Annotated in this window: 110 protein-coding genes and 1 tRNA gene (2 of these 111 running past the window's edge); 45 read left to right on the forward strand and 66 right to left on the reverse strand. The window is 72.2% G+C overall.

Annotation, left to right across the window (positions count from 1 at the left end):
* Both BMW78_RS02100 and BMW78_RS02105 read right to left on the reverse strand, forming a co-directional pair.
* On the reverse strand, positions 1-445 hold the start of the coding sequence (locus tag BMW78_RS02100; protein WP_091755893.1) for an HD-GYP domain-containing protein. The gene continues 881 nt to the left of window position 1, outside the view; the window shows 445 of its 1,326 coding nt (coding positions 1-445); the start codon lies at positions 443-445; its stop codon lies beyond the left edge, outside the window.
* Positions 442-1,818 carry an HD-GYP domain-containing protein gene (locus BMW78_RS02105; protein WP_177180236.1) on the reverse strand — a complete coding sequence of 459 codons (1,377 nt, stop codon included), beginning with the start codon at positions 1,816-1,818 and terminating at the stop codon, positions 442-444. Before BMW78_RS02105 ends, BMW78_RS02100 begins: the two co-directional genes overlap by 4 nt.
* Positions 1,819-2,270: 452 nt before the next feature.
* Here BMW78_RS02105 and BMW78_RS21380 point away from each other — a divergent pair, with 452 nt between their 5' ends.
* Positions 2,271-2,345, forward strand: a complete 75-nt coding sequence (locus BMW78_RS21380; RefSeq protein WP_369791897.1) for a 50S ribosomal protein bL37 — start codon at positions 2,271-2,273, stop codon at positions 2,343-2,345.
* Between the two features lie 80 nt (positions 2,346-2,425).
* Here BMW78_RS21380 and rsrA read toward each other — a convergent pair whose 3' ends face one another.
* The 4 genes from rsrA to BMW78_RS02125 form a co-directional block, all read right to left on the reverse strand.
* Positions 2,426-2,701 (reverse strand): mycothiol system anti-sigma-R factor, encoded by a 276-nt coding sequence (rsrA, locus tag BMW78_RS02110; protein ID WP_091755896.1) that lies wholly within the window; start codon positions 2,699-2,701, stop codon positions 2,426-2,428.
* Positions 2,698-3,336 carry a sigma-70 family RNA polymerase sigma factor gene (locus BMW78_RS02115; protein ID WP_091755897.1) on the reverse strand — a complete coding sequence of 213 codons (639 nt, stop codon included), beginning with the start codon at positions 3,334-3,336 and terminating at the stop codon, positions 2,698-2,700. The genes rsrA and BMW78_RS02115 overlap by 4 nt, the downstream gene beginning before the upstream one ends.
* Before the next feature lie 193 nt (positions 3,337-3,529).
* Positions 3,530-4,186 carry an alpha/beta hydrolase family protein gene (locus BMW78_RS02120; RefSeq protein ID WP_091755898.1) on the reverse strand — a complete coding sequence of 219 codons (657 nt, stop codon included), beginning with the start codon at positions 4,184-4,186 and terminating at the stop codon, positions 3,530-3,532.
* Positions 4,183-5,112 (reverse strand): SOS response-associated peptidase, encoded by a 930-nt coding sequence (locus tag BMW78_RS02125; protein ID WP_091755899.1) that lies wholly within the window; start codon positions 5,110-5,112, stop codon positions 4,183-4,185. The genes BMW78_RS02120 and BMW78_RS02125 overlap by 4 nt, the downstream gene beginning before the upstream one ends.
* Before the next feature lie 76 nt (positions 5,113-5,188).
* On the opposite strand from BMW78_RS02125, the gene BMW78_RS02130 reads away from it, so the two are divergent.
* The 5 genes from BMW78_RS02130 (at position 5,189) to BMW78_RS02150 (ending at position 10,442) form a co-directional block, all read left to right on the forward strand.
* Positions 5,189-5,731 carry a DoxX family protein gene (locus BMW78_RS02130; protein WP_245735610.1) on the forward strand — a complete coding sequence of 181 codons (543 nt, stop codon included), beginning with the start codon at positions 5,189-5,191 and terminating at the stop codon, positions 5,729-5,731.
* A complete protein-coding gene (gene aroA / locus BMW78_RS02135; RefSeq protein ID WP_091755900.1) occupies positions 5,718-7,043 on the forward strand; it encodes a 3-phosphoshikimate 1-carboxyvinyltransferase in 1,326 nt (441 codons plus the stop codon). The genes BMW78_RS02130 and aroA overlap by 14 nt, the downstream gene beginning before the upstream one ends.
* On the forward strand, positions 7,040-8,080 hold the full coding sequence (gene rsgA, locus BMW78_RS02140; RefSeq protein WP_091755902.1) for a ribosome small subunit-dependent GTPase A: 1,041 nt from the start codon (positions 7,040-7,042) through the stop codon (positions 8,078-8,080). Before aroA ends, rsgA begins: the two co-directional genes overlap by 4 nt.
* A gap of 122 nt (positions 8,081-8,202) precedes the next feature.
* Positions 8,203-9,399 carry an L-2-hydroxyglutarate oxidase gene (gene lhgO, locus BMW78_RS02145; protein ID WP_091755903.1) on the forward strand — a complete coding sequence of 399 codons (1,197 nt, stop codon included), beginning with the start codon at positions 8,203-8,205 and terminating at the stop codon, positions 9,397-9,399.
* Positions 9,396-10,442 carry a metallophosphoesterase family protein gene (locus BMW78_RS02150; RefSeq protein ID WP_091755905.1) on the forward strand — a complete coding sequence of 349 codons (1,047 nt, stop codon included), beginning with the start codon at positions 9,396-9,398 and terminating at the stop codon, positions 10,440-10,442. The genes lhgO and BMW78_RS02150 overlap by 4 nt, the downstream gene beginning before the upstream one ends.
* Here BMW78_RS02150 and BMW78_RS02155 read toward each other — a convergent pair.
* Entirely contained in the window at positions 10,370-11,062 is a 693-nt protein-coding gene (locus BMW78_RS02155) for a hypothetical protein (protein WP_091755906.1), read from the reverse strand. The two genes, BMW78_RS02150 and BMW78_RS02155, sit on opposite strands and share 73 nt — an antisense overlap.
* A 154-nt stretch (positions 11,063-11,216) precedes the next feature.
* Between BMW78_RS02155 and BMW78_RS02160 the strand changes: the two genes are divergently transcribed.
* Complete coding sequence (locus BMW78_RS02160; RefSeq protein WP_245735611.1) at positions 11,217-11,807, forward strand: RNA polymerase sigma factor; 591 nt, start codon at positions 11,217-11,219, stop codon at positions 11,805-11,807.
* On the forward strand, positions 11,804-12,418 hold the full coding sequence (locus tag BMW78_RS02165; RefSeq protein WP_091755908.1) for a hypothetical protein: 615 nt from the start codon (positions 11,804-11,806) through the stop codon (positions 12,416-12,418). Before BMW78_RS02160 ends, BMW78_RS02165 begins: the two co-directional genes overlap by 4 nt.
* Positions 12,419-12,536: 118 nt before the next feature.
* Here BMW78_RS02165 and BMW78_RS02170 read toward each other — a convergent pair whose 3' ends face one another.
* The 6 genes from BMW78_RS02170 to BMW78_RS02195 form a co-directional block, all read right to left on the reverse strand.
* Positions 12,537-13,601, reverse strand: coding sequence for an ABC transporter ATP-binding protein (locus tag BMW78_RS02170; RefSeq protein WP_091755910.1), 1,065 nt, complete (start codon positions 13,599-13,601; stop codon positions 12,537-12,539).
* On the reverse strand, positions 13,594-14,661 hold the full coding sequence (locus tag BMW78_RS02175) for an ABC transporter ATP-binding protein (protein WP_091755917.1): 1,068 nt from the start codon (positions 14,659-14,661) through the stop codon (positions 13,594-13,596). The genes BMW78_RS02170 and BMW78_RS02175 overlap by 8 nt, the downstream gene beginning before the upstream one ends.
* Positions 14,662-14,698: 37 nt before the next feature.
* Entirely contained in the window at positions 14,699-15,628 is a 930-nt protein-coding gene (locus BMW78_RS02180) for an ABC transporter permease (RefSeq protein ID WP_091755919.1), read from the reverse strand.
* Entirely contained in the window at positions 15,621-16,547 is a 927-nt protein-coding gene (locus tag BMW78_RS02185) for an ABC transporter permease (protein ID WP_091755920.1), read from the reverse strand. Before BMW78_RS02185 ends, BMW78_RS02180 begins: the two co-directional genes overlap by 8 nt.
* 346 nt (positions 16,548-16,893) lie before the next feature.
* Positions 16,894-18,555, reverse strand: coding sequence for a peptide ABC transporter substrate-binding protein (locus BMW78_RS02190; protein ID WP_091755923.1), 1,662 nt, complete (start codon positions 18,553-18,555; stop codon positions 16,894-16,896).
* A gap of 234 nt (positions 18,556-18,789) precedes the next feature.
* Positions 18,790-19,245 (reverse strand): DUF2231 domain-containing protein, encoded by a 456-nt coding sequence (locus tag BMW78_RS02195; protein WP_143056117.1) that lies wholly within the window; start codon positions 19,243-19,245, stop codon positions 18,790-18,792.
* Between the two features lie 208 nt (positions 19,246-19,453).
* Here BMW78_RS02195 and hisN point away from each other — a divergent pair, with 208 nt between their 5' ends.
* Entirely contained in the window at positions 19,454-20,248 is a 795-nt protein-coding gene (gene hisN, locus BMW78_RS02200) for a histidinol-phosphatase (RefSeq protein WP_091755927.1), read from the forward strand.
* A 34-nt stretch (positions 20,249-20,282) separates the two neighbouring features.
* Here hisN and BMW78_RS02205 read toward each other — a convergent pair whose 3' ends face one another.
* The 5 genes from BMW78_RS02205 to BMW78_RS02225 all read right to left on the reverse strand — a co-directional run bounded on the left by BMW78_RS02205 (position 20,283) and on the right by BMW78_RS02225 (position 26,998).
* Positions 20,283-21,632 carry a M16 family metallopeptidase gene (locus tag BMW78_RS02205; protein ID WP_091755929.1) on the reverse strand — a complete coding sequence of 450 codons (1,350 nt, stop codon included), beginning with the start codon at positions 21,630-21,632 and terminating at the stop codon, positions 20,283-20,285.
* A complete protein-coding gene (locus BMW78_RS02210) occupies positions 21,629-22,912 on the reverse strand; it encodes a M16 family metallopeptidase (RefSeq protein ID WP_091755932.1) in 1,284 nt (427 codons plus the stop codon). Before BMW78_RS02210 ends, BMW78_RS02205 begins: the two co-directional genes overlap by 4 nt.
* A gap of 130 nt (positions 22,913-23,042) precedes the next feature.
* Positions 23,043-24,464: an NAD(P)/FAD-dependent oxidoreductase gene (locus BMW78_RS02215; protein WP_091755934.1), complete on the reverse strand. Its 1,422-nt coding sequence runs from the start codon at positions 24,462-24,464 to the stop codon at positions 23,043-23,045.
* Between the two features lie 228 nt (positions 24,465-24,692).
* Entirely contained in the window at positions 24,693-25,958 is a 1,266-nt protein-coding gene (locus tag BMW78_RS21300) for a lytic transglycosylase domain-containing protein (RefSeq protein ID WP_143056118.1), read from the reverse strand.
* Positions 25,959-26,320: 362 nt separating this feature from the next.
* Entirely contained in the window at positions 26,321-26,998 is a 678-nt protein-coding gene (locus BMW78_RS02225; RefSeq protein ID WP_091755938.1) for a response regulator, read from the reverse strand.
* A 113-nt stretch (positions 26,999-27,111) separates the two neighbouring features.
* On the opposite strand from BMW78_RS02225, the gene BMW78_RS02230 reads away from it, so the two are divergent.
* Both BMW78_RS02230 and BMW78_RS02235 read left to right on the forward strand, forming a co-directional pair.
* On the forward strand, positions 27,112-27,543 hold the full coding sequence (locus BMW78_RS02230; RefSeq protein ID WP_091755940.1) for a pyridoxamine 5'-phosphate oxidase family protein: 432 nt from the start codon (positions 27,112-27,114) through the stop codon (positions 27,541-27,543).
* Between the two features lie 116 nt (positions 27,544-27,659).
* Positions 27,660-29,372: a GAF domain-containing sensor histidine kinase gene (locus BMW78_RS02235; RefSeq protein WP_091755941.1), complete on the forward strand. Its 1,713-nt coding sequence runs from the start codon at positions 27,660-27,662 to the stop codon at positions 29,370-29,372.
* Between the two features lie 45 nt (positions 29,373-29,417).
* Here the strand turns inward: BMW78_RS02235 and BMW78_RS02240 are convergent, their stop codons facing one another.
* The 3 genes from BMW78_RS02240 to BMW78_RS02250 form a co-directional block, all read right to left on the reverse strand.
* Positions 29,418-30,836 (reverse strand): SGNH/GDSL hydrolase family protein, encoded by a 1,419-nt coding sequence (locus tag BMW78_RS02240; protein WP_143056119.1) that lies wholly within the window; start codon positions 30,834-30,836, stop codon positions 29,418-29,420.
* Between the two features lie 140 nt (positions 30,837-30,976).
* Positions 30,977-31,396, reverse strand: coding sequence for an HIT family protein (locus tag BMW78_RS02245; protein WP_091755943.1), 420 nt, complete (start codon positions 31,394-31,396; stop codon positions 30,977-30,979).
* Between the two features lie 62 nt (positions 31,397-31,458).
* On the reverse strand, positions 31,459-31,860 hold the full coding sequence (locus BMW78_RS02250) for a peptidoglycan-binding domain-containing protein (RefSeq protein ID WP_091755944.1): 402 nt from the start codon (positions 31,858-31,860) through the stop codon (positions 31,459-31,461).
* A 227-nt stretch (positions 31,861-32,087) separates the two neighbouring features.
* Between BMW78_RS02250 and BMW78_RS02255 the strand changes: the two genes are divergently transcribed.
* Together BMW78_RS02255 and BMW78_RS02260 are read left to right on the forward strand one after the other, a co-directional pair.
* Positions 32,088-32,282 carry a DUF6767 domain-containing protein gene (locus tag BMW78_RS02255; protein WP_091756530.1) on the forward strand — a complete coding sequence of 65 codons (195 nt, stop codon included), beginning with the start codon at positions 32,088-32,090 and terminating at the stop codon, positions 32,280-32,282.
* Positions 32,282-33,658 (forward strand): MBL fold metallo-hydrolase RNA specificity domain-containing protein, encoded by a 1,377-nt coding sequence (locus tag BMW78_RS02260; RefSeq protein WP_091756532.1) that lies wholly within the window; start codon positions 32,282-32,284, stop codon positions 33,656-33,658. The genes BMW78_RS02255 and BMW78_RS02260 overlap by 1 nt, the downstream gene beginning before the upstream one ends.
* Here BMW78_RS02260 and BMW78_RS02265 read toward each other — a convergent pair.
* Both BMW78_RS02265 and BMW78_RS02270 read right to left on the reverse strand, forming a co-directional pair.
* Positions 33,655-34,674 carry a zinc-dependent alcohol dehydrogenase family protein gene (locus BMW78_RS02265; RefSeq protein ID WP_425439036.1) on the reverse strand — a complete coding sequence of 340 codons (1,020 nt, stop codon included), beginning with the start codon at positions 34,672-34,674 and terminating at the stop codon, positions 33,655-33,657. The two genes, BMW78_RS02260 and BMW78_RS02265, sit on opposite strands and share 4 nt — an antisense overlap.
* A gap of 63 nt (positions 34,675-34,737) precedes the next feature.
* Complete coding sequence (locus BMW78_RS02270; RefSeq protein WP_091755945.1) at positions 34,738-35,190, reverse strand: Hsp20/alpha crystallin family protein; 453 nt, start codon at positions 35,188-35,190, stop codon at positions 34,738-34,740.
* A 146-nt stretch (positions 35,191-35,336) separates the two neighbouring features.
* On the opposite strand from BMW78_RS02270, the gene acsA reads away from it, so the two are divergent.
* Genes acsA through BMW78_RS02295 form a run of 5 tightly spaced genes read left to right on the forward strand, consistent with a single transcriptional unit; the run spans position 35,337 to position 40,946 of the window.
* Positions 35,337-37,178: an acetate--CoA ligase gene (gene acsA, locus BMW78_RS02275; protein ID WP_091755946.1), complete on the forward strand. Its 1,842-nt coding sequence runs from the start codon at positions 35,337-35,339 to the stop codon at positions 37,176-37,178.
* The gene (gene pdhA, locus BMW78_RS02280) at positions 37,175-38,173 is read left to right on the forward strand and encodes a pyruvate dehydrogenase (acetyl-transferring) E1 component subunit alpha (RefSeq protein WP_342707688.1); all 999 of its coding nucleotides are present in this window, start codon (positions 37,175-37,177) and stop codon (positions 38,171-38,173) included. Before acsA ends, pdhA begins: the two co-directional genes overlap by 4 nt.
* A 19-nt stretch (positions 38,174-38,192) precedes the next feature.
* Positions 38,193-39,269, forward strand: coding sequence for an alpha-ketoacid dehydrogenase subunit beta (locus BMW78_RS02285; RefSeq protein ID WP_091755947.1), 1,077 nt, complete (start codon positions 38,193-38,195; stop codon positions 39,267-39,269).
* The gene (locus BMW78_RS02290; RefSeq protein WP_091755948.1) at positions 39,262-40,701 is read left to right on the forward strand and encodes a 2-oxo acid dehydrogenase subunit E2; all 1,440 of its coding nucleotides are present in this window, start codon (positions 39,262-39,264) and stop codon (positions 40,699-40,701) included. Before BMW78_RS02285 ends, BMW78_RS02290 begins: the two co-directional genes overlap by 8 nt.
* Positions 40,698-40,946, forward strand: a complete 249-nt coding sequence (locus tag BMW78_RS02295) for a phosphopantetheine-binding protein (RefSeq protein ID WP_091755950.1) — start codon at positions 40,698-40,700, stop codon at positions 40,944-40,946. The genes BMW78_RS02290 and BMW78_RS02295 overlap by 4 nt, the downstream gene beginning before the upstream one ends.
* Here the strand turns inward: BMW78_RS02295 and BMW78_RS02300 are convergent.
* Positions 40,918-42,261 carry an MFS transporter gene (locus BMW78_RS02300; protein WP_091755952.1) on the reverse strand — a complete coding sequence of 448 codons (1,344 nt, stop codon included), beginning with the start codon at positions 42,259-42,261 and terminating at the stop codon, positions 40,918-40,920. The two genes, BMW78_RS02295 and BMW78_RS02300, sit on opposite strands and share 29 nt — an antisense overlap.
* Before the next feature lie 90 nt (positions 42,262-42,351).
* Here BMW78_RS02300 and BMW78_RS02305 point away from each other — a divergent pair, with 90 nt between their 5' ends.
* The 4 genes from BMW78_RS02305 to BMW78_RS02320 all read left to right on the forward strand — a co-directional run bounded on the left by BMW78_RS02305 (position 42,352) and on the right by BMW78_RS02320 (position 46,182).
* Positions 42,352-44,403: a phage holin family protein gene (locus BMW78_RS02305; RefSeq protein ID WP_245735612.1), complete on the forward strand. Its 2,052-nt coding sequence runs from the start codon at positions 42,352-42,354 to the stop codon at positions 44,401-44,403.
* A complete protein-coding gene (locus tag BMW78_RS02310; RefSeq protein WP_091756538.1) occupies positions 44,400-45,173 on the forward strand; it encodes an MBL fold metallo-hydrolase in 774 nt (257 codons plus the stop codon). Before BMW78_RS02305 ends, BMW78_RS02310 begins: the two co-directional genes overlap by 4 nt.
* A 226-nt stretch (positions 45,174-45,399) precedes the next feature.
* Positions 45,400-45,684, forward strand: a complete 285-nt coding sequence (locus tag BMW78_RS02315) for a hypothetical protein (protein ID WP_091755953.1) — start codon at positions 45,400-45,402, stop codon at positions 45,682-45,684.
* 63 nt (positions 45,685-45,747) lie between these two features.
* Positions 45,748-46,182, forward strand: coding sequence for a hypothetical protein (locus BMW78_RS02320; protein ID WP_091755955.1), 435 nt, complete (start codon positions 45,748-45,750; stop codon positions 46,180-46,182).
* Positions 46,183-46,240: 58 nt separating this feature from the next.
* Here BMW78_RS02320 and BMW78_RS02325 read toward each other — a convergent pair whose 3' ends face one another.
* Positions 46,241-47,128 (reverse strand): hypothetical protein, encoded by an 888-nt coding sequence (locus tag BMW78_RS02325; protein WP_091755957.1) that lies wholly within the window; start codon positions 47,126-47,128, stop codon positions 46,241-46,243.
* A 264-nt stretch (positions 47,129-47,392) separates the two neighbouring features.
* On the opposite strand from BMW78_RS02325, the gene BMW78_RS02330 reads away from it, so the two are divergent.
* Together BMW78_RS02330 and BMW78_RS02335 are read left to right on the forward strand one after the other, a co-directional pair.
* Positions 47,393-47,728, forward strand: a complete 336-nt coding sequence (locus tag BMW78_RS02330; RefSeq protein ID WP_091755959.1) for a spore germination protein GerW family protein — start codon at positions 47,393-47,395, stop codon at positions 47,726-47,728.
* A 58-nt stretch (positions 47,729-47,786) separates the two neighbouring features.
* Entirely contained in the window at positions 47,787-48,095 is a 309-nt protein-coding gene (locus BMW78_RS02335; RefSeq protein WP_091755960.1) for a hypothetical protein, read from the forward strand.
* Here BMW78_RS02335 and BMW78_RS02340 read toward each other — a convergent pair.
* The 4 genes from BMW78_RS02340 to BMW78_RS02355 form a co-directional block, all read right to left on the reverse strand.
* On the reverse strand, positions 48,085-49,479 hold the full coding sequence (locus tag BMW78_RS02340; RefSeq protein WP_091755961.1) for a DUF2252 domain-containing protein: 1,395 nt from the start codon (positions 49,477-49,479) through the stop codon (positions 48,085-48,087). The two genes, BMW78_RS02335 and BMW78_RS02340, sit on opposite strands and share 11 nt — an antisense overlap.
* Before the next feature lie 107 nt (positions 49,480-49,586).
* The gene (locus BMW78_RS02345; protein WP_218144193.1) at positions 49,587-50,912 is read right to left on the reverse strand and encodes an adenylate/guanylate cyclase domain-containing protein; all 1,326 of its coding nucleotides are present in this window, start codon (positions 50,910-50,912) and stop codon (positions 49,587-49,589) included.
* Between the two features lie 33 nt (positions 50,913-50,945).
* A complete protein-coding gene (locus tag BMW78_RS02350; protein WP_218144194.1) occupies positions 50,946-52,316 on the reverse strand; it encodes an anaerobic sulfatase maturase in 1,371 nt (456 codons plus the stop codon).
* A 165-nt stretch (positions 52,317-52,481) separates the two neighbouring features.
* Complete coding sequence (locus BMW78_RS02355; protein WP_091755965.1) at positions 52,482-52,997, reverse strand: DUF6325 family protein; 516 nt, start codon at positions 52,995-52,997, stop codon at positions 52,482-52,484.
* Positions 52,998-53,155: 158 nt separating this feature from the next.
* On the opposite strand from BMW78_RS02355, the gene BMW78_RS02360 reads away from it, so the two are divergent.
* The 3 genes from BMW78_RS02360 to BMW78_RS02370 all read left to right on the forward strand — a co-directional run bounded on the left by BMW78_RS02360 (position 53,156) and on the right by BMW78_RS02370 (position 57,288).
* Entirely contained in the window at positions 53,156-53,476 is a 321-nt protein-coding gene (locus BMW78_RS02360; protein WP_091755967.1) for a hypothetical protein, read from the forward strand.
* 217 nt (positions 53,477-53,693) lie between these two features.
* Entirely contained in the window at positions 53,694-56,003 is a 2,310-nt protein-coding gene (locus BMW78_RS02365) for an arylsulfatase (protein WP_218144195.1), read from the forward strand.
* Between the two features lie 28 nt (positions 56,004-56,031).
* A complete protein-coding gene (locus tag BMW78_RS02370; protein ID WP_091755971.1) occupies positions 56,032-57,288 on the forward strand; it encodes a cation:proton antiporter domain-containing protein in 1,257 nt (418 codons plus the stop codon).
* A gap of 48 nt (positions 57,289-57,336) precedes the next feature.
* Here BMW78_RS02370 and BMW78_RS02375 read toward each other — a convergent pair whose 3' ends face one another.
* The 3 genes from BMW78_RS02375 to BMW78_RS20645 form a co-directional block, all read right to left on the reverse strand.
* Complete coding sequence (locus BMW78_RS02375; protein ID WP_091755973.1) at positions 57,337-59,484, reverse strand: DEAD/DEAH box helicase; 2,148 nt, start codon at positions 59,482-59,484, stop codon at positions 57,337-57,339.
* Positions 59,485-60,049: 565 nt separating this feature from the next.
* Positions 60,050-60,343 (reverse strand): ANTAR domain-containing protein, encoded by a 294-nt coding sequence (locus tag BMW78_RS20640; protein WP_177180237.1) that lies wholly within the window; start codon positions 60,341-60,343, stop codon positions 60,050-60,052.
* A gap of 185 nt (positions 60,344-60,528) precedes the next feature.
* Positions 60,529-60,849, reverse strand: a complete 321-nt coding sequence (locus BMW78_RS20645) for a hypothetical protein (protein ID WP_177180238.1) — start codon at positions 60,847-60,849, stop codon at positions 60,529-60,531.
* A gap of 151 nt (positions 60,850-61,000) precedes the next feature.
* On the opposite strand from BMW78_RS20645, the gene BMW78_RS02390 reads away from it, so the two are divergent.
* Positions 61,001-61,504 carry a flavin reductase family protein gene (locus tag BMW78_RS02390; protein WP_177180239.1) on the forward strand — a complete coding sequence of 168 codons (504 nt, stop codon included), beginning with the start codon at positions 61,001-61,003 and terminating at the stop codon, positions 61,502-61,504.
* Positions 61,505-61,571: 67 nt separating this feature from the next.
* Here the strand turns inward: BMW78_RS02390 and BMW78_RS02395 are convergent, their stop codons facing one another.
* Together BMW78_RS02395 and BMW78_RS02400 are read right to left on the reverse strand one after the other, a co-directional pair.
* Positions 61,572-62,720: an acyl-CoA dehydrogenase family protein gene (locus tag BMW78_RS02395; protein WP_091755980.1), complete on the reverse strand. Its 1,149-nt coding sequence runs from the start codon at positions 62,718-62,720 to the stop codon at positions 61,572-61,574.
* 191 nt (positions 62,721-62,911) lie between these two features.
* On the reverse strand, positions 62,912-63,619 hold the full coding sequence (locus tag BMW78_RS02400) for a winged helix-turn-helix transcriptional regulator (protein ID WP_091755982.1): 708 nt from the start codon (positions 63,617-63,619) through the stop codon (positions 62,912-62,914).
* 243 nt (positions 63,620-63,862) lie between these two features.
* Here BMW78_RS02400 and BMW78_RS02405 point away from each other — a divergent pair, with 243 nt between their 5' ends.
* Positions 63,863-64,801 (forward strand): PLP-dependent cysteine synthase family protein, encoded by a 939-nt coding sequence (locus BMW78_RS02405; RefSeq protein WP_091755984.1) that lies wholly within the window; start codon positions 63,863-63,865, stop codon positions 64,799-64,801.
* A gap of 84 nt (positions 64,802-64,885) precedes the next feature.
* Here BMW78_RS02405 and BMW78_RS02410 read toward each other — a convergent pair whose 3' ends face one another.
* Positions 64,886-65,722, reverse strand: a complete 837-nt coding sequence (locus BMW78_RS02410; RefSeq protein WP_091755986.1) for an alpha/beta hydrolase — start codon at positions 65,720-65,722, stop codon at positions 64,886-64,888.
* 181 nt (positions 65,723-65,903) lie between these two features.
* Between BMW78_RS02410 and BMW78_RS02415 the strand changes: the two genes are divergently transcribed.
* Positions 65,904-66,080 carry a DUF3099 domain-containing protein gene (locus BMW78_RS02415; RefSeq protein ID WP_091755988.1) on the forward strand — a complete coding sequence of 59 codons (177 nt, stop codon included), beginning with the start codon at positions 65,904-65,906 and terminating at the stop codon, positions 66,078-66,080.
* An 89-nt stretch (positions 66,081-66,169) separates the two neighbouring features.
* On the opposite strand, the gene BMW78_RS02420 is transcribed toward BMW78_RS02415, so the two are convergent.
* The 3 genes from BMW78_RS02420 to BMW78_RS02430 all read right to left on the reverse strand — a co-directional run bounded on the left by BMW78_RS02420 (position 66,170) and on the right by BMW78_RS02430 (position 69,925).
* Entirely contained in the window at positions 66,170-66,541 is a 372-nt protein-coding gene (locus BMW78_RS02420) for a VOC family protein (protein WP_091755990.1), read from the reverse strand.
* 205 nt (positions 66,542-66,746) lie between these two features.
* A tRNA-Met gene (locus tag BMW78_RS02425) sits at positions 66,747-66,823 on the reverse strand.
* A gap of 177 nt (positions 66,824-67,000) precedes the next feature.
* Positions 67,001-69,925, reverse strand: coding sequence for a UPF0182 family membrane protein (locus BMW78_RS02430; RefSeq protein WP_342707689.1), 2,925 nt, complete (start codon positions 69,923-69,925; stop codon positions 67,001-67,003).
* 303 nt (positions 69,926-70,228) lie between these two features.
* Here BMW78_RS02430 and BMW78_RS02435 point away from each other — a divergent pair, with 303 nt between their 5' ends.
* Positions 70,229-70,783: a PPA1309 family protein gene (locus BMW78_RS02435; RefSeq protein WP_091756543.1), complete on the forward strand. Its 555-nt coding sequence runs from the start codon at positions 70,229-70,231 to the stop codon at positions 70,781-70,783.
* Positions 70,784-70,869: 86 nt separating this feature from the next.
* Here BMW78_RS02435 and BMW78_RS02440 read toward each other — a convergent pair whose 3' ends face one another.
* Genes BMW78_RS02440 through BMW78_RS02450 form a run of 3 tightly spaced genes read right to left on the reverse strand, consistent with a single transcriptional unit; the run spans position 70,870 to position 73,567 of the window.
* Positions 70,870-72,045 (reverse strand): YlbL family protein, encoded by a 1,176-nt coding sequence (locus tag BMW78_RS02440; protein WP_091755994.1) that lies wholly within the window; start codon positions 72,043-72,045, stop codon positions 70,870-70,872.
* A 5-nt stretch (positions 72,046-72,050) separates the two neighbouring features.
* On the reverse strand, positions 72,051-72,482 hold the full coding sequence (locus BMW78_RS02445) for a molybdenum cofactor biosynthesis protein MoaE (RefSeq protein WP_218144196.1): 432 nt from the start codon (positions 72,480-72,482) through the stop codon (positions 72,051-72,053).
* A 5-nt stretch (positions 72,483-72,487) separates the two neighbouring features.
* Positions 72,488-73,567, reverse strand: a complete 1,080-nt coding sequence (locus tag BMW78_RS02450; RefSeq protein WP_218144197.1) for an NAD(P)H-binding protein — start codon at positions 73,565-73,567, stop codon at positions 72,488-72,490.
* Between the two features lie 115 nt (positions 73,568-73,682).
* Here BMW78_RS02450 and BMW78_RS02455 point away from each other — a divergent pair, with 115 nt between their 5' ends.
* Complete coding sequence (locus BMW78_RS02455) at positions 73,683-75,320, forward strand: zinc-dependent metalloprotease (RefSeq protein ID WP_245735613.1); 1,638 nt, start codon at positions 73,683-73,685, stop codon at positions 75,318-75,320.
* Complete coding sequence (locus tag BMW78_RS02460; protein ID WP_091756002.1) at positions 75,317-75,898, forward strand: NUDIX hydrolase; 582 nt, start codon at positions 75,317-75,319, stop codon at positions 75,896-75,898. The genes BMW78_RS02455 and BMW78_RS02460 overlap by 4 nt, the downstream gene beginning before the upstream one ends.
* 45 nt (positions 75,899-75,943) lie before the next feature.
* Here BMW78_RS02460 and BMW78_RS02465 read toward each other — a convergent pair whose 3' ends face one another.
* Both BMW78_RS02465 and BMW78_RS02470 read right to left on the reverse strand, forming a co-directional pair.
* Positions 75,944-76,552, reverse strand: coding sequence for a M48 metallopeptidase family protein (locus BMW78_RS02465; protein WP_091756004.1), 609 nt, complete (start codon positions 76,550-76,552; stop codon positions 75,944-75,946).
* A 49-nt stretch (positions 76,553-76,601) separates the two neighbouring features.
* Positions 76,602-77,438, reverse strand: a complete 837-nt coding sequence (locus tag BMW78_RS02470) for an enoyl-CoA hydratase/isomerase family protein (RefSeq protein WP_091756006.1) — start codon at positions 77,436-77,438, stop codon at positions 76,602-76,604.
* Positions 77,439-77,572: 134 nt separating this feature from the next.
* Between BMW78_RS02470 and BMW78_RS02475 the strand changes: the two genes are divergently transcribed.
* From BMW78_RS02475 to BMW78_RS02485, 3 genes are all read left to right on the forward strand, one after another.
* On the forward strand, positions 77,573-77,731 hold the full coding sequence (locus BMW78_RS02475) for a DUF5679 domain-containing protein (protein ID WP_091756008.1): 159 nt from the start codon (positions 77,573-77,575) through the stop codon (positions 77,729-77,731).
* 186 nt (positions 77,732-77,917) lie between these two features.
* Positions 77,918-78,922 (forward strand): hypothetical protein, encoded by a 1,005-nt coding sequence (locus BMW78_RS02480; RefSeq protein WP_091756010.1) that lies wholly within the window; start codon positions 77,918-77,920, stop codon positions 78,920-78,922.
* Complete coding sequence (locus tag BMW78_RS02485) at positions 78,919-80,256, forward strand: ABC1 kinase family protein (RefSeq protein WP_091756012.1); 1,338 nt, start codon at positions 78,919-78,921, stop codon at positions 80,254-80,256. Before BMW78_RS02480 ends, BMW78_RS02485 begins: the two co-directional genes overlap by 4 nt.
* Positions 80,257-80,305: 49 nt before the next feature.
* On the opposite strand, the gene BMW78_RS02490 is transcribed toward BMW78_RS02485, so the two are convergent.
* The 8 genes from BMW78_RS02490 to BMW78_RS02525 all read right to left on the reverse strand — a co-directional run bounded on the left by BMW78_RS02490 (position 80,306) and on the right by BMW78_RS02525 (position 86,865).
* Positions 80,306-80,530, reverse strand: coding sequence for a hypothetical protein (locus BMW78_RS02490; RefSeq protein WP_143056120.1), 225 nt, complete (start codon positions 80,528-80,530; stop codon positions 80,306-80,308).
* Positions 80,527-81,111: an HhH-GPD-type base excision DNA repair protein gene (locus BMW78_RS02495; protein ID WP_091756016.1), complete on the reverse strand. Its 585-nt coding sequence runs from the start codon at positions 81,109-81,111 to the stop codon at positions 80,527-80,529. The genes BMW78_RS02490 and BMW78_RS02495 overlap by 4 nt, the downstream gene beginning before the upstream one ends.
* A gap of 24 nt (positions 81,112-81,135) precedes the next feature.
* Entirely contained in the window at positions 81,136-82,644 is a 1,509-nt protein-coding gene (locus tag BMW78_RS02500; protein WP_177180240.1) for an alkaline phosphatase family protein, read from the reverse strand.
* A 190-nt stretch (positions 82,645-82,834) separates the two neighbouring features.
* Positions 82,835-83,098 (reverse strand): hypothetical protein, encoded by a 264-nt coding sequence (locus BMW78_RS02505; protein ID WP_091756018.1) that lies wholly within the window; start codon positions 83,096-83,098, stop codon positions 82,835-82,837.
* Positions 83,098-83,385, reverse strand: a complete 288-nt coding sequence (locus BMW78_RS02510; RefSeq protein WP_091756020.1) for a WhiB family transcriptional regulator — start codon at positions 83,383-83,385, stop codon at positions 83,098-83,100. Before BMW78_RS02510 ends, BMW78_RS02505 begins: the two co-directional genes overlap by 1 nt.
* Positions 83,386-83,688: 303 nt before the next feature.
* Positions 83,689-83,967 (reverse strand): hypothetical protein, encoded by a 279-nt coding sequence (locus BMW78_RS02515; protein WP_091756022.1) that lies wholly within the window; start codon positions 83,965-83,967, stop codon positions 83,689-83,691.
* A 164-nt stretch (positions 83,968-84,131) separates the two neighbouring features.
* Positions 84,132-86,339: an ATP-dependent DNA helicase UvrD2 gene (locus tag BMW78_RS02520; protein WP_091756024.1), complete on the reverse strand. Its 2,208-nt coding sequence runs from the start codon at positions 86,337-86,339 to the stop codon at positions 84,132-84,134.
* A gap of 85 nt (positions 86,340-86,424) precedes the next feature.
* Entirely contained in the window at positions 86,425-86,865 is a 441-nt protein-coding gene (locus BMW78_RS02525) for a PPOX class F420-dependent oxidoreductase (RefSeq protein WP_091756026.1), read from the reverse strand.
* Between the two features lie 111 nt (positions 86,866-86,976).
* Here BMW78_RS02525 and BMW78_RS02530 point away from each other — a divergent pair, with 111 nt between their 5' ends.
* Positions 86,977-87,234, forward strand: coding sequence for a mycoredoxin (locus BMW78_RS02530; protein WP_091756028.1), 258 nt, complete (start codon positions 86,977-86,979; stop codon positions 87,232-87,234).
* A gap of 69 nt (positions 87,235-87,303) precedes the next feature.
* Here BMW78_RS02530 and nudC read toward each other — a convergent pair whose 3' ends face one another.
* On the reverse strand, positions 87,304-88,218 hold the full coding sequence (gene nudC / locus BMW78_RS02535) for an NAD(+) diphosphatase (RefSeq protein ID WP_245735614.1): 915 nt from the start codon (positions 88,216-88,218) through the stop codon (positions 87,304-87,306).
* A gap of 42 nt (positions 88,219-88,260) precedes the next feature.
* Between nudC and BMW78_RS02540 the strand changes: the two genes are divergently transcribed.
* A complete protein-coding gene (locus BMW78_RS02540; protein WP_091756032.1) occupies positions 88,261-89,598 on the forward strand; it encodes a macrolide 2'-phosphotransferase in 1,338 nt (445 codons plus the stop codon).
* Between the two features lie 10 nt (positions 89,599-89,608).
* On the opposite strand, the gene BMW78_RS02545 is transcribed toward BMW78_RS02540, so the two are convergent.
* The 4 genes from BMW78_RS02545 to moeB form a co-directional block, all read right to left on the reverse strand.
* The gene (locus tag BMW78_RS02545) at positions 89,609-93,100 is read right to left on the reverse strand and encodes an ATP-dependent helicase (protein ID WP_342707691.1); all 3,492 of its coding nucleotides are present in this window, start codon (positions 93,098-93,100) and stop codon (positions 89,609-89,611) included.
* Positions 93,097-96,246 (reverse strand): ATP-dependent helicase, encoded by a 3,150-nt coding sequence (locus BMW78_RS02550; RefSeq protein WP_091756034.1) that lies wholly within the window; start codon positions 96,244-96,246, stop codon positions 93,097-93,099. Before BMW78_RS02550 ends, BMW78_RS02545 begins: the two co-directional genes overlap by 4 nt.
* Positions 96,247-96,388: 142 nt before the next feature.
* Entirely contained in the window at positions 96,389-96,733 is a 345-nt protein-coding gene (locus BMW78_RS02555; RefSeq protein ID WP_091756036.1) for an MGMT family protein, read from the reverse strand.
* Positions 96,734-96,754: 21 nt separating this feature from the next.
* Positions 96,755-97,984 carry a molybdopterin-synthase adenylyltransferase MoeB gene (gene moeB / locus BMW78_RS02560; protein ID WP_091756038.1) on the reverse strand — a complete coding sequence of 410 codons (1,230 nt, stop codon included), beginning with the start codon at positions 97,982-97,984 and terminating at the stop codon, positions 96,755-96,757.
* A 64-nt stretch (positions 97,985-98,048) separates the two neighbouring features.
* Between moeB and BMW78_RS02565 the strand changes: the two genes are divergently transcribed.
* The 3 genes from BMW78_RS02565 to BMW78_RS02575 all read left to right on the forward strand — a co-directional run bounded on the left by BMW78_RS02565 (position 98,049) and on the right by BMW78_RS02575 (position 99,522).
* Complete coding sequence (locus tag BMW78_RS02565; protein WP_091756040.1) at positions 98,049-98,705, forward strand: TetR/AcrR family transcriptional regulator; 657 nt, start codon at positions 98,049-98,051, stop codon at positions 98,703-98,705.
* 65 nt (positions 98,706-98,770) lie between these two features.
* Positions 98,771-98,995 carry a DUF3107 domain-containing protein gene (locus tag BMW78_RS02570; protein ID WP_091756042.1) on the forward strand — a complete coding sequence of 75 codons (225 nt, stop codon included), beginning with the start codon at positions 98,771-98,773 and terminating at the stop codon, positions 98,993-98,995.
* A 251-nt stretch (positions 98,996-99,246) separates the two neighbouring features.
* Positions 99,247-99,522 carry a GlsB/YeaQ/YmgE family stress response membrane protein gene (locus BMW78_RS02575; protein WP_091756044.1) on the forward strand — a complete coding sequence of 92 codons (276 nt, stop codon included), beginning with the start codon at positions 99,247-99,249 and terminating at the stop codon, positions 99,520-99,522.
* 80 nt (positions 99,523-99,602) lie between these two features.
* Here BMW78_RS02575 and BMW78_RS02580 read toward each other — a convergent pair whose 3' ends face one another.
* A complete protein-coding gene (locus BMW78_RS02580) occupies positions 99,603-100,412 on the reverse strand; it encodes a ferritin-like fold-containing protein (RefSeq protein WP_091756046.1) in 810 nt (269 codons plus the stop codon).
* A gap of 197 nt (positions 100,413-100,609) precedes the next feature.
* Here BMW78_RS02580 and BMW78_RS02590 point away from each other — a divergent pair, with 197 nt between their 5' ends.
* A complete protein-coding gene (locus BMW78_RS02590; RefSeq protein ID WP_091756049.1) occupies positions 100,610-102,142 on the forward strand; it encodes a DEAD/DEAH box helicase in 1,533 nt (510 codons plus the stop codon).
* 107 nt (positions 102,143-102,249) lie between these two features.
* Here BMW78_RS02590 and BMW78_RS02595 read toward each other — a convergent pair whose 3' ends face one another.
* The 9 genes from BMW78_RS02595 to BMW78_RS02635 all read right to left on the reverse strand — a co-directional run bounded on the left by BMW78_RS02595 (position 102,250) and on the right by BMW78_RS02635 (position 109,617).
* A complete protein-coding gene (locus tag BMW78_RS02595) occupies positions 102,250-102,672 on the reverse strand; it encodes an SRPBCC family protein (RefSeq protein WP_245735615.1) in 423 nt (140 codons plus the stop codon).
* Positions 102,673-102,685: 13 nt separating this feature from the next.
* Complete coding sequence (locus BMW78_RS02600) at positions 102,686-103,075, reverse strand: ArsR/SmtB family transcription factor (protein WP_091756053.1); 390 nt, start codon at positions 103,073-103,075, stop codon at positions 102,686-102,688.
* Complete coding sequence (locus tag BMW78_RS02605) at positions 103,072-103,560, reverse strand: SRPBCC domain-containing protein (RefSeq protein WP_091756055.1); 489 nt, start codon at positions 103,558-103,560, stop codon at positions 103,072-103,074. The genes BMW78_RS02600 and BMW78_RS02605 overlap by 4 nt, the downstream gene beginning before the upstream one ends.
* A 254-nt stretch (positions 103,561-103,814) precedes the next feature.
* Positions 103,815-104,876 (reverse strand): NAD(P)-dependent alcohol dehydrogenase, encoded by a 1,062-nt coding sequence (locus tag BMW78_RS02610; RefSeq protein ID WP_091756057.1) that lies wholly within the window; start codon positions 104,874-104,876, stop codon positions 103,815-103,817.
* 98 nt (positions 104,877-104,974) lie between these two features.
* On the reverse strand, positions 104,975-106,063 hold the full coding sequence (locus BMW78_RS02615; RefSeq protein WP_091756058.1) for a peptidoglycan DD-metalloendopeptidase family protein: 1,089 nt from the start codon (positions 106,061-106,063) through the stop codon (positions 104,975-104,977).
* A gap of 194 nt (positions 106,064-106,257) precedes the next feature.
* On the reverse strand, positions 106,258-107,040 hold the full coding sequence (locus BMW78_RS02620) for a ParA family protein (RefSeq protein ID WP_245735616.1): 783 nt from the start codon (positions 107,038-107,040) through the stop codon (positions 106,258-106,260).
* Between the two features lie 230 nt (positions 107,041-107,270).
* Positions 107,271-108,116 carry a RecB family exonuclease gene (locus tag BMW78_RS02625; RefSeq protein WP_245735617.1) on the reverse strand — a complete coding sequence of 282 codons (846 nt, stop codon included), beginning with the start codon at positions 108,114-108,116 and terminating at the stop codon, positions 107,271-107,273.
* 35 nt (positions 108,117-108,151) lie between these two features.
* The gene (locus BMW78_RS02630) at positions 108,152-108,769 is read right to left on the reverse strand and encodes a MarC family protein (RefSeq protein ID WP_091756063.1); all 618 of its coding nucleotides are present in this window, start codon (positions 108,767-108,769) and stop codon (positions 108,152-108,154) included.
* The gene (locus BMW78_RS02635) at positions 108,766-109,617 is read right to left on the reverse strand and encodes a PHP domain-containing protein (protein ID WP_091756065.1); all 852 of its coding nucleotides are present in this window, start codon (positions 109,615-109,617) and stop codon (positions 108,766-108,768) included. Before BMW78_RS02635 ends, BMW78_RS02630 begins: the two co-directional genes overlap by 4 nt.
* A gap of 53 nt (positions 109,618-109,670) precedes the next feature.
* On the opposite strand from BMW78_RS02635, the gene BMW78_RS02640 reads away from it, so the two are divergent.
* The 3 genes from BMW78_RS02640 to BMW78_RS02650 form a co-directional block, all read left to right on the forward strand.
* Positions 109,671-110,705, forward strand: coding sequence for a hypothetical protein (locus BMW78_RS02640; RefSeq protein ID WP_091756067.1), 1,035 nt, complete (start codon positions 109,671-109,673; stop codon positions 110,703-110,705).
* Positions 110,706-110,781: 76 nt separating this feature from the next.
* On the forward strand, positions 110,782-111,315 hold the full coding sequence (locus BMW78_RS02645) for a SigE family RNA polymerase sigma factor (protein WP_091756069.1): 534 nt from the start codon (positions 110,782-110,784) through the stop codon (positions 111,313-111,315).
* On the forward strand, positions 111,312-112,419 hold the 5' portion of the coding sequence (locus BMW78_RS02650; RefSeq protein WP_091756071.1) for a hypothetical protein. 2 nt of this gene lie beyond the right edge of the window; 1,108 of the gene's 1,110 nt are visible here — the first part of the coding sequence; it begins with the start codon at positions 111,312-111,314; the stop codon is cut by the window's right edge — 1 of its three bases falls inside, at position 112,419. The genes BMW78_RS02645 and BMW78_RS02650 overlap by 4 nt, the downstream gene beginning before the upstream one ends.

The following is a 112,419-nucleotide window of genomic DNA, read 5'->3' on the forward strand; positions in this document are numbered from 1 at the left end:
GCCCCTGGAACGGCACCCGCCGGTAGAGCACCGACGCCACCGACAGGCCGACGATGCGCGCCGCCACCTCGGGCAGGCCGATCGGCTGCCGCCGCACCGCGTGCACCAGCACGCCGATGCCCATCGCGAAGGCCGTCGCCACGACGACCACCGACGACGGCACGAACAGGCTCTGGCCGCTCGGGACCAGCGAGGTCATGGTGAGCGCCAGCGCCGCCGCCATCGACAGCGGCGCGGTCTCCCGGCGCCCGAGGATGGTCAGGCGGGCCACCTCACCGATGGTGATGGCTAGCATGAACAGCGCGAGCATCCCGGCTGCGTCGGGAACCCTGACCAGGCCGACGTCGTCGAGGCTCCACCACGCGGAGGCGAGCACGATGACCCCGGCCAGCGCGACGGTGGCCTTCGCCGCATCGAGCCGCGGCGCGTGCGGTCGGCGGCTCACGACTCGGCCCTCACGGGCAGCTGCCGCTCGGCGGTGCGGGCGAGGTGCGAGCGGAGATCGGCCCGCGCGGCATACGCGTCGGAGGTTTCCGGGTCGTCGTGGTCGCGGTTCGCGCCGGAGGCGGCGAGCTGCTCCACCGAGCGTTCCGTGACCGCCCAGGTATGCCGCGCCAGCGCCCGTTCCAGCGCGGTGACGACCTGGGGGTCGAGGTGGGTGCCGGCACGACGGTGCAGCTCGGCCATCGCCTCGGCGGGGCTGAACGGGGCACGGTAGGAGCGCTCCGTGGTCAGCGCGTCGAACGCGTCGGCGACCGCGATGATCCGCGCCGCGAGGGGGATCTTCTCCCCTGCCAGGCCGAACGGGTAGCCGCGGCCGTCGTAGCGCTCGTGGTGGTGCGCGATGGCATCGAGTGACCCGCGGACGAACTCGATGTCGCCGAGCATGTCGACCGCGTGGATGGGGTGCTCGGCCATCACCTGCTGCTCGGCCTCGTTGCGTTCGCGCGGCAGGCGCAGGACGCGTGAGGGGATGGCGAGCTTGCCGAGGTCGTGCAGCATGCCGGCCGTACGGACCTCCTGGGTCTCGCGGAAGCCGAGGCCCAGCGCGTCGGCCATCCACTCACAGAGCTGGGCCACTCGGGCACTGTGGCCGGCGCTCGCCGGGTCCTTGGCCTCGATGGAGGCGACCAGGGCGTCGAGGGTGCGCTCGTGGGCCCGCACCTCGTCGCCGTACTGGCGGAACGCCCACTGCGCCACCGTCAACGGCGCGAGCACCAGCACTGCACTGAACCAGCCCACTCCCGCCGGGATCCACAGCACCACGAAGAGGAAGCCGATGATGCCGTAGCCGACATAGGCCAGACCGGTCGTGCTCAGGAGCTTGATGATCTGGGACCGCATGGGGATGCCGTTGGCCACCCGCATGATGCCGGCGAGGAGGACCGCGTTGACCAGGCACTGGGCGATGTCGGCCACGATCAGGGGCAGGCCCACCCAGGCGACGATCGCGAGGGCCCCGTCGAGGTCAGCGAGGTCCTTGGTGCCGTGAGCCGCCAGGTAGACCAGGCCGCCGATCGAGCCGATGACGCTGCCGAGCGCGATGTTGAACATGCGGACGATCAGCGGAGCCCGCCGCGGCACGACGGCCGTCGAGGCTGCGCCGACCAGCCCAGCACCCACGGGTCCGACGATGACCGCCGAGGCGAGAAGGATGACGCTGGTCAGGGAGATCTGCACCCGGGTGCCGATGTCCGGGTCGCGGACGACCCAGCTGAAGACACCCAGGGTTGCCAGCACGAGCAGGGCGCCCCAGTCGTACGGTCCGCCCGTCAGGACCCACCCTGCGGCCAGCAGCACCAGGGCCAAACAGGCCACAGAGATGACGAAAGCCTGCGTCGAGGCTTTGTCACCTCGCGCAGGCTTGTCGCCCGAAGTCCCCGCCGTCATGGAAACAATCTAGACGGCAAACGGGGGCAATCTCAGTATCTCGGGATCAGCCGCCCCATCCCCAGATGGTCTGGATGCGGGGGCCAACGGCCGTGGTCGGGTCGATGTCAATGAGAGCCTTCATGGCGGGGGTTCTCCTTCTGCGTCCTGCGGGCTAGCAACCTGTGCGTCGGCGAGCAGGGCAACTCTGGCACCTGCGGGGGTGTGGCACCTCAGCACGTCCCATGATGCCCGCAACCTCACGATTTTCACGAACCATGAGACTTTCTTGACCAAATCTTGAAGAAACGGCACGGATTAAGACCTACGACCCGCGTGTGCGAGAATGGCCGGCGATCGCGGCGCCGCACGCGCCGAAGCCACCAGCAACGGAGTGACCCATGAGCAAGCGCGCCCGCAAGCGCCGCTCGCGCAAGGGCAACGCGGCCAACCACGGCCGCAAGCCCAACGCCTGAGCAGGCCGAAGACGCCGAATGGGGCGCCGGACCGAGTCTTTACGACTCGGACCGGCGCCCCGTTCGCGTTGACGCCTCGGTCAGTCGGAGGCCTGCAGGCGGATCGTCGTGATGCGGGCCATGATCTGGGTGCGCAGGGCCACCGGGGCCTCCTCGCACGCGCAGGACCGCTTGACGAGGGCCTTGAGTGCCTGGTCGAGGTTGTACTGCTGCAGGCACGGGGCGCACTCGTCGAGGTGCTTGGCGATCTTGTGAGTGTCGTCCGGCGTCATCTCGCCGTCGAGGTACTCGTAGACCCGGTGCAGCGTCTCCGAGCAGTCGGTGTGCTCGCCAGGGTGCTCAGCGTGTTCGCTCATGACTCCGCTCCCTGCTTTGCGAAGCCGCGCTCGGCGGCGTAGTCGTTCAAGAGCTCGCGCAGCTGGCGCCGACCACGGTGCAGCCGCGACATGACCGTGCCGATGGGGGTGTCCATGATCTCTGCGATCTCCTTGTAGGCGAACCCTTCGACATCCGCGAGGTACACCGCCATGCGGAAGTCCTCGGGCAGCTCCTGCAGCGCGCGCTTCACCTCGGTGTCCGGCAGCCGGTCGAGCGCCTCGGTCTCGGCCGAGCGCAGCCCGCTGGAGGTGTGCGACTCGGCGCGGGCGAGCTGGTAGTCCTCGATCTCGGCCGCGTCGGACTGCTGGGGCTCGCGCTGCTTCTTGCGGTAGCTGTTGATGTAGGTGTTGGTGAGGATGCGGTACATCCAGGCCTTGAAGTTCGTGCCCGGCTTGTACTGGTGGAAGGCGGCATACGCCTTCGTGTAGGTCTCCTGGACCAGGTCCTCGGCGTCGGCGGGGTTGCGCGTGGTGCGCAGCGCGGCGGAGTACAGCTGGTCCAGCAGGGGCATGGCCTCGCGCTCGAAGCGGGCGTGCCGCTCCTCGGGGGTCTCGCGAGCCACGTCGACGGTTGCGTCAGTGGCAGGTGCGTCAGGTGCTGGGGTCTCGGTCATCGCGCTCCAGCCTAGACCGGCTGGGGTGCGACGGCTCATCTCGGACGGCACTTCGAGCACAAGCACAGGTGGGGCTCCCTTCGACGACATCTGAGGAGGTCAACGGCACTTCTCCCCCGCTCATTCCCCGCGACGGCGAGAAGCCCCACGGAGGAAGCGCTGAACCGACCACGACAATGATCGCGCTGGGCGATCAGTGTCGTAGCGAGCCCACGAAGTCCCTCACCGCCGCGACCACGTCGACAGGGTTGCGCGGGAAGGAGTGCCCCCCGGCCACCTCCGTCACGAAGGCCGGGTCCGGCAGCTCGGCGCGCACCTCTTCCGGCGTCCCGAACGGGTCGTTGGCACCTTGGACGACGTGCAGCGGTATGCCGTGTGGCAGCGGTGCGCGCAGCTCCTCGGCTCGCGAGGTCTCCGGCTTGCCGGGAGGGTGCAGGGGGAAGGACAGGGCCAGCACGGCGTCGGCCCCGGAGGCGTGGGCGGTGCGGCAGGCCACTCGGGCGCCGTTGCTCTTGCCGCCGACGATGAACGGGCCGTTCAGCCGGCGGCGCCCGGAACGCAGCGAGGCGACAACCGGCAGCCAGGCCGGGTCCTGCTTCGGTGGCTGCGGAGGCAACTTCTGCCCGGCGAGCACCCACGCCTGCTCGACCAGCGCGACCGCCCAGCCGAGCTCGACCAGGGTGCTGCGGATCGGTGCGAGCTCCGGAGCCGTCAGCCGTCCCCCGGCTCCGTGGGTGAGCACCAGCACGCCGCGCTGGTCGCCCTCGGGACGGGTGAGGTGGATCCGCGCCGGACCGGCGGGCGTCGCGACCTCCGAGCGGACCGCGCCCCTCGTGGTCTTGGGTGTCACTGTGGGTTCCTGCCCTGCTCCGTCTCCTCGGGCGAGACCTCCTCGGGAGGCTCACCACCGATGACCTCCCCGGTCATCGGGTCGACGACCCCTTCGAGCTCGGACTCCGGCACCGGGTCGAGCAGGTGCGCCCCGTTGTTGCCAGTGGCGTTGACGGCCGTCGAGATCGGGTAGGCCTCGAACCGGCCCGGCTGGTGGAACGACAGGATCCGCTTCACCTCGTCGAGGTCCTGCATCGTCGGGTCGAGCCAGGTGGCCCAGTCCTCCGGCTCGAGGATGAGCGGCTGCCGGTCGTGGATGCGGTCGAGCCCGGGCTCGGCTTCCGTCGTGATGATCGTGAAGGTCGTCAGCCACGCGTCGGGGTCGTCGTTGTCCTTCACCGACTTGTCGCGCCAGAACTCGTAGAGCCCCGCCATCGCGATCGGGTGGCCGTCGGCCCGGTGCGTGTAGAACGGCTGCTTGCGCGGCTTGCCCTTGGCGTCCTTGACCGTCGGCGACTTCTGCCACTCGTACCAGCCGGCCGCCGGCACCAGGCAGCGGCGCGTGGCGGCCGCCTTGGCGAACGACGCCTTCTCCAGCACCGACTCGGCCCGCGCGTTGATCATCCGCATGCCGACCTTGGTGTCCTTGGCCCAGCTGGGCACGAGGCCCCACGTGAGCAGCCGCAACTGGCGCACCGGAGGCGCGCCCTCGGCATACCGTTCCTTCGTGTCCTCCGCGGACCCCTTGGAGGTTGACCTGGGCACCCGGCTCAGCACGACGGGCGCCTGCTTGGTGGGCGCCATGTTGTAGTCGGGCGTGCCGGGAGGCGGGCTCTGCGGGCGGGCCATCACGCTGCGGGCAGGCTCGGCGGTCCGGTCCTGCTCGACCTCGAACTCCTCGACCAGCTCACCGGGGTTGGCCGTGGCCGCGTAGCGTCCGCACATGCTGGGCAGCCTACGCACGGCGGGGAGGCGCCCACTACGGTAGTAATGCTGTGACACCAGCCCACAAGGAGTGCTCATGAGCCTGATCCGCCGCGTGGCCCGTCCGATGATCGCCGCAAGCTTCATCGCCAGCGGGCTCGACCAGCTGCGCCACCCGGGCAAGGCAGCCCCGAAGGTGGCTCCGCTCGCCGACCAGGCCGCCCCCACCCTGCACCTGCCCAACGACCCGGAGCTGCTCGTGCGCGCCAACGGCGCCGCGCAGGTCGCCGGCGGTGTGATGCTGGGCCTGGGCCGTATGCCGCGCACCGCGGCGACCGTGCTCGCCGCGAGCACGGTGCCGTCGACCTACGTGAGCCACCCGTTCTGGGCCGCGAAGGACCCCGCGCAGCGGCGCGAGGAGCGCAAGGCGTTCATGAAGAGCCTCGCCGTGCTCGGTGGCCTGCTGCTCGCCGCCGTCGACACCGAGGGCCGGCCGGGCGTCGCCTACCGGGTGCACATGCTGAGCGACCGCGCCGAGCGGGCTGCCAAGACCACCCGCCGTGAGGCCCGCTACGCCGCGAAGGCCGCCAGGCGAGAAGCCAAGCTCCGCGCGACCCAGGCGCACGATGCCCTCACCTGACTGGCACGCGCCGGCGGTGCATGAGCGGATCGAGGCGCTCGTCACCCTCCCCGGCAGCAAGTCCCTGACCAACCGTTTCCTCGTCCTGGCCGCCCTCGCCAACGGCACCTCCCGCCTTCGGCGGCCGCTCCGCTCCCGCGACACCCTCCTGATGGCCGAGGCCCTGCGCTCGCTCGGCGCCGGCATCGACGACGGCACGACCGACTCGGCCGGCGCCGACTGGATCGTCACCCCCGCCTCCCTGCGCGGCGGCGGCACCGTCGACTGCGGCCTCGCCGGCACCGTCATGCGCTTCCTGCCGCCGGTCGCCGCCCTCTGCGACGGCCCGGTCGTCTTCGACGGAGACGAGCAGGCCCGCGTGCGACCCATGGGCCCCGTGCTCGACGCGCTGCGCATCCTCGGCGCCACCATCGACGACGGCGGCCGCGGCACCCTGCCCTTCACCGTGCACGGCGCCGGCAGCGTGCCGGGGGGCGAGGTCGCCATCGACGCCTCGGCCTCCTCGCAGTTCGTCTCCGCGCTGCTGCTCGCCGGGCCCCGCTACGAGCAGGGCGTCACCGTGCGCCACGTCGGGCCGCCCGTGCCGTCGGAGCCGCACATCGAGATGACCGTCGAGACGCTGCGCGACGCCGGCGCCATCGTCGACGACGGCGAGCCCGACACCTGGCGGGTCGAGCCCTCGGAGATCAACGCCCTCGACGTGCAGGTCGAGCCCGACCTGAGCAACGCTGCGCCCTTCCTCGCCGCGGCGCTCGTCACCGGCGGGCAGGTCACCGTGCCCGGCTGGCCCCAGCACACGACCCAGGCCGGCGACGCGATCCGCGACATCCTCGACGCCATGGGCGCCGACGTCTCGCTCACCCGCGAGGGCCTGACCGTCACCGGCACCGGCGACGTGTCCGGGGTCGACGTCGACCTGCACGACGCCAGCGAGCTGACCCCCGTGGTCGCGGCCATCGCCGCCCTGGCCGACTCCCCCACCGTCATCCGCGGCGTCGCGCACATCCGCGGCCACGAGACCGACCGCCTGGCTGCCCTGTCCCGCGAGCTCGGCGCGCTCGGCTCCGACGTCCACGAAACCGACGACGGCTTGCACATCCGCCCGCGCCCGCTGACCGGCGGCACCTTCCACACCTACTCCGACCACCGGATGGTCATGGCCGCAGCGGTACTCGGGCTGCGCGTGCCGGGTGTCGTGGTCGAGAACGTCGGCACCGTGGCGAAGACGCTGCCCACGTTCGTCGAGCTGTGGGACGGCATGCTCGGCGGCTCGGGCCACCCCGCGCGCACCGCGGACGCCGCCTCCGCATGAGCCCGCGTCACCCGTCGGACTACGACGAGAGCGACGTTCGCGTCCGACCCGGCCGTCGTGGCTCGCGCCCCCGGTCCAAGGACCGCCCCTCCCACGAGGACGCGATCCCGGGGTTCGTCACGGCCGTCGACCGGGGCCGCTACACCGTGCTCGTCGGTGCCGGCGTGGGCGGCAAGAAGCTGCCCGAACGCGTCGTCATCGCCATGAAGGCCCGCGAGATCGGCCGCAAGGGCATCGTCGTGGGCGACCAGGTCGAGCTCGTGGGCGACACCTCCGGCGGGCCCGACGCACTGGCCCGCATCGTGAAGCTGTCGCCGCGGAAGTCGGTGCTGCGACGCACCGCCGACGACACCGACCCGGTCGAGCGCGTCATCGTCGCCAACCCCGACCAGCTCGTCATCGTCTCGGCGCTCGCCAACCCCGAGCCGCGGCCGCGGCTCATCGACCGCTGTCTCGTGGCGGCCTACGACGCCGGCCTCGACCCCCTGCTGGTGCTGACCAAGGCCGACCTGCAGGACCCCTCGGACTTCCTGTCGCACTACGCCCCGCTCGACGTGCCGTACATCGTCACGTCCACCTCGGGCGACGGCTTCGACGGTCTGGAAGCGTTGCAGGACAAGCTGATCGGGCGAGTGAGCGTCTTCGTCGGACACTCGGGGGTGGGCAAGTCCACGCTCGTGAACGGCCTCGTCCCGGAGGCCCACCGCGCCATCGGCAACGTCAACGTCGTGACCGGGCGCGGCCGGCACACCTCCAGCTCTGCGGTGGCGCTGCGGCTGCCCGGCGACCAGGGTTGGGTGATCGACACCCCCGGCGTGCGCTCCTTCGGCCTCGCCCACGTCGACCTGCACCGCATCATCGAGCACTTCCCCGACCTCGAGCCCGGCACCGAGAAGTGCCCCCGCTCCTGCTCCCACGACGAGGAGGAGTGCGCGCTCGACGAGTACGTGGCGTCCGGCCAGGCCGGATCGGCCGGCCCGTCACGGCTCGAGTCGTTGCGCCGGCTGCTGCGCGCCCGCTCTGGCGAGTCCGACTGATCCCCCTTCCTCCGCCGGTCGAGGTAAACACGCCGGTGGATCCGCGCGGCAATACCTCGAACGCGGTGGGGGCGCCGACGGGTCGGGGCTAGCCTGAGGGGACGCGGCAGGGGAGGTTCGCCATGGAGTGCGAGTTCGTGGTCATCGGAGGCGGCATCGTCGGCCTCTCGACCGCGCTCAACCTGCTGCAGCGACGCCCCGGCGCCAGCGTCGTCGTGCTCGAGAAGGAGCCGGCCCTCGCCACCCACCAGACCGGCCACAACTCCGGCGTGATCCACGCCGGCATCTACTACGCGCCCGGCTCCCTGAAGGCCCGCCTCTGCCGCGCCGGCGAGAAGGCGACCAAGGAGTTCTGCCAGGCCCACGGCATACCGTTCCAGACCATCGGCAAGCTCGTGGTCGCGACGTCGGAGCTCGAGGTGCGCCGCCTGCACGACCTGCACGACCGGGCCGGTGACAACGGCATCGACGTCGAGCCGGTCAGCGGCGAGCGGCTCCGCGAGATGGAGCCGCACGTCCGCGGCCTCGAGGCGCTGTTCGTGCGCAGCACCGGCATCGTCGACTACCGCAGGGTCACGGCGGCGATGGCCGAGGAGGTGCGCCTGGCCGGCGGCGAGGTGCGCACCGGCATCGCCGTCACCGGCATCCGCGAGGACGACGACTCCGTGCAGGTGCTGACCGAGCACGGCGTGCTCAGAGCCCGGCACCTCGTCGCCTGCGCCGGGCTGCAGGCCGACCGCGTCGCACGGCTGGGAGGCCTCGACACCGACTTCCGCATCGTGCCGTTCCGCGGCGAGTACTACGAGCTGCCCGCCTCGCGTGCAGGCCTGGTGCGCCACCTCATCTACCCGGTGCCCGACCCCGACCTGCCATTCCTCGGCGTGCACCTCAGCCCCACCATCGACGGCCGGATCACGGTGGGGCCCAACGCGGTGCTCGGGCTGTCACGCGAGGGCTACCGCAGGACCCATGTCTCGCTGCGCGACGTCGCCGACTACGCCCGCTTCCCCGGCATGTGGAAGGTCGCCCGCGCCAACGTGCGCACCGGAGCCGTCGAGGTGAAGAACTCGCTGTCGCGCCGCGGCTACCTCAACGAGTGTCGCCGCTACTGCCCCGACCTCACCCTCGCCGACCTCCGGCCGCACGAGGCCGGCATCCGCGCGCAGGCGGTGATGCGCGACGGCACGCTGGTGCACGACTTCCTGCTGCGCTCCACGCCCCGCCAGCTGCACGTGGCCAACGCTCCCTCCCCCGCCGCGACGTCGGCCCTGCCCATCGGCGAGATGATCGCTGAACGACTGCTGGGCGCGCAGGTGTGACCCGAGCGACGGTCGTCGCCCTCGCGGGCATCCTGGTCGCTGCTGGGTGCAGCACGGGTACGAGCCGCACACCGGCGGCGGCTTCTAGCTCGGGTTCGGCAGGGCCCTCTCCCTCGGCACCCTCGTCGTCCTCCTCCACGACCACCACCGCGGCCACCGCCACGGCCACCTCCACCGCCACCTCCACGGCCTCCCCGACGTCAGCCGCCGAGCGGTCCACCCGTCCCCAGCCGGGCGAGGCGACCCTGCTCGCCGTCGGCGACATCGCCCGGTGCGACGGCCGCGGTGACGAGCGCACCGCCGCCATCGCGGCACGCCTGCTCAAGGGCTCGCCCAGCGCACCGGTGCTGGCCATGGGCGACCTCGCCTACCCCAACGGCTCGGCCCGTGACTTCGCCCAGTGCTACCGCCCCAGCTGGGGCCGGTTCGACGGCCGGATGCGCCCCGCGCCCGGCAACCACGAGTACAACACCACCGGGGCCAAGGCCTACTTCGACTACTTCGGCAAGGCCGCGGGTCCGCGCGGAAAGGGCTGGTACTCCTTCGACTACGCCGGGTGGCACGTCGTCGCCCTGAACTCCAACTGCGCTGCCGTCGGGTGCGGCCCGACGTCGGCGCAGGTCCGGTGGCTGGTGGCCGACCTGGCGAAGCACCGCAGCCGCTGCACCCTCGCCTACTGGCACCACCCGCGGTTCAGCTCCGGGCCGCACGGATCGTCACGCGACGTGACCACGCTGTGGGCGACCCTGCAGAAGGCCGGGGCCGACGTGGTCCTGAACGGCCACGACCACGACTACGAACGGTTCGCCCCACAGACCGCCGACGGCCGGGCCAGTGCCCGCGGCATCCGCGAGTTCGTCGTCGGCACCGGCGGCGCCGAGAGCTATCCCTTCGTCAGCCGGCTCGCCCACAGCCAGAAACAGCTCACCGGTGTCGACGCGGTGCTGCAGCTGCAACTGACAAAGACCGGCTACCGCTGGGCGCTGGTCGGCAGCGCCGGAGCCGCCAAGCCGCTCGACACCGGCTCAGCCACCTGCTCCTGACCCTCCTGACCCGCTCGCGACCCGTCGAGCCGCGAGGCCCCCTCGACGGACCGGTCGTCCCGCGCCGCCCACGGCCGCCACAGCACCGAGGCACCGGCCGCCAGCGCGACGGCCAGCGCTGCGAACGCGACCAGACCCCGCACCAGCTGGGGCACCGGCATGCTCAGCATGGTGTCCTGGTTGAGCCGGATGAGGAACCACAGCACCACGACCGAGCCCACGACCCCGACAGCTCCCACGGCACGGATCAGAGCGTGGCGCCGCGTGAAGAGCAGCCCACCGAGCACGAACGCCGGGATGAAGGGCATCCCCTGCCCCGCCAGCAGGAGCAACCCGGGCAGCAGCGCCAGCAGCCACCAGCGGCGTGCGCCGGTGGCCTTGGCGGCCGCGACCACGCCGAGCCCCATCCCCATGAGGGCAGCCAGGCCGAGGATGAACAGCGTTCCGGCCCAGCTGAACCCGGGGTTGTCGGTCACCAGGCGCATGAAGACACGGGCACCCACGCCCCACAGCACACCGAGGCCGGCACCGGTCACTGCCGCGCGCAGGACCGGGTGCCCGGTGCCGGCAGCGGGGGTCCCAGCGTCGGCGGCGGGGAGGATTTCTCGTGAACGCGTCATGGTCAGGTCCTTGCTCGTCGAAGATGTCTGTCACTGCAACCGACGGGGCTCCGGCAGCGTCGGGCGACAGCCGGAACCACTTTTCTTTTCCTCGGTCTCGCTGTCACCCACCTGGCCGCGTGCTTCGTCTGTCGAGGTGATGGAGGCTGTGGGCGTGCTCGCTCGGGGGGCACAGCGTGACGGGTCCGCGCAGGGCGTGGACCCGCTCGTCGTCACGCTCTTCACCGCCGAGGCCGCCCGCCTGGTGCAGCTCGCCCGCTTCTTCGTCGACGACCGCACCGCCGCCGAGGACCTCGTGCAGGAGGCGTTCATCCGATTGGCCCGCAGCACCCACCGCATCCACGACGAGGCGCGCGCCGCGGCATACCTGCGCTCGATCGTCATCAACCTCGCCCGCGACCACAACCGGCGGGGTCTCGTGTCGCTGCGGCACCGGCCGCCGGCCGCGCCGGACGAGCCGTCGGCCGAGGACGAGGCCACCGGCCGCGAGTCGCGGCGCGAGGTGGTGGCGGCCCTCCGCGCCCTGCCCAAGCGGCAGCGCGACTGCGTGGCGCTGCGCTACTACCTCGAGCTGTCCGTGCCCGAGATCGCGGAAACCCTTGGCCTGTCGGTCAACTCGGTCAAGACCCACCTGCAGCGGGGCCTGCGCGCCATGGAGGTCGCGCTGCGGGACCAGCACCACCGCGCGCCCCGCCCGTCGCCCGCCACATCCGCGCCAATGCCCGAGACGGAGGAGGGCCGATGAGCTCGCTCGAGGACCGCCTGCACGACGCCCTGACCGGGGACGACCCCGGCCGGACGCTCTCGCCCGACCTGTTCGACCGCGTCGTCGACAGCATCGGCGACGACCGCGTGCGCCGTCGCCGCCTGCGCCGCACCATCGCCATCTGGGCCACCGTCATCGCCCTGGCCACGACCGCCGTCATCGCCCTGCAGAGAGAAGGAACCGGCATGCCCTGGTGGGTACTCGAGATCGTCACGACCCTGGGCCTGGTCGCCATCGCCCTGTGGCTCGGCCCGTTCATCAAGCGGTTCGGCCGCGCCTACGCCGCCGACGTCTTCCACGACAACCCGCTCACCGGCAAGAGCTACATCGTGCTGACCGACGTCGTCTACTACCTGATCTTCACCGCCTACATCCTCTTCACGGTGCGCTTCGAGCCCGAGCCGAGCTGGTCGCACACTGGCCTCGTCATCGACGCCACCGCGGGCCAGCTGAAGTTCGAGGTAGAGCGGGTCGGCGGAATCCTGCTCATCATCGGCGTGCTGCACGGCGTCAACATCGTCCTGATGCCGGTGCTCGGGCGGCTGTTCTCGCTCAACCGCCGGCTCCCCGACAAGGTCGGCCGCCTGTAGAGGCTGCACCGAGACGCTGACAGAGAGCCGGCACGGAGACGACACCGCGCCGCCCCCTTCTCGAGGGGGCGGCGCGGTGTGTGTATGCCGGGTGGCCGGCCTGGGTACCGGAGCGGCGTCAGACCTGCTCGGCTGCGGCCCAGCCGCCGGCCGGTGTCGCCGCGCCGGAGACGTCGATGGTCTCGATGATCTCCCGCGGTGCGGCGAAGTGGCAGGCCGAGAAGTGCTCGCCGGCGCCGTCCGGACGCAGGATCAGCTCCGGGACGTCGACCTTGCACTTCTCCTGCGCCTTGAAGCACCGGGTGTGGAACCGGCAGCCCGACGGCGGGTTCGCCGGCGAGGGCACGTCGCCCTGCAGGACGATCTGCTCGCGCTTGTTGCGCAGCGTCGGGTCGGGCACCGGCACCGCGGACAGCAGCGCCTGCGTGTACGGGTGCGTCGGCCGCGAGTAGACCTCGTCCTCGTCGCCGATCTCGGCCATCTTGCCGAGGTACATCACGCCGACCCGGTCGGAGATGTGGCGCACCACCGACAGGTCGTGGGCGATGAAGACGTACGACAGGCCCAGCTCGTCCTGGAGCTTCTCCATGAGGTTGACGACCTGCGCCTGCACCGAGACGTCGAGCGCCGAGACCGGCTCGTCGCAGATCAGCACCTTCGGGTTCAGCGCGATGCCGCGGGCGATGCCGATGCGCTGGCGCTGGCCGCCGGAGAACTGGTGCGGGTAGCGGTTGATGTGCTCCGGGCTGAGGCCGACCAGCTCGAGCAGCTCCTGCACCTTCCGGCGGCGACCCTGCTTCGGCACCACGTCGGGGTGGATGTCGAACGGCTCACCGATGATGTCGCCGACCGTCTTGCGCGGGTTCAGCGAGGTGTACGGGTCCTGGAAGACGATCTGGATGTCGCGGCGCAGCTTGCGCATGGCGCGGCCACGCTGCTTGTAGACGTCGACGCCGTCGAAGATCAGCGAGCCCGAGGTGGGCTCCTCCAGGCGCATCAGCAGGCGGCCCAGCGTGGACTTCCCACAGCCGGACTCACCGACGATGCCCAGCGTCTCGCCCTTGTAGAGCTCGAAGCTGACGCCGTCGACCGCCTTGACCTGCCCGACGGTGCGACGCAGCACGCCGCCCCGGATCGGGTAGTGCTTGACCAGGTCGGTCGCGCTCAGAATGGCCTCAGCCATTGAGGACCTCCTCGGAGAAGTGGCAGGCCGCCTCGCGAGAGGGCAGGACCTCGCGGAGCTCGGGGCGGTCCTGGGTGCAGAGCGGCTGGGCGTAGCGGCACCGCGGGTTGAACGCGCACCCGGGCGGGATACGCATCAGGTTCGGCGGCAGGCCACCGATCGCGGCGAGGTTCTGGCCCTTGAGGTCCAGGCGCGGGATCGACTCGAGCAGGCCCTTGGTGTACGGGTGGGCCGGTTGCCGGTACAGGTCGTAGACGTCGGCGCGCTCGACGATGCGGCCGGCATACATGACCGCGATCTTGTCGGCGACGTCGGCGACCACGCCGAGGTCGTGGGTGATCAGGATGAGCCCCATCTGGCGCTCCTCCTGCAGCTCCTGGAGCAGCCCCATGATCTGGGCCTGCACCGTCACGTCGAGCGCGGTGGTCGGCTCGTCGGCGATGAGCACCGCCGGGTCGAGCGCGATGGCCATCGCGATCATGATGCGCTGGCGCATGCCGCCGGAGAACTGGTGCGGGTAGGCCTTGACCCGCTCCTTGGCGGCCGGGATCTGCACGCGCTGCATGAGCTTGATCGCACGCTCGAAGGCGTCGCTCTTGTTCATGCCGCGGTGCTGGCGGAACATCTCGGCGATCTGCCAGCCGACCGGGAAGACCGGGTTCAGCGACGACAGCGCGTCCTGGAAGACCATCGAGATCTCCGGGCCGCGGGTCTTGCGGCGCTGCTCGTCGGGCATGGTCAGCAGGTCCTGGCCGCAGTAGCGGACCTGGCCGCCGGTGATGCGGGCCGGGGGCATGTCGAGGATGCCCATGACCGCCTGGGCGGTCACGGACTTGCCGGAGCCGGACTCACCGAGGATGGCGAGGGTCTCGCCCTGGTAGAGGTCGAAGGACACGCCGTTGATGGCCTTGGCCACGCCGTCGTCGGTGTGGAACTCGACGAACAGGTCGTCGACCTCGAGGAGCAGGCCGTCCTTCGGCTTGTAGACCGAGTCCGCGGTCGCCTGGCGGCGCGCCTCGCCGCGGGTGGCGGCGACGGAGCTGGATTCAGTGGTTGTCATGTGCGTCTTTCTCGCGTTCTCGCCTGGGCCGACCTGGTCAGCGCGTCTTCGGGTCGAAGGCGTCACGCACGGCGTCGCCGAGCATGATGAAGGCCAGGACCGTGAGGCTCAGGAAGAGGCTCGGGAACAGCAGGATGTGGGGGGTGGTCCGCAGCGCGACGAGGGCGTCGGAGATGCTGACACCCCACGAGATCGCCGGCGGCGTCAGGCCGATGCCGAGGAACGACAGGGTCGCCTCCACCGAGATGTAGACACCGAGGTTGATCGTCGCGACGACGATGACCGGGGCCATGGCGTTGGGGAGGATGTGCGAGCGGATGATCCGCCACGGGCTCGCGCCGAGGGCACGGGCCGCCTGCACGTAGTCGTTCGGCTTCACCTGCATCACGCTCGAGCGCATGAGGCGGGTGAGGCTCGGCCAACCGAGGATCGTCAGGGCCAGCACGACCTTGAGGACCACCACGATGTAGGGCGAGTCGGCGTTGTTCGGGAAGGTCGCCATGAACAGGATGCCGCCGAGCAGCAGCGGGATCGCCAGGAAGATGTCGGTGATCCGGGAGACCAGCGTGTCGGCCCAGCCGCCCGAGAACCCGGCGATGATGCCCAGGGCCGAGCCCAGGATGACCGTGCCGAGGGTCGTGAAGACACCGACGAGGATCGAGGCCCGGGCGCCGTAGATGGTGCGGGCGTAGATGTCGTAGCCCTGGATGTCGCGGCCGAACCACGCGTCGGCGTTCGGGCGCATGCGGGCGTCCTTGAGGACCGCCTCGGTGGGGTCGGTCGACGTGAACAGCTGCGGCACGGCGGCCATGAGCACGAAGATCGCGATGAGCACGACCGAGACCCAGAAGATCGGGTTCTTCTTCAGCTGCCGCCAGGCGTCGGACGCGAGCGAACGGGCGCCGCCCTCGCTGGCCTCCGCGACGTGTGTCTCCTGGCCAACGGCGATCGTGGTGGCCTCAGTCATGGCTGATCCTCGGGTCGAGCACGCCGTACAGCAGGTCGACGAGCAGGTTGGCGAAGAGGTAGACGACGACCAGAGCGGTCACCGTGCCGACGACGGCCACGCCGTCGCGGGCACCGATGCTGCGGAAGAGGAAGCCGCCGACGCCCTGGATGTTGAAGATGCGCTCGGTGACGATCGCGCCACCGAGGAGGGCGCCGATGTCGACACCGATGTAGGTGACGACCGGGATCAGGGAGTTGCGCAGCGTGTGGAGGCCGACCGCACGACGCCGCGTCAGGCCCTTGGCGATGGCGGTGCGCACGTAGTCGGCGCGCAGGTTCTCGACCATGTTGGCGCGGGTCAGGCGGGCGATGTAGGCGACCGAGGCCGATGCCAGCACGAACGACGGCAGCAGCAGCTCGTAGAAGGTGGCCTGCGACGACACGGTGACCGGGAACAGGCCCATCCGGACGCCGAGGAACATCTGCAGCGTGGCACCGATGACGAACACGGGGATGGAGATGACGAGGAGGGTGCTGACGAGGACCAGGTTGTCGATGAACTTGCCCTTGCGGATACCCGCGAGCACGCCGGCGAAGATGCCGATCAGCGTCTCCCACGCCACCGCCATGAGGGCGAGCTTGCCGGTGGTGACGTAGCGCTTGGCCAGCTCCTCCTTGACCGGGATGCCGTAGAAGCTGGTGCCGAGGTCACCCTGGGCCAGCTTGCCGAGGTACTTGCCGTACTGCACCAGCAGCGGGTCGTTGAGGTTGTGCTCCTCGCGGAACTTCGCGACGTAGGCCGGGGGGCAGGGTCGCTCGCCGCACTTGCCGGCCGTCGGGTCGCCAGGCAGTGCGAACACCATGGCGTAAATCAGGAACGTAGCGCCAAGAATCACGGGGATCATCTGCAGCAATCTCCGCACGATGTACTTGCCCACGTCACCTCCTCATGAATCTGACGCACCGGTGCAGGGGTGGGTGACCGGGTGCGTGGTCGTGGGAACCATCCGCCCAAGGGACGGGAGCCCGTGCGGGCTCCGTGGGTCGTCGTGACTAGACAACATAGTCTCTTCGGCGGGGGTCAGCGTAGGACAGGATAAGCCCTTCGCAAGGCAGGCCCGGCGGCCCGCCACCCGGCATACCGGTTCACGGCGGCCGGAGCAGGTTCGCTGACCTGCGGCCCGGCACACCGGTGTCGGCGGCCGAGCAGGCCATCGGCCTGCCAGCTGCTGGAGCTGGCAGGCCGATGACTCGTGCTTGTCACCTGGAGACCAGGTGGGTGCCTTACTTCAGGGAGATCGAAGCGAAGTCGATCGTGCCGAAGGCGGTGATCTTCACACCGGTGACCTTGTCGGACCAGCCCATGGTGGCGGTGGAGTACCACATCGGGATGGCCGGCATGTCGTTGGCGAGGAGAGCCTCGGCCTCCTGGTACTTCTTGTTGGCCTCGGCCGGGTCGGTCGCGGCAGCAGCCTCGACAAGCAGCTTGTCGAACGCCGGGTTGCTGTAGTGACCGTCGTTGGAGGACGCGCCCGTCTTGTAGATCGGGGCCAGGAAGTTCTCGATCGACGGGTAGTCCATCTGCCAGCCGGTGCGGAACATGCCCTTCATCTTCTGGTTCGCGATCTGCGTACGGAAGGTGGAGAAGTCCACGACCGGGGTGGCGACACAGTCGACACCGAGGGCGCTCTTGATGGAGTTGCAGGTCGCCTCGGTCCAGCCCTTGTGGGAAGCGTCCGCGTTGTAGGACAGCGTGATCTTGCCACCCTTGAAGCCGCCGGCCTCGGCGAGCTTGGCCTTGGCCTTCGCCGGGTCGTACTTGCAGTACTCACCGCACTGGTCGGCCTTGTAGCCGTCCACGACCGGGGAGACCCAGCCGGTGGCGGGCTTACGGGTGTTGTTGAAGATCTGCTTGATGATGGTGTCGCGGTCGATCGCCATCGAGATCGCCTGACGCACCTTCGGGTCCGCGTAGTTCGGGTCGACCTTGGTCGGCGGGAAGGTGATGGTCTGGATGACGCCAACGGCCTTCTGGGCGTTGCGGTCAGGCAGGTCCGTCTTGTACTTGTCGTCGATCTGCGCGCTCGAGGGGACCTCGTCGGTCACGTCGAGCTGGTTGGCGATGACGTCGTTGTAGGCGGCGTCAGAGTCCTGGTAGATCTTGAACGTGATGTTGTCGACCTTGCCACCGAACTTGCCGGAGTAGTCGGCGAACTTCGAGAGCTTGATCTCGCTGTTCTTGGTCCAGGAGTCGACCTTGTACGGGCCGGCGCCGACCGGCTTCTCGCCGTAGGCCTTCGGGTCCTTGAAGAAGGAGTCCGGGAGCGGCGCGAAGGCGGTGTAGCCGAGGCGGACCGGAAGGTTCGAGACCTTCTCGCTGGTCTTGACGGTGAAGGTGTGGTCGTCCACGACCTTCAGGCCCGTCATCTTGTCGGTCTTGGCCTTGCCCTTGCCGGCGCAGGGGTCGTCGCCCTCACCGGTGCACTGCGTGTCGGCGTAACCCTCGATGGGCTCCATGAAGTAGCCGGAGGACTGGGCGTTCGGACCGTAGGCGGCGTAGTTCCAGGCGTCGACGAAGTTCTTCGCCTTGACCTCGGTGCCGTCCTGGAACTTGTAGCCCTTGACCAGCTTGATGGTGAAGTTCTGGTTGTCCTGCGTGGTGATGGACTCCGCGATGTCGTTCTCGGGAGCAGCCGTCTCAGCGTTGTAGTGGACCAGCTTCGCGGTCGAGGCGTCCAGGACGTTTCCACCACACGTCTCGGTGGTGTTGCTGGGGACCAGCGGGTTCTGGGGGTTGCAGCCCCGGACGGTGATCGAGCCGCCGGTCTTGCCACCAGCGCTGGTGTTGGCCGCGTTGCCGCTGTCACCGCCACCGCAGGCTGCAGCGAGCAGCGCGGTGGCAGAGATGCCGGCGAACATGGCCACCGTGCGAGCAGTTCCTCGCATGGATGTCCTCCTACGTAGGGTCAGCCCGTTCGAGTCGAACGGTAGGTCCGGACGCGCGCCGGGTGGAGCGCAGCCCTGTAACGCGCAAGGCGTCGGTGTGTAGGCCCCATGAAAGACCACACGCAACCCAAATACGACAACCCTCGCGAAGCCGAAATCGAAACGTGACCGAGTTGTTGGCCAATCGGTGCCGACCATCCGCCTGCAGGGGGCTCCCTGCGCAAAAAGGGTGGTCTACCCCCCGGTCTGCCTCACGATGCCGCTCCAGACGGCCTGGCTGCCGGAATGTCCCGCCCGCACCGTCCAGATCAGCGCCACCAGCGCGACCAGGGCGGTCAGCATGGCCGGCAGCCGGTCGGGCACCCACACGTCACGCTCCCGCAGCGCCTGCACCAGCACGGAGGCGAAGAGCAGGGCGAACGCGAAGAACGGCAACACGTCGGCGATCTCTGCGTGCTCGCGCGCCACCGTGCCGCCCAGCCGCTCCTGCAGGGCCTCCCCGCTCTCCTTGGCCAGGAAGGTCAGGACGGAGACGACCGCGTTGGCCGCCACCACGCCCCACCCGACCACGCGCGGGGACCGCGGCAGGAACGCCCAGACCGTCGTCACCACCGTCATCACGGGCAGCAGCACCACCACGCCGTGCACCACGAGCACATGGACGGGTAGCCCCAGGACTGTGTCGAACACCGTTGCCGCCTTCCCCAGGCTGTCGTGCGGTCAGGGACCAGTCGCGCTCGCGCCGACGCTAGCGCCCGGCGCACCTCTCCAACGCCCTACGACACCTGAGAGTTCACTGGGAGCCGGCCACACGGCATACCGGTGGTCGTGCGGTATGCCGCGGGGGCGTGTCGGGGCGGTCCCCCACCCCCGCACGGCGACGGGCTAGCGTGGCAGCGTGGCCACCTATGACGATGACCTCCGCCTGGCGCACGTGCTGGCCGACGCCGTGGAGCGCATCACCATGTCCCGCTTCCGCGCCGAGGACCTGAGCGTCGAGTCCAAGCCCGACCTCACGCTCGTCAGCGACGCCGACAAGGCGGCCGAGGAGCTCGTGCGCATGCAGCTCAAGCGGACCCGTCCGCGCGACGCGGTGGAGGGCGAGGAGTTCGAGACCACCGGCCACGGCCCGCGCCGCTGGGTCATCGACCCCATCGACGGCACCCACAACTTCGTCCGCGGCGTGCCGGTCTGGGGGACGCTGATCTCGTTGGTGGACAACGAGATGCCGGTGCTGGGCCTCGTCGCCGCTCCTGCGCTCGGGCGCCGCTGGTGGGCCGCCAACGGCTCCGGCGCCTGGTCGGGTCGCAGCCTGTCGTCGGCCAAGCGCATCCACGTCTCGAAGGTCTCCACCATCGAGGACGCGTCGCTGTCGTACTCGAGCCTGAAGGGCTGGCGCGCCCTCGACCGTCACGAGGAGTTCCTCGCCCTCACCGACGACTGCTGGCGCACCCGGGCCTACGGCGACTTCTGGTCCTACATGCTCGTCGCCGAAGGGGCGGTCGACATCGCCGCCGAGCCCGAGCTCGCCGTCTACGACATGGCCGCCCTCGTGCCGATCGTCACCGAGGCGGGCGGTCGCTTCACCTCGCTGGCGGGCAAGCCCGGACCGTGGGGCGGGAACGCCGTGGCCACCAACGGCCTGCTGCACGACGAGGTGCTCGAGCGCCTCGGCACCGACGCCCGCGCCTGAGCCGTGCGCCCCTCGCGCCCCTGCCCCTCCGCGGCTAGTTGGGGACGACGGTCACCGCTCCCCTGCCGAGCTCCTCGAGCTGGTCGGCGTAGAGGCTGGCGTCGCCGACCACCACGACGGTCCAGGTGCCGTCGACCCACCGCCGGTACGCCTCGGCGAGCGCGTCGCCGTCGAGCGACTGCATGGCCAGCAGCGTCTCGGTGGTGAAGTCGGTGCTCATGCCGTCGAGCGCCATCGTGGCAGCCTCGTCGGCCACCGCGTCGGCGGTGGCGTAGCGACCCGGGGCCGTCTTGCTGATGTAGTCGATGCCCGCGCGGACCTCGTCGGCAGAGAACCCCTCGCGGCCGGACTCGAGGATCTCGAGCAGCAGCTTGACCGACTCCACGGTCGAGTCGGCTCGTACCGACCCGTTGGTGAGGAACAGCCCGCCGCGGCGCCGCGGCCGGAACGTCGAGCGGATGCCGTAGGTGAAGCCCTTCTCCTCGCGCAGCACGGCGTCGACGCGGGCGTTCGGCGACCCGCCGACGACGAAGGACAGGACCGGGTATGCCGCCCAGCCGCCTTCCGCGCGCCGGTCCGGTCCCGCGCACCCCACCGACAGCTCGCTCTGCACCGACCCGGGTCGGTCTACGAGCACGATGCGGGCGGCGTCGGCGGCACGCACCGGCGGCTCGGCGTTCGGGGTCACGACCTCCTGGCCCTCAGCACGCCATTGCCCGAGCACCTCGTCGGCCACGGCACGCACGTCGACCCCGGACAGGTCGCCGGCGACGACGACGGTCATGCCCTGCGGCCCGACGAACCGGCGGTGGAACTCGACGAAGTCCTCGCGGGTCAGCGACGAGACGGTCTCGTGCGTGCCGGCGCTCGGCCGGGAGGCCCGCTCGGCGCCGTCGAAGAAGGTGGCGATGAACTCGCGGGCGGCCCGGTGCGGCGCCATCGCCCGCTCCTGCTCGATCTCCGCGAGCCGCGTCTTGACGTGCCGGGTCACCTCGGCCTCGGGGAACACCGGCTCGCCGAGCGCCTGCTGGAGCAGGTCGAGCGCCTCGCCGAGCCGGCGCTTCGGCACGTCGAGGTCGACCCCGAGGCCGCTGTCGTTGATGCCGGCGCCGAGCGCGATGCCCTTGCGCTCGAGCAGCTGGGCGAACTCCTCGGAGGTGTGCCGCGCGGTTCCCTCGTCGAGCAGCCGCGCCGTCAGGGCGGCGACGCCCTCCTTCTCGCGCGGCTCCACCGAGAGCGACATCGGCAGCACGGTGCGCACCGAGATGACGTACTGGCCGGGGATGTCGTAGGCCAGCAGCTCGATGCCGTTGGACAGGGTGTGGCGCTCGGGCTCCGGGAAGGCCCAGGGCTGGGGCGGGACGACCTCGGGACGGGCGCTCACGCGACCTCCTCCTCCGTGGCGACGAGATGGGCGACGACGGCGCGGTTCTGCGGCTGGAGCCACTGCTGGGCCACCGCCTGGACCTGCCCGGCCGTCACCGCGTTCAGCCGGTCGAGGTAGGTGTTGATGAACTGCGGGTCGTCATGGAGCAGGGTGTGCTGGCTGATGGCGTCGGCCCGCTCCTCCTGGCTGGCCAGCGAGTGCAGCCACGACCGCTCGGCCTGCGCGAGCGCCGACTCCATCTCGACGTCGGTCGGCCCCTCCTTCGCGAACCGCTCGAGCTCTTCGCAGGCCCGGGCCTCGACGACGTCGGGGTCCTGGCCGTCGGCGATGTCGAGGATGACGAAGCCGAGCGAGACGCCGTCGACGAAGCCCATGCTGTGCGCCTGCGCGGCGTTGGCCACCTGCTCGCGGCGGACCAGCCGCTGCACCAGCCGTGAGGTGGTCAGCCCGCCGATGGCGTCGAGGGCCAGCGAGGCGGCGAAGTAGTCGTCGGTGTTGTCCACCGGGAGCCGGAAGGCGAGGTGCAGCCGGTCGTTGGGCACCTTGTCGTGCCGCTCGAACCGCACCGGCGAGGTGATCGGCTCGAGCTGGTCGTGGTTGGCGCGCCTCGGCTCGGCGGACGCGGGCAGCTCACCGAAGTACCTCTCGGCCGCGGCGAACCCCTCCTCCGGGGTGAGGTCGCCGACGAGGGTGAGCACCGTGTTGTTGGGGCCGTAGTAGCGGCGGAAGAACGCGTGCACGTCCTCGAGGCTGGCGGCGTCGAGGTCCTCCATCGACCCGATCGTCGGGTGGTGGTAGGGGTGGTCGGCCGGGAAGACGGTGGCGTAGGTGTCGATCAGCGCGTTGCCGTAGGGCACGTTGTCGTAGCGCTGCCGCTTCTCCTCCTTGACCACGTCGCGCTGGTTGTCGAGGTTGGCCTGGTTGACGGCGTCGAGCAGGTAGCCGTGCCGGTCGGCCTCCATCCAGAGCGCCAGCTCGTAGGCGCCCTTGGGAACGGTCTCGAAGTAGTTGGTGCGGTCGAACCAGGTCGTGGCGTTGAGCCGGCCGCCCTCGGCCATCAGCCGGGTGAAGTGCTCACCGCTGGCGACGTTGCGCGAGCCCTGGAACATCAGGTGCTCGAAGAGGTGGGCGAAGCCGGTGCGTCCGGGCGCCTCGTGGCGGGAGCCCACGTTGACCCAGAGGTTGACGGTCACGTTCGGCACGCTCGTGTCGGGTGAGACGACCACGCGCAGCCCGTTGGGCAGGGTCTTCTCGTGGATCGGGTAGTCCAGCGGCATGCCGCCACCCTAGGTGACGGGGGCCGCGCAGACGCGACTACCGAGCCCGTATGCCGCGTGAGCGGCCCTCGCGGCACGTCACCGCGTGAGCCGCTCCCGCGGCATACGTGGTGGGGTCAGGGGTGAGTGGTCAGGAGGAGCGGAGGGCGCGCTCGCGGGCCTCGGCGACCGACAGGTGCTCGGGCTTCTTGTCGGCCGGCACCCTCGGCAGCGACGGGGCGTACTCCTCCCCCAGGTCCTGGATCGCCGTGCGCGCGAACACCTGCTGCTCGGTGACGGTGCGCTCCGAGCGGCCCCGGCCGACGAAGCTGACCGCCCAGTGCAGCAGCGTGGTCAGCCGGTGCTTGAAGCCGATGATGTAGACGAGGTGCACAGCCAGCCACAGCACCCAGGCGACGAAGCCGGTGAAGCGCAGCTTGCCGATGCTGGCGACCGCGCTGAACCGCGAGATGGTCGCCATCGAGCCCTTGTCCTTGTACTCGAAGGGGCCCCTCGGGGGCTGCCCGGCGAGGCGGCGCTTGATCTGGTCGGCGGCGTAGCGGGCGCCCTGGATTGCCACCTGGGCCACACCGGGGTAGCCCTTGAGGGCGGCCATGTCACCGACGACGAAGACCTCCGGGTGGCCCGGCAGGGTCAGGTCGTCGTTCACCTTGACGCGGCCGGCGCGGTCGATCTCGGCGCCCGACTGGTCGGCCAGCATCTTCCCGAGCTCGGAGGCCTGCACACCGGCGGCCCACACCTTGGTGACCGACTCGATCCGGCGGTGGTTTCCGTTCGCGTCCTCGACCTCGATGCCGGTGGCGTCGACGCCGACGACCTTGGCGCCGAGCTGCACCTCGACCCCGAGCTGCTTGAGCTTGGTGGCGGCTTTGGCACCGAGGTCCTCGCCGAAGGCGCCGAGCACGCCCGGTGCCGCGTCGAGCAGGATGATCCGGGCCCGGGCGGGGTCGATCTTGCGGAAGTCGCGCTTGAGCGTGCGGTGTGCGAGCTCGGCGATCTGGCCGGCCATCTCGACACCGGTGGGACCGGCGCCGACGACCACGAAGGTCATCAGCCGCTCGATCTCCTTGGGCGTGCTGGCGAGCTCGGCGTACTCGAACGCGCCGAAGATCCGCCCGCGCAGCTCGAGGGCGTCGTCGATGCTCTTCATGCCCGGCGCGTAGCGGGAGAAGTGGTCGTTGCCGAAGTAGGACTGACCGGCGCCCGCGGCGACGAGCAGCGTGTCGTAGGGGGTGACCGTCTCGCGGTCGAGCACCTTCGAGGTGACCGTCTTCTTCTCGAGGTCGATGTGGGTGACCGTGCCGAGCAGCACGCGCGCGTTGCGCTGGCGGGCCAGCACCTCGCGGGTGGTCGGCGCGATCTCGCCCTCGGAGAGGATGCCCGTGGCCACCTGGTAGAGCAGGGGCTGGAACAGGTGGTGGGTGGTCTTGGCGACCAGCGTGATGTCGACGTCGGCGCGCTTCAGCGCCTGCGTCCCGAACAGGCCACCGAAGCCCGACCCGATGACGACCACGCGATGACGCTGGCCCAGTGCTGACTCCTGCGACGGCATACCGACACTCTCCTCTTCACGCAAAAAGACGGCCACCCCACCGTGGGGTGCCGTCCTCGCTGACGCTGTGGGTGCACTCGCAACAACAACGCTAGAGCAGCCCGTATGCCGTGTCGCGGCAGGCGTGCGCACGGTGCGACGTGCGTCACGTCACCGTCTCGAGAATGCGGCCGAGGTTCTCAGCAGGTGGGACGCCTCGGTCGCGCCCGCCCCGGTGAACTGGTCACCTCAGGGACTGGTCGGGCCCTCGGTGGCCGTCGTGGTGGCAGTCCCCGTGGTGGTGGTCTCCGTCGGGGTGACCGTGGCCGTCGCCGAGCAGGTGGTCGGTGAGGGCGAGGGGCTCGTGGTCGTCGTGGTCGGTGTCGGCGTCGTGGTGGTGGGCGACGGCGTGACCGTGACGGTCGTGGTCGGCGACGGGCAGCTCGTGGTGCTGGTGCCCGGCGTCTGCGTCGTGGACGGCGTCGTCGTGGGAGACGAGGTCGTGGGACTGCTGGTGGTGGTCGGCGCCGAGGTGGTGCCGGTCGCCGTGCCCGTGGTCGAGCTGGGCGTCGCGGTGCCCGTCGTGGCGGTGCTCGGTGTCGTCGTCACGGGAGCCGGCGTGGTGCGGGCGGCCGTGGGCGAGGTGGTCGCGCCCGTGGTGGAGCTGGGCGACAGCGATGTCGCGCTGCTCTGCGGGACCGGCAGCTGGCTGGCGCGACCGCCCGAGGCGACGGTGAAGTCGACCGAGCTGACCGCCTGGAGGCCCTTGCCGTCGAAGTAGCGCATCCACTCAAGCACCGCGAGGACGTAGGCGTCGGACTGGTTGTACGCGTAGATGGCCGCGCGGAGCTCCGCCGGGACGGACAGGTCACGGCCGTAGTTGCAGAGGTAGCCGGCCGCGGACCAGGCGGCGTCGTAGACGTTCTGCGGGTCGGCGCGGCCGTCGCCGTCACCGTCGACCCCCGACCTGGCCCACGTGCTGGGGATGAACTGCATCGGCCCGACGGCGCGGTCCCAGGTGCTGTTGCCGTCGATGCGGCCGTGGTCCGTGTCCGGGATGGTGGCGAAGGGGCCACCGTCGAGCAGCGGGCCGAAGATGCCGGGCCGCACGACGTGGTCGGCTCCGATCTGCCGGCCGCCGGCGGAACCCGACTCGATCTGGCCGATGGCCGCGAGCAGCGACACCGGCAGGTTGCACGACGTCGGCGAGGCTGCGACCGCCGACCGGTAGGCCGCCACGAGCACACCGGCGCGGTCGAGGCCTGCCCGGGTCACGGGGTGCTCGGACCGGGAGACCGGCAGCGGGATCGCCCGGGTCATCACGGTCCCGCGCTCCTGCCGCTCGGTGGCCGAGGTGGGCGGCAACGTCGGGGTGAGGCCGTCGAACCCCTTGATGGCCGGGAAGGCGTACCGGGGAACGGGCGCCCCGTTCGGCCGCTCGCCCGACGTGGGCGTGGAAGGCACCGCGCCCGCGAACGCCACCAAACCGGCCAGCAGGACCGTCGTGAGCCGCATCTGCACTGGAGTCCCCCTTGGCGCTGCCTTCGCGGTGCGATCTCGGCCATCGTCACCCCGGTGCGCGAGGGAGACCACCCCCGGGCGACGAAATGGTCAGAAAGGGCTAAACAGGCGTCACACCAGCAACAGCGGGCTACCCGCGTCCCTGACGCCTCTCCGCGATAAGGACGAGGAACCGTCCAGAAACGGTGTCCGGCAACAGGCGTGCCCGCGCGTCACCCACCCCTGGGCCGCCCCGTCCACCACCTCCTGCACTCCGCCCCGCGGCATACCGGAAACACGAAGTCCCAGCTCTCGCCCTTCCCGTCAGGGAGAGGACCGAGAGCTGGGACCTCGGCAGGTGGGCGAGCCCGCTCGGCCTACGACTCCTTGTCGCGCAGCCGCGAGGCGAAGACAGCCGCCTGGGTGCGGCGCTCCATGCCGAGCTTGGCGAGGATGCTCGAGACGTAGTTCTTGACCGTCTTCTCGGCCAGGAACATCTCCTTGCCGATCTGCCGGTTGGTCAGGCCGTCGGCGATGTGCATGAGCACGCGACGCTCCTGCTCGGTGAGGCCGGAGAGCGCGGAGTCCTCCTCCTGGCTGCCGCGGAGGCGCTCGAGCACCCGGGCGGTGACCTGCGGGTCGAGCAGCGACTGCCCCTGCGCCACCCGGAGGATCGCGTCGACGAGCTCGTTGCCCCGGATCTGCTTCAGCACGTAGCCGGCCGCCCCCGCCATGATGGCGTGGAAGAGCGCCTCGTCGTCGTCGTAGGAGGTGAGGATGAGGCAGGCGATCGATGGGTCGACGGACCGCACGTCGCGGCACACGTCGATGCCGCTGCCGTCCGGCAGGCGGCCGTCGAGCACGGCGACGTCGGGCCGCAGCGCAGGGATGCGCCGGGTGGCCTCCTCGGCCAGGCCGGACTCGCCGACGACCTCGATGCGCCCGTCGTTCTCCAGCAGCTCACGCAGACCTCGGCGGACGATCTCGTGGTCGTCGAGCAGGTAGACGCGAACCTTCCGGCCCTGGCCGGTGTCCGCGGCGGACTCATTCTCCATGCCGCTCATTCTCGCCCCACCGGGAAGGCTGCGCACAGGCGCCTCGCCGGATCGGGCGCAAAGGGACCATTGGCCCTCCCGGCCCCTGCGTCGGGCCGCTGATACTCGAACGCGTGGAACGGATCCAGCCCCTGAGCACTGAGGAATGCCTCCAGCTCCTGTCGACGAGCAGCGTCGGCCGCATCGCCGTGACCCGTGACGCGCTTCCCATCATCCTCCCCGTGAACTACGCGCTCGACGGCGGATCGGTGCTCATCCGCACCACCGACGGAGCCATCCTGCGGGCCGCGCGGGCCGGCGGCGCCGTGGTCGCCTTCGAGGTCGACAACCTCGACGAGAGCACCATGACCGGCTGGTCGGTGCTCATCACGGGCACCCTGCGCGAGGTCACCGCGGTCAGCGCCGTGCTGCGCGCCGAGCAGCTGCCCCTCGCCCCGTGGGCCGGCGGCGACCGCCGGCACTTCGTGCGGATCACGCCTGGCATCCTCTCCGGCCGCCGCGTCCTCGCCGAGGAGGTCGTCGCCTCGCAGCACGCCTCACACTGACTCCGGCTGACTCTGGCGAGCCCTGACCGTGGCAAGCCCTGACCGTGGCGGGCCCCACAGGCGCCTTCTGGGGCGAGTCCCGGACGGGCGCAACAGGGGCTCCCTACACTGGCAGCATGGAGAGGCAACCGGGCAGTAACGGCTTCGTGCCCTCCTTGTCGGGCATCGACCTCGACGACCTCCTCGGCGAGCTCCGCGACCGAGCGGGGGCCGTGCGGGAGGCCCACGAGCGGCTCAGCGGCCTGCTCGGCGCGGTCGTCGCCGTCTCCAGCGAGCTCGACCTCGCTGCGGTGCTCCAGCGGATCATCACCACGGCCTGTTCGCTCGTGGGCGCCCGCTACGGGGCGCTCGGTGTGCTCAGCCCCGAACGCGACCAGCTCGTGCAGTTCATCACCCACGGGCTCGACGACGAGACCCGGGCCAGGATCGGCGAGATCCCCCACGGCCACGGCGTGCTGGGCCTGCTCATCAAGGATCCCAAGGCCCTGCGGCTGCACGAGATCTCCGAGCACCCCAAGTCGGTCGGCTTCCCGCCGAACCACCCGCCGATGCACAGCTTCCTCGGCGTGCCGCTTCTCGTGCGTGACGAGGTCTTCGGCAACCTCTACCTCTCCGACAAGGAGAGCGGTGAGGACTTCTCCTCCGCCGACGAGGAGGTCGTGACCGCGCTGGCCGCGGCCGCCGGCGTGGCCGTCGAGAACGCCCGCCTCTACGAGCAGAGCCGCAACCGCGAGGCCTGGCTGCGCGCGGCCGCCGAGTGCACCCGCACCCTCACGGGCGAGGCCCAGATCCGCACCGGCTACGACCAGGTGGTCTCCTCGGCGCACACCGCGTCGGCGGCGCCGGTGGTCGTGCTCATGCGCCCGGCCGAGCCCGAGCTCGACCCCGCCGGCAGCCTGTATGCCGTGGCGCAGCGGGGGCTGCTCGAGGTCACCGAGACGCCGGTGGCCACCGTGCCCGAGGCGCTGGTGCGGATGGTGGACGCCCACGCCGCGTGCCAGCTCGAGCCCGAGGACGTTGCGGACCTGCTCGGTTGCAAGGCCCCCCAGGCGGCCGCCGGCGCCCCGATGTGGGCTGGTGAGCGGTTGGAGGGCGTGCTGCTGTTCCTGTGGCCGGAGGCGGCCCCCTCCTCGCCGATCGACCTCTTCCAGGCCACCACCTTCGGCGAGCGCGTGGCCCTGGCCATGGCCGTCGCCGAGGCGCAGTCCGACCGAGAGCGCATCGCCGTGCTCGAGGACCGCGACCGCATCGCCCGTGACCTGCACGACCTCGTGATCCAGCGGCTCTTCGCGGTGGGCCTGTCGGTGCAGGGCGCCGCGCGCGACGCCGTGAAGCCGCAGGTGGCACAGCGGCTGGAGCGGGTGGTCGACGACCTCGACGAGACCATCAAGGACGTCCGCCGCACCATCTACCAGCTGCACGCCACACCCGGGGTGGGCGGCCTGCGCTCGGAGCTCGACGAGGTGCTCGAGCACGCCGAGGACGCCCTCGGGTTCGCGCCGTCGCTGCGCACCGAGGGGCCGCTCAGCGCCGTGCCCGACGAGGTGGGCGCCGACCTGGTGGCGGTGCTGCGCGAGTCGCTGACCAACGCCGCCAAGCACGCCGACGCCACGTCGGTGTGGGTCGAGGTGCGGGTCGGGAGTGCGCTCGAGGCGTCGATCAGCGACAACGGCAACGGCATGCCGGCGAGCCTGTCGCGCCGCAGCGGGCTGGCCAACCTGCAGGCCCGGGCCGAGGCGCACGGCGGCAGCCTCACCGTCACACCGGTGCCCACCGGCGGCACCGAGATCGTCTGGTGGGTGCCGCTGACGTCCACCGCCCGCGGCTGACCCAGCCGCACGGCATACCCGTCGCAGCCCTGCACCTGCACCGGGTCAGGGCAGCAGGGCGTCGAGGTCGACGGACGCCGCCATGGCCGCGTAGGCCGCGTCGTTGGGGTGCAGGTGGTCGCCGGAGTCGAAGCCGGGCTGCAGCCGCTGGGGCCGGCCGGGGTCGCGCAGCACCACGTCGAAGTCGAGGACGTGGTCGTAGACCGTGGTGGTGCGGATCCAGGCGTTGACCTGCTCGCGCACGGCGTCGCGCTGGGGCGTCCACTGGGACCAGCCCTCGAACGGCGCGATGGTCGCGCCGACGACCCGGAGCCCGGCGGCGTGGGCCTGCGCGGCGACCTGCTCCAGGCCGGCGATGATCCGCGCCGGGTCCTGCTGCACGGGCGCCTGCTGGATGTCGTTGACGCCCTCGAAGAGCACCACGGTGCGCACGCCGGTCTGTGTCAGGGCGTCGCGGTCGAGGCGCAGTGGCACGCGGTCGCCCTGTCCCGGGGCACCGCCGTCGAGGAGCACCCGGTTGCCCGCGATGCCGGCGTTCAGCACCCCGAACCGCTGGGCGGCCGGGCGGGAGAGCACCCGGTCGGCGACGAAGTCGGTCCACCGACGGTTGGCTCCCGGGGTCGACCCGGTGCCGTCGGTGATCGAGTCCCCGACGAACGCCACGGCACCGGCTGCGGTCGACTCCACGTCGACGCCGTCGAGGAACCACCACGACGTCGTGCGGCCCGCGAAGGCCTCGGCGTCCGGGTCGGCCGTGTGGTCGCCCGAGGCGGTCCAGCCCGTGGCCCGCGCAGCGGGGTGGTAGGTCGCCGGTCCGGTGCGGCCGGGGACGTGGAGGGTGATGAGCAGGTCGCTGTCGGGCGGCACCACGAGCGCGACCGGGTCGGAGGCCAGCTCCGTGCCGGCTGCGACGATCGTCGTCGTCGAGCGGCCGAACGTCACCGGCGTGAGGGTGCCCGGCTGCGCCGTGCCGTCCCGTCCACGCGCGAGCGCGACCGTGACCGCTCCGACCCGCAGCGGCCGGGCGCCGTAGACGTTGGTCAGCCGCACCCGCAGGGGTGAGCCTCCGAGCGAGACGTGCACCCGCTGCCGGATCGTGGTGTCGCGGAACCCCGCGAGCGCCTGTCCCGCGACCGGACGCGTGACGGCGGTCGACCAGGTGCCGACCCAGCGCAGGTCCTTCGCCGCAGGGGCCTTCGGGGCGCCGGCGGCCACCACGCCCGCGGCCGCCACGCCAGAGCCTGCGGCCACACCGGACGCTGCGGCCGCACCGGAGCTTGCGGCCACAGCGGAGCTTGCGGCCACAGCGGAGGCCGCGGTCGCGACGGCCGATGGCCGGTCGGCCCGAGCCGGTTCGCTCGACAGCAGCACCGAGGAGACACCCGTCCCCGACACCAGGACGGCCACCACGGCCACCAGTCGACCCAGCACTCCCCGTCGGGAGCCCCCCACACCCTGCGCCACGCCTGTCCCTTCCGAGCACACCTGCCCCGCAAGGGTAAGCGCCTCAACGCGGTGCTCGTGACAGCGACGCCGGAGTCCGCCGAAGCTGCCGGAACAGGTGGGCGAAAGCTGACCGAAAGGGTGACCGCGCTGGTCTCGCGTCAGGCAGGTGGGGCCAGCGCGGATCGCAGCCGCGCGGCATACCCCTCGGCCTCGTCGGCGTCGGCGTACTTCGTGCGCGGCCAGAAGAAGCCCCGCAGCCCGTCGCCCTTGGTGCGCGGCACGACGTGCACGTGCAGGTGCGGCACGCTCTGGCTCACGACGTTGTTCATCGCCACGAACGAGCCCTGCGAGCCCAGCCCCTCCACGACCGCGGCGGCGACCCGCTGGGCGGCGCCCATGAGCACCGGCATCAGCCGCGGCGTGACCTCGAGCAGCGTCGGCACGTGGGCCCGCGGCGCGACGAGCACGTGCCCCTTGAACACCGGCCGCGCGTCGAGGAAGCCCACCACCTCGGGCTCGTCGAGCACCACGTGGGCGTGCACCGACCCCTCGACGATGGCACAGAAGACGCAGGTCACGAGCGCGAGCCTAGGCGGGCCCACGGGGGTCCGCGCCACGGAGGCTCAGTGGCGCGAAGTGGTCAGCGGCGGGTCATCCGGGGGTCGCCGCCCAGGCGCCACCGGCGCCGGGTGCGCGGCAGGGCGCTGTGGCTGCCGAGGATCGCCGACCAGACGTCGCGGCCCACCACGACCCCGACGAGGTCGGCACCAGCCTGCTCCCCGGGGTCACCGAGCCCCTGCCGCCGCCGGAACTCGTCGAGCGCCTGCGCGGTCTCGGGGCCGAAGTAGCCGTCAGGCTCGGCGCCGATGTGCCGCTGGAGGTACTTCACGTCGTCGCCGGCGTCCATGAGCCGAAGGGTCCGGCTGCCCGGCCTCAGCCACTGGTAGTTGCCGTAGCCGTCGGGACGGCTGCGGCCCTGGCGTTCCACCGGTCCCCGGTCGGCCTCGGTGTACGGGACGGTGTTCGCCTCTCCTGCGTTCACCTTCAACCCCCGCCCTTCGTCGTGCTGTGGTCCACCGGCCGCGGCTGCCGTGCGGCAGCGGGGAGTTGCGGCGGTGGCGGGTTCGCACCGACCCTCGCACGACGCCCCGACAACGGGATCCACCTTCCGTCGTAGGGCAGCCCCGGTCCGGCGCCCGATGCGCACCCGTGCCCAGAGGGTCCGAAGGACTCTGTGTGCCGCGGGGCGGTGTCCGTAGCGTCGGTTCCGTGCCCCAGCGTCCGGTTCCTGCCTGCCCCATCCGTGACGGCGACCCGTGCTCGCTGTGCGTGCCGGGCGTCAGCGGGCCGCAGGACTGCGGGCTGGTCTACCTCGTCACCTCCGACCCCGAGCTGCGCGCGGAGTGGGCCGCGCGACGGCATACCGAAGCCGCCCTCAAGCGGGAGCGGAGGTGCACCGCCTGATGCCGACCTCGCTCACCTTCCTCGGTGCCGCCGGCACGGTGACCGGCAGCAAGTTCCTCCTCGACCACGGCGCACACCGGCTCATGGTCGACTGCGGCCTCTACCAGGGTGAGCGGGAGTGGCGGCGGCTGAACTGGGCGCCGCTCCCCCTGGACCCGAGCAGCATCCACGAGGTCGTGCTCACGCACTCGCACCTCGACCACTGCGGCTACCTGCCGGCGCTGGTGAAGCAGGGCTTCGCGGGGCCGACCCTGGCCACCGAGGGCACTGCCGAGCTGGCCGCGATCATCCTGCGCGACAGCGCCCACCTCCAGGAGGAGGACGCCGAGAACGCCCGCCGCGGCGGCTACTCGCGCCACGACCCCCCGCTGCCGCTCTACACCGAGGCCGATGCCGAGGTCGCGATCCGCACGCTGCGTGCGCTCCCCTACGGCGAGGCGCGCGACCTCGGGAGCGGCCTCCGGATCCGGTTCGCCCGGGCGGGGCACATCCTCGGCTCGGCCACCGTGGCGGTGGAGGCCGACGGCGGCACCGTGCTCTTCTCCGGCGACCTCGGGCGGACGGACCACCCCGTGCTGCGGGCGAGGGAGGACCCGCCCGCGGCCCGCACCGTGGTGCTCGAGTCGACCTACGGCGACCGCGAGCACCCCGAGCCGGGTGCCGAGCCGCACGCGGAGTTCGCCGACGCCGTGCGCCGCACCATCCGCCGCGGCGGCTCGGTGCTGATCCCGGCCTTCGCCGTCGACCGCACCGAGCTGGTGCTGTCCGCCCTGGCCGACATGCTCGAGCGCGGCGCCATCCCGTCGGCGCCGATCTACGTCGACAGCCCGATGGCGCTGGCCGCGCTGCAGGTCTACCGGAGCGGCCGCCACCAGGACGAGCTCAAGCCGGGCGCGGTGCAGGGCCTGGAGCGGTGGCCCGGGCTGCACACCGCCCACACCGCCGACGAGTCGCGCGCCCTCAACAACCCCCACCGCCCCTCCATCATCATCTCGGCGTCGGGCATGGCCTCCGGCGGCCGCGTCGTGCACCACCTGAAGTCGCTGCTGCCCGACGCGCGCAACACCGTGGTGCTCACCGGTTACCAGGCGGTCGGCACCCGCGGCCGCGCCCTCGCCGACGGCGCGCACGAGGTCAAGATCATGGGGCGCTACGTACCGGTGCGGGCCGAGGTCGTCGTCGACGAGGAGTTCTCGGTGCACGCCGACTCCTCCGAGCTCGTGGACTGGCTGCTGCGCATCCCCGAGCCGCCCGAGACGGTCTACGTCGTGCACGGCGAGGAGGCCGCGGCCGAGTCGCTGGCCGGTCGCATCCGCCGCGAGACGGGCTGGACCGTCGCGGTGCCCCGCCTCGGCGAGCGCGTCCTCGTCGACTAGGAACCCACGCGCAGCACGGCGGCGCCGCGCAGGTCACCGGCGGCGACGTGGGCCAGCGCCTCGTCGGCGCGCTCCAAGGGGTATGCCGTGGTGCTGGGTCGCAGGCCCAACCTGGCGGCGAGCGCGAGGAACTCCTCGCCGTCGCGCCGGGTGTTGCTCGTCACCGAGCACAGCGTCTTCTCACGGAACAGGTGGCGCTGGTAGTCGAGAGTCGGCACGTCGCTCATGTGGATGCCGGCGCACGCGACGGTGCCGCCGGCGTCGAGCGCCTCCAGGGCGAGCGGGACGAGGTCGCCGGCCGGGGCGAACACGATGGCCGAGTCGAGCGGCACGGGCGGGGCCTCGCGCGCGTCACCCACCGAGGCGGCACCGAGCTCGCGGGCCAGCTGCCGGGCGCCCTCACCTCGCGTGAGCACGTGCACCTCGGCTCCCTGGGCGATGGCGACCTGCGCCGTCAGGTGGGCGCTGGCGCCGAAGCCGTAGATGCCGAGCGTGCCGCCGGCCGGCACCCGGGCGCGCAGGAGCGAGCGGTAGCCGATGATGCCGGCGCACAGGAGGGGCGCCGCCTGCTCGTCGGTGAACGCGTCCGGCAGCCGGTAGGCGAACGCCTCTGGCACGACGGCGAACTCGGCGTACCCGCCGTCGGCGTCCCACCCCGTGTAGCGCGACCGCTCACAGAGGTTCTCGCGGCCGCTGCGGCACCACCGGCACGTGCCACAGGTGTGCCGGAGCCAGGCGATGCCGACGCGGTCCCCGGGCGAGAACCGGTGCGCCCCAGCGCCGGTGGCGACGACCTCGCCCACCACCTCGTGGCCGGGCACCGTGTCGGGCCGGCGCGGCGGCAGGTCTCCCTCGGCGAGGTGGAGGTCGGTGCGGCACACCCCGCAGACCCGCACGCGGACGAGCACCTCGCCCGCGGCAGGACTCGGCCGCTGCAGCTCCACGAGCCGCAGCGGCCGCTCCGCGAGCGGGCCGGGGCGACCGACCGCCCAGACCCGCATGACGTCACCGCTCACGGGCCCATTGTGCCGGTCACCGGCGCGTCGGTCTCCCCCTCGGCCCGGGGTCGCCGGACCGGGTCACTTCACCGTGATGTGGGTGCTCTTCGCCTCGCTGGCCTTGGGCATGGTGATGGTCAGCACGCCCTCGCTGAGCGCAGCGCTCACCTTCGCCTCGTCGATCGGGCAGGGCAGGATCGCCTCGTAGCTGAAGGTGCCGGTCACCCGGGTGGAGTGGCGCATCACGCCCTCCTTCTCCTTGACGACACGCTCGCCCCGCACGGTGAGCCTGCGGTCTGACATCTCGATGTTGATGTCCTTCTTGTCGACACCGGGCAGGTCGAGCTCGACCGTGAAGGCGTCGTCGGTCTCCTGCAGCTCCCCACCGGGCGCGAAGTCGACACCGGCAGGCAGGCCCTGGAAGACGTCCTCCATCAGCTCACGCATCCGGTGGCTCCAGGGCGCGAGGGAGAACTCCTCCCACGGGGTGCGGCGCCGAAGCTCGGGCGAGCGGCTCGGGGTGTTGGTGGTCATGGGCTGCCTTCCTGTCGTGGGCGGAACGGGGTCGGTCCCGCGCGGCAGCGTTGCCGGGACCGTTGTCCAGTCCACGCCCGCCCCCGAAGGGCAAACAGTGGCTTAGGTCCCTGTCCGGGGGACGATCCCCGGCGCATCGTGCTGCCATGGGCGAGGTGGTGCTCGAACGTGACGAAGGGGCCGGTGGCGGTGAGGGCCAGCGGCCTCCGATCGCGTTGACCCCCCGCAGGGCGCCGCTCATCGGGGACTGGGCGGTCCGCCGGCGCACCTTCACCTGGCGGCAGGCCCGCGGCTGGCTCGAGGGACTTCCCGGAGGTGCCCTGAACATCGCGCACGAGGCCGTGGACCGGCACGGAAGAGGCGACCTGGCCGACGTGGTGGCGGTGCGCTTCCTCGCCCGGAATGAACCGACCACGGAGCTCACCTACGCGGAGCTCGCCCGGCAGACCGACGTCACCGCCGTGGCGCTGCAGGACCTGGGGGTCCGCCGGGGTGACCGCGTCTGCACACTCCTCCCCCGCTCGCCGGAGCTGTACCTCACCGCGCTGGGGACCCTGAAGGCCGGCGCGGTGTACTGCCCACTCTTCCCCGCCTTCGGCATGGAGCCGGTGCGCCAGCGCCTCGAGCTCGGCGGCGTGCGGGTGCTCGTCACCGACAGCGAGTCCTACGCCAACAAGGTCGCGCCCGTGCGTGACCGCCTGCCCGACCTGCAGACCGTGGTGGTGGTCGACGCGGGTGGTGCGGGCGACGAGCCATCCACCGCCGAGGTCATGGCCTGGGAGACGGTCATGCAAGAGGCCTCGGAGTCGTTGCAGCGCAATGGCTTCGAGATCGTGTCCACACGCCCGGACGAACCGGCACTGCTGCACTTCACCAGCGGCACAACGGGGCGCCCCAAGGGCGCGGTCCACGTCCACGAGGCCGTTGTCGCGCACCACGCGACCGCGCGGTTCTCCCTCGACCTCTCCCCCGGCGACCTCTACTGGTGCACGGCCGACCCCGGGTGGGTGACCGGCACGTCCTACGGCATCATCGGCCCGCTCACCTGCGGCGCGACCGTCATCACCGACTCCGCGGACTTCGACGCCAAGCGCTGGTACTCGATCCTCCAGGACGAGAAGGTCGAGGTCTTCTACACGGCGCCGACGGCGTTGCGGATGCTCATGCGCCGCGGGGTCGAGATGGCCCACGACTACGACCTGTCGTCGCTGCGGCACGTCGTCAGCGTCGGCGAGCCCCTGAACCCCGAGGCGGTGCTGTGGGGCCTGGAGGCGTTCGGGCTGCCGGTGCACGACACGTGGTGGCAGACCGAGACCGGCGCGATCATCGTGAGCAACTACCCCGGTATGCCGGTCAGGCCGGGTTCCATGGGTCGTCCGATGCCGGGGGTGGAGGTGGGGGTCCTCGAGCGCGGTGCGGACGGACGTGCCGGCGTCGTCGACGGGCACGTGCACGTGCTCGACGACCCCCACGCTGTCGGCGAGCTCGCCATCCGGCCGGGGTGGCCCTCGATGTTCCGCGACTACCTCGGCGAGCCGGAGCGCTACGCCAAGGCGTTCGTGGACGGCTGGTACCTCACCGGGGACCTCGCCCGCCTCGACGGAGACGGCTACCTGTGGTTCGTGGGCCGCGCCGACGACGTCATCAAGTCGGCCGGCCACCTCATCGGCCCGTTCGAGGTCGAGAGCGCCCTGATGGAGCACCCTGCGGTCGCCGAGGTCGGTGTGATCGGCAAGCCGGACCCGTTGGCCGGGGAGATCGTCAAGGCGTTCGTCACCCTCAAGGCCGACATGGTGCCGAGTGAGTCGCTGCGCCGTGAGCTGATCACGTTCGGGCGAAAGCGTCTGGGGTCCGTGGCTCCTCGTGAGATCGCCTTCGAGGAGCACCTGCCCCACACCCGGAGCGGCAAGGTGATGCGCCGGCTGCTCAAGGCCCGCGAGCTCGGCCTGCCCGAGGGCGACCTGTCCACGGTGGAGCGTCCGGCGTGACCGCGCTGGCGCACGACCGCGAGACGCTCCTGGCGCAAGGGGCGCCGGCCCTGCTGCGCCAGATGATCCGTGTGCGCCGCTTCGAGGAGAAGTGCGTCGAGCTCTACAGCGCCACCAAGATCCGCGGGTTCCTGCACCTGTGCATCGGCGAGGAGGCCGTCGCGGTCGGCGTCATCTCGTCACTCGGGCCCGGCGACGCAGTGGTGTCCACCTACCGCGAGCACGGCCACGCCCTCGCGCGCGGCGTGCCCATGAACGCCGTCATGGCCGAGATGTTCGGCAAGGCCACCGGGTGCAGCCGCGGTCGCGGCGGCTCGATGCACCTCTTCGACGCCGACCTGCGCTTCTACGGCGGCAACGCCATCGTCGGCGGTGGGATGCCTCCCTCGGTCGGCATGGCACTGGCCGACCGGATGAACGACCGCGACGACGTCACAGCCTGCATCTTCGGCGAGGGGGCCATGGCCGAGGGCGAGTTCCACGAGAGCGCCAACCTGGCCGCCCTGTGGCACCTGCCGGTGCTCTTCGTCTGCGAGAACAACCGCTACGCCATGGGCACCGCCCTCGCCCGCGAGCACGCCGAGACCGACCTCACCGTGCGCGCCGCCTCCTACGGCATGGTGGCCTGGGCGGTCGACGGCATGGACGTCCTCGCCGTGCGGGAGGCCGCCGAGCGGGCCATCGCCCTCGTCCGCGGCGGAGGCGGGCCGTGCTTCCTCGAGCTGCGCACGTACCGGTTCCGCGCGCACTCCATGTACGACCCGGACCGCTACCGCGACAAGGCGGAGATCGAGCGCTGGCGCCAGTCGGACCCCATCCCGCGCCTGACGGGCGAGCTGCTCGCCCAGGGCGTCGTCAGCGACGACGAGGTGGCGACCTGGGAGGGCGAGATCGCCCAGGAGATCGAGGCAGCCATCGCCTCAGCGGAGGCGGCACCCCTCGAACCGGTCTCGGACCTCACGCGGTTCGTGACCAGCGAGAGGCAGACGCCATGATCAGCCAGAGGTCCGAGCCATGACCCCGGCGCGAGCTCCCAGTGCACCACGCCGTGAAGCCGCACCGGCGCCGGAGACGGCCGTCACCACCTACCGGGAGGCGCTGCGCGAGGCCCACCGTGAGGCGTTGCAACGCGACCCGCGCGTGTTCCTCATGGGCGAGGACGTCGGACGCTACGGCGGTTCCTTCGCCGTCAGTCTCGGCCTGGTCGAGGAGTTCGGGGAGGAGCGGATCCGGGACACCCCGCTGTCGGAGTCCGCGTTCACCGGTGCCGGTATCGGCGCCGCCATCAGGGGGATGCGCCCGATCGTCGAGATCATGACGGTCAACTTCAGCCTGCTGGCCCTCGACCAGATCCTCAACAACGCCGCGACGCTGCTGCACATGTCCGGCGGCCAGCTCGCCGTGCCGCTGGTGATCCGGATGACGACCGGCGGGGGGCGGCAGCTCGCCGCGCAGCACTCACACTCGCTCGAGGGCTGGTACGCCCACATCCCCGGCCTGCGAGTGCTGGCGCCGGCCACCCTCGAGGACGCCCGGGGGATGCTGTGGCCCGCGCTGCAGGACCCCGACCCCGTGCTGATCTTCGAGCACGGTTCGCTCTACGGGCTCAAGGGCTCCTTGCCCGATCCGCTGCCCGAGGTGGACATCGCGACCGCGGCCGTGCGACGGCCCGGCTCCGACGTCACCCTGGTCGCCTACGGCGGGGGGTTGGGCAAGACCCTGGAGGCCGCGGAGCTACTTGCCGCAGACGGGATCGAAGCCGAGGTCATCGACCTTCGGGTGCTCCGTCCGCTCGACGACGCGACCCTGCTCGGCTCGCTCGCGCGGACCCACCGCGCCGTGGTCGTCGACGAGGCGTGGCGCTCGGGCAGCCTGGCCGGGGAGATCTCGGCACGCCTGGCGGAGAAGGGCTTCTGGGACCTCGACGCCCCCGTCGAGCGCGTGTGCGGCGCCGAGGTGCCCCTGCCGTACGCCGCGCACCTCGAGCAGGCGGCGCTGCCGCAGCCGGAGACGATCGCCGCGGCCGCGCGCCGTGCCGTGCGTGGTGACGGGACTGGCGAAGACCAGGGTGACGGGTCTGGTGATGGGTGACTTCGTGATGCCCTCCCTCGGGGCCGACATGGAGGAGGGCACCTTCATCGAGTGGCTCGTCTCCCCTGGCGACACCATCAAGCGGGGCGACGTCATCGCCGTGGTGGAGACGCCGAAGTCAGCCGTCGAGGTCGAGTGCTTCGAGGACGGCACCGTGGGCGAGCTACTGGCACACGAGGGCGACGTGGTGCCCGTGGGTGGGGTGCTCGCCCACCTGACGCCTGCGGAGGCGGCGATCCCCGAGGAGGCTGCGGCCGTCGTGGCTGCAGCTGCCCCGGCGGTGGCCGAGGCGGCTCGGGTCGCGGCTCCGGCAGCGGTCGCGGCTCCAGCGGCGGTCGCGGTAGCGGCGATTCCACCAGAGGTGGAGGCCGCACCGGTGACGCCCGCCGAGGCGGCGACGCGCCACCTGCCCCCGGTCTCGCCCGTGCTGCGCCACCGGGCCCACGAGCTGGGCATCGACCTCGCGACGATCGTCGGCACCGGACGGCACGGCGCGGTGACGCGCGCCGACCTCGAGCACGCCGCCGCAGCAAGAGCCGCCACCGCCGCAACCGCCACCGTCGGAGCCCCCACGCGGCCAACCCTGCCGAGTCCCACTGTGCGCCAACGCATCTCGCCCTATGCCCGCCGACTGGCGGCCGACCTCGGAACCCGGCTCGACGGCATACACGGCACCGGCTCCGGTGGTGCGGTGACCGCGGCGGACGTGCGCCGCGCCGCTGAGTCCGCCGCGCCGCCACCGCCGGCAGCAAAGCCGCAGCGGGCGGACGCCGACTCGATGCGCCAGAGCATCGCCGCGCTGATGACGGTGTCGAACCGGGAGATCCCGCACTACTACCTCAGCGCCACGGTGGACCTGACCGCTGCCCTCTCCTGGGTGCGCGCCCGGAACCGTGAGCTGCCCGTCGAGCAGCGCCTGGTGCCGTCGGCCCTGCTGCTGCTGGCGGCTGCCCGTTCGGCGCGGCAGGTGCCCGAGCTCAACGGCCACTGGGTCGAGGGACGGTTCCGCCCCAGCGACGACGTCGACCTCGGGCTGATCCTGTCGCTGCGCCGTGGCGGGCTGCTGGTTCCCGCGATCCCCCGCGCCGACACCCTCTCGGTCACGGACATGATGGCGGCCATGCGTGAGCTGACCATGCGGGCGCGGGCCGGCCGCCTGCGCGGCTCCGACCTGGCGCAGCCGAGCATCACCGTCTCCAACCTGGGCGACCAGGGCGTCGAGAGCGTGCTGGGCGTGATCTACCCGCCGCAGGTCGCGCTCGTCGGGTTCGGCGCCGTCTCGGAGCGGCCGTGGGCGGTCGACGGGCTGCTCGGCGTGCGGCCGCTGGTGACCACGACGCTGGCCGGTGACCACCGGGCCAGCGACGGAGCCGTCGGCGCACGGTTCCTCAAGCACCTCGACCGACTGCTGCAGAAACCGGAGGAGCTATGACACCTGACGAGGCACGCACCCTTCTCGAGCAGTCGCTGCGCGTCGTCGTGCCCGACGCCGACCTGACCGGCCTGGGTGGCGAGACCGACATCCGGGAGCGGTTCGAGCTGGACTCGCTCGACTTCGTGGAGATCGTGGAGCGGCTCAGCCAGGGCGCCGGGTTCCGCATCGAGGAGGACGAGGACCTGCGCACCATCGACGCGATCGTCGGCCTGCTCAGCCGCGGGACGCCGCACCCGGTGTGACCGGGCCACCGATCTCACCACCGGGCTCCCCGGCCACCTCGCCAGCCGCCCCGGCCGCCACCTCGCCGACCACGGCGGACGGTTCGAGGTCGCCATGACGACCGGCGCGGGCCAGGAGCAGCACGGCCGGCAGCAGCGCCAGGGCGCCGGTGGCCAGCGCTGCCCGCACCGTCCACCGGGTGCCGACCCAGCCCAGTGCCGGTCCCCCGGCCCACTCGCCGGCGCTGCCGGCGATGTTGGTGATCGAGAGCACCGTGGCCCGCGACGACGACTCGGCGATGCCGAGGTTGAGCCAGGTGCGGAACGGCGCCGACGCCAGCGAGCGGACCACCGTGGTCGCCCAGTAGGCGCTCACCGCGAGCCAGAACCGGTCGGCCAGGGCGAAGGCGAGGGCGGCGCCCAGGAGCAGGGTGTGCAGGGCAGCGAGCAGCCTTGCCAGCCGGGCGTGCTCGAGTCGCTCGATGCGGGCCACCAGGGGTGCAGCCACGACGAACGAGATGAGCAGGGTGCCCGCCGCCAACACGCCGAACCACGCGACGTCGTCGAGCCCCCAGAACGTCGGCAGGCCGATGTCGAGCAGCAGGTGGGCCTCCCAGAGCCGGTCCCAGCCCTCGCTCCAGGCACCCACCGCGACGGCCACACCCAGCACGGCCAGCAGCACCGGGCGGGCCAGCACCTCGCGTCGGCCGTCGCCGAACGTCGCCAGCGCCGCGCGCGCCGAGGCGGCCGGGCCGGGCACCCGGTCCGGTCGGGTGAACCCGCGCTCGGGCATGGCCACGGCGAGGAAGACGGCGAGCAGACCTGCGGTCGCTCCGGCGCCCAGCAGGGGCAGGCGCAGGTCGACGGAGGCGAGCGCCACCGCGGCGCCGATGCCGGTCAGGCCGGCGACCCGCTCCACCTGCGCGCCCCGCTGGTATGCCGCACCGAGCCCCTCGCTGCCCACCTCGTCGGCGAGCCACGCGTCCTCGGCGCCACTGCGGAACGTCCAGCCGAAGCCCCACAGCGCCATGCCGGCCAGCACGACGCCCGGGCCCGGGGCGAGGCCGACGACGAGCATGCCCGACCCGCAGACGACGGCCGCCACGACGAGCGAGAGCCGACGCGAGTACAGGTCGGCGAGCACCCCCGTCGGCACCTCCGAGAGGAAGTAGGCGACCTCCAGCGCCGTGCCGGCCAGCACCAGCTGCAACGGGCTCAGCCCCGCCTCGCGCACGAAGTAGACCGCCGCTGTCGTCCACGACAGCGTGCCGACGAACGCCCACGCCGCGGCATACACGAACCAGGTGGGCGTCGCATCCAGCCGGCGCAGGGCCACGTGGCGAGTATGGGTGCCGAACCGCGGCCGTTGCCATGCCTTTTCGCGGAGCCGGCCGTGGTCCGGCACGCCGGTCGGTAGGGTCGGGACGTGCCGCACCTGGGCCGTGCCGGGGACCTCGTCCCCACGCTCCGCGATCTCGCCGATGCCGGGTGGGGGCTGCTCACCACGAGCCTCGGCCTCGGCGCGGCCATCGCGCTCGTCGACGGCGTCACAGCCGACGGCCCGGTGCCAGTCATCTTCGTGGCCGTCACCGTCGCGGGCGGCGACTTCCTGCTGCGCCCCCTGCTGCGCGTGCTGGCCCTCGGGATCGGGGCCATCGGCGCCATGGTCGCCGGGCTCCTCGCCCAGGTGGCGCTGGCCTGGGGCGCCCTGCTGCTCGTACCGGGCATCGGCGTCACCGACTGGGGTGCGGTGCTGGTCGTGCTGGTGGTGGCCTCCGTGGTGATGGCACTGGGCCGCTGGCTGGTCGGGGCCAACGACAGCTCGTACGTCCTCGGCGACATCATGCGCCGTGCCAGGTCGCGGGCGCGGGCTCGTGAACGCCGCGGCGAGCCGGCCCTCCCCGCCGAGGCGGGGCTGCTCCTCGTGCAGCTCGACGGCCTCTCGCGCAGCGCCCTCGAACAGGCCATCGAGGCGGGGCTCGCGCCGACGATGGCGCGCTGGCTGCGCGAGGGCACCCACCACCTGACGAGCTGGTGGTCGCAGGTGCCCTCGACCACCCCGTCGGCCCAGGCCGGCGTGCTGCACGGCAACAACCAGCCGATCCCCGCGTTCCGCTGGTGGGACAAGGAGCTCGGCCGCCTCGTCGTGGCCAACCGTCCCCAGGACTCGGCCCTCGTGGAGTCGCGGGTCAGCGACGGCAACGGCCTGCTCGCGCACGGCGGCGTGGCGATCAGCACGATGTTCTCGGGCGACGCCCAGACCCGCCTGCTCGTCATGAGCGCCGCCGGTGGCGGGGGCGGCCTCGGGCCGGGGCCGAGCTTCCTGCGCTTCTTCGCCAGCCCGTTCGTGCTCTCCCGCGCGCTGAGCCGCAGCGTGCTCGAGATGGTCAAGGAGCTCTACCAGGGCCGTCGGCAACGGGTCCGCAACGTCGTGCCCCGCGTTCGCCGGCAGGGCTGGTACGTCGTGCTGCGGGGCATCAGCAACGTGCTGCTGCGCGACCTCAACGTCTCGCTGGTGGCCGAGCACCTGGTGCGCGGCACCCCCGCCATCTACGTCAACCTCGTCGACTACGACGAGATCGCCCACCACGCCGGCCCCAGCCGGCCGGAGGCGCTGCGGGCCCTCGAGGGGCTCGACGGCGTGCTGGCGCTGCTCGAGCAGGTGCTGCTGACCTCGGGACGCTCGTACCGGGTCGTGGTCCTGTCCGACCACGGGCAGAGCCTGGGCGCGACCTTCCGGCAGGTGGAGGGCACCGACCTCGCGACGGTGTGCCGTGGGCTGCTGGAGGTGCCGGACAGCGCGTCCGTGGAGGCCTCCGAGGGAGAGGCCTGGGGTCCGGTGAACACCCTGCTCACCACGCTGCTGAGCAGCCGTCCCGCCCGCCGTCCCGTCGTCGTCGGACCCGACCGACACCGGCCCGAGGCCGCCGCCACCGAGCAGCTTCCCGAGCTGGCCGTCGTGGCCTCGGGGAACCTCGGCGCGGTGTGGTTCCCGCGGCTGCCGGGCCGGGTGACCCTCGAGGAGGTGCACGTGCGCTGGCCCCGGCTGGTGCCCGGCCTGGTGAGCCGCGACTCCGTCGGCGTGGTGGTGGCGCAGACCGAGAGCCGCGGGCCCGTCGCAGTCGGCCGGGCGGGGCTGTGCGTGCTGGGCGACGGCACGGTCGAGGGAGAGGACCCCTTGGCCCAGTACGGCCCCCGTGGACGTGCCGACCTGCTGCGCTGCGCCGGGCTCGACAACGCGGCCGACCTCATCGTCGTCTCCTCCGTCGACGCCTACGGCCAGGTGCACGCCTTCGAGGAGCAGGTGGGCTCGCACGGCGGCCTCGGGGGGCAGCAGAATGAGGCCGTGCTCCTCTACCCCGCCGACCTTCCCGTGGAGGACGGCGACCCCCTTGCAGGCGGGAGGGAGCTGGTCGGCTCCGAGGAGCTGCACGACCAGCTCGTCGCGTGGATGCGCCGGCTCGGGGTGCGTCCGTGAGGCTGCGGGTCACCTGGCTCGGCCACTCCACCGTGGTCCTCGACCTCGGCGGCGTGCGCCTGGTGGCCGACCCGCTGCTCGAGCGACACGCCGGCATCCTGCGGCGGCGGTTCGCGACACCGGACACGGGCGCATGGGAGCGCCTCGACGCCGTGCTGCTCTCCCACCTGCACCACGACCATGCCCACCTGTCCTCGCTGCGCCAGCTGAACGGCATACCCGTGCTCACCTCGCGGGCCAACGCCCGGTGGCTGGCAGGGAAGGGCCTGGCCGCCGGCACCGGCCTCGACGAGGGCCAATGGGCCACGCTGGGGTCAGACGGGCAGGTCCGGGTGCGCCTGGTGCGGGCGGTGCACGGGCACCGGCCCATGCCGCACCGCCCCAACGACGCCAACGGCCACCTCGTGCAGGCCGCCGGCACGACCGTGTGGGTCGCCGGTGACACCGAGCTGTACCGCGACATGGCCGACCTCGCGGAGCTGGCCGGCGCCCCGATCGACCTCGCAGTGGTGCCCGTCTCGGGCTGGGCGCCGCGGCTCTCCGGCGGCCACATGGGCCACGAGGAGGCGGCGCGGGCGTGCGACGTCGTGGGTGCCCGCCACGCCATCCCGGTGCACTGGGGCACGCTGCACATGCCGGCCGGCAGGCACCTGCCGCGCGGCTGGATGGACCGGCCGGGGCTCGCGTTCGCCCACGACGTGCAGCGGCTGGCCCCCGGCTGCGAGCCGGTCGTGCTGCACCCCGGCGAGTCCTGGACGCTCCCGGGCTGAGGAACCGTGGCCGGCACCACCGCCCGGCCGACTCGCGTGCCGGGGAGGTTCCGGACGGGCCGGGCCCAACCGGGACGAACCGGCCACCGCCCGGGTGGACATGTCCTGTCGCGCAAGGCCGTTGGGCCCTGTTTCGCTGACAGCGCCCTCATCCATATTGCAGAGTGCAGGGGGAGGCAAGAACAGCTGGACGCCCGATGGTCCGGCCCGACCCGGTGAGGTGCCCGTGACCCCCGACAAAGCCCGAACGATCTACCTCAAGGCCGTACGCAAGGTCGCCCCGGACGCCGACCTCGAGGCGGTGCGCGCCGGAGCCGACGTCCGCTACGTCTGCCACCTCGACCCGCCGCGCTTCTGCAGCTTCGTGGGCAGGCTGAGCGAGCTGGCCGGCTTCGAGGTGCACCTCGACGACGCGGACGCCGACAGCCTGCGCACCATCGACGACGCGGTCCGCTTCCTCGTCAACGAGTCGTCGCGCCTCACCCTGCTCGGCCTGCACACGGCCGGCTGACGCCGTCCAGGGGCGCAACGCAGACCCGCAGCCGATCCGCCTCCTGAGCCAGGAGCCGACACCATGGCCACCACCGCCTCACCCAGACGGCCGAGCGTGGCTGCCCGGCGCAGCGGCTACATCGTCGCCGCCGCCCTCAACGGGCTGGTGCTCTACCTGGTCAACCGCCGACCCGGCTGGGAGGCCCTGCCCTTCCTGACGCAGGACATGACCAAGGTGCTCGGGCTCGTGAACGCCTCGATCCTGACCGGCATCATCACCAACCTGGTCTACCTGTTCGCCGACCCGCCCCGGCTCCGCTCGCTCGGCGACCTCGTCACCACCGGCATCGGGCTCGCCGCGATGGTGCGCATCTGGCAGGTGTGGCCTTTCTCGTTCGAGGGTGGGGGATTTCCCTGGGACACGGTGTTCCGCTGGCTCGTGGCGATCGGCATCGTCGGCAGCGCCATCGGCATCGGCGTCGCCATCGTCACCCTGGTGCGCGGCACGCACCGCTGACCGTGACGACGCACCTCTGACCGCGCGGCACCGCTGACGGCGCCCCGCTGACGACGCGTCAGTCGGCCCGGTCGAGGTGGCGAAGGTGCCAGACCACGGCCGCCCCGAGCGCCGCACCCAGCGCCAGGAACGGGCCGACCAGCGCGGTGGACGCGAGGTCGGGCTGCGAGGTGTCGGCCTGCGCGCCGAACCACTGGTCGCTCGCGATGCTGAGGCACTCCACCGCGTAGAAGGTCAGCAGGCCACCGCCGAGCAGCACGCCCCAGGGCCGGTGGTTCCAGAACCACCAGGCCGCCACCAGGGCCGCCGGCACCCAGAACGCGAGGTCCTGCACCCAGACCGGGCTGGTGAGCATCCCGCTGCCCTCCAGCAGCGACCCGGGGTGGGGTGTGAAGACGACCGGCAGGATCCGCACCAGCCAGGCCAGGCCGTTCAGCACCGCGAAGAGGGCGGTCACCGCCGCGAGCTGCTGGGTGGGCATCCGCCCGTGGACGCGCGCCGTGAACCGGTGCACCTCCACGGCCCGCAGCAGCACGAGCAGCGACCACAGGCCGAGGCCCAGCATCGCGACATAGGCGAGGAAGAGGTTGTTCATCGGCGTGCCGAAGCAGAACAACACGCCCTGGTACAGCAGGTAGGCGATGGCACCGAGCCACACGACCAGCCCCCGTGCCGATCCGCGCGAGGACGCCGCCATGGCGACCAGCAGGGCGGGCACACCGAGGGCGAGCACGACGAGGGCCGTACCGCGCAGGTTGCCCTGGGTGACCTCGGGTCCGGTCAGCACCGACGGCGCCCACAGGCTGAAACCCGCCGAGACGGCCGCCGCGACCGCGAGGCAGCCGGACAGCACGTACGGCCAGCGGGTCGGCGCCAGCACGAGTGGCCTCGTCGCGTGCTCGCGGGGCACGGCCGGGAACTCGACCTGGATCTCGATGTGCCGCATGACGTTCCCCTTTCGTCGACACCCCCACCGTGTCGTCGCCGTCGCCGCGCGCCACAGGGGCGAAGGGCACCGGTTCGGCGCGACCCAGCCGGTTCGTGGCCGTGCCGCTCCTGGTGTCCCAGCCGTATGCCGCGGCACACGCCGGCCTCGCCGGTCCCCTGGGCGTCGGGCTGCCGTCAGGTGTTGGCGCGCGCCACGAGAAAGGCTGTGGGCTAGGACTTTTGGACCTGCGGAGCGAGGGGGCGTCCCACCTACGGTGGCGGCATGGACATCCAGCAGCTTCTCGGCCAGGCCACCGACAGCGCCAAGGTCTCGCGGGTCTTCGGCGAACCGATCCACGAGGGAGACGTGCTGCTCGTGCCGGTCGCCCGCGTGCGGGGCGGCGCCGGCGGGGGTTCCGGCACCAGCCCGCAGAACGAGGGCGAGGGCAGCGGCGGCGGCGGGGGGTTCACCGCTGACCCGGCAGGCGTCTACGTCGTCAAGGGCGGCGAGGTCAGCTGGCGTCCGGCCGTGGACGTCAACCGTGTCGTCATGGGTGCCCAGCTCGTGGCCATCGTGATGGCCATGGCGCTCCGCTCCCTGCTGCGCCGACGGCGGTGACCTCGACCTGAGTACCGGCGCCCATGACGGGACGCCCGATGCGCGTCATCGTGGGCGCATGACGATGAACCGCAGCCGCCTGTCGTACGTCTGGGCGCTCGCCCTCCTGTGGGCTCTACCCGCCGTCGCCTTCTCCGCCTGGATCCTCACGGCGCCCGAGCACAACCCCGACGGCCAGTGCGAGGGCATCGGCTTCGGGTGCACCCTCACCCCTCATGACGGGGCCGTGTTCATGGCGATGATCTCGACACCGGTGCTGCTCCTCGCAGGCGGCTTGGCCTGCCTGACCATCTGGGTCCTGCGGCGGCGTGGTGAACGGCGCTCGCACCGTGCGACCGCTGTGTCGAGCGTCGAGCTCAGGCCCTGAGCACGGACGCACCGTTCGCCACGGCCTCGGTGAACTTCGCGTGGTCGCGGGCGTTCACGTCGGCGTAGGAGTCGGCGAAGACCGCCATCGCCCGGGAGAACTGCTCGTCGTCACCGAGGTAGGCCGCGATGGCGATGCGGTCGCCGGAGCGGGCGTGGGCCCGGGCCAGGGTCCACGCGCAGACCTCGGCGTAGAGGCGCAGGTTCTTGGGGGTCATGTCCTCGATCGACGCCGAGCCCTTCCAGTCGTGCAGCTGCCGGACGTAGAAGTCGCGGATCTTTCCGTCGAGGCCCATGGCGCGCTGCCAGCCGAGGAACATGTCGCTGGCCGCCTGCATGACCCGCTGGCCGGTGACGACCCGCAGTCCCTCGTGACGCTGCTTCGGCAGCCCGAGGTGGGAGGCGATCACGGACGGCTGCGCCTCCTTCACCTGCAGCAGGAGGGGGTCGCCGTCATCGCGGCCGCGCATGAGCACCACCCAGCAGCGGGTGCCGACGCTGCCGACACCCACGACCTTGCGGGCCATGTCGACGAACGAGTACGACCTGGCCAGCTCACGGTGACCGGGGGCCAGGGAGTCGGCGTAGTCCCACAGCAGGTTCTCCATCGACTCCTCGAGCTCGTCGCGCGCCACCTCGGGGGCCAGCTCGGCGACCGGCACCAACAGGGGCGGGTCACTCACGATGCGGCGGACCCCGTCGACGACCTGCGTCAGGGTGGCCACCGAGCGGAGGTGGTCGCGGCCCATGGCCTTGGCGATCGCCTTGTCGAACCGCTTCCCCGCCTTGGCGTTGATGTCGTCGGCCAGCAACCCGCGCAGCTCGGTGACCGACACCCGGGCGTACCAGACCGCGAGGTTGCCCTGGCCCGCGAACCCTCGCATGGCGTCCTGGTAGCGGCGCGCCGCCGCCACGACCACCTTGGTGTTCTGCTTGTCGGTGAACCCGTTGGCCCGCCCGGCCACCGCCAGGCTCGCGACCAGCCGCTTGACGTCCCACTCCCACGGTCCGGGGCAGGTCTCGTCGAAGTCGTTGACGTCGAAGAGCAGGTTGCGCTCCGGGGAGGCGAACATGCCGAAGTTGGCCAGGTGGGCGTCACCGCACAGCTGCGCGTAGAGGCCCGTGTGGGGCTGGGGCGCGAGGTCGGCCGCCATGACCGCGGCTCCCCCACGGAAGAAGGCGAAGGGCGAGGCGGACATGCGCTCGTTGCGGATGCCCACCAGCTCTGGCAGGCGGGACGGCAGCTGCTGGACCAGGACCCCGACGGCATCCCGGTCGGCGCGCAGGTCGAGCGCGGCGTGCTCCTCGGGCGGGAGCCGCTTCCGAGCGGTCAGCCCCTTCTCGGCACGGGCCTCTGGGGTCTCGAACACGTGCTGCTCGCGCATCGGCTCCTCCTTGCATAGACACCTGCCCAGCGTCCTGCCGCTCGCCGTGGACCGGCCTCACCCCGGGGTGGTGAGGCGGTGGCGGTGGGCAGTGGCGGTGAGGCGGCTCACGCGTCCACGGCCAGCAGTGACCACTCTCCCGGGATCCCCTTGAGGACCCGGGTGCCTCGTGGGGTGAAGCCGATGCCGGAGCCCACCACGAGGTCCCGCACCGTGCTCGAGACCAGCACCTCACCGGCGGCCGCCTCGGCCATGATGCGCGCCGCCAGGTGCACCGCCAGCCCGCCGAGGTCACCGCCGCGCAGCTGCTCCACCTCTCCGGTGTGCACCCCCACCCGCAGAGAAAGCCCGAGCGGCGCGAGCGCCTTGTGCAGCCCGAGGCCGCACCGGATGGCGCGGGCCGGACCGTCGAAGGCGGCCAGGGCTCCGTCGCCGGCGAAGTCGACCACCCGACCGCCGCCCCTCTCGACCTCACGGCTGACGGCGTCCTTGAAGCCCTCGAGCAGCTCACGCCAGCGCTGGTCGCCCAGCTCGGCGGCGAGGGCGGTCGACCCGACGACGTCGGTGAAGAGCAGGGTGGTGACGACCCGGTCCACGGGCTGGGCCGGGCGGGCACCCGTCAGGAACAGCTCGATCTCGTCGAGGACGGTGTCGGTGTCGCCCACGAAGAAGAGGTGGTCATCACCCGGCAGCTCGACGAGGCGTGCGTGCGGGAGGTGTGCGGCCAGGTAGCGGCCGAGCGCGAGCGGCACCATCTGGTCGCCACGACGGTGCAGCACGAGGGCCGGTGCCTGGATCGTGGGGAGCAGGCAGCGCGCATCGAGGTCGGGGTAGGAGGAGAACAGCGTGCGGGCCATCGCCGGGCTGGCCGACGACCGCTGGAGCCGGCCCCACCAGTCACGCAGCTGCTGGTCGTCCCGCCGTGACGGTGCCCAGGCGGACAGCCCCACGCCGGTGCCCCAGCGGTCGACGAGGCGGACCAGGCCGGCGAGCAGCTCGGGGTCGACGCCCTCGGGGTAGTCGGGTGCGGCGCCGAGGCGGGCCCACGTCCCGTAGAGGACGAGGGCCGAGGTGCGTTCGGGGTGGCCCGCCGCGAACATCAGCGCCATCGTCCCGCCCTCGGAGATGCCGAGGACCGCGGCTCGCTCCATTCCTGCGGCGTCCATGACGGCGCGCAGGTCGTCGGCGCGTTCCTCGAGGGTCGGGGCGCTCGCGACCGGGTCGGACAGCCCGGTGCCGCGCTTGTCGAACACCACCAGGCGGCTGAACGCCGCGAGTCTCGTCAGGAACCGGCGCAGCGCCGGCTGTTCCCAGGAGAGCTCCACGTGGGAGATGAAGCCGGGAGCGACGACCACGTCGTGCGGTCCCTCGCCCACCACCTGGTAGGCGATCGAGACGTCCCCGCTACGGGCGTAGCGCGTCTGCGGCTCCACCCCGCCGATGATCCGCCCGCTGTGCGCGAGCGGTCAACGGCGCGTCAGGGCCCCGTCCCCGCCCCCACCCGCGTCCGCGTCCCCGACCCCGACCCCGTCCTTGTCCCCGTCCTTGTCCCCGTCCCTGTCTCTGTCCCCGTCCCTGTCCCTGTCGCGCGCGGCATACCAGTCCTGGATCCCCGTGGCGTCCGAGCCTCGCCGCAGGAGCGAGGCCATCACGCGCATCGGCTCGTCGACGTGGCGGAAGAAGCGCTGGTAGCCGGCGCAGAGGTAGTGCAGTCCCGGCTCCCCGTCCGGAGTCGTGAGGAACCGGTCCTTGGGGCAGCCGCCGTTGCAGGCGAACCGCACGTCGCACTGAAGGCAGTACGCCGGCAGGGTGGTGAGCTTGGCCCGGCCGAAGGCCTGCTGCTGCGGTGAGGTCGCCAGCTGCAACAGGGGGCGGTCACCCCGGATGTTGCCGAGCAGGTACTTCTCCTCGACGAAGTGGTCACACGAGTACAGGTCGCCGTTGTGCTCCAGCGCGAGGGCCTCGCCACACGTCCTCGCGTGGACGCACATGCCTGCGTCGTCCATCCCCAGCCAGTGGGCCAGGGCGGTGTCGAACATCTGCACGAACACGTCGCCGACGTCGTGGCGCACCCACTCGTCGAAGACCTCGACGAGGAACTGCCCGAACTGCTCGGCCCCGACCGTGCGGTGGGTGACGAGGTCGCCCTCCTGCCGGTACAGCGGACGCTCGCCGTGGCGGCGTCCCCACCCGGTCTCGGCCAGCGGGAGCTGCTCGGCCGTCACCCGCTCCACGATGGGGATGAGCTGGATGAACTGCGCACCCAGGTCGTCCCGCAGGAACGTGTACACCTCGCGGCCGTGGTCGCCGTTCGCCGCGTTGATGGTGGTGAGGGCGTTCCACTCCACCTCGTGGCGCTGCAGGACGCCGAGCCCGCGCAGCACCCGGTCGAAGGTGGGCTTGCCGCCCTTGTCGACGCGGTAGGCGTCGTGCATCTCGCGCGGGCCGTCGATGGACAGGCCCACCAGGAAGCCGTGCTCCTTCAGGAACGCCCCCCACTCGTCGTCGAGCAGCGTCCCGTTGGTCTGCAGGGTGTTGAGCACCCTCTGGCCGGGCCGGCGGTACTCCTCCTCCAGCTCCAGCGTCCGGCGCATGAAGTCCAGCCCCATGAGCGTGGGCTCGCCACCCTGGAAGGCGACGACCACCTCCTCTGCGTCGCCGTGGGCGGCGAGCAGCTGGCCGACGTATGCCGCGTGGACCGCCGGGTCCATGCGGAACGCGCTGTCCGGGTAGAGCTGGTCCTTCGAGAGGAAGAAGCAGTACTCACAGTCCAGGTTGCAGATGGCGCCGGTGGGCTTCGCCATCACGTGGAAGGCCGCGGGTGCGGTCAGGCTCAACGGCGCCGGTCCCTGCGGTCGTCGCGACGGTCGTCACGCCGGTCCGTGCGGCGCCCGACTCCGTGGGCCACCACCGCTGCGGTGGCCACCGTGGTGGCCGTCCGTGCGACCGGTGCCGGTCCGATCACCGCTGCCCTGCGTGCCCTGCGTGCTGCCAGTGGCATGTCACTCGCCCTCCGTCCGTGCTTCGCTGTCCTCGTCCGTCTCGTCATCGTCGTCCTCGCCCAGGTCGGCCTCGATGGCCGCCAGGATCGCCTGGACGGGGATGCGGCCGTTGGCGACCAGCTGTCCCCCGGCCCGCCGCACGGCCGACGCGAACGGCGCCGCCCAGGTGTTCTCCCACACGAGCAGGCCGGCGCTGCTGCCCGGCTCGACCGCCGCAGCCACCGCCTCGACGTCCTCGGCGGCGAGCAGCGTCGCCAGCTCCGTCTCGTAGGCCACGATGCCGCCGAGCTCGCCCTCGTCGAGGTCGCTGATCTCGAAGAAGCCGACGGACCCGTCCTCGTCCTTCTTGATCAGGACGAGGTCCAGGACCCGGATGGTCCCCGCCTCCACGAGGTCGTCGAGCGCCGGGGCGATCTCCCCCTTGAACTGGCTCCCGGGGAACTCCACCACCAGCCAGTCGACCGGGCCGAGCTCGTCTACGGGTTCAGCGGACTCCCTGGTCAGCTGGTCGGTCATGGCCTGCCTCCTGCGCTCGCGGGCGAGGGCCTGGAAGGTGGTCCTCGCGGTCCTGCCATGCTCTGCCCGGCCCGTAAGCCCCACCTCATCCCGTCGGGGTGAGAGGGTGCCCCTGTGCAGAACAAAGCGCACAAAGCAGACCGGACGCGAGTCGCACCATGACGGCCAACCGCCCCCACGACGACCCTGTCGTCGCAGCCCTGTGCCTGACCCTCGAGCGGTACCCCTGGCGCGGTTTCACCCCGCACCTGCTTGCCAGGCTGGCGCTGGCCCAGTGGGACCGTCATGCGGTGCAACGGCTCCTGGCCGCCGTGCCGGGCGCCTCCGCAGGCGAGTGGCGCCAGGTGGAGCCGGTGCCGGCCGACGACCCGCGTGCCGAGGCCCTCGTGGCCTTCCTGACGGCACACCGCTGGACGCAGCTGAGAGCGAGCACCGTCTGCCGGCAGCTGCTCGGCCTGCTCGACGACACGGCCAGGTAGCGCGGCTGCCCCGCCTGCAGGCAGCAGGGCAGCCGGCAGGCAGCAGGGCAGCCGGCAGGTAGCTGGGCTGTCGGCAGGTAGCGGGCCCTCGCGGCTCACCCACCTCGGGTGATGCCGCGCGACGCCACCACACCGGACTGTGGACGGAACGCTTCCACAGAAAGGTGCACTTCCCATGGGCTTCACGGAGTATGAGCCGGGTGCCAGCTTCCCTGGCGTGATCGGACGTACGGCGGACGAGTCGGAACCTGCCTGGCCGCGGCCGGTGCGGGCGGTCGAGGGGTCGCCCAACGTGGTGATCGTGGTGCTGGACGACACAGGCTTCGGCCACCTGGGGTGCTACGGCAGCCCCATTGCCACGCCCAACCTGGACCGCCTCGCCTCCCGCGGCCTGCGCTACAACAACATGCACACGACAGCGCTGTGCTCACCCAGCCGCGCGTGCATCGTGACCGGGCGCAACCACCACAGCAACGCGATGGCGAGCATCACCGAGATGGCGACCGGCTATCCCGGCTACAACGGGGCCATCCCGTTCGAGAACGGCTTCCTGTCCGAGATGCTGCTGCAGCACGGCTACAGCACCTACATGGTCGGGAAGTACCACCTGCTGCCGAGCAGGGAGGAGACCCCCGCCGGTCCCTACGACCGCTGGCCGCTGGGTCGGGGCTTCCAGCGTTACTACGGTTTCCTCGGAGGCGACACCAGCCAGTGGGACCCCGACCTCGTCTACGACAACCACCAGGTCGAGCCGCCGAGGACGCCTGCGGAGGGGTACCACCTCACCGAGGACCTTGCCGACAAGGCGATCGAGTTCATCGCGGATGCCAAGCAGATCGACCCCGGCAAGCCCTTCTACCTCCACTTCTGCCCGGGCGCCACGCACGCGCCCCACCACGTCCCGAAGGAGTGGGCGGACCGCTACCGCGGGGCGTTCGACGACGGCTGGGAGGTCTACCGCGAGCGCGTCTTCGCCCGCCAGAAGGAGCTCGGCATCGTGCCGCAGGCCGCTGAGCTCTCGAGGCACGACCCGGACGTCCCGGAGTGGAGCACCTTGAGCTCCGACCAGCGCAGGCTGTACGCCCGGATGATGGAGGTCTTCGCCGGGTTCCTCTCGCACACCGACCACCACATCGGGCGGGTGCTCGACTTCCTGGAGAGCATCGGCGAGCTCGACAACACCCTCGTGATGGTGGTCTCGGACAACGGGGCCAGCGCTGAGGGTGGCCCGACCGGGACGACGAACGAGGCGCAGTTCTTCAACAACGCGCCCGAGCCCTTCGAGGACAGCCTCGCCGTGATCGAGGAGATCGGCGGTCCCAACCACTTCAACCACTACCCGTGGGGGTGGACGTGGGCGGGGAACACGCCGTTCCGCCGCTGGAAGCGGGAGACGTACCGCGGCGGCACCTCCGACCCGTTCATCGTCAGCTGGCCACGGGGCATCAGAGCGTCCGGCGAGGTGCGCCACCAGTACACCCACATCATCGACATCGTGCCCACCGTCCTCGAGCTGCTGGGCCTCGAACCACCGCAGAGCATCCGCGGGGTCACCCAGTCACCGCTGCAGGGCGTGAGCTTCGGGTACTCCCTGGGAGATGGCCAGGCGGAGAGCCGCCACCGGACGCAGTACTTCGAGATGCTCGGCCACCGCTCCATCTACCACGACGGGTGGCGGGCAGTGTGCCCGTGGCCCGGGCCGTCCTTCGCCGAGGCAGGCAAGGGGTTCGGCGAGCCGATCTCTGCCAGGACGCTGAGTGACCTCGACGCGCACGGCTGGGAGCTCTACCACGTCGCCGAGGACTTCGCGGAGTGCCACGACGTCGCGGATGCCAACCGGGACACGCTGATCGCGCTCATCGCCACCTGGTACGCCGAGGCGGGCAAGTACGACGTCTTCCCCGTCGACGGCAGTGGGCTGGCCCGCCTGGGACACCCGCAGCCGCTCGTGGCGCTGCCGCGCAACACCTACACCCTCTACCCCAACACGCAGTCGGTGCCCTTCTTCGCCGGGCCGCGCCTGCTCAACCGCGCGCACAGCATCTCGGCGGCCGTTCGCATCCCCGACGAGGGGGCCGAGGGGGTCCTGCTGGCCCAGGGCACGGCCGCAGGCGGGTTCTCGTTCTACGTCCAGGACGGGCGCCTGCGCTACGTGCACAACTGGGTGGGCCGGGAGAGGTTCGAGGTCACCTCCACCGAGGCCGTTCCGCCGGGCGACCACGAGCTGCGCTTCGAGTTCGAGCCGCAGGGCGAGCCCGACCCTGCCCACGGCCACGGCATGCCCGGCCGTTTCCAGCTCTACGTGGACAACGCGCTGGTCGGGGCGAGCGAGGCGCCGTGGACCACGCCCTTCATGTTCAACCCCGGCGCAATGACGTGCGGTGCCGATCCGGGCTCGGCGGTCACGACGGCATACGCTGCGCCGTTCCGCTTCACGGGCACGCTCCAGAAGGTCACGGTGGACCTCTCCGGGGAGCTGATCCAGGACAAGGAGAGCGAGCTGCGGGCCGCGATGGCGCGGCAGTAGCGACCCGTCAGCCCGAGGGAGGTGGCAGTTGAGCACAACCGTCGTGCTGGTCATCGCCGCCTCGATCTTCCTCTGGGGCGTCATCTCCTCGCGGCTCGAGCGGGCCGACCTCACGGCCCCGATCGTCTTCATGGCGGTCGGGGCGGTGCTGGCCGGCTCCGGGGTGGTCGAGGGGCCGACGGCGCCCGAGACGGTGAAGCCCCTGGTCGAGGTCACCCTCGTCTGGGTCCTGTTCTCCGACGCCGCCCGCCTCAGGGTGCAGGACCTGCGTGCCGACATCGGGATGTGCGTGCGGCTGCTCGCGGTCGGGCTGCCGTTGACCGTCCTGGCCGGGTGGGGACTGGCCGCGTGGCTGTTCCCGTCGCTCGGGGTGTGGCTGGCCCTGCTGGTGGCGGCCGCGCTGGCACCGACCGATGCCGCCCTGGGCGTACCGGTGGTGACCAACCCCGTGGTGCCCTCACGCGTGCGTCGCCTGATCACCGTCGAGAGCGGCCTCAACGACGGCATCGCGACGCCGGTGGTGCTGCTGGCGGTCGCAGGCGCCGCCTCCGCCGAGGCGCTGCCGGACAGCACCGGGGTGGGCACCGCCGCGGTCGAGCTGCTCATCGGTGCGGCGGTGGGGGTCGTCGTCGGAGCCGGTGGCGGGTGGCTCCTGCGCCGCGCCCGGCGCGCCCACTGGGCCTCGGAGGAGTTCACCGGCATCGCCGTGCTCGCGCTGGCCCTGCTCTCCTACGTGACCTCGACGAGCCTGCACGGGAACGGCTTCATCGCAGCCTTCCTCGGCGGCCTCGCCTTCGCCGCCACGGCGGGGCAGCGCGGTCCTGCCGAGCTGCTCTTCCTCGAACAGGCCAGTGGGCTGGTCTCACTGCTGGTGTGGCTGGCCTTCGGTGCCATCGCCGTGCCGATCGTGGTCGACAACCCGGATGCCACCACCCTGCTGTATGCCGTGCTGAGCCTCACGATCGTGCGGATGGTCCCGGTCGCGCTGGCCTCGCTGGGCGCTCGCCTCGACCGCGGGACGGTGCTCTTCATCGGCTGGTTCGGGCCACGCGGACTCGCCTCTCTGGTCTTCGCCCTCCTCGCGCTGGAGGAGCTCGGACCGGACGCGCGCGAGGCAGTCTCCGTCATCGCAGTGACAGTCTTCCTCAGCGTGCTCGCCCATGGCGTCACCGCGGGTCCGCTGGCCGCCCGGTACGGACGACGCCACCGTGTGGCCGACGCCGGCGCACCGCAGGGTGCGCCGCCGCCCGACCTGCCGGTGCGCGGCCTGCCCCGCCGGGCGTGACCGGGCCCGACCGGGCCTGAGGGCGTGCCCGCGCCTGACCGGGCCGACCTACGAGGCGGCGGCCAGCTGCTCGGTGAGCGCCTCGGTGAGCAGGGCCACCAACGCCTCGAGCTGGATGTCGGCCGAGGACGACACCTCCTCGTCGGAGCCGTCGAGCGCCCGCGCGGCCAGGCCGGCCTTGCTGTCGATGAGCTGGGCGATCTTGGTGTCCATCGTCTGGGCCGCGATGATCCGCCACGCGGTGACGGGGTCGCCCTGGCCGATGCGGTGGACGCGGTCGATGGCCTGGGTCTGCTCGGCGTCGGTCCACGACAGCTCGGCGAGCACGACGTTGGAGGCCACCTGCAGGTTCAGGCCGACACCGGCTGCGGTGAGCGAGCAGACCGCGACCGCGACGTCGGGGTCAGTCATGAACGCGTCGACCTGCTGCTGGCGGGCCTTCGACGTCTGGTCGCCGCGGATCGAGGAGTAGCGGATGCCGCGCCGGGCGAACAGCTCCTCGGCGGCGTCCATGACGTCGATGTGCTTGGCGAAGAACACGACCTTGCCCACGCTGCGGGCGAGCTGGGCGGCGTAGTCGGCGGCCAGCTCGGCCTTGGCCTGGCCGATGCGGCGCAGCATGCCGAAGACGTTGCCGTCGGCCTTGCTGTTGTTCGCTTCCTCGCGCTCCCACGTCGCGACGCGGCGCACGAGGTCGTGGTCGATTCCGCCGTCGGCCGGGACCCCGGTGCCGCGGGCGGCGAGGGCGCTCTCGTAGCGCTGCACCAGCCGCTTGGCGAGCTCGCGCTCCGCGGCGCGGATCGAGCGGCCGGCCTCGTCGTCGAGCTCGACCGGCAGGTCGGCGATGCGCCGGGCCGGGATGTCGGAGGCCACGTCGACCTTGCGGCGGCGGACGATGCCCAGGTCGACGACGCTCGCCCGGGCGGAGGCGTAGAAGCCCACGTCGGCCGGGGTCAGCCCGACGTCCTCGAGCTTCTCCATGAGACGGGCCCGGGGCTGCTTGTCGTCGATCCAGCCGAGGAACTGCCAGATGGCGCGGAAGTCCTCGATGTCGTTGATGAGCGGGGTGCCGGTGAGCGCCATCAGCAGCGGGTTGGCCATCCGCTGGCGGATGCGCTCGGAGAGCTGGAGCACGTGCTGCGAGCGCTGGGAGGACTTGTTCTTGATGAAGTGCGCCTCGTCGACCACCATGCCGCGGAAACCGAGGTCACCCAGCCAGCCGACGTGGCGGTCGAGCACCTCGTAGTTGACGACGATGATGTCGGCGAAGCCGTCGATCGTGTGGCCGTCTCCGTGGATGACGGTGGCCTTGTGCTTCGGGGTCCACAGCTGCGCCTCGCGGGCCCAGTTGGCCTTGACGACGTTCGGCACGACCGCGAGCAGCGGGTAGGCGTCCGCCGCCTGGGCGGCCAGCAACGCCTGGGCCGTCTTGCCGAGGCCCGGCTCGTCGGCGAGCAGGAAGGTGCGGTGTCCCTCGCGGGCCGCCTCGACCACCTGTGCCTGGTGGTGCATCAGCACCTGCCCACCCGGCGCCTGCAGCGACTGCAGCGATGCCGGCTCCGGCAGGTCCATGCACGACGTGCCGCCACCCTCCTCGAAGGAGCGGAACAGCGGGCCGAGCAGCTCCCAGTTGGACAGCCGTCCGTGTCGCACCCGCTGGTGCTGCGCGGCGGAGAAGTCCGGGGCGAGGAAGGGGTTGGCCAGCTGTCGCGCGACCACCGACTGCGGCACGACCCGGCGCTCGGTCGGCGCAGGCGCGGTCACGGACTCCGGCTCGGGCTCCGGCTCGGGCTCGGCCTCCATGCCGCCGGCCACGAGCATCTCGGACCGCAGCGTCTTCGCGGCGCCGGTCACGAGCGCGTCCTCGGCCAGCAGCGACAGCAGCGAGGTGTCGCGGGCGGCGGTCTTGGCCAGGATCGTGGCGATGCCGTCGAGCCGCTTGAGCGCCTCGGCCCGCTGGCCCTCCGTCAGCGAGGAGTCCGCCTTGACGCGGGCGCGCTCCTCGCGGACCAGCAGCGCGATGACCTGGAACTTGGTCCGCGACGACGGCCGGAGCCGCCCACGCTGCGCTGCTCCCTCCACCTCGCGCACCGCCTTGGCGAGCACGGGGAAGAGCCCCTCCTCGTCGCGGGCTCGCCGCTGGGCGCGGGGGGCGGTGCGGGTGGCGCCGGCCTGGCGCTGGCCTCGTTGAGCCAAGAACTCCTCCTCGGGGGTGCCGCGACGCAGGCGGTCCGGCGCGGCATACCCGCGCCCTCGCCCTGCGACGGGGCGATGTGGCAAAAGCCGGGGACAGGACCGCTGGGTACTCCAGTGCCGGTCGAGCTGGCGCGTGGTCCGCCAGAACAGCCAAGAGGTGTGACCCTTCACGGACCACCCAGTGGTGACCTTCCGGTCACTCGTCGATGACGAGCCGCCAGCTGCCGATGTGGCAAGGGTGGCGTGACCGGTCCCCTTCACCGTCGATCATACCGCCCCGAGGCCGTTGCGGCCGAGTCGCGGGGCGACGAGCCGGTATGCCGTGTTCCCGCCCTTCCACGGTCGGCGTGGGCCCACAGGCGAACCCTGCCTGCGAACCCCGGCGTGCCCACCTCCACCAGGCGGCAGGATCAGCAGGCAGGCAGAACGCGGCCCCGGAGGGTGTGCCCTCCGGGGCCGCGCGGGCGGTCGGCCACCAGTTCCCCCGAACCACCGTGCCGGACCGCCGACCAGGGCGTGCGCGCCGTGTCCCCCGACAGGCGGTGCGCACGCCGCTGGTGGCCTGCTAGCTGCTCTCCATGGCGCGAAGCCTCGTCTCGAGCCACCGCAGCAGGAGCGGCTCGGCACGCACCACGTCGCGGTCTCCCCGGCACAGTCCGCGCACCAGGACCTCGGAGAGGTGACCGACGTCGGTGTTGGCGGTCTGGGACCACGAGAGCAGCAGCCCCAGCGCCTCGGGCGAGCCGACACCGAGGCGCAGCATCAGGGCGCCCTTGGCGCGCTCGACCATCGCAGGGTCGTGAGCTACGACATGGCCCAGCTGACCGCCGAAGCGGTCGGAGGAGTCGTGTTCGCTCATGTCCATCCATCTCCCCAAGCACAACGAAGGACAAGGGGGCACCGGGGTCTGGGGTGACCAGCCGCCGGCTGCTGGACGGCGAACCCTGGAAAGGGTCCAAGAAGGCGAAACGTACATCAGCGGCGATCCCACGCACAAGGGCTTCTCAAGCCCGAGGCCACGGTGGAGCAGCGGCGACCGTCGGACTACGCCGACGGGGTGACCAGCGAGGACGCCAGCCACTGCTGGACGAGCGTCACGGACCCGCGGTCCTCCACGGCATACACCACCAGCGCCTCCCACTGGTCGGCCTCGCGGCGTCGCCACTCGACGAGCAGCGCCGGGTGCGGGCCGGGGGCGCCGTCGACGCCGCGCACCCAGCAGTGCCGGCGGGCGGAAGGGTGCTCCCCCGAGGGCGCCGGCGTCGCGGGCGGCCTCCGAGTCGTCGACGAGGCGACGGTCGTCGGCGCAGGGGCACCGGTCTCGACCGGTCGCTCGCCGAGCGGGACGCCCCGTCGGTATCCCATGCCGCCTGCCACCCCACCAGCATGCCAGATCATTCGAACATATGTTCGAGTGATCTCGTCCCGACGGGACACCACGGGACCATGCCGGTCGGACCCACCAGTCCCGCTCCTGCACTCGTCCGACCGGCCAGCCCCTGTGAGGGTGACGGGCATGCACGCCCTGTCCGAACCGCCGGAGCCGCGGTCTGACGTTGAACCGGAGTTCCTCGCAGCCATGCGTCATGTGGCCGCTCCCGTGGCTGTCGTCACGACGCTGGTCGGGCGACGCCCCTTGGGCACGACGGTGTCGGCGTTCGACTCCCTCTCCATGAGGCCCGCGATGATGACGGTGGCGCTACAGGCGTCCAGTTCCCTCTTGTCGGCGCTGCGCCGCGGGGCTCCCGTGGGCGTCAACGTCCTCGCCGACGACCAGATCACGCTGGCGCAGCGGTTCGCGGCTCGCGTGGAGGATCGTTTCCGCGGTGTGCCCTGGCAGGTCGACTGCGGCGCGCCCCGGCTGGGCGGGACACATGCCTGGTTCGCCCTCAGCGTTCGCGACCACGTTCCCGGCGGAGACCACGTGGTGGTGGTGTGCGACGTGGAGGCGGCGGAGGTCGCCTCCGGACGTCCCCTGGTGCACCACGACCGCAGGTTCGGCACGATCGCCTCAAGCTGAGCCCCGGGCACGGCGCCAGGGCGCTCGATCCACCGGAACGAGCGCCCTGGGCGCGTGGGGAAGAGGGTCAGGCGACGGTCGAGAGCCCCAGCTCGTGGCGACCGACCTCGGCGAGCGTCTGCTCCGGGGTCAGTGGGTGGAACTTCCCGGCGCGGATGTCCCGGTAGCAGCGCTCGATCATCGAGCCCTTGAAGTACGCCGGCCCACCCGCGACGTCCATGGCGAGGTCGCACACCCGCATCCCGGCATGGACCACGTGGGCCTTGGCGAGCATGACCGCGAGGAACGTCTCGGCCGACGGGGTCGGGTCGTCCCCCACATCCCGGAGCGCACCCTCGAGCACCCACTCGGCGCCCTGCAGGAGGAGTCGCGACTGCCCGAGCTGGCGCTGGACGGCGGGGTCGTCCCGCTTCCTGCCTGCCGCCTGCACGGCAGCGGAGTATGCCGCCTCGGCGACGCCGAGGTAGACCGCCGTGATGATGGGGAAGGCGATGCTGCTGATGACCTGCAACGGGCCGTCGACGACGCCGAACGGGCGGTTCGCCAGGACCCTCTCCTCCGGGACGAAGACGTTGTCGAAGACGATGTCGTTGCTGGCCGTGCCACGCATCCCGAGCGTGTCCCAGTTGTCGGCGACACTCACGCCCTCCGCTCCGGCGGGGACGGAGAGGTTCAGCACGCGCAGGCCCTGCTGCGGGTCGTCGTAGGTGAACATCGTGGAGATCACGGCACCCGCGACCGACTGGCTCGCGAAGCGCTTGCGGCCGGTCACCCGGAACCCGCCGTCGACCCTGGTGGCGCGTCCGGGCGGCTCCGTGAAGTCACCACCACCGGTGGAGACGAGGACGATGCCCTCCTCCAGCACCCGCCTCAGGGTGGCCTCGGCGCCGGGGAGGTCGCGGCGGTGGCGCCAGGCGGTGAAGGCGGTCACGTGCTGGTGCATGGCGCTGGCCAGCGCGGTGGAGCCGCAGTAGTGGGCGATCCGCCGCTGCATGGCGGCGATCTGGGCGATCGTGGCGCCCTCTCCGCCCAGCTCGACCGGGACCGCCACGGAGAGCAGGCCCTCGCGTCGCAGCGCGTCGTAGGACTCGGTGACAAAGGTGCCGGCCACGTCGTGGCCGCCACTGTGCTCCGCGAGCAGCGAACCGATGCGGTCCACACGGCTCAAGAGGCTTGCTTCGGTGGCACGGCTGGTGGTTGCGGTAGTCGTCGTCATGGCAAGGAGACTGGTCCACGGCCCAGGGCTGGGACCAGTGCAGTTTCGCTACCCCCGTGGCACGTCCCACCACTGCGGCGGAGCGCGCCGGAGCACCGGCAGCGGGCAGCGAGCAGCCCCGGGCACCAAGCAGGTTCGGCAGCGAGCAGCCCCGGGCACCAGGCAGGTTCGGCAGCGGACAGCAGGCAGGCTCAGGCCGTGGCCTGCAGGTTCCGCCGGAGCTCGCCGCGGCGCGTCGCCTCGGCGAAGGCGGTGGTGTCGAACCAGGTCGGGAAGGCTCGGGCGAGGCGGCTCGGGCCGGCCAGCCGCACGTGACCGGCGGACAGCAGCTCCTTGAAGGCCACGCGCCCGACCATCCAGCGCTGCATCTGCCCGGTGGCGGCCTCGAGCCGGAGGTCCACCTCGTAGCCGGGGTCGGTCGTGCACACGGTGACCGCGCGCCGCTCGACCACCAACCATCCCTCCGCCCGGCCCGGACCGGTGAGGTCCACGTGGACCACGGTGCGCTCCAGGGGAAGCCTGTTGGGGATGGCGTGCTGGTGCAGCCGCCACATCAGGGACTGCCCGTCGCAGTCCCGCTCCCCCGGGTCGCCGAACACCCACTCGGCCGCCCAGTGCCCGATCGCCCAGACGATGGGGGTCAAGGACTCCCCCGCGGGGGTCAGGGCGTACCGGCCGGGTCGGCCCCTGCCCGCCTGCTCGCGCACCACCAGCCCTCGCCGTTCCAGCATCCGCAGCCGCTGGGCGAGGAGCGTCCTGCTCATCCGGGGGATGCCGCGGTGGATCTCGTTGAAGCCGGTCGAGCCAACCATCAGCTCCCGGATCACCAGAGGAGTCCACCGATCACCCACGACGTCGACGCCGACGGCGATGGGGCAGTAGTCGGAGTGGTTCGCCACGCAACCATGATGGCGCTGCGACGGCAGACGCGGTAGTACACGTTCTGTACCGCCAAGACGCATCCGCGGCCGGGTCAGGTGGTACGCAACCGGTACTGGTCCGGGCCCCGGCGAAGCGGCAATGCTACGGGGGCCACCCACCGGGGAGGACGAATCCGAACGCGGGCCACCTCCCACCGGGGTGACGCGCGTGGCGCCGCACCGACGTGGCGCACCTTTCCCTGCGACGACAAGGACCCGGGCATGGCCACCATCATCGACGCGATCGGCAACACGCCCCTCGTGCGGCTGGGGCGCTGCGGCCCCTCGAACGGCGCCGAGGTCTGGGTCAAGCTTGAGTACTACAACCCGACCGGTTCGATGAAAGACCGCATGGCCCTGGCCATGGTCGAGGGTGCCGAGCGCGATGGGCTCATCGAGCCGGGCGACACCGTCGTCGAGTACACCGGGGGAAGCACCGGGCCCTCCTTGGCACTGGTGTGCCGCGCCAAGGGCTACCGTGCCCGGATCGTCATGGCGGACTGCTTCACCGAGGAGCGCTTCCAGCTCCTCCGCGCCCTCGGCGCGGCGGTGGACGTCGTCGCTTCGGTGGAAGGCAGGCCACGCGTCACCCCCCAGGACATCCGCTCCATGATGGCCCGGGCCGCCGAGCTCGCGTCGCAGCCGGGCCACTACGCGACCGACCAGTTCAACAACCCCTACGTCATCCCGGGGCACCGCGACTTCCTCGGCCGCGAGATCTGGGAGCAGACCGGTGGCCGGGTCACCGCGTACACGCAGGGGGTGGGCACCGGCGGGTCGGTGCTCGGTGTGGCCGAGGCGCTGCGCCCTCACGGTGTCGTCATCCAGGCGCTCGAGCCCGCCGGCTCCGCGGCCCTCTCCGGGGGTCCGTCGGGGTCGTTCGTCATGCAGGGGTGGGCCGGCTTCGTGGTCCCCCAGTGGGACGCCACGAAGGTCGACCACGTCGACGCCATCACCGACAGTGAGGCGACCGAGATGATGCTGCGCCTCGCCGCCGAGGAGGGCATCTTCGCAGGCATCTCGACAGGCGCGAACGTCGTCGGGGCGCTCCGGCTCGCCGAGCGACTCGGGCCGGACGCCGTCATCGTGACCCTGGCCGTCGACACCGCGTTCAAGTACCTCAGCGTCGATCCCCTCGCCCGGCTCCGAGAGGGGGCCTGACGGCGGGGCCACCACACAGCGCCGCCCCACAGCCGCCTCGGGCGGTGCACCCGGCCACGAGACCGGCGGCCTGGTCGAAGCCGGCTAGCGGCGCACGGAGGTGACCTGGGCCCCGTGGCCCAGCGCGATCTGCGCGATGGCGCGCAGGGACTCCGTGCCGGCGACGAGGTAGCCGTTGTGCCCCACGGCCCCTCCGACCGGCAGGGCCTTGGCACCGAAGGCCGGGTCGGTCGGGTCTGCCGCGTGGCCGAAACCGTTGACCCGGGTGTGCGGGACGACCCGGATGGGGTCCTCCGCCGCGATGCCGGCCCAGACCTCGGCGGTGGTGTGCAGCTCGGCGCGGCTCCAGACGTCCATGCCCGGCGAGCCCACGACGACCAGGGAGGCGGCGTCGACGTGCGAGGCCGCGTGCCCGCAGACCACGGAACCGTAGCTGTGGCACACCAGGCTCACCCGTGCTGAGTGCGGGAGGCCGTCGACGAAGGTGGCGAGCCGTGCGGCGCCGGCCACCGCCCGCTCCGACCGGGCCGCGTCGGCGTCGATCCCCGCGGGCGCGTCGTAGTCGAGCCACACCACGACGGCGACGGGCGTGTGCGGCGACTGCCGCTGCATCTCGGCGAGCAGGCTGCGCGCCTGCACCGCGGGGTGCCGCCGTCCGGCGCCGCGCTCGTCGCTGACCAGGATGCCGCTCCACCCCACACCCGGCACGATCACGGCGATCCTGCGGGCATGGCGCACGTCGCCGAAGGCCTCGACCACCCGGCCCTGGCCGCGGTGGCTGATGCTGAGCACCGTGGCGGCCGGGCCGGCGACGTGCACGGGCTCGCCGTCGGTGATGGACTGGCCGACCGCGGGGGCGGCGCCGACGACGACGGCAACGAGCGTCGCGGCCGCGAGCGCCAGCCGGTCACGGGGCCGCATCCGCCGCGGGGGCCGTCCGCCCGCTCCGTCGTGAGCTCGACGAGAGCGTCGGGGAGGTCGATGCACGCAGGGGTCCTTCACGATCGGTCACGGGCGGCTTGACCCAGTGTGCGACAAGAGTCTGTGAACCCGATCAAAGCCCCCGGCGGCTCCCCCGTTCATCCGAGGCCACACTGGATGAATGGACCGTCAGATGCGGTGGTACCTGTGGCTGATGGGCACCTGCGTGGTGCTCCTGGCGCTCGCGTGGTTCCTGGTGCGTCTGTGGTCGGTGCCGCTGGCCATCGGCATGAGCGTCGTCGCCGCCTTCATCCCGCCGATCGCCGTCATCATCGCCAACGCCGGCCGGCTGAAGTAGCAACGTCACGGTCCCTGGGCCCTGCTGCGTCACTGCTCCGCGTGGTGGAGCAGTGACGCAGCTGCCCGAAGTGTGCGCCCTGACGTCGGCTACGCCTGGCGCAGACCGAGGGTGTTGCCGTCGGGATCGTGGAACCAGGCGCCACGGGACGGGCCGACCTGGGCGATGTGCCCCGTGGTCGTCAACGGCCCCTCGGTGTAGTCGATGAACTCCACCCCTTTGGCCTCGAGGTCCGTGACGACCGCCTCGATGTCGGAGACCTCGAAGTGGGCCAGGGTGTGCTCGGTGGTGACCGGCGGCCGCTTGAAGAGGGAGACCTCGCTGACGTCGCCGCACCGCAGTCGCACCCCGACCGGTGTCTCCCAGAGGAGCGTGAGGCCGAGGGCGTCGACGTAGAACGCCTTGGCCCGGTCCAGGTCGGTCACCGGCAGGGTGGCCACCACCATCGTCGCACCGATCATCGTCAGCCTCCTTCCAGCTCCCGGCACCGACAGCCGGGCTTGTGGCCTGTGGCCAGCATGCGGCCGGGGTCGCGGGGCCACATCGAGCGAAGGGACGAGCGAGGGGTGACGGCGAAGAACGGAGCGCGGCGGGGCAGGTCGAGTCCGCAGGAGAACGACGAAGGCCCGGACCTGATGGTCCGGGCCTTCGTCTCGCTGACGCGTTTGGTAGCGGGGGCAGGATTTGAACCTGCGACCTCCGGGTTATGAGCCCGGCGAGCTACCGAGCTGCTCCACCCCGCGTCGGTAGACACAACCTTACGGGAACCGGGCTTTCACGCCAAATCCGCTCCCCCGGGCCTCCTCGCAACGGCCTCCCGGGCCCGCTCGCAGGGCTCCTCCGGTGCTGATCCCAGCACCACGGGCCTGCTCGCAGCGCGGTATGCCGCGCGCACCGGGAGCGGTGCGCGCGGCATACCGTCACTTGCTGGTGGTGGGCGACGGCGTCGCCGTAGCGCTGCCGCTGGGGCTCGGGGTGGGCGTCACGGTGACCGAGCCCTGCGGCGCCGCCGAGACCGCCCGCTGGATCGCGTCGTTGAGCCGCTTCTGCGCCTCGCCGTAGGCCGCGAAGTCGCCGTCCTTGAGCGCCTGCCGGCCGTCGTCGTAGGCGGACTGGATGTCCTTCAGCGCCTGGTCGAGGGCCGTGGCATTGGAGCCGGTGGGCGGCTTCGTCGTGGTGGTCGGGCCCGACCCGGTGCCCTTGTCACCGGCCTGGGCCCCGGACTGACCCCCGAAGAGGCCGTCGAGGGCACCGGTGAGCGTGTCCGACCACGCCAGCTTGTCGCCGAACGCCACCACGGTCGCCCGCGACAGCGGGTAGGACGACGGACCGTTGGCCTGCACGTAGATGGGCTGGACGTAGAGCAGACCACCACCCACCGGGAGGGTCAGCAGGTTGCCCATCGTGACCCGCGAGCCCGACTGCCGGCTCTGGTTGAGGAACTGGTTCAGCGTCAGCGCGTACGCCTCGGAGCTCACGTTCGAGCTGTTGATGTCGTTGGCGACCTGACCGGGGCCCTTGACGGTCGAGTCGCGCGGCAGCTCGAGCAGCCGCAGCTTGCCGTAGCCGTCGCGGCGCTTGCCGTTCTCCGACCCTGCGTTCGCGTCGACGGCGAGGAAGCCGGAGAGCACCTCGCGGTCACCGGTGGGCTGGAACGTCGTCGTCAGCGAGAAGCTCGGCGACGACTGCTTCGGCATGGCCAGCGTCAGGTAGTACGGCGGCTGGTAGACGGCCGCGTTCTCCTCCGTCGGGTCGTTGGGCACCCGCCAGAAGTCCTGGCCTCCGTAGAAGGAGTCCGCGTCCGTGACGTGGTAGCGCGCCAGCATCATCCGCTGCACCTTGAACAGGTCCTCGGGGTAGCGCAGGTGCGACATGAGGTCGCCGCTGATCTCGCTCATCGGCCGCACCGTGCCGCTGAACGCCTTGGACCACGCCTTGAGCACCGGGTCCTTGTCGTCCCACGTGTAGAGCTTCACCGAGCCGTCGAAGGCGTCGACGGTGGCCTTCACCGAGTTGCGGATGTAGTTGATCTGCCCGGTGCTGATCGCCCGCACCGCGCTGGAGGTCTCGGTCACCGAGTCCGAGGTCGCGTTGTCGATGTCCTGCAGCCGCGAGTACGGGTAGTCGGCGGACGTGGTGTAGCCGTCGACGATCCACTGGACGCGGCCGCCCACCACGGCGGGGTAGGGGTTGCCGTCGAGGGTCAGCCACGGCGCCACCTTGCGGACCCGCTCGAGGGGCTGCCGGTTGTAGAGCAGCCGCGAGTTGTCGTTCACGGCGTTCGAGAGCAGGAACTTCAGCTCGCGGTACTTGATGGCGTAGGCCGCTCGGCGCATGAACGAGCCGATCGCGACGCCACCGTTGCCCTGGTAGGTGTTGTTCTTCTGGCCGGCGGCACTGTTGTCCGGGTAGTCGAACTCGAGCGGACGGCTGCCCTTGGGCGCACCGACGATCGAGTAGGCGGGTGACTTCTCGCCGAAGTAGATGCGCGGCTCGAAGTTGCCGAGTGTGCCAGTCGGCGGGATGTCCTTCTCGTAGAAGACCGGCTGGCCGTCGTCACCGCGCCGGTTGCCGTAGGCGGCGACGACACCGAAGCCGTGGGTGTAGACGGTGTGGTCGTTGATCCAGTTGCGCTGGTTGGCCGGCACGCCGTCGAGGTCGAGCTCGCGCACCGCGATCACGGTGTCGTTCTCCTTGCCGTCGAGCCGGTAGCGGTCGACGTCGAGCGAGTCCGGGAAGGCGTAGTACGACTTCACCGACTGCAGCTGCTTGAAGGTCGGCGAGACAACGTTGGGGTCGACCAGCCGGATGCCGGGGATCGTGTCGGTGTCGTCGCGCAGCTGGTTGCGAGTCGCCGTCGTCGCCGCCTTGTAGTCGTCGACCTGCACCCCGTCGAGACCGTATGCCGCCCGGGTCGCCTTGATGCTGCGGTCGAGGTACTTGGCCTCCTTCTGCTTCTCGGACGGCTTGACGGTGAAGTTCTGGATCAGCGCCGGGTAGATGCCGCCGACGACGACCGCGGTCACCGTCAGGAGCGCCACACCGATGATCGGCAGCCGCCACGACCGGGTCCAGATCGAGGCGATGAACAGCGCGGCCGTCATGATCGAGGCCACCGCCAGGATCGCCTTGGTCGGCATGACGGCGTGCGCGTCGGTGTACTTGATGCCGGTCAGCAGCGGCGAGTCCTTGGTGAGCAGCGAGTAGCGGTCCACCCAGTAGGACCCGGCCCGGACGAGCACCAGCGCCGCCAGCAGGACCGCCAGGTGGGTGCGCGCCGCGTGGGTCGTGCGCTCACCCCTGCCCTGCAGTTGCACCCCGCCGTAGACGTAGTGGGTGAAGGCGGCCGCGATCAGCGCCATGATGAGCATCATCGTCACGAAGCCGAGCACGAACCGCAGCCACGGCAGGGTGAAGACGAAGAACGAGAGGTCGATCCCGAACTGAGGGTCCTTCTGGCCGAAGGACACGCTGTTGCGCCAGAGCAGGAAGGTCTTCCACTGGCCGGCCGCCCCGGTGCCGGCGAGGAAGCCGAGCACCACCGGGATGCCGATGGTCGCGACGCGCCGCAGCGGCTCGATGGCCTCGCGGTACTGGTCGAGGTTCTGCTGCTGCGGGGTCACCGGCGCGTAGACGGGCCGGGCGCGGTACCCGATGACGAGGCTGGAGGCCACCAGGGCCGCGGTCAGGATGAACCCGACGGTGAAGAGCAGGACCTTGGTGACGAGCTCGGTGGTGTAGACCTTGGTGAAGCCGATCGAGCTGAACCACAGGACGTCGGTCCAGATGCCGGCGGCGATGGAGACCAGCACCGCCAGCGCGACGAGGATCGCGATCGTCGGCACGAGCGGTCCCCGGCTCCGGCGGAACCCCATCGGCGGGCGTCCGCCGGGTCGTCCGCCACCCGGGCGTCCCGAGCCGGGAGGCGTCGGACGACCACCCCCACCCTCAGGGGGAGGGCCACCTGCGCCGAACCACTCAGAAGAACTCACCACACGCCCGATCTATCTGAAGGCGGCGCCTCCGTCGCACCGCCTGTTCAGTGCCAACTTACCGAGCGCGCCCCGGGTTCCCTGCAGAGATGGCAGTACTGGCCCACCTCGCTCGCGCGGTCGAGCCAGTGCGCAGTTTCACGTATGCCGCGGGCCATGCGGCACCATGGCCCCGTGACCTCCCAGCCGCAGCCCGTCGCAGACCCGCTCACCATCGCCGCCCTCGACACCGAGAGGCACGTCGCCGCCTCCGGCTGGGACCAGAACCCCCGCGTCTTCGCCCTGGTGCCGACCGCCGACCTGCTCGAGCGCGAGCCGCACCTGCGCGCGGGCATGTCCGGCTCGGACCTCGCCCCCGGCGCGCTCTCCGCGATCGAGCAGGAGGACCTCCCCCGCACGTCGTCGATGGAGTCGCTGCTGGGACGGATGTCGTGGCCCGAGGCCGTGGTCGGCGTCGCGCTGGCCGTCGAGCGGGTCGTCGTGCCCCCGGAGGCCGAGCGCGACCTGCCGGGCAACCCGGAGCAGGCGATGGAGGCGCTGGCCGGCCACCCGGACCGGCGCGACGTGCGCCTGCTCGTGGCGGTCACCCGTGACGGGCGGAGCCGGTGCCTGCTGCGCCAGCGCGCGCACGACCGCGACGACCAGGTCGCGATGGGCGACGACATCGCCCCCGGACTGGTCCACGCCCTCAAGGCCACGCTGCAGGACTGAGCCGCCACGCGGCATACCGGCTCCGCGCGGCACAGCCGCTCTGCGGCACGCAGGGCTCTCCCGACCACTCGGGCCGGGCGGTGCGGCTAGCGCGTGCAGGTAGGCAGGCTGTTGGCCTTCTTCGCCGCGATGTCCTGCACGGCCCTGCGCGCCTCGTCGAACGTCGAGATCCGCACGACCCGCAGCCCGTCGGGCACGTGCCCGACGACCTCGTCGCAGTTGTCCGCGGGCGCGAGGAACCAGTCGGCGCCACCGTCGCGGGCCCCCACCAGCTTCTGCCGGATGCCGCCGATCGGGCCGACGGTGCCCGAGGAGTCGATGGTGCCGGTGCCGGCGATCTTCTGCCCGCCGGTCAGCGCGCCCGGGGTGAGGGTGTCGTAGACGCCGAGCGCGAACATCGTGCCGGCCGAGGGGCCGCCGACGTCGCCGGCGTGGATCTGCACGTCCACCGGGAAGTCGAACTCGCGGCCGAGGAACACCCCGATGGTGGCGCGTCCGTCGGAGTCGCGGGTCGTCGCGGTCACGTCGACGAGGGAGCCGCCACGGCGCAGCTGCAGCTTCACCGGCTCCCCGGGCTGGTGCTTCTGCACGGCGGTGCGCACGTCCTCGGAGGTCCGGATGGGCGTCCCGTCGACGGCCACGATCTGGTCGCCCTTCTTCAGCAGGGCGGCCGAGGGCGCGTCCTTCGCGACCTGGGCGATGGTCACCCGCTCGGTCACCGGCTTGCCGAGCGCCTTGAGGGCGACGGCGATCGCCTCCTGCTGGGAGCCGACCATCTCGGCGGTGTTCTCCTCCTCGACCTGCTTGCTCGTCACACCCTTGGGGAAGATCTGCTCCTCCTTGTAGATGTCGCTCGTGGGGTCGATCGCCGCCCAGAGGAGCTCCCACGCGTTGACCTTGTCGCCCGGTCCGCCGAGCACGCGCACAGTGGTGAAGTCGAGGGCACCCGTCGTCGGGTAGGTCTCGGCGCCCTTGACGGTGATGAGCTGCTGGCCACTGAGCTTGCCGAGCGTGTTGGAGATCGGACCGGGCTGCATGACCACGTAGGGCAGGCTCACGATCGAGAGCAGGGCCGCGAGCGCGATGCCGAGGAAGACGCCGGTCAGCGCCCAGACGGACTTGCGCGACAGCCGGTAGGGGTCCTGGCCCGAGTACCCGGGGGCGGCCGGGCCGCTGGGACCGGGCGGGCCGCTGGGGTCGTTCGGGCCGTTGGGGTCGTTCGGGTCGTTCGGGCCGGGCGTCGAGGAGGGCAGCTGGGGCATCCGGCTCACGGCAGGCCGACCCACTCGTCGGAGCCGTCGGCGAACCGCTGGTGCTTCCAGATGGGCACGGTCGACTTCAGGGTGTCGATGAGGTCGCGGCAGGCGGTGAAGGCCTCGCCGCGGTGCGCCGCGGCCACGGCGACGACCACGGCCGTGTCGCCGATCTCGAGGTGTCCGGTGCGGTGCACCGCGGCGAGCCGGGCGACCCCGTGGCGGGCGCCGACCTCCGCGCAGACCCGTTGCAGCGTCTCGACCGCGCTCGGGTGCGCCGAGTAGTCGAGGGCAGCCACGTCGGCACCGTTGTCGTGGTCTCGGACCACGCCGACGAAGAGCGCGATGCCCCCGCACTGCGAGTGCCGCACCGCGTCGAGCACCTCGTCCACCGAGAGCGGTTCCTCCCGCACGTCGCACAGCACGACGTCGGTTCCGTCTGACACGCTGCTCACGCTCCACCTCCCCTGCGGCGCCTGCGCCGCATGATCGCCGCCGTGCCCACCATGGCCACCGCGGCGCTGGCGGCGCCGAGCGCCGCGTCCTTGCGGTCGAGCCGGCGGGCCGCGACCGCGTGCGATCCCCGGATCCCGTCGAGCAGGACACCGAGGCAGGTTGCATTGTCGTATGCCGGTTCCCAGCCGTGCGCGCGGAGGGTGCCGGAGGACACCGCCCACGGGTGCAGCACGAACGCGAGGTCGCTGGCCGGGGTCGGCAACACCCCAACGCGGTGGAGCCGGTCGGCGGTTCCCTGCGCCACCGCCAGGCTGAGCTCGACCCGCCGCATGCCGGTCAGCCGCTCGACCTCGTCCTGGGTGAGCCAGCCGTCGCTGGCCACCGTCAGGGCCGGTCCGAGGCCGTGGCTGACGACGACGGCGACGGCCGACCCGAGGTCGTCGACGTGGCAGAACTGCCACACCGGATCGGCACCCTTGACCGTGAGCAGGCGCGGGGCCTCGAAGTGGCGCGTGATGACGGTGTCGACCCCGTCGCCGACGAGGGCGGCCGGCCGCAGCACCGTGATCCTCAGCCCGGGATGGACCTCCCGCGCCACGGCGACCAGCTGTTCGACGTCCATGAGGTCGCCGACGCTGCCGCCGTCGGCCACCGCGCGGAGCTCGGCGTCGTCGTCCAGCGGCACGGGGTTGTCGGGGTGGGCGCCGAAGACCTTGGCGCTCGTGACGACCACCAGGTGGCCGACGCCTGCCGCGGCAGCCGCCGTGATGACGGTCTGGGCCCGGCGCAGGCTCCGCTCCCGCCGCAGCTGGCGCCCCTCGGCCAGCTCACCGGCCAGGTCGGTGCGCACCGCGACGTAGACGGCGGTGTCGACGTCGTGGAGGGCCGAGGCCAGCGACGGGTCGGCAGGGTCGCCGTGGCGCCACTCGGTGCCACCAACCTCCGACGGCTCGGCGTCGACGGCAACGACCGCGGCGATGCGGGCTCCCCCTCGCTCGCCCGCCCCTCCCCGGGCGGCGGCTCCCACCAGCTCGCGCAGCACCGCCCGCCCGACGGGCCCCGACGCGCCGACCACGGCGACGTTGATGGCACTACGCCGGGAGCGAACCGCGCCCCGGGGGGAACTCACTGTGGCCTCCGCATGGTTGTCTAGTGGAGACACATCCTCGCAGCAGGCCACAGGAGCCGTCGTGCCAGACCAACCCATCACCCCGCCGGACCCCGACGACGAGGGAGAGCAGGGGGAAACCCCGGACAAGCAGGACAAGCCGCGCCACGAGCCGCTGCGGCCGCGTGGCCCCGGTGAGTCGGGCCCGCCTCCCAGCTCCCGCCCCGCCGGGTTCGGCACCGGTGCGACGCCGCCCCCGGCTGGCTCCGGCGACAGCGGCTCCGGGCTGCCGCCCGAGCTCGAGGCGATGATCGGGCGCCTGACCGGCGGCCAGGGCATCGACCCCGACATGGCCAAGATGCTGCAGGGCATGGGTATCGAGAACATCGACCCCGCCATGCTGCAGATGGTGACGGCTCAGGTGCAGGCCATGTTCGCCGGCTCGGACGACGAGCCGTTCAACGTCGAGGTGGCCACCGACACCGCGCGCAAGACCGTCTCCGCCGCCGGTGACTCCTCCGTCACCGCCGCGGACGCCGCCAAGGTGGCCCAGGCCGCCCAGGTGGCCGGCCTCTGGCTCGACCAGGTCACCGACTTCGGGCCGCCCGGCATCAGCACGCACGCGTGGAGCCGGGCCGAGTGGGTCGAGGCGACGATGCCGACGTGGCGCAGCCTCGTCGAGCCGGTCGCCGAGGGCGTGGGCCGGGCGATCAGCGCCGCCATGCGCACCCAGCTCGAGCAGCTCGGCGAGGGCGCCCTGCCCGAGGGCTTGCTCCCCGCCGGCATCGACCCCCGCGCGCTGCTCGGCCAGATGGAGCCGATGCTGGCCCGGATGAGCGGGTCGATGTTCGGCCTCCAGGTCGGACAGGCCGTCGGCGCCCTGGCCCAGGAGATCGTCAGCGGCACCGAGATCGGTCTGCCGCTCGTCAGCGACCAGGCCGTGGCACTGCTGCCGGCGAACGTCGACGCCTTCGCCGAGGGCCTCGAGGTCGACCTCGACCAGGTGCGGATCTACCTCGCGGTCCGGGAGGCCGCGCGGGTGCGGCTCTTCGCCGACGTGCCGTGGCTGGGTCCGCAGCTGCTGGCGGCGGTGCGCGACTACGCCCGCGACATCACCATCGACACCGAGCGCATCGAGGCCGGCCTGCAGCAGGTCGACCCCACCAACCCCGAGGCCCTGCAGGCCGCCCTCCAGGACCAGCTGTTCCGGCCCGACCCCAGCCCCAGCCAGAAGGCGGCCCTGTCCCGGCTCGAGACCTACCTCGCGCTGGTCGAGGGCTGGGTCGACGTCGTGACCGAGCGGGCCACTCGCGACCACCTGCCCCAGACCGCTGCCCTCGGTGAGGCGGTGCGTCGCCGCCGGGCCATCGGTGGGCCGGCCGAGAAGGTGTTCAGCGGCCTGGTCGGCCTCGAGCTGCGGCCCCGGCGGCTCCGCGACGCCGCCAACCTCTTCGCCGCCATCGAGGCCCAGCACGGTGCGGCCGCGCGCGACGCGGCGTGGGGCCACCCCGACGTGGCTCCCACCGGCGCCGACCTCGATGACCCCCTCGGCTACGTCGAGCGCATCGGCTCCCCGACCGTCAGCGACATGGACGCCGCCCTCGACGAGCTGCTGCGGGAAGGCGGCGCCGGCGACACCGACGGCCCGACCGGCGACGGCACGCCGGACGACGGCAGCGACGGCGGCTCCACCCCCGGTGGCTCCGGGGACGGCCGGTGACGGCGCCCACCGAAGGCGTCCCGGCGGCATACCTGACCCTGCGCGACGACGCGCGCGCCCTCCTGTCCGGCTGGGACGCACCGGACGCGCAGCAGGAGTCCCTGCGGGTCGAGCTCCTCGAGCACCTCGAGGCGCACGACGACGTGATGTGGAAGCAGGGGCCGCCCGCCCACCTCACCGCGAGCGCCCTGGTGCTCAACACGAGCCTCGACAATGTGCTGCTGACCCTCCACGCCAAGGCGGGGCTGTGGCTGCAGTTCGGCGGGCACTTCGAGCCGCAGGACGCCTCGGTGCTGGACGCCGCCACCCGCGAGGCCCGCGAGGAGTCGGGTCTGGCGGGGCTGGAGCTCGCGCCGCAGCTGGTGCACCTCGACCGGCACCGGCTCATCGCCTCCGGGTTCGGGCGCTGCCGTGAGCACCTCGACCTGCGCTACGCCGGGGTGGCGACCGACGAGGCGGGCTTCGCGGTCAGCGACGAGTCGCTCGACGTGCGCTGGTGGCCGGTCGACGACCTCCCGCCCGAGAGCCGCCACGAGATCCTGCCGCTCGCGACGGCGGCGCGGCGGCTGCTCGGCTGAGCCGGCCGGGTCGCTCCCCGACGACGACTCGGCCGCTGTCGACGACTACTCGTCGACCTCTTCGCCGACCTCTTCGCCGACCTCGAGGGCGGCGACGCCGTCCAGCTCGGCCGCCTCCTCCGCGGCCGCCCGGGCGGGATCTGCGGGGGCCAGGTCGAGGTGGGCGGCGGCAGCCACGCCCTCGAGGTAGCCACGAGCCCGCTCCATGCGGGGGAAGCCGCCCACGAGCGACCAGAAGTCCTTGCCGTGGCCCGGCACGATGAGGTGGGCGAGCTCGTGCAGCACGACGTAGTCGAGGACGTAGCCGGGCATCCCGCGCACCCGGGTCGAGATGCGGATGGTGCCGTCGGCCGGGGTGCAGGACCCCCACCGCGACTGCTGGTTCTCGACCCAGCGGATGCTGGCCGGCTTGGCGAGACCGCCGAGGTAGCGGCGCGAGAGCTCCTCGGCCCGCGCCGTGAGCTCGGTGTCGCTGGGGTTGCGGCGGCGGTCACCCGCGGCCAGGCGGTCGAGCATGGTGGCCACCCACTGCCGTTCCTCGGCCTTGGTGAAGCGCGCCGGGATCAGCACGACGGTGCGCCCTTCCTCGCGGTAGGCGCTCACCGTGCGACGGCGCCGGCGACTGCGCCGGACCTCGACATCGGGGGTGTCCACCCCCCGAACATAGGCCACGAAGGCCTCGTGACCTAGGGTTTTGTCCGCCTCAGCGGCCGTGGAAGGTGGGGCTGCGCTTCTCGGCGGCGGCCGCGATGCCCTCGTGCAGGTCGTCGGTGGCCAGGGTGACCGCCTGCGCCAGCGCCTCCCACTCCAGCGCCCGCTCGTAGGTCGCGTGGCCCCCGTCGCGCACCGCCTGCAGGGTCAGCCGGGTCGCGACCGGCGCGGCTGCCGCCACCCGCTCGGCGGCCGCAAGGGCGTGCCCGAGCACCTCCTCGGCAGGGGCCGCCAGCGACACCAGGCCGAGGCCCACGGCCTCCTGGCCGGTGACGATGCGCCCCGTGAGCAGCAGGTCCCGCGCCACCGCGTGGCCGGCGACGTCGGGCAGCGACCACGTCGTCGCCATGCCCGGGTGCAGCCCCAGAGAGGTGAACGGCACGCCCAGCTTGGCGTCAGCGGCGGCATACCGGACGTCCATGGCGAGCGCGAGCGCGAAGCCGGCCCCGATCGCGTGGCCGTTGACCGCCGCGATCGTGGGCACCTCGAGCTGCTTGACGGTGAGCCAGGAGCGGTAGAACGCCAGCATCCGGGTCCGCAGGTCGGCCACCTGCGCGTCGGGCTCGGAGACGATCCACGACAGGTCGCCGCCGGCGTTGAACGCCGAGCCCTCGCCCGTGACCACGACGGCGGCGAGGTCCGCGTCCTGTCGCAGCAGCCCCATCAGCCTCACCCAGGACGCCGTCATGGCGGTGCTCATCGAGTTCCGGCGCTCGGGCAGGTCGAAGGTGACGACCGCGATCCGGCGCCCGGAGGCCTCCCGCGCCTCCACCCGGAGGTCCTCGTAGGGGGTGGTCCACCACGTCGTCGGGGCGCTCTGGTCGGTCATGGGGACGAGCCTAGGGGGCGGGCGCTGAGCACGAGCGACACGCCCCGCTGCGCGATTTTGTGCTCAGCATGGTCTACGGTGGCCGAAGTCCAGCACCGCAACCGTGCGGTGGTATCGACAAGGAGACATACGCGATGGCTGACGAGACCTACAAGGGCGAGTTCTACTGCGTGAAGTGCAAGGAGAAGCGCGAGGCCGAGGGCAAGGTCGTCGAGACCAACGGCCGCCGCATGGCCAAGGGTGTGTGCCCGGTCTGCGGCACCAACCTCAACCGCATTCTCGGCAAGGCCTGAGGCAGCGCCTCACCCCAGTCAACGCGAGAGGGGCGGGACCAGCGGCTGCGGCCGGGTCCCGCCCCTCTCGCGTGCCCGCCGCCGGTGCGGGCGCTGTGGATGACGGCCCGGCCGGCCGCACGCGCTGTGCGAGGGTGACGGAACAGCCACACCACCCACGTTGCCCGGCCCGCGAGGAGGCGGTCGATGGTCGCCAGGCCTCGCCTGAAGGAACAGTTCCGGCCCCTGCGCCGCGGCCACGGCCGGGTGCAGCTCGGGCTCGACCCCGCGGTCGGCGTGGTGCTCGAAGGGCTCTCCGAGGAGGAGGTGCAGCTGCTCGAGCACCTCGACGGAAGCCTCGACGAGGTGGCGGCCACGGCCTGGGCGGCCCGCCGCGGCATCCCGGCCGAGCGCGTGGCCACCCTGCTGCGGACGCTGCGCGCCCACTCCCTCACCGTCGAGCGCCCCGCCCACCGGTTCGACCTCGCCGGCCTCGCGCCCGCGGCGCGTGACGCCCTGCGCGCCGACGCGGCCGCGCTGGCCTGCGCCTACCGCAGCCCCGACGACGGGTATGCCGTGCTCGGCCGCCGTGCCCGGCGCCAGGTCGTGGTGTGCGGCACCGGTGGCCTGCCGGCCCTGCTGGTGCAGGCCCTGCGGCAGGCGGGGGTGGGGCACGTGCTCACTGGCCGGTATGCCGGTGAGGAGCCGCCGGGGCAGCGCCCGCCCGACCTCGTGGTGCTGACCGGGGTCGGCGCGGTGGCCGCCGAGGCGGCCTCCCCCTGGCTGCGCGGGCGGGTGGCCCACCTGCCCGTGGTGCTGCACGGCACCAGCGCCGAGGTGGGCCCGCTGGTCGTGCCCGGCACCGGGCCGTGCCTGCGGTGCGTCGACCTCACCCGCACCGACCACGACCCGGGGTGGCCCGCCGTGCTCGCCCAGCTCACCCCGACCGCCGTCGGCCCGGTGGCCGAGGCCTCCGGTGAGACCTCGCTCGTCTTCGCCACCGCCGGCCTGGCCGCCATGACCGTGCTCGCGGCACTCGACGGCCACCCGCAGCACCCCGGCACGTCGTGGCGCCTCGGGCTGCCGGCGCCCCGGGTCGCCGAGCAGGTGTGGCTGCGGCATCCCGACTGCGGTTGCGCAGGGGCCGACGCGCAGGGAAAGCAGGGTCCGGAGCGCGGTTCTGCACGGGCGTCAGCCACAATGGCTGGGTGAGTGACCTACCGCGCAAAGCGGTCAGCCGTACCGCCCGCCTCGCCAGCCTTCCGCTGGGGTTCGCCGGGCGCACCGCGCTGGGCTTCGGCAAACGGGTCGGCGGCAAGCCGGCGGAGGCCGTCGCCGCGGAGCTCCAGGCTCGCACGGCGGAGCAGCTGTTCAAGGTCCTCGGCGAGCTCAAGGGCGGGGCGATGAAGTTCGGCCAGGCCCTGTCGGTCATGGAGGCGGCCATGCCGGAGGAGGTCGCCGGGCCCTACCGGGCGACCCTCACCAAGCTGCAGGAGGCGGCGCCGCCCATGCCCGCTTCCACGGTGCACAAGGTGCTCGCGGCCGAGCTGGGTCCGCGCTGGCGCACCGCCAAGTTCCTGTCGTTCGACGACAAGCCGGCTGCGGCCGCCTCGATCGGGCAGGTGCACCGGGCCGTCTGGCGCGACGGCCGACCGGTGGCGGTCAAGATCCAGTACCCCGGCGCGGCCGAGGCCCTCGTCAGCGACCTCAACCAGCTCGCGCGGGTGGCCCGGGTCGCCGGGGGCTGGATCCCCGGCATCGACATCAAGCCGATCACCGACGAGCTGAAGTCGCGGATGTCCGAGGAGCTCGACTACAACCTCGAGGCGGCCAACCAGCGCCGGTTCGCCAAGGTCTTCCGCGACGACCCCCACTTCGTCGTGCCCGACGTGCTGGTCAACAGCGAGCACGTGATCGTCTCGGAGTGGCTTGACGGCACGCCGCTGTCGCAGATCGTCGCCAACGGCACCCGCGAGCAGCGCGACGAGGCGTCACGCCTCTACCTCGAGTTCCTCATGGTCGGCCCCCACCGGGCTGGGCTGCTGCACGCCGACCCGCACCCGGGCAACTTCCGGCTGACTGCCGACGGCCGGCTCGGGGTCATCGACTTCGGCGCCGTGAACCGCCTCCCCGGCGGCCTGCCGTCGTCGATGGGCGAGCTGATCTCCGACGCCCTCGACGGCGACGCCCTCACCCTGGCCGACGGCCTGCGCCGCGAGGGGTTCATCAAGCCGTCGATGCAGGTCGACCCGCACGCCGTGCTGACCTACCTCGACCCGCTCATCGAGCCGATGCGCCACGAGGAGTTCGAGTTCAGCCGGGCCTGGCTGCGCGGCGTGGCCCAGCACATCAACGACGTGCGGCAGCCGGAGTTCCTCACCGGCATGAAGCTCAACCTGCCACCGGCCTACCTGCTGATCCACCGGGTCTGGCTCGGCGGCATCGGCGTGCTCTGCCAGCTCGACGGCACCGTGCCGGCGCGGGCGATCATCATCGAGCACATGCCCGGCATGCGGCTGCGCCACCTGCCGCCCACCGTCGACTGAGTGTGGGGATTCCCATCACAGCCTGATGGTGCTGGGATGTCCCTCCCAGTCACCACCAGGAGGAGTCGAGCTTGCCCTCGATGCTGCGCAGGTGGCGCCGGCTGCAGGTCTCGCAGGTCCACACGTCGCGGCCGTTCTCGACCCCACGGGCCCAGGTGAGGCGAGCCAGCCCCTCGTCGGCCGGGGCAGCGCCGCAGGTGGCGCACACCATCGCCGCCGACGCCTGCGCAGCGGAGGGCTGCGACACCTCCTCGTCCTGCGGCATACCGCTCACGCCTTCTTCTTGGCGGCGGCCTTGGCGGCCTGCTTGAACTCGCGGACCTTCTGCAGCGACACGTCGTCGACCACGTCGGCAACCGACCGGTAGGAGCCGTCCTCGGCGTAGGGGCCGATCGCCTCCTGCCAGCCGGCGGGGCGCACCCCGAGCTGCTTGCCGAGCAGGGCGGCGAAGATGCGGGCCTTCTGGTCGCCGAACCCCGGCAGCGCCTTGAGCCGGGCGAGCAGGTCGGTGCCGTCGGCGGCCTCGGTCCAGATGGTCTCGGCACGGCCGCCGTACTCGTCGCGCACGACCGTGGCCAGGCCCTGCACGCGCCCCGCCATCGAGCGGCCGTAGCGGTGGATGGCCGGCGGCGTCGCACACAGGTCGGCGAAGGCCTCGGGCTCCGCCTCGGCGATGCGGGCGGGGTCGAGGGTGCCGAACCGGTCGAGGATCTTGGCCGGGCCCCGGAACGCGTGCTCCATGGGGTACTGCTGGTCGAGCAGCATGCCGACCAGCAGGGCGAACGGGTCGCCGCTCAGCACCTCGTCGGCGTGCTCGTCCTGGGCGATGCGGATCGTGGGCTGTGCGCTGGCCATGTCGGCAGCGTAGCCAGCGGGCCTTCAGTGCAGGTAGACGAAGCCCGGGCCCTCGTCGCGGTAGGGGATCCCGAGGGCGTCGAGCGCCGGTGCCCACGAGCCGGTCACGGTCTGGTCGGCGCCCTCGAACCCGTGGTCGGCCGTGAGCAGGAACGTCACCTCGTCGGCGACCCCGAGACCGTCGAGGTGGTCGAGGAACGCCACGAGCCGCCGGTCGGCCTGGCGCAGCGAGTCGCGTGCCATCTCCGACCGCGGCCCTCCCCCGTGGTGCCCGGCGTCGGTGACGACGTTGGCCCACCAGGTCAGCACCGGCGCGGCGGTGGGGTCGGCCCACAGCTGGAGCATCTGCTGCAGCCCGAGGTCGTCGACCTGCACACCCCAGCGGAAGTAGCGGTCCTCGAGGTGGGCGGGGTTGCCCACGAACGGCGACGCGTGCGGGTCGGGCAGCTGGTCGCCGAGGTCGCCCGCGCCGCGGTCGCTGCCGCTGGCGCGGATCAGCTGCATGGTCGCGTAGTCCGCCCCGCGGTCGATGGCCTCGTCGACACTGGCCGTGCGCGGGCCGGACCCCGGTGCCACGTGGTCGTTGACCATCTCGAAGACGGTGCGGGCCTGCGGGTGCAGCCACTCGGCGCTGCGGTGCCACGTCGCCTCGTCGTTGGGCACGACCCGCTCGCCGGTGGCCCGGTCGAAGTAGACGTTGCCCAGCACCCCGTGCCGGCCGGGCCCCAGGCCGGTGAGGATCGAGGTGTGGTTGGTCAGCGTGACGCTGGGGAACTCCGCGACCGCGCCGCCGCGCAGCGCGACCCCTCGCTCGACCAGCCGCGCGACGCCCGGCAGCTCGCCGGCCTCGGCGAGGTGCAGCAGGTCGCCGCAGTGGGCGCCGTCCCAGAGGATGCCGACCACGCGCCGGGGCTGCCCTGCGGGCAGCGGTTCGAGGTATGCCGTGAGCGGCCGGCCGTCGAGCGGGTCGCCGTTGCCGTCGAGGAGGTCGGACTCCGGGACACCGGCGAGGTGGGCGAGCGTGGGACCGACGTCGATGAGGCGTGCGTGGTCGTCGACGTAGGAGCGGCGCGTGACGCGGGCTCCGGAGAGGACGAGGGGCGCGCGCGACTGGATGACGTCGAGCGAGCCGTGCTCGCCGTGGTGTCCGCCCTCGTCGGGGAAGTAGTGGCGCGGGGTGTGCACGACCGCGACGTCGGGGCTGCGCTCGGCGTGCGCGAACAGCGACAGGATCCGCTCGGCGGCATACGGGTAGGCGTTGTCGGTGGAGACGCGCGGACCCTCCTGCGCGATCTCGCGCTCGTAGGGCAGGAAGGCCATGGGGTCCTCGCTGGCCACCGGGTCGGCGCCGGCCAGCACCTCGTGCTTGCCGCCGGGGTGGAGCCGCACCCGGCCGAGGTGGTTCGCGGCGTGCGCCACCGGTGTGCCGTCAGCGTCCGGCTCGACCCAGAGGACGAGGTCGACCATGGCGGCGAGGTCGGGGGCGCAGAGCGCTGCGATGACGGCGTCGCGGGACCCGGCTGTCGTGTTCACACTGCGCACCCTAGGGCGGGAGGGGCCGGACAGCGGCGAACCGGCGCGACCCACGATGGCGACCCACACCATGACGACCCACACCATGACGACCCACACCATGACGATCGACAGAAATGGCGAACCCACCCGGACGTGGAGTCCGGGTGGGTTCGCTTCCTGGTGCGGGACGTCATCGGTGTCGATGACGTCAGCGAGCCAGCATGCGCGGCAGCTGGAGCATCAGCTCGTGCTGCGCGCGCCGCTCGAGCTGGCGCTGGAACTCCCGCTGGCGGCGCTTCTGATGAGCGCGGGCGAGGTCGGCGTGCAAGGCCTGGAACATGGTGAATCTCCTGGTGAGGACAAGACTGAGGTCGTTGTGGTGGTGCGCGGTGTGGTGGGTGCGGCCCGCGGGCTCGGCGGCAACGGCCGAACCCACGAGCGCACCGGAGGACTGCAGAGCGGTGGTCGTCATCAGGCAGCCACCGGGTTCTTGCGCGGGCGGCCACGGGGACGCTTGCGGGCGACGATCGCTCCCTGGACGAAGAGCTCACCGCCCCAGACGCCCCACGGCTCGGCGCGGTCGATGGCTCCCGCCAGGCAGGCGGCGCGGGCCGGGCAGGTCCCGCAGAGCGCCTTGGCGAACTCGACTCCCTCCGGGCTCTCGGCGAACCACAGCTCGGCGTCGTTCTCTCGACACGGGATGCCTTCGCCGGTAACCGCGGCCTGCTCGTTCAGGTCGTGGAGTGCGCTCAACTGCATCGGGTGTCACCTCCCCTTGTCGTCCCCGTCACGGTGGTGACGGTCTCTCGGCTGCTGGTCTGGTCTCCGCGCTCCCGGTGGGAAGCCCTCGACCCGTACTGATCGGTGCTGTCCTGCCAACTCATCGGTGCTGCTGGTGGTGCTTTTGGTGGTGCTGGTGGTGCTGTCATCGGTGCGCCTTCACTTCTGGCGGCCGAGGAACTCTGTGGACCGTCCCGGGAGAACCCGGTTGGGGAAACAGAAAGGCCGCGGATCCCGGATGTCGGGTTCCGCGGCCTGAAGAGAGACCTGGGGCTGTGAGGCCTAGACAGGTGGCTCTCCGGAGCGGAGGGATGCGACATCCATGCTGTTGTGGGTAACCGTGTCGAGAACGGTGGTCTGCGGGGCGGCGGCGACGCGACCGGCGTAGAAGGCCGGGCGCACCTTGACGCCGAACACGCCACGGGCATCGGAGACGAGGGTGGACACACGGGTCCCCTGAGCCTGGGCACCGGTGGCCGCGAGACGAATCGGGTTGGTCTGCGGGCACACGGAACCGACGCCGGAGATCTGCGTCGCGTTCGTCATGGTGATGCTCTCCATCAGGGCCAACCCTCCTTCTGTGTCTCGCAGGTGCTGTGTCTTCATGTCAGTCCAGTCGGCCAATCGAACCGGTTGGGCTTGACGTTCGAAAAGAGTAGCGGCTGGCGAGAAGCGCCAGCAACGTATTTATCGAGTTTTCTGCAAAGAAATGACAGACCTTTTCGTCAGTCGACCAATTCCGTTGTGGCAGAGGCCGTTTCAGCATCACCGTCAGCAGCGCCGGCCACGACCTCCGCGACGTCGGTGCCGCCGAGGACGGCCAGCACCTGCGCGCCGTAGAGCCCGAGCTTGCGGGCGCCCACACCGGAGATCCGGGACAGATCGGACTCGCTGGTCGGCTCCGCCTCGGCGATGGCGGTGAGCGTCGCGTCGGTGAAGACGACGAAGGCCGGCACGCTGGCGGCCCGGGCCGTGGCCAGCCGCCACTCGCGCAGCCGCTCGAAGGTTGCCTCGTTGTAGCTCGGCGGGCACTCGTCGCACCGGCCGGTCTTGCGCTGGGCGGCCGTGGTCAGCTCGGCGCCGCAGCCGCGGCACTTCGCCGGCAGCGACGGCTTCAGGCTGTTCCGGCCACCGCCCCCGACCGTGCGGGTGGACTTGCGCTGGGCCCGGGCACCGTCGCCGAGGATGCTGGTCGTGCCGTCGAGGAAGCGTGACGGCCGCCGGGTCGCGCGGGCGCCGGGGGTGCGGGCACCGGACCACGAGAGGCGCAGCTCGCGCCGGGCGCGCGTCATGCCGACGTACATCAGGCGCCGCTCCTCCTCGATCGCCTCGGCGGTGTCCGCCATCGTGATGGGCAGGAAGCCGTCGGAGCAGCCGGCCAGGAAGACGGTGTCCCACTCCAGGCCCTTGGCCGCGTGCAGGGAGGCGAGGGTGACGCCCTGCACCGTGGGCGCGTGCTGGGCCGAGGCCCGCTCGTCGAGCTCGCGCACGAATTGGGGCAGCCGCGCCTCCGGGTGGGTGGCGACCAGGTCGTCGGACAGGGCGGCCAGCGCCGCCAGCGACTCCCAGCGCTCACGGGCCGCCCCGCCGCTGCTCGGCGCCTCGCGCGTCCAGCCGGCGCCGACGAGCACGTCGCGCACCAGCTCGGGCAACGGCTTGCTGGCGTCGTCGGACCGGGCCGCACCCCGCATCAGCAGGATGGCGTCGCGCACCTCCTTGCGGGAGAAGAACCGTTCGCCGCCGCGGACGAGGTAGGGGATGTCCCGTTCGGCGAGGGCCGACTCGAAAGCCTCCGACTGGCCGTTGGTGCGGAAGAGGATCGCCATGTCGGCCGGTGAGGTCCCGGCGGCGACCCGCTCCGCGATCTCCGCGGCGATGGCCGCCGCCTCCGACGGGTCGTCCGGGTGGGCCGTGAGCACCGGCTGGGGCCCGGCCGCTCCCTGCGCCTCGAGCTGGACGCTGTGGCTGCGGGCCTGGCCGCTGGGGCCGCGCACGACGAGGTTGGCGAGCGAGACGATCTGCGGGGTCGAGCGGTAGTTGCGCACCAGCCGCACGACGCGCGACTTCGGGTGCTTCTTCGTGAAGCCCAGCAGGTGACGCGGGCTGGCCCCGGTGAAGGAGTAGATGGTCTGGGCCGGGTCACCGACGACGCAGAGGTCGTCGCGCTCCCCCACCCACAGGTCGAGCAGGCGCTGCTGAAGGGTGTTGACGTCCTGGTACTCGTCGACGACGAAGTGGCGGTACTGCTGTCGCACCGTGCGGGCGATGTCGTCGTGCTCGGCCAGGATGCCGACCGTGACCAGCAGGACGTCCTCGAAGTCGATGACCCCGCGGTCAGCCTTGACCTCCTCATAGACCTCGAGCAACCGCGCCATCCCGGTGGGGTCGATGCCGGGCGGCTCCCTGCGCGCGGCGGTGGCCGCCGCGGCATACGTCTCGGGGGTGAGCATGTTGACCTTGGCCCACTCCACCTCGGCGGCGAGGTCACGGATGCCGGTGCGGTCGAACTGCAGGCGCAGCGAGGCGGCGGCCTGCGCGACGGCGGGCGCCTTGTGGCTCATCACCTCGGGAGCCGCGCCGCCGATCGCCTGGGGCCAGAAGTAGTGGAGCTGGCGCAGTGCCGCGGCGTGGAACGTGCGGGCCTGCACACCGCCGACGCCGAGGTCGCGCAGGCGGGTGCGCATCTCCCCGGCGGCGCGGGCGGTGAAGGTCACGGCCAGCACGCGTTGGGGCTGGTAGGCGCCGGAGAGGACGCCGTAGGCGATGCGGTGGGTGATGGCCCGCGTCTTGCCGGTGCCGGCACCGGCGAGCACGCACATCGGCCCGAGCGGGCTGGCTGCCACCTCGCGCTGCTCCGGGTCGAGCGCGGCGAGCACTGCGTCGGCGGACGGGTGCGCGGGCAGGGCGGGGCTGGGCTGGGCTGGCTGTGACATCACCGGCGATCCTGTCACGACCCGCCGACGGCCCGGCACGGCCTCACTGCACGAGCCTCACTGCGCGAGCCTCACTGCACGGACCTCACTGCACGAGGCCGTAGGCGTGCTCCACGTGCAGGCGCAGCACGAGCCGGTGGTCGGCCACCATGGCGCGCCGGTAGTCGTCCCAGTCGGGGTGGTCCTCACCGCGCACGGCGCGGTAGACCTCGACCAGCTCCTCGACGGTGGCGTCGTCCTCGCGCGCTGCCACCGGCGAGAGCTCCGCCTTGCCCTCCAGCACGGCATACGACCACCCGTCGGGCGAGCCGACCATCAGCGAGGCCCGCGGGTCGCGCCGCAGGTTCGCCACCTTCGCGCGCCCGTCGGTCACCGAGACGCGCACGACCGCGGTGCCGGCGTCCGGGTCGGTGGCGAGGGTGTAGTTGACGTTGGAGAGCTGGGGCCGGCCGTCGCGCTTGAGCGTCACGAGGGCGCCGAGGTTGCGGGAGCCGGCGAGGGCGAGGAGGTCGTCGCGCAGGGGCATGGCGCCATCATCACCCGGGCGGGGCCGGGGCGCGGGAGGGGTGGTCGGGAAGTTTTGGGAGGATTGCGTCGTTGAACACCAGGTAATTGACCCCTCAACGAGAGCAGATCCATGACCATCGAGGCACCCGCCCCCGGCACCGTCACCATGTTCACCACCTCCTGGTGCGGCTACTGCGTCCGGCTCAAGGCGCAGATGGGCCGTGAGGGCATCAACTACACCGAGGTGAACATCGAGGAGCACCCGCAGAGCGCGGAGTTCGTCATGAAGGTCAACGGCGGCAACCAGACCGTCCCGACCCTGCTCTTCCCCGACGGCTCGGCGGCCACCAACCCCTCGATCAACGAGGTCAAGGCCCGCCTCGCCTGAGCACCACGCCCACCGGCTCCCTGTGCCCCGGCCCCTGGCCGGGGCACAGCCGTGCCTGACCGGTGGCCCTCAGGGCACCGGCGGCGCCTGGCCCAGCCAGTGCTCGATGAGGCTCCGCGCGATGGACAGCCGGGGCGGGATGCCCGTCGTGCCGGCCGCCAGCTCGCCGAGGAGCTCCTCGCGGGTGACCCAGCGTGCCTCGGCGATCTCACCGTCCTGGAGCACCAGCTCGGTGTCGAGCGCCCGAGCCGTGAACCCGAGCATCAGCGACGACGGGAACGGCCACGGCTGGTTACCCAGGAAGCGCACATCCGTCACGCGGACCCCCACCTCCTCGCGCACCTCGCGGGCGACCGCGGCCTCGAGGCTCTCCCCCGGCTCCACGAACCCCGCCAGCACCGAGTAGCGCCGCTCCGCCCACTGCGGGCCGCGGGCCAGCAGCAGCCGGCCGTCGTCGTCGACCACCGCCATGATGACGGCCGGGTCGGTGCGCGGGTAGTGCTCGCTGCCGTCCGCCGGGCAGCGGCGGATCCACCCGCCCTGCTGCGGCTGCGTCGCCGTGCCGCAGCGCGGGCAGTGCCCGTGGGCGCGGTGCCAGTTGAGCAGGCCCAGCGCCGTGGTCATCACCCCGGCGTCGCGGTCGTCGAGCTCCACCCCCACCTGGCGCAGGGTGCGCAGGTCGCGGGCGTCGGCGCTGTCGGCGGCGGTCTCGTCGACCGCGACGTATGCCGTGCCGTCGCCGTCCTCGCCGAGGAAGACCGCCAGGGCGGTCCGGTCCGTCGGCAGCGGGCTCCTCAGCGCGAGCGCCGGGTGCCCGTCCTGCTGCAGCACCTCGGCCGAGCCGTCGACGACCGCGAGGACGCGCGTCGCCGGGTCGGAGAACAGCTGGTCGAGCAGGCCGGGGTCGGCACGCCGGTGCGCCGCGCGGTCGAGCGCGGTGCGGGAGAGGGAGAGATTCCTGAGACTTTCGGGGGGTCGGCCCACAGGTGCAACCCTAGGCCGCGCCCTCGGCATACGGTGGGGCGCGTGGACCGCAGCCCCCTGTACCTCGCCGCCCTGGCCAGTGCTGCTGTGCCCGGCCTCGACCCGGCCAGCGTCGAAGCCCTGCCCAGCGAGGAGGGCCAGCTCTTCGACGTGGCGTTCGTGCAGGACACCCAGCACCGCCGGTGGGTGGTCCGGGCGCCGCGCACCCAGGCGGCCGGGGCCCAGATGGACGTCACGGTGGCGCTGCTCGGCCTGCTCTCCCGGCGGCTGCCCTTCGCGGTGCCCACGCCCAAGGGCTTCGCCGCGCTGAAGGAGGGTGGCCGAGCCGCCGTCTACCCGTACCTGCCGGGGCAGAACGTCCGCTTCGAGGCGCTGCCTCCCGGCCCGGGCCTGGCCGCCGAGCTGGGCCGGACGATCGCGCACCTGCACAACGCCGACCTCCAGATCTTCGACGAGGCGGGGCTGCCGGCCTACGACCCCGACACCTACCGCACCCGGCGGCTCGCCGAGCTCGACCGGGCCGCGGCCACCGGCCACGTGCCGACCGCCCTCTTGTCACGCTGGGAGCGGATGCTGGAGGACGTCTCGCTGTGGCGCTTCGCCCCCACCCCCACCCACGGCGACCTCACCGGAGACCAGGTGCTCGCGGTCTTCGACGACGAGGAGGACGCCGGCACCGGCCGGGTCCGCGCCCTGACGGGCTGGGAGGACGCCAAGGTCGCCGACCCCGCCGACGACTTCGCCGCCCTGGTCCGGGAGACCCCGCCCGAGGCGTTCGAGACGGTGCTGGAGGCCTACGCCCACGCGCGGGTCGAGCGGCCCGACAAGCACCTCGAGCAGCGGGCCCGCCTCGCGGCCGAGATGCGCCTGGTCACCGACCTGATGGCCGCGGTGTCGTCCGACGACCGGAGACTGGTCGAGCGGCAGGCGGCCGCACTGCGCCGGCTCGACGACCGGATCCACGCCGAGGAGGAGGCGGCCAACGACTACCGGCACGACGAGGATGTCCGTCCGGCTCGCACCGGTCCGCTGCTGGTGCCGCCGCACATGGCGGACGACGACCACGACTCCGACGAGGACCACGACGTCGCCCTGATGTTCGCCAAGACCGCTCCGGATGAGGTTGTGACTGCGGAGCCCGACGACGAGCCGCAGGAGGAGGTAGCACTCGCCGTCGAGCACGAGCCGCAGGAGGAGGCCGCACCCACCGTCGAGCACGACCCGCCGCCGGACGACGCTCCTGCCGCCCAGGCACCCGAGGCCCGCCACGACGACACGGCCCCCATCCCCACCCGGCGCGCCGAGGTGGAGTTCGAGGAGCACGACGGCCTGGAGGACCCGGGTCCGGAGTTCGAGCCCGGCTACGACGTGCGCCGCTGACCGGCCCGCCTCACCCCTCGATCCGGCGCAGCACCACGGCCAGGCCGTCCGCGTCCGGCAGGTCCGGCCAGACCGTCTCGCCCGTGACGGCGTAGTAGAACGCCGCGTCGACCTGCTCGACGTCCAGCCCGCGCAGGCGCGCGAAGGCCACCCGGTATGCCGCCAGCTGCAGCGCCCGCGTGCGCGCCGCCTCACCGGTCGGCTTGGACCCCGTCTTCCAGTCGACGACGGTGAAGCCGCCGTCGGCGCGCCGGAACACGGCGTCGATGCGACCGCGGACGGCCATGCCGTCGATGACGGTTTCCACGGCGATCTCGATCTCCACCGGCGTGCGGGCGGCCCACTCGCTGGCCAGGAAGTGCTCCTTCATGGCCGGCAGCGCGGCGTCGTCGGCGGGATCCTCGTCGGCGCTGCCGGGCAGGTCGAGCAGGTCGACGATGGCGGCCCGGGCGTAGTGCTGCTCGACCCAGGCGTGGAAGGCGGTGCCTCTGCGGGCGGCCAGCGCCGGGGGCTCGGGCATCGGCCGGCGCAGCGACGTGGCGAACGCGTCCGGGTCCTGCGCGAGCGCCACGAGCGACGACGTCGACAGGTGCCGGGGCACCGCCACCTCCTGGGCGCGGCGCTCGGCCAGGCGGGCCCGCTCGGCGAGCAGCAGCTCGAGCTCCTCGAGGATCGGCACCTCCTCGCCGGGGATCGGCAGGGGCGCCTGGCCGTCGATGCCCAGCCGCCGCTGGGCGACGGGTGCGGTGGCCTCCACCGCCGCCCGGACCGCGGCCCCGGCCCGCAGGAGCGCCTCCGCCCGGTCGTGGGTCGCCGGCCACTGCACCGACAGTGCCTCCGCGTCGCGGGGGTTCTGGCACGTGTCGGGCTGGTCCGGGTCGGGCAGGTCGACCCACACCTGCCGCTCGACGGGCAGGTACGGTGCCTCGGCGACCTCCGTGAGGAAGCGTGAGGGGACGCGCGGGGTGCCGGGGCCGGCCCACACGGGCGCGGTCAGCAGCATGTCGCCGCGGGCCCGGGTGAAGGCGACGTAGGCGAGCCGGCGCTCCTCCACCACGCCGTGCTCGCCACCAGCCCGGATGAAGGCGCTGGTCTTGGCCTCGACGTCGGACCAGTCCTCGGCGCTGCGCCACTCCCACACGGGCAGCCCGTCGCGGTCGCCGCGCAGGTCGTAGGGGACGCCCGAGAGCCCACCGCACCAGCCGCGGTCCTTGGGCTCGGCCACGACCCAGTCGGTGCCGTCATGCGTCGACCTGGCGTAGTTGAGCGCCGGGAAGGAGCCCTCGACCAGCCCTGGCACCGCCACGGCATCCCACTCCAAGCCCTTGGCCGCATGGACGGTCAGGATCTGCACGGCGTCGGGCGAGGCCTCGATGTAGCCCTTGTCGAGCCCGCGCTCCTCCTTGAGGGCGGCCTCGAGCCAGCTGAGGAAGCCCCCGAGGTTGGGCCGGTCGGCGCTGGCCGTGAAGCCGGCCGCGACGTCGGCGAAGGCGTCGAGGTGGGCCCGGGCCGCCGCGGGGCTGTACCCCGGACGCGAGAGCACCTCGATGTCGAGGCCGAGGGCGCGCTCGGCCTCGCCCACGAGGTCGGCCAGCGGCAGCGCGGTGAGCGAGCGCAGCCGGCGGATGACCTGCTGCAGGGCGGTGAGCCGGGCCAGGGCCGCGTCGCTGACCCACTGCCCGGTGTGGCTGCGCCAGCCCGGCCGGGGCAGGTCGTCGACGGCCTCGACGATGCTGGGCTGGTCGACGGCGTCCGGCGCCTGCTCGCGCACGCCGGAGGGGTCGGCGGGAGCCGTCTCGTCATCGAGGCCGGCCGCGGCGCCCGGCGCACCGGCGGCATCCCCCGCAGCAGCGTCCGGAGTGCCCGCTCCAGCACCGCGCGCACCGTCGGCGCCGGCCGCGGGCAGCAGCCCGCTGCGGACCCGCTGCTGGTGCCGCGCCCAGGCCATCAGGCCGTCGAGGTCAGCCGCGCCGAGCCGGCACAGCGGCCCGGTGAGCAGGCGCATCAGGTGGTCGCCGCGGGTCGGGTCCTGCACCACGTGGAGCAGGGAGACGATGTCCTCGACCTCCGGGGTGAGCAGCAGGCCGCCGAGCCCCACCACCTCGTAGGGGATGTCGCGGCTCTCGAGGGCGTCGATCACCGGCGCGAACTGCGACCGCTTGCGACAGAGCACCGCCGCCGTGGTGGCGCTGGTTGCCCGCTTCCCGGCGATCCACTCGGCGACGTGGGCCGCCTCGTCCTCGACGGTGAGGAGCCGGGCGACCGCCACCCGGCCGGGCCCGGCCGCGGGCGAGGGGCGCAGCTCGGCCACCGGCACCCGCGCGGCCTCGCGCAGCGGTGCGGCGACGTGGTTGGCGACGGTCAGGATCGCTCGGTGGTTGCGCCAGCTCGTCGACAGCGGCAGCTGGATGGCGTCGTGGTCGCCCTCGCGGAAGGCCCGCGGGAACCGGCTGAGCGTGGTGGCACTGGCCCCACGCCACCCGTAGATCGACTGGTTGGGGTCGCCGACCGCGGTCACGGGCACCGGCTCCCCCGGCGCGACGAACAGCGCACGCAGCAGCTCGAGCTGGGCCTCGGAGGTGTCCTGGAACTCGTCGAGCAGCACGGCCCTGAACCGCTGGCGCTCGATGGCGCCGATGTCGTCGAACCGCGTGGCCAGTCGGGCTGCGAGCGCCATCTGGTCGGCGAAGTCCATGGCGTCGCGTTCCCGCTTCAGGCGCAGGTAGCGCTCCACCATCGGCAGCACGGCGGCCCGCTCGCGCAGGGCGTCGCGAGCGGCCTTGGTCTCCTTCGGCAGGTCCTTGGCTCGGCTGGCCCCCTTCGGCAGGGAGGCCAGGGCCGCGTCCACCCTCGCGAGGTACTCCCCCACGTCGCGCGGGGTCAGCAGGTGCTCGGCCATCTCGCCGGCGAGGTCGACGACGGCCGCCGTGATGGTGCTCTCGGCCTTGGTGACGGCGTCCATGGGCCCGTCGTAGGAGGCGACCACCTCGGCGGCGTACTGCCACGCGGCCGCCTCCGAGAGCAGCCGCGACTCGGACTCGTAGCCGAGCCGCGGCGCGTGCTCGCGCACCAGCCGACCGGCATACGAGTGGTAGGTGGAGACGGTGGGGGTGCCGCCGAGGGTCTCGGCGTCGTCCTCGTCATCGGCGGGGGTCCACAGGCCGGCGCGCTGGAGGCGGCGCAGCCGCTGGGTGATGCGCTCGGCGAGCTCGGTGGCCGCCTTGCGCGTGAAGGTGAGGCCGAGCACCTGGTCGGGGTCGACGAGCCCGTTGGCGACGAGCCAGACGACGCGGGAGGCCATCGTCTCGGTCTTGCCGGAGCCGGCGCCGGCGACGACGAGCAACGGCGCGAGGGGTGCCTCGATGACGGCCCGCTGCTCGTCGGTGGGCCGGTGCATCTCGAGGGCCTCGGCGATCTCGTCGGCGCTGTAGGCCAGCGCCTCCATGGAGCCGGAGCTGGAGCCGGCGACTGCTCGGGTGCTGGGGTCGGTCTGGGTCGTCACAGCGTCTTCCCCTCGGGCTGGGCGGGGCAGCTCGAGCGCACCGCGCACTGCTCGCACCACGAGCCGACGGTGGCGGTGAACGTCGCCCCGGCCATGCCGTCGGCGGTCTCGGTGATGAGCCGGTGGGCCCACTGCGGGTCGTCGTGGGTGTGCAGCGGCGCCTGCTGCTGCAGCGTGATGTCGCGCTTGTTGGCGGCCTTGCCGACCTGCAGCAGGGCCGCGCCCCCCGAGGCGGTGCCGTGCTCGCCGAACGCGCCGCCGTCGACCGCCACCTGGTAGGCACCGAGCTGCGGGTGCGTCGGCAGGTCGTCCTCGCGAGGCTTGGCCGAGCCGGTCTTGTAGTCGATGACCCGCAGCGAGCCGTCAGGCAGCCGCTCCAGCCGGTCGACGCGCCCGCTGACCACCGCCCGGCCGAGGGTGACCGTCATGTCGATCTCGGCGCCCAGGCGCTGCCAGCCCTCGCGCTCGGCCCGCTCGAAGTAGCGCGCCAGCCGGCCGACCATGGCGTGGGCCTCGAGGCGCTTGCGGTCCGAGGCCCAGCCGGCGGGCAGCCCGAGCCGGCCCCACCGCGCGTCGACCTCCGCCCGCATCCGGTCCTCGTCGACGTCACCGAGGTCGGAGGCGATGTCGTGCACCAGGGTGCCGATGCTGGCGGCGCCGACGGACGGCCCGTCGCCGCCGCAGGCGCTGAACAGCCAGCGCAGGCCGCACTGGCCGAAGGACTCCACCTTCGACGGCGACACCCGCACCGGCTCGTCGGGGCCGCGCAGCGGGCGGTCGTCGCTGAGGTCGCGCAGCGCCCACCACGAGGCCGGGTCGGCGCCCGGCACCCCCTCGGCGGCGAGGCGGGCCAGCGCCCCCACCGCCACCGCTCGGGCGTCGTCGTCCTCGTCGAGCAGCTCGCGCCGCAGCTGGGCCACCAGGGTCGACAGCGTCATCGCGCGGCGCACCTCGGTGAAGGCCCGCAGCCCGTCGCTGTCGTCGGGCAGCGGGTCGACAAGGTCGAGGTAGACCGACGGCTGCTCGTCGTCGCTGCGCACCGCGGTGACGAGCACCCGCTCCCTGGCCCGGGTCAGCGCCACCAGGAAGAGCCGCGTCTCGTCGTAGCGCACCGCCGCCTGGGCGCCGCGGAACGATCCGCTGCGGCCGGTCACGACGTCGACGAGCTGCTCCGACCCGAGCAGGGAGCCGCGCAGCCGCAGGTCGGGCCACACGCCCTCCTGCACGCCCGCCACGACGACGAAGCGCCACTCCCGCCCGGCCGCGGCCTGCGGGGTGATGAGCGTGACGCTCTCCCCGACCGGTGAGCGGGCGACCAGGGTGTCGCCGGGGATGTCCTGGCTCTGGACGTGGGTGAGGAACTCCTCGGGTCCGGCCTGCGGCAGCCGGTCGGCGAACTTGGCCGCCGCGTCGAACAGGCCCACCACGGCGTCGAGGTCACGGTCGGCACGCTGGGCGCCGGGCCCGCCACCGAGGGCGGTCTGCTGCCAGGCGTTCGCCAGGCCGGTGGCCGCCCACATCGCCCACAGCACCGACTCGGCACTGACGCCGGTCTCCCAGCGCACCACGCCGCCGTCGTCGCGCACGCGGGCCGCCTCGACCCCGGCCGCGATCGTGCGGGCCACCCGGCGCGCCGGGAACGCCTCGGCGCCCAGGGTCGCGAGCCGGTCGGGGTGCACGAGCGCCTCGGCGAGCAGCTCGTCGCTGGTGCGGCCACCACCGCCCGCGAGCTCCTCGCGCCGCAAGGCCCGGCGCAGGCGGCGCAGCGCCACGGCGTCGGCGCCGCCGATCGGCGACAGGAGGGTGTCGACGGCGACCTGCGGGTCCACACCCTCGGCCTCACCGCGGGCGAGGTCCAGCACCACCCGCAGCAGCGCGAGCAGGGGCCGCACGGCCACCTCGTCGCGCACCGGGAGGTCCGTCGCCGAGCCGGCCACGGGCACCCCCGACGCCATGAGCACGCGCCGCAGGGTCGCGGTGCGTCCCTGCCCGCGCACGATGACCGCCATGTCCGACCACGGCATACCACCGCGCAGGTGCGCCTCGCGCAGCTCCGCGGCCACCAGGGTCGCCTCCTGCGACACCGCCCGCAGCAGGTGCACGTCGACCCGGCCGCCGGCCGCCTTGGGGGTGGCCTCGCGCTGCTGGCCGCCGCCGAGCGCGCCGATCTTGGGGGCCACCGCAGCGGCGGCCCGCGCCACCGCGGAGGGCAGCCGGTATGCCGTGGGCAGCACCACCGTGGGCCCGTCGCCGAGGGCGGTCCACCCGCCCGCGAGGTAGCGGGGGTCGGCGCCCCGGAACGTCTGCACCGCGCTGTCGGGGTCGCCGAGCAGGACCACGTCCGTCGCCCGGCCGGCCACGACCTCGAGCAGCCGCGCCGCGGCAGCCGTCATCTCCTGGGCGTCGTCGACGACGACGAGGCGCAGGGAGGAGCACACCCGGTCGAAAGCCTCGGCGTCGTCCTCGAGCAGGTCGGCCGCGGCACCGAGGATCCAGGCCGGGTCGTAGGCGCCCGGCGCGGAGAGGGCGGTCACCTCGTCGTACTCGGCGAGCACCTGCGCGGCCGCCACCCACTCGTCGCGTCCGTTCGCACGCCCCAGGGCGGCCAGGTCGGCCGCCTCGAGGCCGTGCTCGACCGCCCGCATGAGCAGGTCGCGCAGCTCGGCGCGGAACCCGCGGGTGGTGAGCGCCTCGTGGACCCGCTCGGGCCAGTCGGGCCCGGGGCTGTCGCCCCGCCGGTGGCCCTCGAGCAGGTCGCGCAGGATGACGTCCTGCTCCGGGCCGCTGAGCAACCGTGGTGTCGGGTCGCCGCGCAGCGCGGCCGCCTGGCGCAGGATGCCGAAGCCGAAGGACTGGTGGGTGCGGGCCAGCGGCTCGGTGGAGGTGCGGGCCAGCCGGGCGGTGACCCGCTCGCGCAGCGCGGCGGCAGCCAGCCGCGAGGAGGTCAGCAGCAGGCACTGGTCGGGCTCGGCCTCGCCACGGAGCACGCGGTCGACGACCACCTCCACCGCCACGGTGCTCTTGCCGGTGCCCGACGCCCCGAGCACGCGCAGCACCCGGCCGCGGTGCTCGACGGCAGCACGCTGCTGCGCGTCGAGCCGGGGGGCGTCGACGGCGAGGCCCGGGGAGCGGCGCAGCGTCAGCACGCCCCAGATTCCATCACCTGCCCCCGACACGGCGTCGCGGCGGCTCGCCCGGCGGGATCCGAGCGCCCGACCGGGGCCGGACGCGCTGCCCATCGGTCAGTGGCCGCGTCCGTCAGCGGCGCGTCCGTCAGCGGCGCGTCCGTCAACCGGTGCGTACGGGTCCCGCCCAGCGGGCACGGGAGAGGTCGATCCGGCGACCGGTCAGGGTCCCGCCCACCAGCGGGGTGCCCTCCTCGCGGTAGTGCGCGAGCGCCTCGTCCTCGAGCCCCTGCGGGAACCCGCCACCGGCGCGGACCACCCGCCACCACGGCACGTCAGAGCCGTAGCGCGCCATGACGTTGCCGACCCCTCGTGCTCCGCCGCGGCCGAGAAGCTCGGCGATGTCGCCGTACGTCATCACCATGCCCTCGGGGATCTGGTCGACGACGTCGAGCACGTCGTCGGCGAACTCGCTGGGCGCACCGAAGTCGCGGACCGTGGTCACCATGGCTGCAGCCTGCCGTGCTCGTCAGTAGACGGGCAGGCTGGGGTCCACGTCGCGCACCCAGGCCAGCACGCCACCGGTGAGGTTGTGCACGTCCGAGCGTCCCGCCCGCGCGAGCAGGCCCGCCGCCTCCGCCGAGCGGACGCCGGACTTGCACATGACCACGACCGGTATGCCGTCGGGCAGCTTCCCGAGCGCGGTGCCGGCACGGAACTCCTCGAGGTGGATGGCGCGGGCACCAGGGACCGAGACCACCTGCAGCTCCCCGTCGTCGCGCACGTCGACCAGCTCGAAGGCCCGTTCGCCCCTCTCCCGGGCGTCGAGCATGTCGGCCAGCTGCTGCGCCGACACCTCCCCGAAGCCGGCCTGCGCCCCGGCGACGCCAGCCGCTGACTCCGTGCCCGGCACACCGTCGGTCGCTGTGTCCGTGAGCCCGCAGAAGGCCTCGTAGTCGACCAGCTCGGTGATGGTGGGGTGGTCGCCGCAGAGCGGGCACGCCGGGTTGCGCGCGATGCGCAGGGTGTCCCACGACTGGCGCAGCGAGTCGTGGACGAGCAGGCGGCCAACGAGCGGATCCCCTTGTCCGACAATGAGCTTGATCGTCTCGGCCACCTGCACCGAGCCGATCGCCGCGCACAGCACCCCCAGCACCCCGCCGGTGGCGCACGACGGCACCGAACCGGGCGGCGGGGGCTCGGTGAACACGCAGCGGTAGCAGGGGCCGTGCCCGGCGAACCACACGCTGACCTGGCCGTCGAACCGGTAGATCGAACCCCACACGTGCGGCTTGCCGAGGAGGACGCAGGCGTCGTTGACGAGGTAGCGCGTCGGGAAGTTGTCGGTGCCGTCGAGCACGACGTCGTAGTCGCGGATGACGTCGAGCGCGTTGGACGAGTCGAGCCGCAGGTCGTGGCGCACGACATGCACGAGCGGGTTGACCGAGGCCACCGTCTCGGCGGCCGACTCCGTCTTCGGCCGCCCGACGTCGCCGGTGCCGTGCACGACCTGCCGCTGCAGGTTGGAGGCGTCGACCACGTCGTCATCGACGACCCCGATCGTGCCCACACCGGCTGCGGCGAGGTAGAGCAGCGCCGGCGACCCGAGCCCACCCGCGCCGACGACGAGCACGCGGGCGTTCTTGAGCCGCCGCTGCCCCTCCGCACCGATGTCGGGCAGCAGGATGTGCCGCGCGTAGCGGGCCCGCTCCTCGGTGGTGAGGTCCGGCGCCGGGTCGACCAGCGGTGGGATGGTCATGTGACCGAGGTTACCCACCCGTACCATGGCCCCACACGCCGAGGAGAGCAGGAGAGAGGCACCCATGTCGATCAGCGCAGACTCGCGACCCGACGCCACCCGAGGGCAGCGGCTCCCCCGCTCGGCCCGCCGGGCGCAGCTCCTCGACGCCGCGCAGGCCGCCTTCGTCGAGAACGGCTACCACGCCGCGGCGATGGACGACATCGCCGAGCGCGCCGGCGTCTCCAAACCCGTTCTCTACCAGCACTTCCCGGGCAAGCTCGAGCTCTACCTCGCACTGCTCGACAGCCACACCGACATCCTCGAGGGCCTGGTGCGCGAGGCGTTGGCGTCGACCACCGACAACAAGGAACGCGTCTACGCCGCCATTGCGGCGTACTTCGACTTCGTCTCCCGCGACGGCGCGGCGTTCCGCCTCATCTTCGAGTCCGACCTCACCAACGAGTCGGCCGTGCGCAACCGCCTCGACACCATCGGGCTGATCTGCGCCGAGGCCGTCGCCGAGGTCATCGCCGAGGACACCGACATGCCCGAGGCCGAGGCCTCCCTGCTCGGCATGGCCCTCACCGGGCTCGCCCAGGTCAGCGCGCGCCACTGGCTCGCCCAGGGCCCGGCCATCCCGCAGGCCGAGGCCGCCCGGCTCGTCGGCACGTTGGCCTGGCGCGGACTGGGCTACTTCCCGAAGGTGTCCGGGGAAGGAACCGCTACGCAGGCTGGTTAGCCTGTGGGCAGACAGGCGCACGACAGGTATGCCGTGGGCCACCGCTTCGAAGAAAGGCCACTGACGTGGAGGTCAAGATCGGCGTGCAGAACGTCGCGCGCGAGATCACGTTCGAAACCGACGCCAGCTCGCAGGATGTCGCCAAGGCCGTGGCGGAGGCGGTCGAGAAGGGCACCATGCTGACCCTGACCGACGAGAAGGGCCGCCAGGTGCTCGTGCCCGGCACGGTCCTCGGCTACGTCTCGCTCGGCGAGAGCGAGCGACGCGGGGTGGGCTTCGGCACCCTCTGAGCGCAGCCGCGGCCTGACGCTGCAGCGGCTCAGCCCGGTGGCGCCATCCCCGGACCAGAAGTGGCCGGTTCCTGCATGCGGCGCTGAACCTTCAGCACCGGGTGCAAGGACCGGCCACTGCCGTTTCCACGCCGTCGCAGGCCGCTGACCTGCACGTTCGAAATGCGCTTTCCGGGCAGCCGTGGTCCAGTTGTCGGGAGCCGGGTAACCGGCCTTGACCGCGTGACAACCTCACGCAAAAGGAGGCTCTCATGGTCGTCGAGATCATCGGCACCATCATCTTCGGTGCCATCATCGGAATTCTTGCCCGCGTCGTCCTGCCGGGCCGCCAGAACATCAGCGCGCTGATGACGGTCGTGCTCGGCATCATCGGCGCCCTCATCGGCTACTGGCTCTGGGGTGCGATGGGTGGCGGGAACACCGGCGGGATCGACTGGATCCGCTGGATCATCAGCGTGATCGCGGCAGCGATCCTGGTCAGCCTGTACATCGCTGTCACCGGTCGCCGTCGCGTCGACCGCGTCTGACACACAGCACGCACGACGAAGGCCCCGTCCATCTGGACGGGGCCTTCGTCGTGCCGGGAGTCGTGCCGGAGCTCGGTCGCCTAGGCGGCGAGGCCCAGGCGACCCATCCGGCGGGTGTGCTCGTCCGTGAGCCGGGCGAACATGCGGCCGAGCTCGGCGAGGTCGGCGCTCGGCCGGTCCTGCGCCCCGACCCCGCCGACGAGCAGCGACGAGAGCGCGTCGCGCTCGACGGCGACCTGCTGGGCCTGCGAGAGGGCCTCACCCACCAGCCGGCGCCCCCACAGGGCGAGCCGGCCCGCCACACGTTCGTCGGCAGCGATCGCCTCGCGGACGACCTTGACGACGAAGTCGGCCTGGCCGACGTCCTGCATGACGTCGTGCACCAGCGCCGCGGTCGAGGGGTCGACGTACGCGCTGATCTCCCGGTAGAAGTCGGTCGCGATCCCGTCACCGACGTAGGCCTTGACGAGGCCCTCGAGCCAGGTGGTGGGGCGCGTGCGCTCGTGGAACGCGTCGATGGCGGCGATGAACGGGGCCATCGCGGCCTCGGCGTCGGCGCCCATCTCCTCGAGCCGCTTGACCAGGCACTCGTAGTGGCGGAACTCGGCGACGGCCAGGGCGGCGACGGAGGCCCGGAGCGGCTGGGTCGGGGCGAGGTCCGAGTCGCCCGCGAGCCGAGTGAAGGCGGTGAGCTCGCCGTAGGCGAGGACACCGAGCAGGTCGATGACGGCCTCGCGGTACTGCGGGTCGTCCAGCCACTCCTGCGACGCCGCTTCCTCGGGGTCCGCCTGCGGGGAGTCCTCGTGCCGGGAGTCCTCGTGCCGGGAGTCCGCCTGCTGCGGCGTCGGGCTGTCGGTGCGGCGCTCCGGCGTGCTCTCCTCCGTGCTCATGGACCACACCCTAGACGTCGGAATCGGCTGGGCAGAGGTGCTGCGGCTACACTGGGTGTGTTATCGGTGCCCGGTCGGCACGACTCAGCTCCGCGGGACGGTTCCCGCGGCCCCCCTTCGAAGAACTCCGATCGGCCCGCTCCTGTGCAGCGACCTCCCGCACGACGCGGCGACGGTCCCGATCGAGAGAATCCTGAGTGACTGACACGACCACTGACACCACTGACACGCCTACCGACGCCCCCACGCCCACGTTCGCCGACTTCGACGTCCACCCCGACATCGTCGCCTCGCTCGCGCAGGCCGGAATCGTCCACCCCTTCCCCATCCAGGCGATGACCCTCCCGGTCGCCCTCGGCGGCCACGACATCATCGGCCAGGCCAAGACGGGCACCGGCAAGACCCTCGGTTTCGGCGTCCCGATCCTCAACCGGGTGATCAGCCCGCGTGACGACGCGTTCGTCACGATGCCGCACGCCGGCAAGCCGCAGGCGCTCGCCGTCGCCCCGACCCGCGAGCTCGCGGTGCAGGTGGCCGCCGACCTCGAGCGCGCCGGCAAGCTGCGCGGCGTGCGAGTGCTGACGGTCTACGGAGGCCGCGCCTACGAGCCCCAGATCGAGGCGCTCCAGAAGGGCGTCGAGGTCGTCGTCGGAACCCCCGGCCGCCTCATCGACCTCGCCAAGCAGGGCCACCTCGACCTGTCGCACGCCAAGACCGTGGTGCTCGACGAGGCCGACGAGATGCTCGACCTCGGCTTCCTGCCCGACGTCGAGAAGCTGCTGGCGATGACGCCGGCCTCGCGCCACACCATGCTCTTCTCCGCGACGATGCCGGGTGCCGTCGTGGCCCTCGCACGTCGGTACATGAGCCAGCCGACCCACATCCGCGCGATGGGCGACGACCAGGAGAACGCCCACACGGTCAAGGCCGTCGAGCAGTTCGTCTACCGCGCGCACGCCATGGACAAGGTCGAGATGCTCGCCCGCATGCTCCAGGCCGAGGGCCGCGGGCTGACCATCATCTTCAGCCGCACCAAGCGGACGGCCGCCAAGGTCGCCGACGAGCTCGTCGACCGTGGCTTCGCCGCCGCGCCCATCCACGGTGACCTCGGCCAGGGCGCTCGCGAGCAGGCCCTGCGCGCCTTCCGCAACGGCAAGGTCGACATCCTCGTCGCGACCGACGTCGCCGCCCGTGGCATCGACGTCGACAACGTCACCCACGTGATCAACTACCAGTGTCCCGAGGACGAGAAGACCTACCTGCACCGCATCGGCCGCACCGCGCGAGCCGGAAACACGGGCATCGCGGTCACCTTCGTGGACTGGGACGACCTGCACCGGTGGGGCATGATCAACAAGACCCTCGACCTCGGCATCCCCGAGCCGGAGGAGACCTACTCCTCGTCCGACCACTTCTACGAGCAGCTGGACATCCCGCGGGAGGCCAAGGGCCGCCTGCCCAGGGGCGCCCAGAAGCTGGCCGGCCTCGAGGCCGAGGTGCTCGAGGACCTCGGTGAGACCGGCAAGGGCGCGGGTCGTCGCGGCGCCCATGGCCACCAGGGCTCCGGCGAGGGATCGAGCCGGAACGGCCGTGGCGGCAGCCGGGGAGGCTCCGGGAACGGCGAGCGCCCCAAGGCTGCTCCCGCCGAGGGCGAGGCCAAGCCGCGCCGCCAGCGCAACCGTCGCCGCACGCGTGGCGGCAGCCCCGCCGGCGAGGGCGAGCAGGGCTGACGCCCCCTCCCCACCACGACGTATGCCGTGTGGCCCCGGTTCGGGGCCACACGGCATACGTGTCTCTCGGGGTTGTCTCTGCTGGCTGTGCCTCGACGTCCGTCGCTTCAGTCGGGGTGGGCGATGTGGACGTCCCTCGGGGAAGGTGAACCCGTACCGGTCTCGAGCAGGGCCTTGAGGCTCATCAGGTAGGTCGCCCACTTGGTGCTGCAGTGGTGCATGAACTCGACCTGCTCCGACCACCCGGCATGCTTGAACAGGACGACCGTCCAGTCCCCGTCCAAGCGCAGCGACCACTCGACCGTGGTGCCGACCCACTCGTCAGGGCCGGCGACCACCTGCCACCGGACCCGCTCGGCCGACGAGGTCTCGAGCACCTTCATGTCGAATCCGCCTGGAGGGAAACGGAACTCGATGACGCCTCCCTCGGCGGCGTCGCCCCTGGTGTCGGTGGTCCACCAGCCGGCGAGGCCGTCGATGGTGGTGAGCGCGGGGAAGACCGCCTCGGGCGGGGTGTTCTCGACCGCCACGCGGTGCACGATGTCAAACACCGCTCGCCCTCCCCTCGTGCGACGGCGCTCGCCCGTCGTCCTGTTGCCGCTGGATCGTCTCCGCGATCCGCTTGATGCGGGCGAGCCTGCGGTCCCACGCGTCACTCACCGCAGTGAGCTGGGCAACCGCACGGGCGAACTGTGCCTCGCTGATCTGGTAGCGGCGTTCGCGACCCGCGCTCGCACCGTGGACCAGGCCTGCCCGGTCGAGCACTGCGAGGTGCTTGGCCACTGCCTGCCGGCTGATCGGCAGCTGGTCGCTCAGCGACGTGGCCGTGCCCCCGCCCGCAGCCAACAGGATGTCGAGCATGCGTCGCCGGGTCGGGTCGCCGACGGCCGACCACAACTCGTCGTCGACGACACCGGCCGCGACCGGCGTCATGCCCGGCTCCCCACCGACTCGGAATACGACACGAGCCGAGGAAGGAAGTGCTCCCAGCCGTTGGCGTGGTCCAGGTAGGTCGCCTCGAGCACTGCAGCCTCCCAGCCCATCTCACGGAACCCGGTCTCCCTGAACCTCACCAAGGTCCCGTCTCCGGAGGGTTCGAGCTCGAAGGTGACCAGGAGCGAGTTGCCTCGGCGTGCGGCCTCGCCCGGCTCCTGGGTCCAGCGGAACGAGAAGCTCCGCGGCGGCAGCGCCTCGACGACGGCGAAGCCCACCAGCTTGCCGCCCTGTGAGCAGTCCCCGAAGGAGATCGACCCCTCCGAGCCCGCCACCGCTTCGTAGGTCGCGCCGTCAGGCCACCACTCGGTCACGTGCCGGGGGTCGCTGATGACCTCGTAGACGACGTCAGGCGTCGCGTCGATGTAGAGCTCGCGCTCGATGCTGCCGAGCTCGGCGCCGGCCAGGTGTTCATGGTGCTGCATCGGTCCTCCCGCAACGTTTGGTTGCGTATCACTCTAGGACCTCTGCCATCATTTCGCAACCATGCGTTGCGCGTTCGCAGATGACCGAGGTGTGCGCAGAGACCACTTGTGCCCCCACCAGCGCACCACTCGCCCGGTGGCCGGCCACCGGGCGAGCAGCGCGGGGAACCGGCGCGCTCGACGCGCCTGGGCTCCACGGCATACCCGTCCGGTGGGCCGGCCACCACGCGAACTGCCTTGGGGCGCAGCCGCCGTCAGGAGGCGGGCTGGATCGTCGCGGTGTCGATGACGAAGCGGTAGCGCACGTCGGACTTCACGACGCGGTCGTAGGCCTCGTCGACCTCGTCGGCGCCGATCGTCTCGATCTCTGCGGTGATGCCGTGCTCGGCGCAGAAGTCGAGCATCTCCTGGGTGAGGGCGATGCCCCCGATGTTGGAGCCGGCGATCGTCTTGTCACCGTTGATGAGCGCACCGAAGGGCAGCTGCTGCGGGTTCGGCGGCAGGCCGACGGTGACGAAGGTGCCGAACGGCTTGAGCAGCGAGAGGTACTGCGACAGGTCGAGGTCGGCGGAGATCGTCGAGATGATGACGTCGAACGTCCCGCGCAGCTCCTCGAAGGTGGTGGCGTCGCTGGTCGCGCGGTAGTCGCGGGCGCCGAACCGGCGTCCGTCCTCCTCCTTGGACAAGCCCTGGCTGAGCACGGTGACATCCGCGCCCATCGCCGAGGCGAGCTTGACGCCCATGTGGCCCAGGCCGCCCATGCCGACGATCGCGACCTTGGCGTCCGAGCCGGCGTGCTCGAGCCAGCGCTTGAGCGGCGTGTAGAGGGTGATGCCGGCGCACAGCAGCGGGGCGGCGACGTCGAGGTCGAGGCCGTCGGGGATCCGTACGACGAAGCGCTCGGTCACGACGACCTGCTGGCTGTAGCCGCCCTGGGTCATCGTGCCGTCGACGTCGGTGTCGCCGTAGGTGAAGACGGTCTTCTTCTCGCAGAAGTTCTCGTGCCCGGCGCGGCACTGGGAGCACTCGCCGCACGAGTCGACCATGCAGCCGACGCCGACGCGGTCGCCGACCTTGAACTTCGTCACCTCGGGGCCGACCTCGCTGACGACACCGGCGATCTCGTGGCCGGGCGTCAGGGGGTAGGTCGCCTTGCCCCACTCGTCGCGCACCGTGTGGATGTCGCTGTGGCAGATGCCGGCGAACTTGATGTCGATACGGACGTCGTCGGGACGCAGGTCGCACCGCTCCACGGTCGTCGCCTGGAAGCGGCCTCCGGCGGACGGCATGGCAAGGGCAGGGGTGGTGGTCGTCATGTCTCTCCAATGGGTCGGGGAACTACGCCATCTGGTGACAAGTCGGAGGCCCGCCCAGCTATTCCGAGCGCTCGGAGGTCACCGACCCGGGAGGGCTGTCAGCGCCCGGGCACCACGGTGCGCGAGGTGGACCAGGCGCTGAACCCGTAGGCGTTCCGGAACGCCACCGCCACCCGGTAGGTGCGGCCGTTGCTCAGTGGGCCGAGGGTCCCGCTGCTGCGCTTTCCCGAGAAGGTCGTGTAGCGCGGGACGCCGAAGCGGTGCTGGCTGGGGCTCCACACCTCGTACGACACCCGCACTGAAGTGGTTCCGGCGGGCGGCCTCCCCCAGCCCAGCCCAGCGCCCGACGACCGCGGCGCGACCGCCAGGCGGGGCGCCGAGGGGGTGTGGTTCCACAGCGACGTGACGCAGGACGAGCTGGCGGAAGGCGTCCAGCTGCGGCCACGCTGCAGGCGGTCGAACGAGGTGGTGCCGAAGACCTTCGGCATCGTCACCGGCCCTGACGGGGTGCACACGCGCAGCGCCTTGGGGTCGATGCGGGTGCCCTTCACCCCGCCGTAGCGCACCTCGTAGTGCAGGTAGTCGGTCGTGCAGGGCAGCATGTCGCCCCAGTGGCCCATCGTGCCGATCCTGGTGGACGGCGTGACCAGCTGGCCCTCCCTGGCCGTGATCCGGTCGAGGTGGTGGTAGCGGCTGACGAGCCCTCCCCCGTGGTCGACCCACGCCCAGGTGCCCTCCGCCATCTTCCCCGGGGTCGTGCTGCAGCTGGCCTGGCGGGCCCCGATGTGGAAGACCCCCGCCCCGGCGGCGTAGACCGGCGCACCGCGGCGGCCGATGAACTCGATCGCCCAGTAGCCGTGGAACGGTTTGCCGTCACGGCCGGTGCAGTTGGTGCGGACGCAGGTGATCTTCGACGACTCCCGCACCGGTGACCAGACCGGGTTGCTGAACGGGTGCCTGCGGTTCGGTGCCGGGGCGCGGCTGGCCACCTGCTGGAGCTCAACGGCGGGTCCAGCGGCGCGAGGCAGCGCCAGGGCGACGACCCGCTTGGGAGGCGCGGGCTCACGCACCGGCTGCGGGGTGGCGAGCGCCAGCGCCGATGTCGCCGCCAGTGTCCCCGCCAGTCCGGCGACGGCCGCTGCCCACGGGCGCCGGTTCTTCCCCTGCGCTCCCACGGGCATGCCCATGACCGACTCCTCGACGCAACGCTCCCCCGCGTGGCCGCCTCCGCGTCCCCTCGCCCAGCCACCTGTCTCCACCCTCCGCTCGGCCGCGGTGGTGCGGAACCCCCAGCGTTCCTACGGCGGACATGCGAAGCGCCCTCGACCGATGGGGCGAGGGCGCTGGCGCGGGGTGGGCCGTTCGGGCTGGTCCGTTCGGGTCAGACCTTCGTCAGAAGGCTCTTGGCCACGGCGCGGTAAGCCTGGGCTCCCTTGGAGGTGCGCGACGTCGACAGGATCGATCGGCCCACCGCGGGGGCCTCCGCGAAGCGGACTGTCTTGGGGATCGGCGGCTCCAGCACGGGCAGGTCGTAGCGCTCGCCCACGTCGGCCAGCACCTCCTGCGCGTGGTTGCTGCGCCCGTCGAAGAGGGTGGGGAGGATCCCGTAGACGGCGAGGTCCTTGTTGAGGATCTTCTTCACGTCGGCCACGGTGTCGAGCAGCTGGCCGACGCCGCGGTGGCTGAGCATCTCGCAGGGCATGGGAATGATCAGGCCCTGGCTCGCGGTCAGGGCGTTGAGGGTGAGCACCCCCAGGCTGGGCGAGCAGTCGAGCAGGATCACGTCGTAGTCGTCGCGCACGTCCTCCAGCGCCGTGCGCAGGACGTACTCACGGCCCGGGCGCGGCAACAGCTGGGCCTCGGCGCCGGCGAGGTCGATGACGCTGGGCACCAGGTGGATGCCCTCGTCGCACTCGACCCGCACGTCCTCCACGCTCGCCCGTCCCAGGAGCACCTCGTTGACCGAGAGCTCCACGACGTCGGGGTCGACACCCAGGCTGAAGGTCAGGCACGCCTGCGCGTCGAGGTCGACGAGCAGCACGCGCTTGCCGTGCTCGGCGAACGCGGCACCGAGGGAGGCCACCGAGGTGGTCTTGGCGACGCCGCCCTTCTGGTTCGCGACGGAGATGACCGTGGCCGGCTTCTTCGTGCGGGACTTCGCCACCAGGTGACCTTTCGAGGAGGGGTATGCCGTGGGCCCCAGTCTCGCAGGTCCACAGACTCCGCTCGTGGCCCGACCGCGTCAGTGCAGGGCGATCTCCGTCACGTCTCGAGTGCTGGGACAGGCCGTCCATGCCACTGCTCGGCGTTGACCCGGTAGAGCACGTGCCGGAGCAGCGGGTGTCCGGGCGAGACGCCGGGGGGTCTCGATGGTCACGGCTCCGGCCAGGACGCTCACGGCTCCTCGCCGTCGAGGGCGGCCCAGTCGCTCTTCTCCGGGCCGGCGGCCTGCCCCGCCGGGCAGTGCGCGCGGAAGTCGCACCACTGGCACAGCGGAGTGACGTTGGCGGGGAACCGGCCGGAGTCGACCCCCACCTCGGCGTAGTCGGCCTCGGCCCGTTGGGCGTCGCGGGCGATGGACTCCGCCTCGTCGATCTTGCGCTTCAGCGACTCGCCGGTGTGCTCGTGCGCGGCCACCGTGCCGGTCGGCAGGTGGTGCAGCTCGACCCGCACGCAGCGGCGACGGAACATCTTCCAGGCGGCCGCGGCATACAAGGCCAGGGGCAGGGACGTGCGTGCCTCGTCATCGGTGGGCGCGACCCGGCTGGTCTTGTAGTCGACGACCACGAGCTCGCCGTCGCGCTCGTCGAGCCGGTCGATGCGGCCCTGCAGCGCGAGCCGCTCGGTCTTGAGGGAGACGGTGCGCTCGATGCCGAGCGGCTGGCGGTGCGGGTCGACGCCCTGGAGGTAGGTCGTCACCTGCTCCTGCGCCCTGGCCCGCCAGCGCTGGGACTGGTCGGGGTCTCGGAAGCCGAGGTCGATCCACGAGGTGCGCACCAGCTCGGCGCCGGCTGCGGCGGTGCGCCGCTCGGGCGCGAGGTCCCACCAGTCGCGCAGCGCGTTGTGCACGGCCACGCCCACGGAGGTGTGGGCCCGCTGCGGGCGTGCACGCGGGCCCGGGCGGTCGAGGTACTGCAGCCGGTAGCGCCGCGGGCAGTCCATCCACGCCAGCAGGCGCGAGGGACTGGCACGGAACAGGCGCAGCGGCATACCGCCGAACTCCTGCTGCCCCACCGTCATGCGCGAACGCTATCCGCAGACGCCGACATCGGAGGTCATCCCTCGCCCATGACGAAGGCCCGGACGCTGTTGGCGAGCATCTGCACGGCGATGGCCGACAGCAGCAGGCCCGCGATGCGGGTGAGCAGGGTCGTGCCGCTGTCGCGCAGCAGGCCGTGCACCCGGCTGGCGAACCGCAGGAAGAGCCACACCACCAGCAGGGCACCGAGCAGGGCGAGGGCCACGGCGGTGTACTGCCCGGCCGTGTGGGCCTTCTGGACGCCGAGCATGGTCGCGACGATGGCGCCGGGCCCGGCCAGCAGCGGTGTGCCGAGCGGCACCATCGCGACGTTGACGCCGACGTCGGCGTGCTGCTCGGACTCCTTGCCGGTCAGCAGCTCGAGGGCGACGAGGAGCAGCAGCAGGCCGCCTGCGCCCTGGAGGGCGGGCAGCGAGATGTGCAGGTACTGCAGGATCTGCTGGCCGAACAGCGCGAACGCGGTGATGACGCCCAGCGCCACCAGCGACGCGCGGCGGGCGGCGGCCACCCGCTGCTTGTGGGTGAGGCTCTTGGTCAGGCCCAGGAAGACCGGGAGGATGCCGGGCGGGTCCATGATCACGAGCAGCGTGACGAAGGTCGAGATGAGGACCTCGACGTCAACGGGACTGCTCACGCGCGAACCACCGTGGTGCCCGAGGTGGCCTGCTCCTCGATCTGGGCCAGCACGGCCGGGTCGGTGGTGTTCTCGCCGATCCGGTTCTCCTTGCCCGCGCCGTGGTAGTCGCTGGAGCCCGTGACGAAGAGGCCGAGCCGCTCGGCGAGGGCCACCGCGTGGTCCCGCTCCGGGGCGAGGTGGTCGCGGTGGAACGCCTCGAGGCCGCCGAGCCCCGCCTCGGCCATCTGCTCGATGACGTGGTCGGTGACGGTGCGGCCGCGCCGGTTGGCGAAGGGGTGCGCCATCACCGGCACTCCGCCGGCCTCACGGACCAGGGCCACGGCCCGCACGACGTCGGGGGCGTAGTGGTGCACGTAGTAGGGGCTGCGGTCGTTCAGGAGGTCGGCGAACGCCGCGGCCCGGTCGGGCACGTAGCCCGCCTCGACGAGCGCGTCGGCGATGTGGGGGCGCCCGAGCGTGGCTCCCGGCCTGGCCTGGGCGAGGACCGCCTCGAGGGTTACCGGTATGCCGTCCGCAGCCAGGTTCGCGACCATCCGCTCCATCCGGGTGTCACGGCTCGTGCGCGCGTGCTCCATCTCGTGGCGCAGCCCCGGGTGGTCGGGGTCGACGAGGTAGCCCAGCAGGTGGACGCTGATGCCGTGGTGCTGGGTGGAGATCTCCACCCCGGGCACGAGGGCGACGCCGAGCTCGAGGCCGGCCCGCGACGCCTCCGCCCAGCCCGCGGTCGTGTCGTGGTCGGTGAGCGCGATGGTGGTGAGCCCGTGCGCGGCGGCCTCGGCGACGACGTCGGCGGGGTCGTGCGTGCCGTCACTCGCGTTGGAGTGGGTGTGCAGGTCGATCGCCACGGGCCAAGGGTAGGGCAGCAGTGGGACCACCCCGCCCGTGCCATCATCGACGGGTGGCCGTGACGACCCGCCTGCCCATCCGCGATGCCGAGGGGGCCGACCGGTTCGAGGTGTTCCTCGTCTCGTCCATCCTGTCGATCGTCCTGACGCGGCTCTTCCTGGTCGTCACCGGGTTCCCCCAGCTGGGCGGTGACGGGCTGCACCTGGCGCACCTGCTGTGGGGCGGCCTGGCGATGCTCGTGGCCCAGCTGATGTTCATGCTCTTCCTCAGCCGGGCGGTCCGGAACGCCGCCACCGTGCTGGCCGGCGTCGGCTTCGGCCTGTTCATCGACGAGGTCGGCAAGTTCGTCACCGGCGACAACAACTACTTCTACGAGCCGGTCGCCGCCATCATCTACGGCACCTTCGTCGGCACCTACCTCGCCGTCACCTTCGTGGTGCAGCGCCACCCGCTCACCGACCGCGAGCGCGTGGTCAACGCGGTCGAGCTGCTCAAGGAGTCGGCGGCACACGACATGGACCACGCCGAGCAGGAACGCGCCCTCGAGCTGCTGCGAGGGGTGGGGCCGTCCGAGCCGCTCGCCGGGCCGCTGCGGAGGGCCCTCGAGTCGCTGCCCAGCGAGGAGCCGTCGCGTTCGCTGATCGCGCGCGGGTATGCCGCGGCGCGCGGCTTCGTCACGAACCTCCCCCGCATCGAGGCGGTCAAGCGCGTGGCGGTGGCCGCGGTCGTGCTGGCGGTGGCGCAGGCGGTGGTGCTGCCGGTGCGGCTGCTGGTCGCCGAGCCGGGCGTGCGCAACGTCGTCTACGCCGCCTTCGCGGTCGGTTCGCTGGTCGTGGCGCTGGTGGCCCTCCGGCTGTGGCTGCGCGCCCAGCGCCCGCGGGCGCTCGAGCTGTTCGAGGTCGCCCTGCTCGTGCAGCTGCTGGTCGTGCAGTTCTTCCGCCTGCTCGAGGTGGAGTTCAGCGGGTTCGTCACCGTCTTCGTCGACCTGGCCCTGCTGGGGGTGTGCCGTGCCCTCGCCTTCGAGCAGCGGCAGCCGTCGCGCTCCCCTGCGGCACCCGCCATCGAGGTCGGCCACGACCCCGACTGAACAACCTCGGCCCGCGAGGCAACCCCGGACGGGATCCCGGCGTAGGGCAGGGTGAGACCGACACCGAGGGGGACCGATGGGCAGAGGGGACAAGGCCGAGCGCGACGTGGCGTTCGCGGCCTTCGTCGAGCAGGCGACGCCGTCGCTCATGCGCACCGCGTGGCTGCTGACCGGCTCCACCGAGGCTGCGCGTGAGCTCGTGCAGGCGTCACTGGTCAAGACGTATGCCGCGTGGCACCGCGTGCGCGCCGACGAAGCACTCGCCTACACCCGGCGGGTGCTCGTGAACCACAACACCGACACCTGGCGACGCCGTCGCGGCGAGCACCTGGTGGCCGACGCGCCCGAGCGCCCACATCACGACAGCCAGCGCGCCGACCACCGCGACGAGGTCGCGCGCCTGCTGGCCACCCTGCCGGCCCAGCAGCGGCGCGTCGTCGTGCTGCGCTACTACAGCGACCTGTCCGAGCAGGCCACCGCCGAGGTCCTCGGCATCTCGGTCGGCGCCGTCAAGAGCGCCGCCTCCCGCGGCCTGGCCAGCCTTCGAACGGCCTACCCGCGCCCCTCCACAGAACTGTCTTCTCCCGCAACGGAAGGGAGCATCCGGTGAACGACCTCTTCGAGGACCAGCTGCGCGCCGACCTGCACTCGGCAGCCGGCCGCCCGGCGTACGACTCCATCGACCCGACCGAGGTCATCGGCGAGGGCCGCCGCGTGGTCCGCCGACGCCACCGCACCCAGGCGCTCGGTGTGGCGGCGGCCGTCGCCGTCATCGGTGTCGTTGGCTTCCTGGCCACCGACACCGGTCGCACCACGACCGCCCCGCCCGCCCACCACAGCCCGACGGAGCCCTCCCAGGCCTCGGTGGTCTTCAACGACCTGTCGACGAACTTCAACGGTGTGGAGGTGGCCGGCCCCGCATGGGTTCGAGTGGACCTCGACCCAGCGACCGGTGCGGTCACCTACACCTTCAACGACCGAAAGGGTACGAGCACCTCGGCGGGCGCCAGCGTCGCGCCGGGTGGTGGCAGCATCACGTGGGGCACGGGCGACGGCTATCCCAACCTCGTCGTCGGCGTGGCGCCGGCCCCGGCCACCCACCTCACGGACATCGGGGTCCGCGGAGGCACGGGCGGCTCCACCTCCGACGCCAAGCCGCTGCCGGGCACCCGGTACCAGGCCTTCGTGAGGCTGTACTCCGTCACGACGTCGGTCTCCCAGCTCCGCGGCTTCGTCTGGGCCGACAGCGCGGGGGCGATACGGACGAGCGACGCATCGGTCAAGGCGTACAGCACCGACTTCGTCGGCCTCGGACGAGGTCCCAGCACCCTCGTCGCTGTGCCGAACTGGGACTGGCTCGGCGTGTTCGACGACGACGGCGCGAGCTCCGTCTGGATCAGCGAGGCCTCCGGGACCTTCGGCAACCAGGTGCCCCGGGTCGAGATGGGTCGCCTCGACGGCAAGAACTCACAGGTGACCGTGGCCGGCCTTCTGCCCGCCGGAGCCACAGGGGTCACGCCTCACTACGCGGCCGGCATGGCGTCACACCCGCTGCAGACGGCCGTGCTGCGCGATGCCGACGGGGCAGCTGGTCACTACACCGGCTTCTTCGCCCAGTTCGTCGACAAGACGCCGAAGGGGAGGCCCAGCCCCTGGTTGACCCACATCTCTTGGACCGACCCGGGCGGCCAGCGGCAGGAGAGCACTCTCCACT

This window comes from Pedococcus cremeus (genome assembly GCF_900111375.1).
Taxonomy (GTDB): Bacteria; Actinomycetota; Actinomycetes; order Actinomycetales; family Dermatophilaceae; genus Pedococcus_A; species Pedococcus_A cremeus.

Coding starts and splice junctions, on each gene's coding strand:
- rsrA (WP_091755896.1), bottom strand. CDS start 2,701: ATGAGCGAACACGCTGAGCACCCTGGCGAGCACACCGACTGCTCGGAG.
- BMW78_RS02115 (WP_091755897.1), bottom strand. CDS start 3,336: ATGACCGAGACCCCAGCACCTGACGCACCTGCCACTGACGCAACCGTC.
- BMW78_RS02125 (WP_091755899.1), bottom strand. CDS start 5,112: ATGTGCGGACGCTACGCGGCCACGGCCAACCCCGGTGAGCTGGTCGAG.
- BMW78_RS02130 (WP_245735610.1), top strand. CDS start 5,189: ATGAGCCTGATCCGCCGCGTGGCCCGTCCGATGATCGCCGCAAGCTTC.
- aroA (WP_091755900.1), top strand. CDS start 5,718: ATGCCCTCACCTGACTGGCACGCGCCGGCGGTGCATGAGCGGATCGAG.
- rsgA (WP_091755902.1), top strand. CDS start 7,040: ATGAGCCCGCGTCACCCGTCGGACTACGACGAGAGCGACGTTCGCGTC.
- lhgO (WP_091755903.1), top strand. CDS start 8,203: ATGGAGTGCGAGTTCGTGGTCATCGGAGGCGGCATCGTCGGCCTCTCG.
- BMW78_RS02155 (WP_091755906.1), bottom strand. CDS start 11,062: ATGACGCGTTCACGAGAAATCCTCCCCGCCGCCGACGCTGGGACCCCC.
- BMW78_RS02165 (WP_091755908.1), top strand. CDS start 11,804: ATGAGCTCGCTCGAGGACCGCCTGCACGACGCCCTGACCGGGGACGAC.
- BMW78_RS02170 (WP_091755910.1), bottom strand. CDS start 13,601: ATGGCTGAGGCCATTCTGAGCGCGACCGACCTGGTCAAGCACTACCCG.
- BMW78_RS02175 (WP_091755917.1), bottom strand. CDS start 14,661: ATGACAACCACTGAATCCAGCTCCGTCGCCGCCACCCGCGGCGAGGCG.
- BMW78_RS02180 (WP_091755919.1), bottom strand. CDS start 15,628: ATGACTGAGGCCACCACGATCGCCGTTGGCCAGGAGACACACGTCGCG.
- BMW78_RS02190 (WP_091755923.1), bottom strand. CDS start 18,555: ATGCGAGGAACTGCTCGCACGGTGGCCATGTTCGCCGGCATCTCTGCC.
- BMW78_RS02210 (WP_091755932.1), bottom strand. CDS start 22,912: ATGCCGCTGGACTACCCGATCCACGAGAAGACCCTGCCCAACGGGCTG.
- BMW78_RS02215 (WP_091755934.1), bottom strand. CDS start 24,464: ATGCCGTCGCAGGAGTCAGCACTGGGCCAGCGTCATCGCGTGGTCGTC.
- BMW78_RS21300 (WP_143056118.1), bottom strand. CDS start 25,958: ATGCGGCTCACGACGGTCCTGCTGGCCGGTTTGGTGGCGTTCGCGGGC.
- BMW78_RS02225 (WP_091755938.1), bottom strand. CDS start 26,998: ATGGAGAATGAGTCCGCCGCGGACACCGGCCAGGGCCGGAAGGTTCGC.
- BMW78_RS02235 (WP_091755941.1), top strand. CDS start 27,660: ATGGAGAGGCAACCGGGCAGTAACGGCTTCGTGCCCTCCTTGTCGGGC.
- BMW78_RS02260 (WP_091756532.1), top strand. CDS start 32,282: ATGCCGACCTCGCTCACCTTCCTCGGTGCCGCCGGCACGGTGACCGGC.
- BMW78_RS02270 (WP_091755945.1), bottom strand. CDS start 35,190: ATGACCACCAACACCCCGAGCCGCTCGCCCGAGCTTCGGCGCCGCACC.
- acsA (WP_091755946.1), top strand. CDS start 35,337: ATGGGCGAGGTGGTGCTCGAACGTGACGAAGGGGCCGGTGGCGGTGAG.
- BMW78_RS02285 (WP_091755947.1), top strand. CDS start 38,193: ATGACCCCGGCGCGAGCTCCCAGTGCACCACGCCGTGAAGCCGCACCG.
- BMW78_RS02290 (WP_091755948.1), top strand. CDS start 39,262: ATGGGTGACTTCGTGATGCCCTCCCTCGGGGCCGACATGGAGGAGGGC.
- BMW78_RS02295 (WP_091755950.1), top strand. CDS start 40,698: ATGACACCTGACGAGGCACGCACCCTTCTCGAGCAGTCGCTGCGCGTC.
- BMW78_RS02320 (WP_091755955.1), top strand. CDS start 45,748: ATGGCCACCACCGCCTCACCCAGACGGCCGAGCGTGGCTGCCCGGCGC.
- BMW78_RS02325 (WP_091755957.1), bottom strand. CDS start 47,128: ATGCGGCACATCGAGATCCAGGTCGAGTTCCCGGCCGTGCCCCGCGAG.
- BMW78_RS02330 (WP_091755959.1), top strand. CDS start 47,393: ATGGACATCCAGCAGCTTCTCGGCCAGGCCACCGACAGCGCCAAGGTC.
- BMW78_RS02335 (WP_091755960.1), top strand. CDS start 47,787: ATGACGATGAACCGCAGCCGCCTGTCGTACGTCTGGGCGCTCGCCCTC.
- BMW78_RS02340 (WP_091755961.1), bottom strand. CDS start 49,479: ATGCGCGAGCAGCACGTGTTCGAGACCCCAGAGGCCCGTGCCGAGAAG.
- BMW78_RS02355 (WP_091755965.1), bottom strand. CDS start 52,997: ATGACCGACCAGCTGACCAGGGAGTCCGCTGAACCCGTAGACGAGCTC.
- BMW78_RS02360 (WP_091755967.1), top strand. CDS start 53,156: ATGACGGCCAACCGCCCCCACGACGACCCTGTCGTCGCAGCCCTGTGC.
- BMW78_RS20640 (WP_177180237.1), bottom strand. CDS start 60,343: ATGAGCGAACACGACTCCTCCGACCGCTTCGGCGGTCAGCTGGGCCAT.
- BMW78_RS20645 (WP_177180238.1), bottom strand. CDS start 60,849: ATGGGATACCGACGGGGCGTCCCGCTCGGCGAGCGACCGGTCGAGACC.
- BMW78_RS02390 (WP_177180239.1), top strand. CDS start 61,001: ATGCACGCCCTGTCCGAACCGCCGGAGCCGCGGTCTGACGTTGAACCG.
- BMW78_RS02395 (WP_091755980.1), bottom strand. CDS start 62,720: ATGACGACGACTACCGCAACCACCAGCCGTGCCACCGAAGCAAGCCTC.
- BMW78_RS02405 (WP_091755984.1), top strand. CDS start 63,863: ATGGCCACCATCATCGACGCGATCGGCAACACGCCCCTCGTGCGGCTG.
- BMW78_RS02410 (WP_091755986.1), bottom strand. CDS start 65,722: ATGCGGCCCCGTGACCGGCTGGCGCTCGCGGCCGCGACGCTCGTTGCC.
- BMW78_RS02415 (WP_091755988.1), top strand. CDS start 65,904: ATGGACCGTCAGATGCGGTGGTACCTGTGGCTGATGGGCACCTGCGTG.
- BMW78_RS02420 (WP_091755990.1), bottom strand. CDS start 66,541: ATGATCGGTGCGACGATGGTGGTGGCCACCCTGCCGGTGACCGACCTG.
- BMW78_RS02435 (WP_091756543.1), top strand. CDS start 70,229: ATGCGGCACCATGGCCCCGTGACCTCCCAGCCGCAGCCCGTCGCAGAC.
- BMW78_RS02440 (WP_091755994.1), bottom strand. CDS start 72,045: ATGCCCCAGCTGCCCTCCTCGACGCCCGGCCCGAACGACCCGAACGAC.
- BMW78_RS02470 (WP_091756006.1), bottom strand. CDS start 77,438: ATGACCGACCAGAGCGCCCCGACGACGTGGTGGACCACCCCCTACGAG.
- BMW78_RS02475 (WP_091756008.1), top strand. CDS start 77,573: ATGGCTGACGAGACCTACAAGGGCGAGTTCTACTGCGTGAAGTGCAAG.
- BMW78_RS02480 (WP_091756010.1), top strand. CDS start 77,918: ATGGTCGCCAGGCCTCGCCTGAAGGAACAGTTCCGGCCCCTGCGCCGC.
- BMW78_RS02495 (WP_091756016.1), bottom strand. CDS start 81,111: ATGGCCAGCGCACAGCCCACGATCCGCATCGCCCAGGACGAGCACGCC.
- BMW78_RS02505 (WP_091756018.1), bottom strand. CDS start 83,098: ATGACGACCACCGCTCTGCAGTCCTCCGGTGCGCTCGTGGGTTCGGCC.
- BMW78_RS02510 (WP_091756020.1), bottom strand. CDS start 83,385: ATGCAGTTGAGCGCACTCCACGACCTGAACGAGCAGGCCGCGGTTACC.
- BMW78_RS02515 (WP_091756022.1), bottom strand. CDS start 83,967: ATGGAGAGCATCACCATGACGAACGCGACGCAGATCTCCGGCGTCGGT.
- BMW78_RS02520 (WP_091756024.1), bottom strand. CDS start 86,339: ATGTCACAGCCAGCCCAGCCCAGCCCCGCCCTGCCCGCGCACCCGTCC.
- BMW78_RS02525 (WP_091756026.1), bottom strand. CDS start 86,865: ATGCCCCTGCGCGACGACCTCCTCGCCCTCGCCGGCTCCCGCAACCTC.
- BMW78_RS02530 (WP_091756028.1), top strand. CDS start 86,977: ATGACCATCGAGGCACCCGCCCCCGGCACCGTCACCATGTTCACCACC.
- BMW78_RS02555 (WP_091756036.1), bottom strand. CDS start 96,733: ATGGTGACCACGGTCCGCGACTTCGGTGCGCCCAGCGAGTTCGCCGAC.
- moeB (WP_091756038.1), bottom strand. CDS start 97,984: ATGACCATCCCACCGCTGGTCGACCCGGCGCCGGACCTCACCACCGAG.
- BMW78_RS02565 (WP_091756040.1), top strand. CDS start 98,049: ATGTCGATCAGCGCAGACTCGCGACCCGACGCCACCCGAGGGCAGCGG.
- BMW78_RS02575 (WP_091756044.1), top strand. CDS start 99,247: ATGGTCGTCGAGATCATCGGCACCATCATCTTCGGTGCCATCATCGGA.
- BMW78_RS02580 (WP_091756046.1), bottom strand. CDS start 100,412: ATGAGCACGGAGGAGAGCACGCCGGAGCGCCGCACCGACAGCCCGACG.
- BMW78_RS02600 (WP_091756053.1), bottom strand. CDS start 103,075: ATGACGCCGGTCGCGGCCGGTGTCGTCGACGACGAGTTGTGGTCGGCC.
- BMW78_RS02605 (WP_091756055.1), bottom strand. CDS start 103,560: ATGCAGCACCATGAACACCTGGCCGGCGCCGAGCTCGGCAGCATCGAG.
- BMW78_RS02610 (WP_091756057.1), bottom strand. CDS start 104,876: ATGACGACCACCACCCCTGCCCTTGCCATGCCGTCCGCCGGAGGCCGC.
- BMW78_RS02615 (WP_091756058.1), bottom strand. CDS start 106,063: ATGGGCATGCCCGTGGGAGCGCAGGGGAAGAACCGGCGCCCGTGGGCA.
- BMW78_RS02625 (WP_245735617.1), bottom strand. CDS start 108,116: ATGACGGTGGGGCAGCAGGAGTTCGGCGGTATGCCGCTGCGCCTGTTC.
- BMW78_RS02645 (WP_091756069.1), top strand. CDS start 110,782: ATGGGCAGAGGGGACAAGGCCGAGCGCGACGTGGCGTTCGCGGCCTTC.